The sequence below is a fragment of the Candidatus Rokuibacteriota bacterium genome (assembly GCA_030647435.1).
In the GTDB taxonomy this organism is placed as follows: Bacteria; Methylomirabilota; Methylomirabilia; order Rokubacteriales; family CSP1-6; genus AR37.
The window spans coordinates 1-91,648 of the sequence record JAUSJX010000134.1; the positions used below are offsets into that span (position 1 = coordinate 1).

The following is a 91,648-nucleotide window of genomic DNA, read 5'->3' on the forward strand; positions in this document are numbered from 1 at the left end:
CACTGGCTGGTCCGTATCGATATCCGGGCTCTGCTCCACCTGGGACTTCGTCAGCTCCGCGTTGATGCGCTTGCCGTCCCAGTCGATGGCACGGAGCGCCATCGGCGAGATCAGCACCTTTCGACCGGGCAGCCAGCCGCCGGTGTCGACGACCAGATGGCGGACCGTGAAGCTCGTGTCGTCGAAGTAGAAGGCGTCGACCCGTCCGATGTCGCCATCGGTCGCGCCGATCGTGAAGCCCTTTAAGTCGTTCATGCTCCTCAGCATCGCTCTTCCCCCTCTGATGGACCGGCGGGTCCCTCGGTACTTCGTTTGGCGGGCATCCAACGTGTCCCGTCGAGGTCCTGGCTACAGGCACACCCTCACTCTAGTCCGCGCCATCCAGCTTCCCTATTGGACCTTGGTCTACCCTAACTGCCCGACGGATCGTCGCAAGCCCGTGGACAGCTATGAGCGCCATCGTATCCTGCTGTGCTCGTAGTAGGCGATGGCGTCGGCACAACGCTCCTGACGGTCGTACTCGATGCCGATATTGGCGAGGGCCGTCGCCTGGGGGACGCGTGACTCCAGCGCCCGCTACCGAATGCGCAGGTCGCGCAACGAGCCCAGGACACCGAACCCCTGCAACAGCCAGATGACGACCACGATGACGACCACGACGTTGAGGATCGTCTTGATCTTCGAATCCATCGGTACGTAGTTGTTGAGGAGCCAGAGCAAAACCCCGACGACCACCAGCGTGATGATGACTCCGATCAAGCTCATGTCCGCTCCTCTCTCATTACTGCACGACGAAGCGTGTGGTCCCGCGTGACGGTCGGTCGCCCATGGCGACGGTCACTCTTACGACTTTCGGGCTCCGACGATGACCAACACCACGCCGCCGGCAAGCGCCAGGGCGCCGACGATCGGGGGCAGGGGAATGCTCTTTTTCTTGTCGACCGAGGCCTTGAGCGGTCCCAGGTCAATGACCTTCTCGCGCGTCGTATACGTGATGCCCTGATAGGCCAGGGCGGGCACGCCGAGAATGATCAGGGCGACACCGACAAGGGTCACGGGTTTCACGGCGCTATTCTCCCTCGCGTGGTCGTGCTTCTCCGGCTGCTGGTGCCGGACGAATCGCCTCCTGCCCGGCCCGGAGAGCCTCGCTCACATGCTCCTTCGTGTCCTGCAAGAAGTCGTCGGCCCGACGCAGGGCATCGCCGCCGCGGTCCAGCACCTTCCCAGCCGTCTCCTCTACCGCCCGAACGCCCTCCGCTGCCGTCGTACGCACCCCGCGCGTCTTGTCCTCCACGTACGCCTCCATCTCCCGTCCCCACAGCCACACGACGGCTGCCCCCATGATCGCTCCCAGGACAAAGGCCCCACTGGTTCGCATCGCGGTCCTCCTCGTTGGCGAGTTCAGACGATCCCGTTGCGACGGCTCGATCTGCCGTCACTTGATCCGCATGTCATTCTTGACGGACTTCACGCCCGCGACGCCGCGGGCGACTTGGACCGCCTTGTCGATGTCCGCCTGAGACCTGACGAAGCCGCTCAACTGGACCACGCCCTTGAACGTTTCGACGTTGATCTCGTTGACCTTCAGGGTGGCGTCGTTGAAGATCGCCGCTTTCACCTTCGTCGTGATCACGGAGTCATCGACGTACTCTCCGGTCCCCTCTTTCGTTGCCGTCGACCCGCACCCCCAGGCCGACGCCAATACGATGGTGAGGATAAGGATTCCGAACCCTCTCAGTGGTCTCATGGCCAGCCCTCCATTCGAATGACGATCAAGGTGAACATCGTTCTCGTCGTAGAGCGCGACCTCGTGCGGCGCCGGCGTCAGTCCCACCGCGCACCTCACCGCGGCGCCGTCAGATGGTTCGGCGGCCGCCAATGAACTGGAACACGACGACGATGACGGCGACCACCAGCAACAGGTGGACCAACCCACCGGCCGTGTACGAACTGACCATGCCGAGCGCCCACAGCACCAGAAGAATCACAGCAATCGTCCACAGCATGGCACCCTCCCTTGAAGTCGTCCACGGCATCGTGATTTGCCTCTATCTGTCGCCCGAACGCCGCGCGGATTGCGCGTAGGTAACATAACGCCTGTTCTCGGACCCGGCGGCCCTGGGTGCCCGTGGTTCTGGCCCGTGGTGAGCCAGAGGATCGTCCGAAAACAGACGTCGGCAGCGGGATGCAATCGCAGGGCTCGATGAGCGTGACCACGATGCAGGTATATAGACGTCGCAATGGCGGCGAGCTGCGCAAGCGCCAGGGCGACGAGCGGGGCGATCCACAGGTGATATGTCATCGTATCCTCCGGTCGCGTGTGCGTGGACAACACGCCGAGAAGGCTCACCCCTCGCTAACATGACCCTGCCTCGTCAGGAGTCGCACGATGGCCTATACCTCGACGATTTCGATGCTATGGGCAGCCAGCCAGTTGCACACCCTCGTCCACGAGTCGGGCGCCCGTTGCTCCCAAGCCCTCACGCTTTGGGCCGGAATGACCAGAAGCGGCAACTTGTTTCGGTGGGCCGCCTCGACGATCCGCGCCAGATCGGTCCGCGAGGATCGTAGCTCCGCGACCAACTCCGCGGTTGTTATGGTCAGCCTCGTGGCGACAATGCCATCGTCGCTCGATGTTCACCGGCCTGTGACTTCTTGAGAGTCAGAAGCGCGACGACCCCGGCCAGCCGGCTCAGAGCCACCGGCTTCGGGACGTGATATTGAAAGCCGGCTCGCAGTGTGGCCAGCCGGTCCTCTGCCGTGGTCAGTCCCGTGAACGCCGCCGCCGGGACGTCGCCTCCCTGGTCGGGCGGCAGCTTCCGCACCTCTTGAATGAGCCAATAGCCGTCCTTGTCGGGCATGGAAAGGCTGCTCACGAGAGCGTCCGGCCTTGCTCGTTTGAGGATGGCCAGGCCCGCGACGGCGGAATCGACGGCCGTCACATGCGCGCCGCATTGCCTAAGGACATCGGCCACGACTTCTCTGACCTGAGGCGCGCCTTCGACGAGGAGCACCCGAACGCCATCGAGACGTGGAGTCCCGGTCCAGACATTCATTGTGTCACACGACCCGATCGCATAGCCCACAGTCTAGTCGACACAAACCCGGCCATCTATTAGACCTTGGTCCAATGCTTGGCCGCGAAGCGGCGCCGGGCGCCCGACACAGGCGAATCGCATGGGTGGACGCGTACGAGCTGAGATGACGCGAGGCCCGCGCTCGACCGCGACACCGGTGACGTCACCGACGTTGGCTTCGGGTCTCAGCCGGCGAGCCGGAGAGCGCTCGGCTCCTGAAGTCGCCGTTCGATCATCTGCCAGTCGATGTTCCGGAAGAAGGCCTCGATGTATTTGGCTCGTTCCGTCGCTTTGTAATCCCGCATGAAGGCGTGCTCCCACACATCCATCACCAGCAGAGGCCTGAAGCCCGCTGGCACGCCGTCGTGATGGAGAGTGACCCAGTGATTCGTCAGCCAGTGCGTAACCGGATCCTCAAAAAGGATGCCCCAGCCGACGCCACGCAGCTCACCGATCGCGTGGAAGGCCGCCTGCCACTGCTCGACGGAGCCGAAGGACTCGGTGAGGGCGGCCGCCAGACGGGAGCCGCTCGCCGGTGTCAGCTCGGCGGCCGGGCTGAGACCCGAGACCACCATGCTAACCGGTTCATGGGGCAAGTGAATATTGGACCTTCGTCCAATGGGCAGACGGGTCGGCCGCGACTAGAGTGAAGGAGCAGGAGGGAGGCACACCATGAGCAAAGTGTTCTACGTCATCGGCGTCGTAGTCGTCGCGTTAGCGATCCTCGGATACTTCGGGCTCCGGTAGGGGAGCCAATCGGGTTCGTGCAGTAGAGATAGGGACACCTATACCCCGCGCATGCGGTGGAGAATTGGAGATGATCGTGGTTAACGAGTGGAACGCTGGGCTGGACCGACCTGTCACGGTTCCGTTTCTTCACGTGGGGCTCGCCGACCAGGTGGACCGACTCAAGCAGGAATCGACCTGGCGCACGACTGGGCGGAATGCGATCACGTTGACCAAGGAGCCCACGCTGCGCCTGGTATTGCTGCTGCTCGGGAAACGCACCAAGATGCCCGAGCCTCGGGCGGCCGGACCCCTGACTCTGCACGTCCTGTCTGGCTCGGTGCGTTCCGGGCGGGGGACCGCACGGAAGAGGTCGGGTCTGGTGAGATCATCGTGCTCGAATCTGCCATTGGGCACGAGGTAGCGGCTCTGGAGGAGAGCGCCTGTCTGCTCACCCTTGCCAACGCCTCCTAGGAAGCGAAAGCGAGAAAGCGTAGTGTCGTGCCACGCACGAGAGGTCTGCGCGCCTCGCATCCTGGCCGACATCTCCCGCAAGGCGATCGCGCAGCTGCGGTGGGCCGTCCAGGACCGCCGGGTTGCCGGTCCGCACGGAGATGCCGGAGGAGGTGTACCAGTTCATGAGCCTCTTCCCGCGGTCCACGCGCACGCGGCCGTCGGTCGAGCACGTCCCGCTGCCCTACCGGCCGGGTCCGGGGCGGACGCCCTTCAGTAGCTGAGCGCGCCGGGCCCTCCGGCGCCGGCGATTGACTGTTGGCGCCGTCGCTGTACCGTGAAGGGAGGAGGAGAGAACGATGAGCATTCAGTCCGTCAATCCCGCGACCGGGGAGGTGCTCCAGACTTTCAGCGCGACATCGCCGGCGGAGCTGGAGCGGATCATGACGCGGGCGCACGCTGCATTCGTCGAGTGGCGCAGCGTGCCGTTCGCGACGCGGGCCGAGCGGATGCGCGACGCGGCGCGGCTACTCCGCAAAGACAAGACCGAGCACGCCCGCACCATGACCCTCGAGATGGGCAAGCCGATCGTCCAGGCCGAGGCGGAGGTGGACAAGTGCGCGTGGGGCTGTGACTACTACGCGGATCACGCCGAGGACTTCCTCGCCGAGCAGCCGCGCGAGACCGACGCGTCGAGGAGCTACGTTCGCTTCGATCCGCTGGGGCCCGTGCTGGCGGTGATGCCATGGAACTTTCCCTTCTGGCAAGTATTCCGGTTCGCGGCGCCCGCCCTCATGGCCGGCAATGCCGGGATCCTGAAGCACGCGTCGAACGTGTCGCGATGCGCGCTGGCCATCGAGGCGATCTTCCGGGACGCGGGCTTCCCCCAGGGACTCTTTTCCACCGTGCTGCTCGAGTCGGCGGCGGTCGCTCCCCTCATCGCGGACCCGCGCGTTGTGGCCGTGACGCTCACCGGCAGCGACCGGGCCGGCAGCGCCGTGGCGGGGCAGGCCGGTCGCGAGATCAAGAAGACGGTGCTCGAGCTCGGCGGGAGCGACCCCTTCGTGGTCATGGAGGACGCCGATCTCGCCATTGCGGCGAAGGCGGCGGCGGACGCACGCCTCGTCAACAGCGGCCAGAGCTGCATCGCCGCCAAGCGCTTCATCGTCGTCGAGGCGGTGGCGGACCGGTTCTCGGAGCGATTCGGCGACGAGCTCCGGTCGCGCCGGATGGGGGATCCATTGTCGCGCGAGACCCAGGTCGGTCCGCAGGCGCGGATCGATCTCAGGGACGCCCTCCACCAGCAGGTGGAGGAGTCCATCAGACTCGGGGCCAAGTGTCTCCTGGGTGGCGAGATTCCACCTGGCAGGGGCGCCTTCTATCCGCCCACCCTGCTGGCAGGGGTGGACAGGGGCATGCCGGCCTTCGACCAGGAGACGTTCGGACCGGTGGCGGCCGTCATCCGCGCGAAGGACGAGGGCGATGCCGTGCGCCTGGCCAACGACTCGTCGTTCGGGCTGGGCGCATCCGTCTGGACGCAGGACCGCGCCCGCGCGGAACGGATGGCCGCGCAGATCGAGGCCGGCGCCATCTTCGTCAATGGTGTCGTCAAGTCCGACCCGCGGCTGCCCTTCGGGGGCATCAAGCGCTCCGGCTACGGCCGGGAGCTCTCGGAGTACGGCATTCGCGAGTTCGTCAACATCAAGTCCGTCTGGATCGCCTAGGTCATGCTGAAAGCGGCAATGCGATGAAGGCGTCCGATCTGATCGTCCGGTGTCTCGAGAACGAGGGTGTCCGCTATGTCTTCGGCCTGCCGGGAGAAGAGATCATGGACATCCTGGATTCTCTCTTGGACTCGTCCATCACCTTCATCCCGACGCGTCACGAGCAGGGGGCGGCCTTCATGGCCGACGCCTACGGCCGTCTGACGGGGCGCGCGGGCGTGTGCCTCTCCACGCTCGGACCCGGAGCGACAAACCTCGCCACCGGCGTCGCCGACGCCAATCTCGACCGCGCCCCCCTGGTCGCGATCACCGGGCAGGCGGGCCGCGATCGGGTCCACAAGGAGTCCCACCAGTACGTCGACATCGTCGAGCACTTCCGACCACTCACCAAGTGGAACACGCGCGTCGAGACCGCGGCCGTGATCCCGGAGGTGATCCGGAAGGCCTTCAAGCTCGCCGAGTCGGAGAAGCCAGGCGCCTGTCACATCGAGGTGCCCGAGGATGTCGCGGACGAGGCGGCGGAGGGCACCCCGCTGTCGACCGAGCGGACACGGCGACCGTCCCCGGACCGTCCGGCGCTCCAGACGGCGGCGCGGCTCATCGAGGGTGCGTCCTTCCCGCTGATCTTCGCCGGAAACGGCGTGGTCCGCGGCAAGGCGTCGAGGGAGCTCCGCGAGCTGGCACGGAGCCACGGCATCCCGGTCGTCCACACGTTCATGGCCAAGGGCACGATGCCCTACGACGACGAGCTCTGCCTGCTGTCGGCCGGCCTCCAGGCGCGGGACTACATCTCGTGCGGCTTCGACAAGGCCGATCTGATCATTGCCGTCGGCTACGACCCGGTCGAGTACGCCCCGAAGTTCTGGAATCCCGACCGGAAGAAGCCGATCATCCACATCGACTTCACCCCGGCGGAGGTGGACAGCTTCTACCAGTCGGCCGTCGAGATCGTGGCGGACGTGCGGGAAGCCCTCGAGCTCCTCAACGGCCTCGTGAAGGGACAGAAGGACCCGACCCCCTATCGCACGCTCCGGCGCGTCATTCTCGAGCAGCTCGAGGAGGGCGCGGCGGATGATACGTTCCCTCTCAAGCCCCAGCGCATCCTCCGGGATCTCCGGGCGCAGATGGCTCGCGACGACATCCTGATCTCCGATGTGGGCACGCACAAGCTCTGGATCGCCCGGACCTACCCGGCGTATGAGCCGAACACGGTGCTGATCTCCAACGGCTTTGCGGCCATGGGCTTCGCGCTCCCGGCCGCCGTGTCGGCCAAGCTCGTCCTTCCGGAGCGCCGGGTGGTGGCGGTGAGCGGCGACGGGGGGTTTCTCATGAACTGCCAGGAGCTCGAGACCGCGCGACGGCTCGGGCTCGCGATCGTCAACGTGATCTTTCGCGACGGCGGATACAACCTGATCCAGTGGAAGCAGCAGACGCACTACGGCAGGGAATCGGGCGTGACGTTCGGCAACCCGGACTTCGTCGAGCTGGCCCGGGCCTTCGGGGCGAAGGGCTACCGGGTGGAGTCGGCCCGCCAGCTGAGCCCGATTCTGGCGGAAGCGCTCGCCCAGCCCGGCCCGTCGATCATCGACGTGCCCGTCGACTACGGCGAGAATGCCAAGTTGACCGCGCGGCTGGGCCGGCTCGTCTGCCCGATCTAGGCTTCAAAGAGACGAAGACGCGATGTCGGCGAATGCCGGACCCACACCTATGAACGGGGCGAATCGGACGGCGGAATATGCGACCGTGGCGGGCGCCGTCGACGGGCTGGCTCGCCGTGGCTTCACGGAGGGATTCCGTGTCGTCGACGGCAGGTTTCGAGTCATCGGGACGGGCAAGGCGCTCAGGGCCGAGGATCTGGTGATCCTCGAATACCATCGCTTCGAAGGCATCTCGGATCCCGGCGACATGGCGATTGTCTACGGCGTCGAGAGCAAGGACGGCGTGCGAGGGACCCTGGTCGATGCGTTCGGCGTGTACGCGGACCCCACGCTGAGCGCATTGCTGGAGGACGTGCCGATCCGGGAGACCGCGTGACCGCGCCGCGCCGTCTGGAGGACCCCGGGGGTCAGTAGCGTCTGCGGCGCCCGTCCTCCACGAGCGCCGATGACGTAGCTCGGCGCTCGTGCCGTGTCTGGAACCGAGCTGGCCCGGAAGGGGTTGCCTGGCGGAGACAAGACCGGTCGGGTAGATTTCTGGCTCAGAAACGCGACGATCTCTGCCAGCTTGCGTAAATCTGCCGGCTTCGAGATGTGAACTTGAAATCTTGCTCGCAGCGCGTTCCGCTGGTCCTCGACAGTGGTCCATCCGGTGAATGCGGCCGCTGGGACATCGCCTCCCTGATCGGGGGGCAGGTTGCGAACCTCTCGGATCAGCCAGTAGCCGTCCTTGTCGGGGAGGGACAGGCTGCTCACGAGCGCGTTCGGTTTTTCCCGCTTGAGCATGGCCAGAGCCTTGACGGGGGAACCCAATGCGGTGACGCGTGCGCCGCATTGCCCAAGAGCGTCGGCCACGAGTTGCAGGACCTGGGGCTCGCTCTCGACAGCGAGTACCCGGACACCGTCCAGACGTGAGACTCCGTTCCAAGAGTCCACTCTCTCATCTCAGTTTCGACGCGGCCGCCAGTGGCCATGGCCCGTTACTCTAGTGGCCCCCCGTCTGCCACTTGGACCAAAGTCCAATAGCTCGCCCGGTTCACGGTGACTAGACTCGGAATGCACGGCGCATTCAGTCTCAGTACGCCTAGCGTATCGCGAGGGAGGGCTTGTCATGCTGCGCGGTATCAGCGATTTGAAGCGGTTCACCATCGCAGCGACAGACGGCAATCTCGGAAGCGTGAGTGACCTGTACTTCGACGACCGGAGCTGGGCCGTGCGCTATCTGGTGGTCGATGCCGGCCCGTGGCTTCCGGGTCGTCGGTTATTCGTATCCCCCACATCCGTCCGGAGCTCGGACCCGACCACCCTTCGCCTTGGCTTGAGCATGAGGCAGGTTGAGATCAGCTCAGTGAGCTCGGCTCAGCCGTGCGGAGTCCTGCCCGAGAGCCTGGCCCGCGCCGGAGACGGTGGTGACTTTCACCTCCAGACGGCGACCGCGGTCATGGGCTACGCCATCTGGGCGGAAGACGGAGAGATCGGTCACGTCAAGGACGTCCTCGTCGACGACAAGGCCTGGGCCATCCGTTACCTGGTCGTCGACACCGAGCATTGGTGGGCGGGCAAGACAGTGTTGGTGTCACCGGGATGGCTCACCCGGGTGGCGTGGGACGAGTCGAAGACGCTCTTCTGCATCGTCACAGCGGTCGGCGACGCGGGAGCCGCGGGTCGACCTGTCCCCGGCGAGCGGACCCATCACAACGCCGGTTTCGCCCAGGCGTCGGACCGGGACGCTTGATCACGTCCCCGTCCTCGAAGATCTCGTGCACCATCCGCCCGAACTTGTTCGGCCGGCGCCAGCAACCAGAGAAGCATGCCCAGGAGAGCACGTGCGCGGTTGTCTCCGTGACCGGGACCGAACCTGATGTGCGTGCGAGGAGGCCAGCGATGGCAAAGTGTGGAGTATGTGGTCAGGAACTGGCGGCCGCCGCGCAGCGATTCTGCGATGAGAAGTGCCGAGGCGGGTTCCTCTGGGCTTATTGTCCCTGAGCCTGTCCTGGGCGCGCGACGGACGCTTCCCTGTTCTGCAGTCGCTCCAAGAGCTCGGCGAACGAATAACGCCGAAGAATCGAATTGAACTGACTCCGATAGCTCGAGATAAGGCTTATCCCATTCACCGCGACGTCATACACGGCCCATCGCCCGTCGGATTCGAGCAAGCGGTATTCGATCGCAACGTTCCCGCCTCTACCACCGGTCATGCGGGACCGTACCTGCGCGTACGAGCCATTGATGGACTCACCCTGGAAAGGTGATCGACGCGAGAGGGGAGTTGCCGATGGACGTCAGGTAGGCCCGCTCCAGTAGCTCCGTGAAGAGCCGAACGAACTCTTCCTGCTCTTGCGGGGACCCGTCCTTCCAGTGCTGCGCGAGAATCCGGCGAGACATGTCGTCGAAGTCGAACATCTCTACCGCCGCCTGGCGAATCTCGGCCCGCCGCTTCCCGGCTTGGGTGGCGCTGGCCGACTGCGACTGCACGACGGCCAGCACACGAGAGAGAGACGATTTGACGAGCTCGAGAGGCCCGAGATGGGCGACAGCCGGCTGGGGCTGAGCCTCCTTCATGTCGGTCTGGGCAATGGCGGGAGGCGCGCCGAGCGCGAGCGCGGTGACAAGCGCCACCAGCCCGGAGAGTCGGCATGCATGCCCCACGAAGACCGTCGGGTTCTCCAATGCCGGCGAGTTCCGTCTGATCCGCAATGCGGCACTCACCGCGGTCGTCTGTACAGCCTGTCTTCGATCCCGAGCGCGGCCAGGGTCTCGGGATTCGCCTGGCCCGTGATTGTGAGGCCTTGCTCGCGCTGGAAGGCGCGCAGCGCCGAGGCGGTCTCGAAATGCATGATCCCGTTGGTGGCGCCCGGTGCGTAGCCGAAGCTTCTCAACGTCTCCTGCGTGAGCTTCATCTGCTCCACGTACGTGGCAGAGGAATCCACGGGCCGCCGATCGACGCTCGCCAGCGCCTGCGCGCTGTCCACCGGCCCGTCGGTCTGGGTGGCGACCATGTAGAACAAGGCGCCTGAGGCTGCGGCCGCCAGCCCGACGGCACCCAGGAGGTAGCGGCGAAGCATGGGGGTCAGCGGTCCGTGGTCATCGAGTGCGCCACGCGCCGACGAGCGACGTGACGCCCCCGGCCAGCGCGAGGCCCCCGAGAATCGGCGGCAGCGGAATCGTCTTCTGTGTATCCGCGGTGGCCTTGATGGGCCCGAGGTTCAGCACCGTCTCGCGGCTCGTGTACGTGATGCCCTGGTATGCGAGGGACACCAGGCCCACCGCGATGAGCACTATCCCGATGATGATGAGCGGAAGTTTCATAGAGTGTCTCCTTTCGACTGCTCTCCCACTCTATCCGTCGCCATCTCCCTTCCCTATTGGACCTTGGTCCAGTCGATTGCCGTCCCCACTGACCACTCCACGGATCGCATCGAGCAAGAGCTCGTCGTTGAATGGCTTCCAAAGGTACGCGACCGCTCCGGATTTTTCGGCGCGCTCGCGCGTTAGGAGATCGCTATGGGCGCTGATGAAGATGATCGGGATGACGACCCGGTCGGCGGTCAACTGCGCCTGAAGCTCGAAACCGCTCATCCCGCCTTTCAGGTGGATGTCCAGCACCAGGCAGGCAGTCCGGACCAGAGACGCTGAGCTCAGAAAATCTTCCGCCGATGCGAATGTCTCGGCGGTGAAACCGGCAAACTGAACCAGCCGACGAAGCGCTCGGCGGACCGAGTGGTCATCGTCAACGATCGAAATTAGCCGTATGGTATTGGGCACGAAGTGAGCGATCGAATACAGCTTACGGGACGGCCGGCATGACTCGGTAGTGGACCTTGGTCCAATGGGATCGGCGAAGGGGCCGAGCCGGGAGGGGAACGATCAGGGCTTCGCGATGATGCCTGCCCGATCAGCCAGCCGGACCAGCTCGGCCAGCGAGCCCGCCCGCATCTTCTCCATGACGCTAGCCCGGTGCACTTTGACCGTCTTTTCGACTATGCCCAGTTCGGCCGCGACCTGCTTGTTGAGCATCCCGGTCACGACGAGCGCGAAGACCTGTGCCTCCCGCGCTGTCAGGGTCTTGAGGCGGCCCTGCACGTCCGTGACTCCGGCCTGTTCCCGCTGCGCCGTGAACGCCTTGGCCACAGCCCGCTCGATCGCGTCCAGGAGGTCCCGGGCGTCGACGGGCTTCGTGAGAAAATCGATCGCCCCGCCCTTCATGGCCTTGACGCTGCCCACGACGTTGCCGTGGCCCGAGACGAAGACGATCGATATCCTGCGCCCCGCGATCGCGAGCGCCTCCTGCAGCTCCAGCCCCGTCAGGCCGGGCATCCGAACGTCCAGGAGCAGGCAGGAGGGGTCCTCCTGCTGCGGACGCGCCAGGAACTCGCGGGCCGACGCGAAGACCTCGACTCGATACCCGGCGGCCTTGATCAGGCGCGCCAGACCCTTCCGCACGGACGGGTCATCGTCCACAATACCCACCAGGGTCCCCGCCACCAGGGTCCCCGAAGGAGCGCTCATGGCCCGTCGTGGCCGGTGGGCAGCGTGAAGGAGAAGGTCGCCCCGCCGTCCGGGTTATTGTGGGCCTCCAGGTGGCCGCCGTGGACGTCGACAATGGATCGGGTGATCGCCAGGCCCATGCCCATCCCGCCGGGCTTGGTCGTGAAGAACGTCTGGAAGATCTTGCCCATGTCGCCCTCGTTGATTCCCGTCCCTGCGTCCCGCACCTCCACCCGAACAGTCTTCGCGTCGGCCCTGGCCGTCCGGAGGACGAGGACCCGGTCAGGAGTGCCCGACTCTCGCATGGCGTCCATCCCGTTGAGGACAAGGTTCAGGGCCACCTGCTGGAGCTGCACCCGGTCGCCCAGCACGGGAGGAAGCCCATCGGCCAGCTCGAGCCGGATCGAGACGCCGCGGACATCCGAGTCTGCGCTCACGAGCCGCGCCACCTCATCCAGCGCTTCGTTGAGGTCGAGCGCCTTCATCTGTGGATCACCCTTCGTGAGGAGACTGCGCAGCCGGCGGATCACGTCACCGGCTCGCTTGTCGTCCTCGACGATGTCCTTGAGGATCTCACCTACCTCCTCGAGGTTCACCGGGGCGGTTTCGAGGGCACGCTGGCCGGCCTGAGCATTGCTCAGGATCGCGGTCAGAGGCTGGTTGAGCTCATGAGCCAGCGACGTGGTGAGCTCCCCGATGGTCGCGACGCGTCCGGCGTGGGCGAGCTCGTTCCGCAGTCCCTGCGCCTCCAGTTCCGACTGCTTGCGCGCCAAGTTGTTGGCGAACATCTCCCCGAAGAGCCGGAGGCGCTCCACGAGCTCGTCCCGCCACGTGCGCTCGGCCGCAAGGGTGCTGAGCGCGAGCGCCCCCCCGACCGTATCCCCGATCATCAGCGGGATCTCGACGCGCGACTTGATGCCCAAGGCGAGGTAGGTCCGCCGGTCCATCGCGGCTTCCTCTCCCGGGATCTCTTCGAGCCGAGAGAAGCGAACCGCGACTCCACCCTGCAGCTGCGCCGCGGTCCAGGGGATCTGATCGAGCGCGATCGCCGATGGCGCCTGCGCTATCCTATCGGCCGCCCATGAATGCGTGGTCTGCGCCGTCAGCCTGTCTTCGGAGAACTTGACCAGGCTGCCCCGATCGACCTCGAGGAAGTCCACGATACGGCGGAGTCCCTGCGTGATCTCGTAGTCTATTTCGAGTACCGGCAAGCCGCTGAACACGGCGTACAGCTCCGACAGGAGGGCTTCGAAGCGCAGCCGCTTGTTGAGCGCAAGCTCCTCTCGCCGCCGCTCCAGGGCGCCGGCGAAGACCTCGCTGAGGAGCTGGAGGCGCGACACCAGGGCGTCCGGCCAGGTCCTCTCGGTGCGAACAGAATCGAAGGACAGTACGCCCAGAAGTGAGTCCCCGGCGCCCAGCGGGAGCGACAGAATTGACCGCGTGCCGCTTCTCTGATAACTCTGCCGGTCGATCGCGGCTTGCTCGGGAAGCTCGTCCAGCCGGGAGAACCGGACCATGTGTCCACGCCGGAACTGCTCGGTAGCCCAGGGGAACTGATCAGACTCCATGGCCCGTGACAGCGGCTCGATCCCCTCCACGGCCCATGAGATACGAACGATGGCCCCCTCCACGACGTATTCGTGGAGATTGGCCCTATCCACCTTGAGGAACTCGCCGACCCGCCGAAGCCCCCGATTAATCTCGTCATCCAGATCGTTCAGCGAGATATGAATCAAGCCCGCGGACAGCTTGGACAGCAGGCTCTCGAACCTCAGGCGCTCGTCGAGCGACAGCTCCACGCGCCTCCGGCCCGCCCGCTGGAGGTGGAGTGCCCACATGAGACTCATCACGCCGAGGATCAGCACTCCACCGACCACATAGCCTCGGTAGACCGCCCACAGCGATGGGTCCTGATACCGCACGATGCTCCCCTGCGGAAGCTGGTTCTCGCCGATGCCCCAGCGTCGGAGCTGCCGGCCGTCGAAGATGTACGCGGCTCCCTCGCCGTCGACGATGGGGACGTTCTTCGGCTTCTCCCCACGGAGAATTCGCAACCCGAGCTCCGCGGCCCTGGTTCCCTGGGCCTCGAAGCTCGCGAGGTGGCCACCCACAATGCCAAGACCGAGGTAGGTCTCCGACCAGCTGTAGACGGGCACGCTCGAGGCTCGGGCGATGAGCGATACGGCTTCGGGATTGGTGAAAAGGCGCCCCGCCCCATCACGGAGCAGCGACACGAAAAGGACAATGCTGTCCTTGGGCAAGCGGGCGACCGCGTCCAGCAGCTGCGCCATCGGCAATCCCGTCAGATACGTGAGCGCGACCCGCTCGCGGTAGCGGTCCAGGTCCTCGGCGGCAGCCGCCTCCAAGTCCCGTCCGATCTCCGCTGTCCCGGTGATCACGATCACCTGCCGTATGCCCGGATCGACCTTGAGCGCGGCCTCGAGCGTCGCGCCCCACTCCGAGCGCAACCGGACACCGGTGATGTCAGGCCCTAGGTCGAGCCCCTTGATGGCATCCAGATTCGCGGCGCAGAAAATAGCCGGCACGCCGGGGAAGAGCTCCGCACGGTGCTTCAGGAAAAAGCGCAGGACCGGAAACGTGATTGGGATGACCAGGTCGACCTTGCGGCCTTGATGCTTCTGCCGCAGAAACCGCGTCAACAACCGCTCGCTCCGGTCCTCAGAAAGCGACCCGAGATCGAGATACTCGGTATAGATGTCGATGCCCGATCCGAAGGCCGGCTCGAGTGTCGACCGGATCCGCTGTTCCACGGCGATGGATTCGGGCAACAGCCGCGGATCCGGGTTCAGCAGCACCACCGTCTTCCGCTCCGGCATGTCAGCTCCGCGAGCGGGGGACGGAAACGAGAGGAGGGCAAGAATCACGCACAGGCACATCCGCGCAGAGACCTGCACGTACCGAGAAACCCACGTGAAGCCGCCCCTTACGCTCGCTGGAAGCACATGTCTCTCCGGTGACCACTCTACCCTATATCCCGCCTGTTGGCTCTCTGGGCGTCATTGGACCAAGGTCCAATAGGCGGCGCTTCTTCGGAAGCGTTAGCGTGGCAGTCAGACCACGATTGGGAGGATCTCGCCATGAGCGATTGGATGGTGATTGCGACGACTCCAGCTCCGGATCGCGTGCCCGTCGCGCGCGCGCTCGGCTGTCCCCGCTGCGGCTCGACATGTGCTCGCCTCGATGGCTGTCCGGTCTGTGCGGGCGAGGCGCTTTGCGCGCGGTGCCTGTTCGGGTCACGCGTCGACGACGACGAGATTCACACCGCGCTCGCGCCGGAGGGATGACGTTAGCAGTGTCATCCGATGAAAGCGTATTGGCCCTAGGCCCAATGGGCGAGCGAATCCGTGACGACTACACTGATGGCAAGCGGGAAAGGGGGACGCGCATGCCCAGCATCTTCTACATCATCGGCGTCGTGGTCGTGGTGCTCGCGGTCTTGGGGTACTTCAGGCTCGGGTTGGAATCCGAGAAGATCCATCACCAATCACATAGAGGGAGGGCAAGGACAATGCATGGTTCGAGAATCTTCGGCGCGTTGGTATTCGCGTCGGTAACGATTGCAGCCGCACCGGCGTCCGTGATGGCGCAAAGCACCACCGATAAGGTGGAGCAGAAAGCCAAGGATGCGGCGCAGGACGCCAAGACCGGGATGAGCGACTCGTGGTTGACGGCAAAGACCAAGATCGCGCTGTACGGCGATGACCGGATCAAGGGTGGACAGGTCAGCGTCGAGACGGTCAATGGCGCGGTGTCACTGCGCGGCAAGGTCGATTCGGACAACGCAAAAGCCGCGGCCGCCTCGGTCGCGCAGGCGGTCGAGGGCGTGAAGAGCGTGAGAAACGATCTGCAGGTGGTGTCGCCCGCGGATCGAAAGGTGATCGACGTCTCCGACAAGGACATCACGCGCCAGGTGGAAGGCCGCCTGTCGAAGTATGCCCAGCTCAAGAAGGTCGATGTGCGTACCGACGGCGGGGCGGTCATCCTTACGGGTTCCGTGTCGAGCATTGGGGCCAGCGCCCGCGCCTCCGAGCTTGCCCGTGGAGTGCCGGGCGTCCGCATGGTTAAGAATGAGCTGACCTACGACGCCAGCAAGCGTGACGGAGCGGGCATGAGGACGGCGGGGTCGTCCGCGCAGGTCAGAGCGATGCAGCAGGCCCTGAAGGACAAAGGTTTTGATCCGGGCGAGACCGACGGCGTCATGGGGCCGAGGACGGCGGCTGCGCTGATGGCGTATCAGAAATCTGAGAAGCTGCCGGCGACCGGCACGATGGACGGTGACACGGGCGCGAAGCTCGGCGTGAAGGTAGGCACCGAGGGGCGGTAGTCGCCCCAGAGCAGCTGTCAGCTCACGAGGGGGAGGCCTGGCCTGTGCCGGCCTCCCCCGGTTGTCATCGGGTCGGAGCGACCAGGGAAGGGAGCCGGGAATGACCAAGGGAACTGCACAGAAGACGGGCGCATTTCTGATAGACGTGAAGGAGCTTCGGCGGCGGGCCCGCGTCCACATGGAGCGTGGCGCTGTCACGGACGGCTATCAGGCAGACCGCAAGACCGTGCTGGCCCTGCTGAATACCTCACTGGCGACGGAGCTGGTCTGTGTGCTGCGGTACCGCCGGCACTATTTCATGGCGACCGGCATCCATGCGCAGGCCGTCGCGGCGGAGTTTCTGGAGCACGCAACGGAGGAGCAGGAGCATGCGGACCGCATCGCTCATCGGATCACCCAGCTTGGCGGCGAGCCGGATTTCAACCCGGAGGGGCTGGCGACGCGGAGCCATAGCGAGTACGTTGAAGGCAGCGATCTTGTGGATATGATCCGCGAGGATCTCGTGGCTGAGCGGGTCGCCATCGAATCTTACGGCGAAATCATACGGTACCTTGGCGAGAACGATCCCACCACGCGCCGGATGCTCGAAGAGATTCTGGCTGTCGAGGAGGAACACGCCGAGGACCTCCAGGCCCTGATCCAGAAGGTGTGACGACATGAACCTTGTTCTGTTCATCCCGATCGGACTGATCGCAGGAGCGCTGGCGGGACGGGTCGTCAGCGGCCATGGCTACGGCGTGCTCGGCGATATCGTCGTCGGAGTCATCGGTGCCTTCCTGGGGGGCTGGATCTTTTCCACGTTTCTGGGCGTTGCCGGCGGTGGCATCTCCATGAGCCTACTCGTAGCGTTCATCGGGGCGATTGCCCTGCTCTGGCTGATCCGACTGGTCGCCCCGAGGCGCGCTTAGCCGCCGCCGCCCGTGGTCAGGAGAACCCAGGAACCCGAGCGCCGCGCGAACGGAGGAGATGGACAATGGAACAGACCAACCGGAACGTGGGTTTTGGCCAGAGGTGGCGTGATTCCCGGCCGACGAAGACGGCTGTCGCGTGGGCCTGCGTGGCCTCGATTGTTGCGACGATGATCGTCGGGTTCACCTAGGGTGGATGGGTGACGGGAGAAACCGCCCGGAAGATGGCGGACGGGATCAGCGAAGATGCCGTCGTCCGGCGCCTCGCGCGATGTGCGTCGTCCGTTTCAAGCAGGACGTGAAGAAAGACCAGAAGCTCAAGGGTTTGAAGGGAACAGGGTCGTACGAGCAGGCCGACTACGTGAAGAAGCAGGGTTGGGCGACGATGCCGGGTGAGCCGGAGCCTGATGCCAAGGTGGCCGATGAGTGTGTCAAGCTCCTCATGTCGATGAGCTAGTCGACCGCGAATGCTTCCTTCTCGACGCCCGACGAACGCCTGAATCGCTCGGTCGCTCCCCGCCCGTATCGGTCGAGCTCGCATGTGCGGGGCCGCTGAACGAAGGCTGCGCTGAGGGTGCTGGGAGGAGGATGCAGCAGACGTTTGCCACAGCGCCACACGATCGCCAGGCAGGCGGGTGAGCCCGGCGCAAAGGGAGGTGAGGACAATCTTCAGAGAAAGGGTCGCCCCACGGCGGTGAGCCGTGGGCCGGGCCAGGCGTTGCGAGTCCTGTTTCGCTAGGTGATGCCAGACCTGCTGCGGATTATCTTGCTCGGGCATGTCTCATGGGCCGCCGTTTTCAATCATGCCGGATTTGCTCCCATGCGCATGTGGGCTAACTGTTTCTGGAAGTTCAGGCCCGCGTGAAGTAGCGGATTTCTCCCGCGTTTTGCATCGGATTCTTTCAACTGCCGCGGGGCGCCGGGTTTCGCTCCCGGCGCCCCACCGACGGTCACATACGGGCGAGCTGACCGGACTGGATGGCATCGACTAGGGCGTTCCACTCCGACTTCTTGAGGACGACGATGTTCTCGTCCTCACCGATGCGGACGGTCTCGCCTTCGATGACCACTTCCGGGCAATGGATGCAGTTCGGGCAGAGCGAGACGGCGATCCTTTCCATAATGCCTCACCTCCTTTCGCCTCGATGTGCGGGCAGATGGCAGCTTGTCGTCCAGCAGTCACGCGCCAGGAGTCGAGAGTCCGACGCACACCCCCGAGCATCCCTTCAAGGTCGGCCGCCTTCTGCTCGAGCAGGGCCCGGACATGGACGCAGGGAGGCGCGCCCGACCGGCGCAGCGCGACGATATGGCGAATTTCGGCCAGCGTGAGTCCAAGCCGGCGGGCCTGCCCCACGAACGTCAGGAGCGCCAGCACGTCGACCGGATAGCGGCGATAACCGGAGGCTGTCCGGCGGGCCGGGGGAAGGATGCCGCGCGCCTCGTACAGCCGAAGCGCCTTGCGGCTGACGCCGCTTCGCGCCGCCACCTCCCCGATGAGCAGCCCGTGTTCCATGAAGGCAGCATAGGGCTTCCCCCTTAGGGCAATGTCAAGGCCCTACGCGAGGCCCGCGATCTCCCCGAGTGACCAGACGTGGATGGCGATTGACGCAGACTCCAAGCTCATCCCATCATGGGCTGTGGGGCGGCGCGATGCCTTTACAGGCCATGCCTTCATGCTCGACCTGGCGTCTCGGCTCGCCAACAAGGTCCAGCTCACCACGGACGGCCACAAGGTCTACCTGGAGGCCGTCGAGGGAGCCTTTGGCAACGACATTGATTACGCGATGCTGGTGAAGATGTACGAGGGCGACTCCGGCAAGAGCGTCCCGGCCGAGACGCGCTACAGCCCGGCTCATTGCACGGGCGCCCGGACGCAGTAGATCACCGGCAACCCCGACGCGGCCCATATCTCGACCAGCTACTCCGAGCGAGCCAACTTGACGATGCAGATAAGCATGCGGCGGTTCACGCGATTGACCAACGGCTTCTCCAAGAAAGTGGATAATCATAAGGCGGTGCTGGCGCTCTACTTTTTTATGCACTACAATTTCGCCCGGAGTCATAAGACGCTTCGGGTGACGCCAGCCATGGAAGCGGGAGTGGCCGATCACGTATGGTCGCTGGACGAAATCGCCCGGCGGAACCTGGCCTGATGGACCGCACGCGACTCTTGCAGCGCGGCGTATGGCTGGCGGTAGCGACCGTGGTCTGGAACGTCATAGAAGGCGTGATCGCTGTCGCTGCTGGCATGCTGGCGTCATCCGTGGCGCTCATCGGTTTCGGCATTGATTCGTTCGTCGAGACCGCCAGCGGGGCGGTCGTCGGATGGCGGCTCCGGGCTGAGCTGAGGGGCCGCGCAAATGAAAAACGCGCCGAGGTTCTGGAACGCCGCGCTGGCCGGATCGCCGGGGCACTCCTTCTCGGCCTCGCCGTCTACATTGTCATTGACGCTGGCCGGCGGCTTCTCGGCTTCGGCGCGGAAGCGCAGGAAAGCCGGGTTGGGATCGTGCTGACCACGATCTCCGCCGTTGTCATGCCCGCCCTGGGGTGGGCGAAGCTAGGCACCGCTAAGGCCCTCCGCAGCGGGGCGCTGCGTGCGGATGCCTACGAGACGATCACCTGCTCTTGGCTTTCAGTCACGACCCTCGCCGGACTGATCCTGAATGCGGGCCTCGGCTGGTGGTGGGCTGATCCACTGGCGGCCCTTGCGATTATCCCCTTAGCGGTCCGGGAGGGCTTGGAGGGCTGGCGCGATGAGTGCCACGTTTCAAACTGAGACACTACCCGGCGGCGCCATTTCTTGACACGAGCGGTGCCGCCCCGTATGCTCTGCTGCGATGCAAGTTTCTAGGTGTTCTCGATTCGTGCCCAAGTGGGTGCCTCTCTTCGCGGCGATTCTCATCGTCGCCGGGAACATCTTCGAGTTTTCCGGAGAAGCGCACGGTGCCACGCTGGCGCCGGAGCACCAGGGCGATCAGTCAGGTGAACCTCGCCACCACGGTGCGGCGCATCTCATCACATGCGAGAACGACGTCGTTTCCACGAGTAGCGCCCAGCCCGTCGTACATGACGCCGCAGCGTTCACGTTGAGGCTGGAAGGATTCGTCGAGCCTCTGGACGTTCGAGCCGTAGTCGTAGGCAGGCTGCCTGTACCCCTCAGCGGTCCACCTCTCTTCATCCTCCACGCTGCACTCCTGATCTAGCCGTCCGCTGTATTCTCTCATTGCCTGAGGGATACTAAGCCCGAAGAGTCTGTCTTGCGGAGTACCGTGTCCGCGTCCGCTTAGGTCATCGCCCCGGCAAGCCGCCACTCTACCCACGTTGCGAGTCCGTGCGGGCTCGCTGGAGGGTTTCATGATCGCAGGACGGCTCCTTTGGAAGGGGCTCGGCATCGCTACCGTGAGCGCCGGGTTCTCGATAGTAGGCCCTGGCATTGACGGTATCGGGCGGGGCACTCGGGCCTCCGCCACGGCGAGAAGGGGGATAGCGAGGGGCCGGCGAGCCTCGAACTCACGCCCCCATCTGTCTAGTGAATTGGGGAGCAGCCCAATGCCGGTCAGTGAGCAACCGTGACCGCATGACTCGCCTCACCCGCAGGGGGATTCTGGGCGGGGTCGGTGCGCTCGGCGTGGTCGGCATGGCGCGGCTTGCGCCCGCGGGCGAAGGCCACGGCGACGCCCGGGCCGCCGCGAGAGCGGCCGCCGAGATCGAGCGGGCCGCCGCCGATTTCTCGAACCCCCTGCGGTTGCCCGGCGCGAGCGGTCTCTACGGCGTGCTGAGGGCGACCGAGGTGCGCGAGATCCGCGTGCGGCGCACCGACCTCGCGGTGCTGCCGGGCCTCGCGTCGCCGTTCTGGGCCTACGCGGTGGAGTCGGGCGGCAAACGATTCCTCAACCCGACACTGGTGGCGCGGCGCGGGGACGAGGTGCGCGTGCGCATGGCGAACGAGCTCGACCAGCCGACGATCATCCACTGGCACGGGCTCGCCAACGACGACCGCAACGACGGTACCGGGATCTACGTCGCCGCCCCGGGCAACGCGTACGACTACGGGTTCACGGTGCGCGACCGCGCGTCGATGTACTGGTACCATCCGCATCCGCTCCACATCACCGCGCCGCAGACGTACCGCGGCCTCGCCGGGTTGTTCTTCGTCGCGGACGACGACGAAGAGGCGCTGCGGCGCGCGCTCGGCCTCGAGTTCGGCGTGACGGAGATCCCGCTTGTGCTCCAGGACAAGAGCTTCGACCACGAGGGGCGGCTCGAGTACGGCGTGCCGCGGGAAGCGATGTTCCACGGCTTCATCGGCGAGGAGATCCTGGTCAACCTCACCGCGCGGCCCGCCTTCAGCGCCGCGCGCCGCATCTACCGCTTCCGCCTCCTCAACGGCTCGAACGCGCGCAATTACCGCCTCGCGTTCCTGCAGGGCGGGCGGCGACTGGGCTTCTACCTCGTCGGCACCGACGGCGGCCTGCTCGACGCGCCCAAACGGGTCGACCAGGCATTCCTCACGCCGGCACAGCGGCTCGACGTACTGCTCGACCTGCGTGAGGCGCGCGAGGGCCGCCCGGTGGTGCTTGCCACGCTCGGCTTCGACCCGATGCACAATGAGGGCGCAATGGAAACGGGCACCCCCAAAGCCGCAGCGGCGTCGGGCGGCGGGCACGAGGGTCACGCCGGCGGCGCGATGGACGGCGAGGAGAAGCCCATCTTGAGAATCGACGTTGAACCCACATCGGGCTACGCGAAGAAGATTCCCGCGACGCTCAGCCGGCTGCCCGCGCCGCCGCCCGCCGGGGGGAAGCCGCGACGCATCGTGCTCGCCCACGACGGCAAAGGACACTGGACGATCAACGGTTGGCAGTTCGAGATGAACGCGACTCCGTTGACCGTGCGGCGCGGCGCCCGCGAGACGTGGCTGATCGAGAACAGCCGTGCGAGCATGCCGCACCCAATGCACATCCACGGCTTCCAGTTCCGCGTGCTCGAGCGACGCGGGACGCCCGCGCAGGTACGCGTCCTCGGCACCGACAGCAACGGCCTGTTGCCACAGGACCGCGGGCTGCTCGACACCGTGCTCGCGTGGCCGGGCGAGTCGGTGCGGATCGCGCTCGACTTCACGCATCCGTTCCCCGGCGACCAGACCTACATGTTCCACTGCCACAACCTCGAGCACGAGGACCTCGGGATGATGATCCAGTACGGCGTGAAGGCCTGACGACCTTGTGTTCCCCCCGAGGAAGGAGAAGCCCCATGAACCCAACGATCCTCGCCGTAGCCATGCTCGCGCTCGCGCCGGCCGCCGACCCGGCGCGCGCGCAGTCCGCTGACCCTGGGAGCCACCACTCCGGCGGGGCGCATGACGTGAAGAGCGGTACGGGAACCGGCATCGTGCAGAAGATCGACAGGAACAAGGGCACGGTGACGATCAAGCACGGCCCGCTGCCCGCGCTCGACATGCCCGGCATGACGATGACCTACCCGGTGAAGGACAAGGCGCAGCTCGCGGGGTTGAAGCCGCTGCAGAAGGTCGAGTTCGACCTCGGCTACGACGGCAAGAATTTCCTGATCATCCAGATCAAGTAGCCCTCGCTCCCTTGGCGAGGGCGTCCCGGCCTGCTCGGAGCTTCCCGACCGTCACCAGCGGCACTGAGGGCCGGTCTCAGCGGGAGCGTATGGGTACGAGGTGGATGACACGCGGAAGAATCGCCGCCGGCGTCGTGATTGTTGCACTTGCCGCGGGTATCTCTTGGTTTGTGGTGCCCAGGGAAGGAAGTCGGAACGTGGGTGTCAGCATCCCGGTGCTGTCGCCCGCCGGGCAGGCCGGAAAGTCCTCCTACGATCGAAGTTGCCTGGGATGTCACGGCGAGAACGCAGCAGGGAGTGCAACGGGACCACCCCTGGTCCACCGCGTTTACCATCCGGCGCATCACGCCGACATCGCCTTCGAGCTGGCGGTCCGGCGGGGAGTGCGCGCGCACCACTGGCGTTTTGGGGACATGCCCCCTCAGCCGATGCTACCCTCCCAAGAGCTGGCGCAGATAACCCGCTATATCCGCGAGCTACAGCAGGCGAACGGGATCTATTGACGAGGATCCTCCATGGGAATGCGCTGGTTTGAGGAATGGGCGGTGAACTTCTTCTCAGGGTTCTACCTTTGCTGGTACCTCCTCCCCCGACTACGAACCCTGATCGACGGCCCCCTGGCAGGAAGGGGCCTGGTCCTGGGCCCCGGAATCGGACGGGAGACAAGCTATACCGACAGGAGGACCACGACAGATGGCAGCCGTTCACCGATCCATTGTCCGGCCCGCGCTTCTCGGGGTGGTCGCGGCAGCGGGCACGTTCGGGCTGCTGGGGACCGTCTTCGCCTTGTGGGAGAATCCACTGTTCGTCCGGATGACCCCGGTAGGCGATCTCGAGATGGCGTTGCTCGCTTTGATGTCGGTTCTTACTGGCGTGTATGTGATGGTGAAGGTCCCGGCCTGTTCGACGGGTTCGGCAGGACTCGGCGGCGTTCTGGGGTTTCTGGGAATCGCGTGCCCGACCTGCAACAAGATTCTCATGCTGTTGTTCGGCGGCGAAGCGCTTCTGACGTACTACGAACCTGTCCGGATCTACGTTGCGGTCGCGGGGGCTTCGGTTCTCGCGGCGGCCGTCGTTCACCAGATGTGGCGGCGCCTTGTCGTGGTGGGACCCGCGCAATCGGATTGAGGCTGCCGGCCTCTGCGCGGTGGACCTGACGACCATTCGCGAGGGAGCTGTGGGAGCCGCGCAGGAGGTCGAAGTCGCGTTCCTGATGGCCGATCTGTCCGGTTTCACCGCGCTTACCGAGACGCACGGGGACATGCATGCAGCCATCGTCGCCATGCGGTATGCCGAGATCGCCCAGTCGGCCCTCGATTCCCGCGCCCGCCTTGTCGAGCGGGTCGGCGATCAAGTGCTGATCGTGGCCCCCGACGGGGCTAGCGCCGTGCGCACGGCGATGAGCGTGTTCGAGGCGATCGAGCGGGAACCGCTGCTCCCCTCGTTGCGCGCGGGCATCCATGGCGGCCGAGTCGTCGAGCAGGATGGGCGGTACTTCGGCAGGGCGCTGAATCTGAGGGCGCGCGTGACGGCGCATGCGAGAGCCGGCCAGATCCTGTGCACCGAGCGGGCGGCTGAGGAGCCCATTTCGGCCGAGAGTGTGGAGATCTGCCGATGCCTGTGCGTCCGGTGAAGGTGCTTGCGCAGGTCGCCGGTGGCATCGTGGAGGCCATCCGCGCTCGGCCGACGGCGTTCTGGATGGTTGTGCTCGGCGTCTTGATGCTCAGCCTGATTCTGCCAGTGGTGGTGCTCTCGGTGGCTCGGGGCCCGTTCAACCACTTGACGTTCAAGCTGGTGGGCGCGTCCCGCGCCGGCCAACGCCGAGCGGCGATCGCAGGAGCGTGACAAGAAATTGACAGGCGCGACGAGCCATGATATCGGGGAAGGTACCTGAGAGGGGTATATGAAGCGAGTGTTGATGATCGTCCTGCTGTGTATCGTGATGGCCGGGCTGGTCGCCTGTGCGGCGCATGGCGATCGCTGGCTCGGCGAGGAATCAACCGCCGCGGTTTCCCACGTGCTGGGCTGCGGCGTGCCCCTGGTGACGGCTGCCTTTGCGGCAGCTCTCCCGTTCCTGCCGCTGATGGGCAGGTTGGCGCCCCAGCCCGATCCACGGCGACCGCTCCGCCGGCCTGTCTTCTTCTTCCAGCCTCCCGAGTATTCCTCGTAGTCCTCTCCCTCGCCGCTGTCCCGCGTCCACCTCGGGACAGCCGGCGTGAGAGATCCGTCCAGCTTGATTCCTGAGTGACGAAGCGGCAGCGCTAGTCTCTGCACCTCCCGCGGAGGCCCGGATCATCGGGTGCTGGGACAGCGCGCTCCTGGTCGCACACGCGGCGCCAGCTCAGCCGTTCACAGAGGAGGCGTATCGATGCTCGTTCAGTGCGAGGTCAGACAGGTGCAGTGCCCGGTGTCCGGCCGGTGCGATCCCGAGGCGGCTTTTGTCTAGAGCGCTCGCCCTCCAGGCGCTCCTCATCACGATACTGGCGGCCAACGCGTGGTGGCTCGTCTTCGGCTCCGGGATGGGCCCGGCCGACTCGTTGCTGGCCGGCCAGGTGCTGCTGGCCGGGGTGGTCGGCGGAGCGGCTGTCGCGCTTTCCCGCGGCGCCCTGCTGGTCCTCGCGCCGTTGGCCGCGGTTGTCGCCGACTCCGTCAGGGGCGACGCGAGAGCTTCCGGAACCTTCCGGCGCCGGGCCGTGAGGGGGGCGGGGTTTATGGCGGGGTTTGCTGCCGCCTTCGTGGTGGTGATCAGGGGCACGCCCGGAGCCGCGGCCGGCCTGGTGCACAGATCCGACCGCGTCATCGACCTCGGCGCCGGGGCGGTGCTTCTGCTCTACGGCATGGGCGTAGTGGCCCGGCCGGCCAGGGGCTCCAAGAATGTCGGAGGTCGGCGGCACCGGCGGCGGTGGATCGGTCCGGCCAGATGTTGCGTTCTCGGGTCTGTCGTCGGGCTGCTCCTGGCTCATGAGCTCGATCCGCTGTACGACTCCGTATTCTTCCTCACGGGCAACGGCGTCGCCGCCTCTCATGCGCCGCTCACGGTGGCGGCGTTCACGCTCGGGCTGAGCCTCGTCGTGCTGAGCCTGACTGGCCTGGCGCTGATGCCGGTCGGCCATCCGATGGTCGGGGGCTGGAACTCGGGTGGGCTCAGCGTGGCCGGCGGGCTCGCGACGGCCGTGCTCGGAGCCGCGGTCCTGGCAGGCCGGTTCTCGGCGATCCGAGCGATGCTGCTGTCATGAGGCGCGGCAGCAGTCCGTTCCGCATGGTTCTGTTTTCGGCGCTGTTGGTCGGGTTCGGCGCGCTGCTCGGCCTGTCGATCCGCTCGTTCATCCAGCCGCGTATGGAGGGCATGACGATGACGGGTGGGCCGGGCGGCGGTACCCCGGGGATGCCGATGCCTTCCCCGGCGCCTGTTGCCGGGGTCCGGGCGGCCGATCTGGCGGCGGCCCATGCCGACGTCGAAGCGGGACGGTTCGTTCAGGCCATTCCGGTCTATGAACGGATCCTTCGAGAGGACCCGCACAACCTGGAAGCACTGATCCACCTCGGCGTGTCCCTGGCCGGCATCGGTCGCGTGGAGCAGGGGCTGGCGCAGCTGGATCGGGCGCTTGCCATGGACCCGGATAACCTCCACGCGCTCTGGAGCAAGGGGCAGACACTGTTCGACATCAAGGGCGATCATGCGGCTTCGATTCCCGTGTGGGAGCGGATCGCCTCGCTGATGCCCGACTCCCCAGACGGCGTCACCGCCCGCGGCTACGTGCTCCGGGCGCGGGAGCGGCTCAAGGGCTCGCAGGGCGCGCCACCTGCGAAGAAATCGCCATGAGCAAGAGCGAGGAACGGCGCATCAGGAAGGAGAAGAAGCTCCAGGAACGGCTCGCCGCCGGGCGCCGAAGAAGCGATGGACGGCTCGGACGGCACTGGAGTCTGTACGCGGCCCTTGGCCTGCTGGCCGCAGGAGGTGGCGCCCTTGTCGTGACGCAGGGGGTGACGGCCAAAGTCTACCCGCTCACCGGCATGCAGGACCACGTCGAGTCCTATCCGCCATGCCGGATCTGTGGCCAGGGGATTCCGGAGGCGATCCAGCGGCACATTCTGGAGCGTCGGGAGCCCGGGGAGCCGACGGATCGCCCCGGGATCCTGGTTCAATACAACTGCGCTTCATGCCCCGAGGTCGTGGCGAAGCTGACGCGAATCGTGGAGCGGTATCCGAGGGGCGTTTACTCTGCTCCGTATCCCCGGATGAGTCCGCGGATCGCGCTGGTACCGGGAGCTCATGGCTGAGGACTTCGTGATCCTTGCGGTGGATCTGGATGAGAGCCCTAAGGTCGCGGCCAGGTTTCGGACCAGCTGGTCACGGTGATCGCGGCGGTCGGTGCTTCTCTGGGAGTTGTCCGGCGCGGGCGACGCTGCGTCGCCGCGGGAGGTCATTGTGATGAGACCTGAGCGGTCGGTGATCTCGCGGTTCGTGAGGGTGATCGGCTGTCTTGGGCTCGCCGCCGCTCTCGTCGCGCCGGCGACGTCGCTGGCGGTCAGTGAGGAAGTCCGCAGCCTATTGCGGGAACTGTTCATCCAGGTGCCGTCACGCGAGGTCGGTGCGCCTCCGTTTGTGCTCCCTGATGTGAAGGGGGCGTCAGTCCGGCTTGCCGATTACAAGGGCCGGGCGGTAATGATCTATTTCTGGACCACCTACTGACCCCACTGCACGAGGGAGTTGCCCTCGATGAACGCGCTGTACGAGGAGTTCAAGGGACGTGGCTTCGTCCTCCTGCTCGTGAACATGGGAGAGGATCCCGAGATCGTTCGCCGCGCGGTGAAGGCACGGGGCTACAGCGCGCCCGTCGTGCTTGACTCGGACCGGGAGGTATCGGACGCCTACGTCGTTACCGCGACCCCGACGGTGTACATCCTGGACCGGCGCCTTCAGATCGTCGGGCGGGCGGTCGGCCGCCGAGACTGGGCCGGGGAGCCGGGTCGCCGGCTGATCGCTGCGCTCCTCAGGCCATGAACATCTCGCTGATCGTGGCTGCGGGTGCGGGGCTGCTGTCCTTCCTCTCTCCGTGCGTCCTGCCGCTCGTGTCGTCGTATTTAGCCTTTGTCGCAGGGGCATCCCTCGGCGACCCTCGGCGCCGGCCAAGCGGGGCGCGGCGGGGTGTGGTTGTGCTGACGCTCTGGGCTTCATCGTGGGGTTCTCTTTGATATTCGTCGCCATGGGTTCGGCCGTGAGTCTTGCCGGGGGGTGGCTGATCGCTTACCGGGGTCTCGTGCAGAAGATCGGTGGGATCTTGATCATCCTCTTCGGTTTGCACCTTATCGGAGTCCTGCGCATCCCCTTCCTCATGCGCCGGCTCCAGCTTCCGCTCTCGAGCAAGCCCGCGGGGGTCCTCGGGTCCGTCCTGACGCTCGCGGGGACGGCGCAGACGGTGGGCGACGGAAATGGCTGCTCGAGCGCCTGTGACCAGGGCTGACGGGCCACGAGGCGGGTGCGACCCGAAGTTGCCATGAGCACGCGCGCCTTGCGCCGGTGCCACGTAAAGGTCACCTCGCGCGGCGTGCGGCTCCTGGCGCTACTCGTGCTTCTCGGCGCGCCGGGTCCGGCAGTGGCGCACGGGATTCTCCTCGACTCGAAACCGAAGGCCGGGGAAACCACCCCGCTCGGAGTGTCTCTGGTCGAGCTGCGCTTCAACGTCCGGATCGAGCAGGGGCTGTCGAAGCTGCGGCTCACCGGACCATCCGGACAGGACGTGCCGCTCCTAGGAGGACCGGCGAAGTCGGCCGGCTTGGCGCAGCTCACGGCGGCTCCCCCGCCGCTCGCGCCGGGCCTCTACACGGTGCACTGGCGGATCTTCACGGCTGACGGGTACCTCACCTGAACAACCGGGGTCCACAGGGGGCGTGGCCTAGTCTTTTGTGCTGTGAGCATCCCGGTGGCCAGGACACGCCAATCCGAGCGAGGGCGACCGTCACTGACACCCTGGTGGCCGCTCGCATGGGGCGGCACGGCACCATGGTGGGGCCGATGCGCCCCGGCCGCACGCTGGGCGAGTCCTGGGCCGTCTCCCCTCTTTTCTTTGATTTCCCGTAGCTTACGGCGCGCTCATGATTCGAAGTAGCGTGGCACCCGCCTTGCTCTATACTTCGGATAAGGGATTTCATGTGGAACCGTGATCTTCTCGGGCCGTCGTGCAACAGGGCAGCGATAGTTGCCCTCGTCCTGCTCATGCTCGGCGCAGGTCTGTGCTGTGTCGGCCAGGACGGCATGGGCGATCAGGCGATGCCCCAGGATCTCTGCGCCCTTGTTCTCCTGGTTCCGGCGGTTATCCTGCCGCTAGCCGGACTCCTTCCTCACGGGCTCGCCGCGAGTCTCGGGCGGCCCGCGTTCGCCGTAGTTGCGCTCTCTGTCCCCAAGCCCCCTCCTCGTCGAAGCCGCTTCGCGTAGTTCCTGATCGTCTGATCTCGTCTCGCTGAGCCGTGGCGGGAGCTCTGCCGGCTCGCAGGGTTTCCTCCTGCGAGCGCGGAGGTGGGTCGTCCCGAGCCAGTGGCACGAGGTCACTCCGAGCACCCTGCAGTCCCGAGGAGGAGTCATGCAGCATCGGTCGTCCATTGGAGTGGTCGTTTTGGCAGGTGCCGCCATGCTCGCGAGCGTCACGGGTGCCGAGTCCCGCTCGCACGACGCCGGCAGCTCGCTCGTACCGCGCATCGTGGCGCGGGCGTTGCCCGCCGTCGTGAGCATCACGACGCGCCGGATCGACTACGACCAGTTCAACCAGCCGGCGTCGACTCGCGGGCTGGGCTCGGGCTTTCTCCTCGACCGTTCGGGGCACGTGTTGACGAACAATCATGTGGTCGAAGGAGCCGAGGAGATCAAGGTGGCGTTGACCGACGGGCGGGTCTTCCGGGCGGCCATGGTCGGGGCCGATCGGTTCAACGATCTGGCGGTCCTCAAGATCGAGGGCAGGGACCTCCCCGCGCTGCGGCTCGGGGCCTCGTCCAAGCTCGCCGTGGGCGAGACCGTCGTGGCGATCGGAAGCCCGCTCTGGATCGAGGGCGGGCCGACCGTGACGGCCGGCGTGGTGAGCGCACTTGGGCGAAGCATGGAGCAGCCCGGGCTGCCGATGCTCCACAACCTCATCCAGACCGATGCCGCCATCAATCCCGGCAACTCCGGCGGCCCCCTCTTGAATCTCAGGGGTGAGGTCGTCGGGATCAACACGGCGGTGATCGCCTCCGCCCACGGCATCGGGTTCGCCATGTCGACAAGCACCATCAAGCCGATCGTCGCGACGCTACTGGCCCACGGCCGGGTCGCGCGCGCCTCCCTCGGCGTCGTGGCCGTCAGCGTGACGCCTCAGGTAGCCTACGCCAATGAGCTGCCGATGGAGCGGGGCGCGCTCGTCGTCCGCGTCGAGCCGGGCGGAGGGGGTGAGGCCGCGGGACTTCAGGCCGGAGATGTCATCACCGCCATCTCCGGGAAGCCCGTCCGGGACCTGCATCAGCTTCACGAGGTGCTGTCGCGACGTCGCGTCGGCGAGGCCATCGAGATCTCGGTGTGGCGGGAGGGCCAGGCCCTGACGCTCCAGCCGGTCTTGAGGGAGGAGTCATGAGCTTCATGAAGCTGGTTGCTCGCGCCGCTCTCGCGGTGGTGCTGATCGCGGGGGTTGCACGAGTGTCGCCCGCGTGGCCCGCGGACGAGGAGATCGTGATTCGGGCGAACGCGATCGAGCCGCACGTATTCCGCGCGACGATGGGCCAGCGCGTCAACTTCGTCAAGCGCGTCGACTTGCCCGTTCACGTGGAGTTCGGCCTGGACCCCACGCAGCACCACGTCGTCCAGATCCCGTGGAACGGCCCCATATGGGCCGTGTTCCATCGCCCCGGGACGCACCCCTACGTCGTGCACATCTACGCCACGAAGACGACCACGACCCTGCACGGGATCGTGGAGGTGGTCGAGGATCCTCAGCGCCCGTGGGCGCCGGGAACGTGCGGTGCGGTCGTGATGGGGGACTGCATTGAGCCCTGACCCGACGACCGATCGAGCTGCGCCGGGACGCGGCCGCGGCAACATCAGCCGCTGGTCCATCGAGCACCCGTATATCGTCGTCGCCTTCTACCTGGGCGTGGCGGTGCTCTCCGCGCTCGTCATCTTCTTCCAGATGCCGCGCCGGATGATGCCGTACGTGGAGAGCCCGATGGTGGCCGTGGTGTCCATGATGCCGGGGCTCTCGGCCGAGGAGATGGAGATCTACTTCTCCAAGCCCATCGAGGAGCGGATGGTGGACCTCAAGAACGTCCACTTCGTCCGCTCGACATCCCAGGAGGCGTTCTCGATCGTCACCGTGGAATTCTGGTACGGCACGGACATGAAGAAGGCGCTCTTCGATATCCAGTCGCTGATGAACGTCGTCCAGGCGGACCTTCCGATGACAGGATCCAACCTGAAGCCGTCCTGGGTGCTGCCCATCGACCCGCTCAACATCCCGGTCCTGTCCCTGGCCGTGACCGCAGAGGGCTACGACCGCGTGCAGCTCCGCACCCTCGTCGAGAACGAGGTTGTCAACCGGCTCAAGGGTGTCAAGAACGTCTACTCCGTGGTGCCGTTCGGCGGCCAGAAGCTCCAGATGCAGGTCATCGTGGACCGGGAGCGGCTCGCGGCCTACAAGATGACCCTCCTCGACCTCAAGGGCGCGCTGGACATGCAGAACGTGTCGCGCCCGGCGGGAACGCTGACCTACCAAGACCGCGAGCTCCTGGTGCGGAGCGACTTCCGCGCCCGCGCGCCGGAAGAAGTCGCGGGCTACCCCATCGCCAGCACGGAGGGGCGGACCGTGTATCTCCGGGACGTGGCGGAGGTCATGAACGCGCCCCGCGAGCAGCGCAGCCTCTACCGGCTCAACGGGAAGGAGGCGGTGGAGGTCTCGGTCATCCAGCAGCCGGACGCCAGCTCGGTGCAGGTGATCAAGGACGTCAAGGCAAAGCTCGAGGAGATCCGGCAGGACTTCCCGCGCCTCAGATTCGAGACGGCGTACGACAACGGCACGTTCGTCGGCTTTCTCCTGGACAACATGGTGGAGGAGCTGGTCGTGGCTGTTCTCCTCACGGGAATTGTTGTCCTGTTCTTCCTCGGGAACATTCGGGGCACGCTGATCTCGGTCATCACGATTCCGGTCTCGCTCGGCATGGCGCTGCTCGCCATGGTGCCCTTCGGGATGACGCTCAACAGCTCGACGCTGATCGGCCTCCTGCTGTCCATCGGCCGTCTCGTGGACGATTCGATCATCGACATTCACTCGATCGAGCGGCACCTGCGCATGGGCAAGTCTCCCAAGGAGGCCGCGATCGACGGCATCAGCGAGGTCCGGCTGGCCGTGCTGGCGATCACCTTCATGCTCTGCGTGGCCCTCCTGCCGCTGGCGTTCTCCGGCGGGATCGTCCAGTACATGTTCGAGGGCATCGTCTGGGCCATCATCCTGGCGTTGCTGTCCTCGGCCCTCGTGTCTTTCACGCTCACGGCGCTCCTCGCGGCACATCTCTTCGCGCCGCACAGCGAGGAGGCGGAGCGGCGGAGGACCTGGTTCGAGCGCGGGCTGATCGACCCGTTTCAGCGGTTTCTCGAGCGGCTGGAGGCCCGCTACCGCGGTGGCCTGGCATGGTCCATCCGGAACCGATTCACCGTGTTCATGGGTGCGGCGGCGCTGATCCTGGCGGGCGTGGCGCTCTACCCGCGCATCGGCAGCGAGATGATGCCGCTGGCGGACGTGTCGCAGGCCTTCGTCCAGCTCGAGGCAGCGCCGGGGACCTCCTTCGCGCGGACCTCGGAGATCGCCGCCGAGGTCGAGCGGCTCCTCCTCAAGCAGCCCGAGGTTGTCAAGGTGTCCTCCGAGGTGGGCTTCGAGCCCGGCGGCACGTATTTCACCGGCTACAGCATGGGCTCGGTGAACTCGGCCTTCATGATGGTGACCTTGGTGGACTCGTCGAAGCGGAATCGGAACATCTGGCAGGTCGTCGATCAGGTGCGCAACCAGGCAATGGGCAGTATTCCGGGCATCCGCCGCCTGGCCATCAAAGAGATGGGTGCCGACGTGATGGCCTCGAGCGCCGCCCCGATCCAGGTGATCTTCTTCGGCCCGGATCTGGAAAAGCTGTCGGAGATCGGCGAGCAGGCGCGGCGGCTCGCCGAAGAGATCCCCGGTTTTTATCAAGTGACCACGTCGTGGGCGCAGACGCTGCCTCAGCTGCACGTGGTCGTGGACCGCGCCCGGGCGCAGGAGATCGGGCTCAGCGTGGCGGACGTGGCCGACCAGGCCTACTACGCCCTTAAGGGCGGCCTCACGAATGAGTTCTACCGGCTCGATAACAAGCGGCAGTTCACGATCCTGGTCCGGTACCGGGGCGACCAGCGCCGCGACCAGGGGGACCTCGAGCAGGTCAAGATCGTGGGCAAGAAGGGCGAGGTCGTCCCACTGAGCTCTGTGGCCCGGATCGAGGAGCGTCGGGGCCCCACGCTCATCGAGCACGACAACTTCCGCCGGGTCGTCTCGGTGCTCGGCTTCTACCGCAAAGGCGGCCCCTCGAGCATGGAGCTGTCCATGGATCTCCTCATGGCGGCCCACGAGAAGATCAATTTCCCACCAGGCTACGGCGTCGAGCTGCGCGGGGACATGACCCAGATGGAGGAGTCGTTCCAGCGCCTCCTGCGCGGGCTCTACCTGGCTCTCATCTTCATGTTCCTTCTCCTCGTGGCCCAGTTCAGAAGCCTCATCGAGCCCTTCAACATGATCTTTTCCCTGTCGCTGATCCTGACAGGGATCCTCGGCGGGCTGCTGCTGGCCCACCAGACTTTCTCGACAGTGTCGATCCTCGCCGTCGTCATCCTGACCGGCATGATGATGACCGTCGCCGTCCTCATGATCGATCTCGTGCTGCGTCTGCGGGCCGAGGGGATGGAGCGGGATGAGGCGATTCTCACGGCCGGGCCGATCCGCCTCCGGCCGATTCTCATGACGTCGTTGATCAGCATCGTGGTGCTGATTCCCGTGGCCTTCTTCCCGAGGACCGGCATCGACGCCTACGCGCCCTTGGCCACCGTGGTGATCGGCGGGCTGACCATGGGCACGGTGCTGGCGCTCTTCGTGGTGCCGGTGCTGCACACGTATACGGACGACCTCACGAAGCTGGCGATGGCAGGGCTCCGGCGGCTGCGCGGCCGGGGCATTGAGCACGGCGGCACCAATACCAGGAGGGATCCATGAAGCTCGGTAGAACCGAGGACGGCGAGGAGCTCGAAGTCGGCCCGGAGCGCGCCGGCGGGGACGGGTGGCGCCGCCGAATCGCCACCCGAGACGGCGGCTCGAGGGTCTTGAAGCTGGTCATGCTCCTGACCCTCATTGCCGCGGGCGCCTGGGCTTTGTACGCCAATCTCCGGCCGGATCGGCCCGCCATGGATATGAACATGCGCATCACATCCGGCGCCACGCCCTTCCCTGTCGTGATCATGCCGGTGGAGCGGGGGCCGATCGCTGGCACGGTGGTGTACACGGGCAGTGTGGCGCCCTTCAACGAGGAAGACATCTACCCCCGCGTCACCGGTCGGATCGTGGAGATGCTCGTGTACCCCGGCGATGCCGTACGGCCCGGCCAGGTGCTGGCCCGTCTCGACAGCGTCGAGCTTTCCTCGCGCGTCCGGGAAGCCGAGGCCGCCCTGGCTGCGGCCCGGTCGACCCGGGTCCAGATGGAGAAGGAGCTGGCAATGACCGAGGCCGAGGCCGGCTACGCGCGCGGGGTGGCCGCACGGACCGAGCGCCTCTTCAACACGGGGGCTGTGTCGAAGCAGGAGGATGAGAGCGATCGCGCCCTGGCCGCGACCGCCGAGGCGAAGCTGGAGGCCGCTCGCGCCAAGCTCCACGCCGCGGAGGCCATGCTGGCGCAGGGCGAGGCCGCGTCCCGCACCGCAACCATCGTCCGCAACTACTCTGACATCGTGTCCTCCACCTCGGGCTACGTGGTCAAGCGCCTCGTCGCGCCCGGCGTCCTCGTACAGCCGGGTACGGTCATCCTCAAGGTGGCGCAGATCGACAAGGTCCGCCTGCAGGCCAATGTTGGCGAGAAGGACCTCGGATCGATTCGGGTTGGCTCGCCGGTGCAGGTGACGACCGCGGCGGCCGGTCAGCCACCACTCACCGCGACCGTGACGGCCGTCTTCCCGTTCGTCGAGCAGGGCCCGCGGACTGCCGTCATCGAGGCTCTCGTGGACAACGCGGGGCGCCGGCTCCTCCCAGGGCAGTACGTCACGATGCAGTTCGCAACCGGTCAACGGGAACAGGCGTTCATCGTCCCGGCCTCAGCCATTGTCCGGATGGGTGGCAAGGCGACCCTCTGGGTCGTCAAGGATGGACGGGCGGAGCCTCGCGAGGTCGTGACCGGGCTTAGGAACGCCGAGCGCGTGGAGATCACTGAAGGCCTCACGGGGGCCGAGCGTCTCGTCGCTCGCGGCCAGGACGGTCTCTACGCGGGCGCGAAGGTCAGCGAAGTTCCGGCGTCGGCTCCGCCGGCCGTTCCGACGGCGACGCCGAAACAGGAAAGCCCCGCGACGCCCGAGATGAAGGACATGCCCGGAATGAAGGGGTCGACTGACGCACCTACCAAGCCCAAGGAGGGAACCCATGCCGGTCACTGAGCTCCGCTGCGTCCGCCAAGTGACGCGCTTCGCGGCCTTCGCAAGCTGCCTCGTGCTGACCTGTGCGGCATCCACGGGAGCGCAGCCGCTCCCCCGGGTCGAAGGACCGCTCACCATGGAGCAAGCCGTCGAGCTGGCGCGGGGAAAGAGCCTCCGCGTCAAGGCCAGCGACGCCGATTCGCGCACCATGGACTCGATGCGGCGTGAGGCGCTGGCGCCCTTCTGGCCCCAGGCATCGGCCAACGGGTACTTCAACAACCAGCGGATGGCCCCGAACGTATACACCTCTGCAGGCAATACCATGGCTCGCAACTACCAGGTCTTCAACGCCGACCAGACCCGTGATGGGAACATGACGCTGATGTATTCGGTTTTCTCCGGCGGCCGTGACTACTACGGCTACAAGGCGGCGGCGGCGAGGGCTGATGCCGCGCGGCACATGCTGAAGGGCACCGAGCTGGACGTCGCCATGCAGGCGCGCCTGGACTACATCGCCGTGCTTCGCGAGAGCGAGAATGAGCGGGTGACGGGCGAGCTTCGGCGAGACGTGGAGGAGCGGCTCCGCCTGGGCCGGGAGATGTTCGAGGCCGGGCGCACGCCACGCTACTACCTGCTCCGGGACGAGGCGGAGCTCGCCAACGCGGTCCAGATGGATGCGACGGCCCACAGCCGGGTTGAGATAGCGCTGGTGGCGCTCAAGACCACCATGGGCGTTGATCTCTCATCCCCGATCACGCCGGCAGACAAGCTCGAGTTCACCCCCGTTGCGCTCTCGATCGACGAAGGCATCCGCCAGGCGAGCGACACGCACCCGGATCTCAAGGCGGCAGTCAAGCAGCGCGAAGCCGGCGCCGCCGAGGTGCGGGCCGCCTACGGCAACTATTTCCCGCAGGTATCCGTGGGCTATATGTACGACTGGGCCTGGATGAAGAACCGGTCCTGGGAGTCCCAGGCCGAGGGGCTCAGATCGACCGGCAACAACTCCGAGGGCTACTCGGTCGGCGTCGTCGTCACGCTGCCGATCTTCGACGGATTCGCCAGGGAGAACGCGCTCAAGACGGCCAAGGCCAAGCTCGACAAGGCCGTCCAGTCGGAGGGCCTCGTGCGCCAGCAGATTGCGAAGGAGGTCAACCAGGCTGTGCTCCTGCTCACCGCGGCCGAGAAGAGCGTCGAAGCGAGCCGCAAGGGCCTGGAGCAGTCGGAAGAGGAGTTCCGGATCGTCAAGGAGCGGTTCTGGGCCGGCCGGGGAATCCAGCTCGAGATCCTGGACGCACAGGTAAGCCTGACCCGGGCGGGTTTCAACGCGGTCGCCGCGCTCGCGGACTACAACAGCGCGCTGGCCATGTGGCTCAAGGCGACGGGACGGGTGCGGTGATCGATGTCATTCTGCCGACAGTGAAAACTCACGTTCACACGGGCACGGTGGTTGGGGAGTAGCGCGGACTGAATCAGTCCTGGAGGGCGAGATATGAGGAGAGTCGGGCTCATTCGCATGCTGATGGCGGTCGTGGCGCTCACGATGCTCGTCCCGCATCCCGGATGGGCGCAGGAGCGGGTGTACGAGTGGGGGTGGGGAATGCATCCGATGTCGGGCCTCTGGGGCATCTGGGGGATGGTCATGATGCTCATGATGCTCGTGTTCTGGGGCGTGGTGATCGCCGGCATCGTGCTTAGCATCCGGTGGCTGGCTCGCCAGGGCCGGGAGTCGAAGTCGGACCCGGCGCTCGAGATCCTCCGCCAGCGCTACGCGCGCGGTGAAATCAACAAGGAAGAGTTCGAGGCGAGGAAGCGAGATCTGAGCTGATCGTGTAGCCCGCCCCATGCTCTTCTGCCACCTGGGGCACGGGAGTCACGGTGGGAGAGGACTGGATGAGGACGGCAAGGGGCCGGGCGGCGGCCATCGGCACTGATCGGGCCGAGAAGTGGAGGGAATGACAATGCACCCGCTCCACCTGAAGGTCATGACATGGTCATTGGTGCTGTTCGGCGTGGTGACGTACGTTTTGTGTGTCTTGTACGGGTTGATCGCTCCGAAAGCGCTGCATGCGACACAGCTGCTCGAGTGGATGCTCCCTGGGTTCAAGTGGCTCACCCTTGGCAGCTTCTTCTTGGGCTTGGTCGAAGCTTTTCTCTACGGGGCCTACGTTGGGCTTGTGTTCACGCCCATTTACAACACCGTCCAGCGTCGGTTCGGGTGATTGACAGTGAAGTTGACGATCGGCGTGATGGGGTCGAGCGGCGGGGATCTCGCCGACGAGGTCAAGCTGCGCGCGTTCCGGCTTGGGGAAGCCATTGCTGAGCAGGGAGCCGTGCTGATCACTGGAGGTTGCCCCGGTCTGCCGTACGAGGCGGTCCGCGGTGCCAAGGCCAAGGGCGGGCTCGTCGTCGGAATCTCGCCCGGCCTGTCAATCGACGAGCATCGCGGAAAGTACCGATCACCGGTGGAGGGCTTCGATGTCCTCATCTACACGGGCAGCGGCCTCATGGGTCGCGAGATCACGAACATCCGGTCTAGCGACATGGTCGTCATCGCCGGCGGCCGGACTGGAACCCTTGGGGAGTTGGCAATCGCCTACGACGAAGGCCGGCTGATTGGAGTGCTTACCGGAACGGATGGCATCACGGCGCTGGTAGAGGAGATCATTCGCGTGAGCGGAAAAGACACCGGGGCGCGGGTGGTGTACGAGGACGATCCGGTTCGACTGATCGAGCGGCTGCTCATTGTCTACAAGACGGAGCACTTCCGAAAGCCCTCCTGTTTCTGCGACAGCCGGACGGAAGGGTGAATCGGGGCGTCACCGCGGGAGGATGGACATGGGGACGGAGCCAGATCGGAAGCCTTGGTGGCAGACACGCGGCGGTGTCGCGCTTGTTGGGTTTGTGGCGATTGCGGGCTTCTTCCTGCTGACGGAACACACCGCGCACGTCTTCGGTGTGCTGCCGTACTTGCTGCTCCTGGCGTGCCCGCTGCTTCACTTCTTCATGCATCCCGATCACCACAAAGGAGACGCGTCGGCGGGCGCGGATCACCACCAGCACCCGGATCCGAAGCCCGATTCCACGGATAGAGGCGAGCCATGAGCGCGCAGATCCCAGCGTACGGCCTGTGGGGGTTGGCTGTCGTGAACGCCGCGGTGTTCATCATCTTCGCGTTCAGCTTCGCCAAGCCGCAATCCTCGAGAGACTGGCGGTCCTTTGGGGCGTTCAGCGGCTTCATCGTGGCGCTGTTCGCGGAGATGTACGGGTTTCCCCTGACGATCTTCTTTCTGTCGGGCTGGCTGCAGAGACGGTACCCTGGCCTCGACATCCTGTCGCACGACGCGGGGCATCTGTGGCCCACCGTGCTGGGTTTTCGCGGCAACCCTCACTTCGGCGTCCTACATATCGTAAGCAACCTACTAGTTGTCGCGGGCTTCGTTCTTCTCTCGGCGGCTTGGCAGGTCCTGTACGACGCACAGCGACGACACGGCCTCGCGACCACTGGACCGTACTCCTACGTGCGCCACCCGCAGTATCTGGGGTTCATCGCCGTCATGGTGGGATTTCTCGTCCAATGGCCGACCATCCTGACCCTGGCTATGTTCCCGTTTCTGGTGCTGATGTACGTGAGGCTTGCGCGGGCGGAGGAGCGCGATGCGGCCGAGACCTTTGGCGATCTTTACAGACAGTACGCGGCGGTCATCCCTGCCTGGATCCCGAAACTGGGCTCACGGCAGGTGGGATCACCAAGCAAGAGGGCGCAACGATGACAGCTGAGGACGTGCAATCCGGCGCAACGGCGGTGGGTAGCGCGGCATCCAGCTTGCAGAGAGCGGATCTGCTTCTCTCCGGCCTCACCTGTTCTGCCTGCGTCCGGAGGGTGGAGGAGGCGATTCGGGGGGTGCCTGGCGTCGAGTCCGCGTCGGTCAATCTTGCGACCGCGTGCGCGTTTGTGAGCTACGACAGCAGCCGGACCAGCCTTGCGGCCATCCACGATGCGATCAAGAAGGCCGGCTATCGCGTCGGGCTCGGGCGCGCTCGCTTTCATATCAAAGGGATGACCTGCGCCTCGTGCGTGACTCGTATCGAGGGGGCGCTGAAGGCTACGCCGGGGGTGACTCGCGGCACCGTGAATCTTGGCGCAGAGGAGGCGGAGGTCGAGTACGCCCTGGGTGCCACCGACCTCAAGACCGTGAAGGCGGCCGTCGCCTCCACCGGCTACGACGTGACCGAGGGGCCCCCGCCGAGCAGCCCGTCCGCCGTCGACCAGGAGGCCAGCGCCCGAGAGCACGAGTACCGCACGCTCATGCGCCAGTGGTGGTTCGGCGCGGCGGTAGGCACATTCACCATGATCATGAGCTATCCGTGGCTCTTCCCGGGCCTGGGCAGGCTGTTCCCCCGGGACAGTCACCGGCTCTGGTACATGTGGGCCGGCATGGGCGTCGCCTCGCTCGCGGTGATCCTCTACAGCGGGCGCCACTTCTTCACGGGCGCGTGGCAGGCCCTCAAGCACCGGTCGGCGAACATGCACACCCTGATCGCGCTGGGGACCGGGGTGGCCTGGATCTACTCGACCATCGCTTTGCTGTTCCCCGGCATGTTCCCGTCGCGCGAGTCTGCCGACGTCTACTACGACGTGACGGTGGTGGTGATCGCGCTGGTGGACCTGGGGCTCGCCATGGAGCTCAAAGCGAAAGGGCGGACCTCGGACGCGATCAAGAAGCTGATCGGTCTCCAGGCCAAGACGGCGCGCGTCCTGCGTGACGGCCGAGAGCTGGACATCCCCGTGGAGGAAGTTCTTGTCGGCGATACTGTGGTCGTCCGGCCGGGCGAGAAGATCCCGGTAGACGGCAAGGTGGTCGAAGGGTCCTCCGCCCTGGACGAGTCCATGGTGACGGGCGAGTCGCTTCCCGTGGAGAAGCTGGTAGGCGACGAGGTGATCGGCGCCACGATGAACACAACGGGGGCATTCCGCTTCGTCGCTACCAAGGTGGGCAAGGACACGGCACTGGCCAATATCGTCCGGATGGTGCAGGACGCGCAGGGCTCCAAGGTCCCCATCCAGCGCATCGTGGACGTGGTCTCCGGGTATTTCACCCCGAGCGTGGCGATCCTGGCGATCCTCGGCTTCATGATCTGGTACACGTTCGGGCCCGAGCCTCGAGTGGTCTATGGGCTCATCGTCGCTGTCACGACGCTCATCATTGCCTGCCCTTGCGCCCTGGGCATGGCCACGCCCATGTCGCTGACGACCGGCGTGGGCCTCGGGGCGCTCAACGGCATCCTGATTCGGGGGGGCGACGCGCTGCAGTCGGCGGAGAAGCTCCAGACGGTGATCCTCGACAAGACGGGCACGATCACGCACGGGAAGCCCGTCCTGACCGATGTCGTGCTGGGGCCCGGCTTCGACGAAGCCACCCTGCTGCGACTGGCCGGAGGTGTCGAGAAGTCCTCCGAGCACCCTTTGGCGGCCGCCATCGTGGAGGGGGCCAAAGCCAAGGGGCTGGCGCTGCCGGACCCGTCGAGCTTCGCCGCCTTCCCGGGGCACGGGATCGAGGCGACCGTGGAGGGCCGGGTGCTTCTCCTCGGCAATGCCAAGCTCATGCGGGATCGCAAAGTCGCGCTGGGCGACCTTGAAGCCCGGGCTCAGCAGCTCGCCGACGACGGCAAGACACCGATGTTCGTCGCCATCGACGGCAAGCCGGCCGGCATCGTGGCCGTTGCCGACACCCTGAAGGCAGACTCCCTGGCAGCGATTCAATCGCTCAAGGACATGGGGCTCGAGGTCGTGATGATGACCGGCGACAACGAGCGCACAGGGAAAGCCATCGCGCGCCAGGTAGGCATCGAGCGGGTCCTCGCCGAGGTCCTGCCTCAGGACAAGGCCTTCAATGTCCAGAAGCTCCAGCTCGAGGGCAAGCGCGTGGCGATGGTGGGCGACGGGATCAACGACGCGCCGGCCCTGGCCCAGGCCGATGTCGGGTTCGCCATCGGCACCGGCACCGACGTCGCCATCGCCGCCTCTGACATCACGCTGATCAAGGGCAGTCTGGGCGGGGTCGTGACGGCCATCCGGATCAGTCGCGCCACCATGCGCAACGTCTACCAGAACCTCACCGGAGCTTTCATCTACAACATGCTCGGCCTCCCCGTGGCCCTTGGCGTCCTCTACCCGTTCTTCGGCATCCTGCTCTCGCCTCTCCTGGCGGCCCTGGCCATGTCCTTCAGCTCGGTGACCGTCATCGGCAACGCCAACCGGCTCAAGCGCTGGAGGCCATGATGAGCTGGGACCGGGTGCTCGTGAATGGGGTCGGCCTCGCGCTGATCGCCTTCATCGTGTGGTTCTTCTGGCTCGTCAAGGCCAAGGGCGTACACGCCGCCGCCACGGTCGGCGGCTACCAGGAGCAGATGGTGCTCGTGAAGGGGGGCTACACGCCGGACGTGATCGTGGTCGAGGCCGGCAAGCCGGTGCGCCTCAACTTCGTCCGCCAGGAGTCCGCCTCGTGCTCCGAGATGGTGCTGCTGCCGGCGTTCGGGAAGTCCGCGAAGCTCCCAGAGGGCGCGACAGTGCCCGTCGAGTTTCTGCCCAAGGAGAGAGGGGAGTTCGAGTTCGCCTGCCAGATGGGCATGTTCCGCGGGAAGGTCATTGTCGAATGAGCAAGGAGGAGGACCATGGCAAAGGATCCCGTGTGCAAAATGAACGTGGAGGAGAGCAAGGCCGCGGCGACAGCCAAGTACGACGGCAAGACGTACTACTTTTGCTCGGAGAGCTGCAAGGTCAGGTTCGAGAAGAAGCCGACGGAGTATGTCGGGTGATCGTCTGAGGGTGTGGACTCACCGCTGGATGGCAGCCCAGTGAAGCGGCTGGTTGATCTGCCCGAGATCAACGTGGCGCTCTTTGCGTTCTTGCTGAACCTCGTCTGGGAGTTCGGGCAGGTCCCGCTCTACAGGGACCTGCCTTCGCAGGGGCACTGGGCATCGATCAAGCTCTGCGCCCGTGCGACGCTGGGGGACGCCGTTATCGCTGTCGTGGCCTTCTGGGTTGTCGCTGCCGTGGTGGCGTCGAGGCGGTGGATCACGGCTCCATCAGCTGTGCACGTCGCCTGCTTCGTCGGCGTCGGCTTGGCCATCTCCACGGCGCTGGAATGGATGGCGATACACGTCCAGGCGCGGTGGGTCTACGGGACATCAATGCCAATGGTCCCGGTTCTGCGGGTGGGTCTGGCCCCGGTCCTCCAGTGGGTCATCGTCCCGCCGCTCGTTGTGTGGTTCGTCAAGCGTCAGCTGGCAGGAACTCGTCAGAAGGAGGTCACCTATGCTCCACATCGTTGAGTCGCGAAAGCCGCTGGACCGCGTTGCCAAGGACCTGGAAGACGCGGTGGCACGGCACCAGTTCGGGGTGCTGGGCGTACACGACCTCAAGGCCACCATGGCCAAGAAGGGCGTGGACTTCGGCCCGGAATGCCGGATCTTCGAGGTGTGCAATCCACATCAGGCGAAGAAAGTCCTGGAGGCGAACCTGGAGATCTCCACGGCCCTGCCCTGCCGGATCTCGCTCTACGAAGAGGGCGGGGTCTGCAAGTTGGCGACGATCAAGCCCACGACGCTGATCGACCTGTACTCCACGCCCGGTCTCAAGGCCGTGGCCGAGGAGGTGGAGGCGACGCTCGAGGCCATCATGGCCGAGGCGGCCCGCTAGCGTATGGGATGTTCCTTGTGAGTCTCACGCGATCCCGGGGAAGGTGATGCGACCGCGGGGAGGAATACCGAAAGGAGGTGGATTGACGATCTACGCGATGTGACGGATGCCCTCGCATAACCCATGTTCACAATTGGAGTCGCGGAATGAGACAGGTAATGAGAATCATAGTGATGGTGATGCTCGTGGTCGCCGTGGCGACGATGGGCTACGCTCAGACCGGAGCGATGACTCCTGAGCAAATGAAGATGATGAGCGGTCAGATGAAGATGATGGGCGACCAGATGAAGGGCGGAAAGATGACTGCCGATCAGATGAAGATGATGGCCGAGCATATGCAAATGATGGCCGATCGGATGAAGGATGGCCAGATGACCCCTGACCAGATGAAGATGATGAACGAGCACATGAAGACGATGGACGAGCATATGAAAGGCAAGATGAAGGGCAAGATGTAGTTGTTCGCTGAGACACACATTCGGGCGGCCCCTCGATGGGCGATGGCACTTCGTCTTTTGGGGGGCCGCTCGGTGTGAACATGCTTTCGACGGTTAGGAGCGAGTGTGAGAGGCTGACGTGCTGCGTCAGCGGCTGATTCCGAAGAGGTCTCGTCAAGAAGTGTGTAAACGAGATCAGGCGGCGGCCTTCGCGTTGCCCCGCTTCTCCCGCACTCCGTCGACGTACACGACCACGAGGAGGGGAGAGAAGGCCATGAAACCGGACCGCGGGATCATCATCGTCAGCGGCTCCAACGGACGGATCGGCGATGCCGTGATGCGACGGTTCGCCGGGCGCTTCGAGGACGTCGTCGGGTTCGACCGCAAGGCGCCCCAACCGGCGCCGCCGGGCTGCGTGTATGCCTCCGTCGACATCACGTCCGACGAGAGCGTGCGGGACGGGCTCCGCACCATCCGTGACCATCACGGGGCGCACGTCGCCTCGGTGATCCATCTCGCCGCCTACTATGATTTCTTCGGCAGGCCGAGCCTAAAGTACGAGGAGATCACCGTCCACGGCACGGGTCGACTCCTGCGCGGGCTGCGGGAGCTCGGCTTCCGGGTGGAGCAGTTCGTGTTCTCGAGCACGATGCTCGTGCACCGGCCGGGGGAGCCGGGCGAGTTCCTCACGGAAGACTGGCCGCTCGAGCCGACCTGGGCGTACCCGGCGTCGAAGATCCGGACCGAGCAGCTCATCCGCGACGAACGAGGCGACATCCCGGCCGTGCTGTTGCGCATCTCCGGCGTCTACGACGACCGGTGCCACTCGATCCCGCTGGCGCACCAGATCCAGCGCATCAACGAGCGTGACCTCACCAGCCGGTTCTACTCCGGCTCGACTGCGCACGGCCAGGCCTTCATGCACATGGATGACCTGGTGGACGCCATCGAGCGCGTCGTCGAGCGCCGCGCCACACTTCCGCCGGAGCTCGCGCTCCTCCTCGGCGAGTCGGAGGCGCTCAGCTACGACGAGCTGCAGCACAGCATCGCGCGCCTGATCCGCGGCGCCGGCAAGGAGACCATCGCGATCCCCTCCGCGCTGGCGCCCCTCGCGAAAGCGGGCGCCTGGGTGCTGGACGACGTCCCCAGACAGGAGGGGTTCGTCAAGCCGTGGATGATCGACCGCGCGAACGACCACTATGCGCTCGACATTACGCGCGCCCGCACCCTGCTCGGATGGGAGCCGAAGCGCTCGCTGCGCGAGACGCTGCCGCAAATGGTGGCGGCGCTGAAGGCCGATCCGCTCGGCTGGTACCGCGAGAACGAGCTGGAGCCTCCGTCCGAGATCGAGAAGACTCTCGGGGAGTCCGAGGCGCCGGTCGCGGCGTCGCCGCAGGAGCGGCCCCCCGGGTCGCGGACGGAGCACGTCCACGAGTCGCCCGGGGCGCCAAGCCTCGTGAGCCCCGAGCCCACGCACCACGCCGGCCACGCGCCGTCGCACCCGCACTATCCGGCCCCGATGCCGCCTGGCGTTGGGATGCAGCCGCACAAGGCCACGGCGGCGGCTCCCGGCGATGCGACAATGGCGATGGCGCACGGCCAGGGTGCGCCCTGGGCGCACTTTGCCAACATGACGTTGGGCCTGTGGCTCATCACCAGCGCATTCGCGCTCGGGTACCGCAGCGCGGCGCTCCAAGTGAGCGACGTCGCGAGCGGCGCGCTCGTCATCCTGCTCGCCGCGCTCTCGCTGTCGCGCGGACCGTTCTGGAAGCTGTGGGCGCCGTGGGCAAACTCGCTGGTCGGCCTGTGGTTGCTCTTCGCCCCCCTCGTCTTCTGGGCGCCCACGGCCGCCGCCTACGCCAACGACACGCTCGTCGGCGCGTTGGTCGTCGTGTTCGCCATCCTGGCGCCGGGGATGCCGATGGCACCGGGGATGAGCATGGAGCCCGGCCCGGACGTGCCGCCGGGCTGGTCCTACAACCCTTCCAGCTGGCCGCAGCGGGCACCGATCATCGCGCTCGCGCTCGTCGGCTTTTTCCTCTCGCGGCAGATGACCGCGTTCCAGCTCGGCCACGTCGCCACGCTCACCGACCCGTTCTTCGGGATCGGCACGGAGCGCGTGCTGACCTCCGACGTGTCGCGCGCCTTCCCCATCCCCGATGCGGGACTCGGCGCCGTCGCGTACATGGTCGAGTTCCTGATGGGCTTCATGGGTGACAAGCGCCGGTGGCGGACGATGCCGTGGATGGTCACCTTCTTCGGCATCCTCGTCGTTCCGCTCGGCATCGTCAGCATCACGCTGATCATCCTGCAGCCGCTCGCGGTCGGGGCCTGGTGCACGCCGTGCCTCATCGCCGCCGCCGCGATGCTTGTCATGATCGCCTTCACGCTCGACGAGGTCGTGGCCATGGGCCAGTTCCTGGTCCAGGCCCGCCGGGAGGGGCAGCCGCTGTGGCGCACGTTCTGGCTGGGGGGCACCCTGCGGGACCTGCCGGTTACCGGTCCCGTTCGCCCCGACGTGGTGAGTGCCAAGGCAATGGTCTGGGGCGTGGCGATGCCGTGGAACCTGCTCCTGAGCGTGGGCCTCGGCGTTTGGCTGATGCTCGCGCCTTCGGTGCTTGGAAGCGCCGGCGGGGCCGCCCACAGCGACCATCTCGTCGGGGCCCTGATCGTGACCACTGCCGTGATCGCGCTGGCCGACGTGGGCCGCGCGATGCGCTTCATCAACATTGTCTTCGGTGCCTGGGTGATCGCCGCCCCGTGGCTTCTCGGCGGCGCCACGCCCGCCTCGAGGTGGAGCGACGCGACCGCCGCGGCGCTGGTGATCCTGCTGAGCCTGCCGCGGGCCCCGTGGGCGAGCGCTACGGCACGTGGGAGCGCTTCATCCGGTGACCCCGCTCCAGCGCGGCACGTCGCAGGACGTGGTCGGCAGTGCCTGCTGAGGCGCCCGGAGTCCAGGGATGACATCGTTGAACAACGCCGGAGGGTGAAAGCCATGCCCACCGTTGACCCTAGCTTCCGCTACGTGTGGCTCATATGGGCTAGTCTCTTTCTGCTGCCTTGGACTGCGCTGTTTGTCGCGTGGCCGGCGTTACGCCGGCCCATGCTCTGGGCCAGTGCGCTGACGGCACCGCTTGGTTTGACCGAGCCTTTGTTCGTGCCCGCGTACTGGAACCCGCCGAGCTTGTTCGATCTCGCGCATCGCACCGGCTTCGACATCGAAAGCCTCATTTTCTGCTTTGCCATTGGCGGGTTGGCTGCGGCGGGCTACCGGGTACTGGCGCCGGACTCGGAACATGCTCTCGCGCCTCAAGCTCGCAACTCTCACCTACATCGCTGGCACCGCGCCGCGCTTGCGAGTCCGTTCTTCGTATTTGCTGTGTTGCTGATGCTGCCATGGAACCCGATCTATCCGGGTATTGCGGCGCTGTTCGTAGCCGCATTGGCAAGCGGCCTGTGCAGACCCGATCTGTGGCGCAACACGCTCGCCGGTGGGCTGGTGTTTCTTGCGCTGTACGCGGTCTTCCTGCTCGGCTTGAAATCGCTGTGGCCTGGCTACATCGAGGCGGTGTGGAACCTCCGCGATCTGATCGCCTGGCGGCCTGCAGGGCTGCCGCTGGAGGAACTGCTTTTCGGCTTTGGCTTCGGCATGTATTGGAGCAGCGTTTACGAGCACGTCACATGGCGGCAACGCGATGCCTTGCGCCTCCAAGCCATCACTGCCAACGGGAAGTACGCAAGATGACTGAGGCTTTGTACGACAGCGCGGATGCGCCTAATGGAGGCGCGACGACAAACCGGAAGGACAACAGTCATGGCATGGATTACGGAAAACTGGTTCTGGGTGTTGATCTTCATTGCCTTTATCGCGATGCACATGTTCGGTCACGGCGGCCACGGTGGTCATGGCGGTCATGGTAAAGGTGATCGTCAACGAAGCAGGGATGAAAGAGAACAAGACGAAGCGCAAGGTAGCGTCGTGAAGACGAGTACAGGCGGGCATCAGCACTGAAAGGCTGAGCTCAGTCGCATTCGGGAGTTGAAGGAAAGAACTGTCACCCGTGACATAGCACTGAACAACCGCGAAGCGTAAAGGAGGAAGAGCAATGCTGAATATCAAAATCGTGAGCTGGTCGCTGGGAATCTTTACCGCCATCAGCTTCGTCCTGTGCGTCATCTACGGATTGATCGTGCCGACGAGCTTACACATGGCTCCATTCTTGGAGATGGCTTTACCGGCTTTCAAGTGGCTGACCTTTGGGGGCTTCTGCCTGGGGTTGATTGAGAGCTTCCTCTACGGCGTATACGCCGGACTCGTGTTCGTCCCCATCTACAACTTTCTCACCCGCCGGTGGGGTGTGCCGGCAAAGCAGTAGTTACACATCGGGCCGCCCATGATGTGAGTTGGCTCGTGCGTGGTAGGGGACTCTATTAGGGCAAACGGAAGGGTTCTAGCGTGATCAGTAAACACCTGTTTGTGCTGCTCGCCTGTGTGTTCGTCGTCATGATCGGCCTGGGCATTACGATGCCGGTGCTTCCGTTCTACGTCGAGCGGCTCGCGCTGGCAGAGGGCGTATCGCGCCAGTCGGTGGTGAGACACGTCGGCTTGTTGACCGGCGTGTACGCGCTGGGGCAGCTCATCTTCGCGCCCGTGTGGGGGCGCTTGTCGGATCGAACGGGAAGAAGACCGCTCATCTTGGTCGGCATTGCGGGCTACGTGATCGCGCAGGTTCTTTTCGGTCTGGCCACATCGCTGTGGCTGCTCTACGCGGCGCGCATTCTCGGAGGCATGTTGTCCTCGGCAACACTGCCGGTCTCGGCAGCTTACGTTGCCGACATGACGACTGATGAGGAGCGCGGTCGAGGGATGGCGTGGTTGGGCAAGGCGGTGAGTCTCGGCTTCGTCGTCGGTCCGGCGCTCGGCGGAACATTGTCCCGCAGAGACCTGCATGTCACCGCGCGCTATGGGCACTTCCTGATTGATAGTGTCTCGGTCCCGTTCTTCGCGGCAGCCTTCTTGGGTCTGCTCACGCTTTTCGGGGCGATGCGGTGGCTGCCGGAGTCGCTGCCCGCACAGGCGCCGCGCGCCGCGGGCGAAGAGGCGGAGTCGGATTGGCGAAGGCTAGCGCGAAGTCTCGGCCCGCTCCTTGGTCTGGCGCTCGGCGTCCGAAATGCAGCCAACAGTCTCGGTCAGGCGAGCGGACCACTGTTGGGGGGCGCGTGTTCATTTGGCAGATGAACGCGCCGTACTTGCTGACCGGGGCATTGTTGGTCGCGGTCGCTTTGGTTATCGGGTGGAAGGCGATGGAAAGGCAGCGGCGAAAAATTGGGCAAGCCATTCGATAAACCGATGAAGACCTTGGCGAAAACGTCGCCACGGCATGTTAGGAGAGGGCAATGAAAGTGAGCCCGTTTGCGGGAAAGCCGGCCGAACCAGCGATGCTGGTCAACGTGCCCAAACTCGTCACAGCCTACTACACTGAAGTTCCCGATCCCGCCATGCCTGAGCAACGGGTAGTGTTCGGGACCTCAGGGCATCGCGGTTCCGCATTCGAAAAGGCTTTCAACGAATGGCATATCCTCGCCATCAGTCAGGCCATTTACTTGTACCGAAAGGGACAGAGGATCGATGGCCCGCTGTTTCTCGGGATGGACACGCATGCGCTCTCCGTACCGGCTCTTGCCAGCGCGCTTGAGGTGCTGGCGGCCAACGGAGTGGAAGTCATGATCGCGAAGGATGACGAATATACTCCGACGCCCGCCGTTTCCCACGCGATTCTTACGTACAACCGCGGGCGCAAGACAGGACTCGCTGACGGTATCGTCATCACGCCCTCGCATAATCCGCCCCATAACGGCGGACTCAAGTACAACCCGCCAAACGGCGGACCGGCGGAACGCGTCGTCACCAATTGGATCGAGGCGAAGGCAAACGAGTGTCTCGAGAGTGGCGTGACGGGTGTGAAAAGGATTCCCTTCGAGAAAGCTCTTCGCGCCTCCACGACGCACCGGCACGACTACGTCGGCACCTACACCAGCGATCTCGGCAACGTGGTCGACATGGAGGCCATTCGCGGCGCGGAGATCAGCCTGGGAGTGGATCCGCTCGGCGGGGCGGGGGTCCATTATTGGGGCCGGATTGCCGAGCGCTACGGGTTGAACCTCACCGTCGTCAACGAGGCCGTCGATCCGACTTTCCGGTTCATGACGGTTGATTGGGACGGCCAGATCCGCATGGACCCATCCTCGTCCTACACCATGAGGAAGTTAATCGGGCTGAAGGATCGGTTCGACATCGCCTTCGCCTGTGACACCGACCATGACCGGCACGGGATTGTCACCCGCGGCGCGGGTTTGCTTCCGCCCAATCACTACTTATCGGTCGCCGTCTACTACCTCTTCCAACACCGACCGAAGTGGCGCAAGGCGGCGGCGGTCGGCAAGACGGTGGTAAGCAGCGAGATGATTGATCGCGTCACCGCGAAGCTCGGCCGCAAGCTCTACGAGGTGCCTGTTGGCTTCAAGTGGTTCGTAGATGGTCTGCTCGACGGCTCGCTCGGCTTCGGCGGCGAGGAGAGCGCGGGTGCCTCGTTCTCACGTCTGGATGGCACCGTCTGGACGACGGACAAGGATGGCATCGCCTCGGCTTTGCTCGCAGCAGAGATCACTGCGCGGATGGGTCGCGATCCTGGGGAGATCTACCGGGAGCTTACGAGTGAGTTCGGCGAGCCTGCCTACGACCGCGTCGAGGCGCCGGCCACCCCGGAACAAAAGGAAATGCTGGAGAGACTCTCGCCGCAGCAGGTCCGGGTCACAGACCTGGCTGGCGAACAAATCCAGACCATCCTCAGCCACGCGCCGGGCAACGGCGCTCCCATCGGCGGGTTGAAGGTGATTGCCGAGAGCGGCTGGTTCGCTGCGCGTCCCTCAGGCACTGAGAACATTTACAAGATCTATGCGGAGAGCTTTCGCGGGCAGGATCATCTGCGCCGCATCCTTGATGGGGCGCAGACAATCGTCAACGACGCACTTGCGAAGGTAAAGCCGCCGGGCAACGGCTTGAGGAAAGAGCATGAGCGAACGGAAAAACGCACTTGACGTCGCGCTGCCGCCGCACGCCGCCGCCGCCGTTACGACCGAGTTTACCTTGGAGCCGGCAAAGCCGGGTGAAACCATGAGCAGCAGGAAGCTAACCGTCGATGCCGAGCTGGAAAAGCTGCAGCGCGAAACATTCGGTTATTTCTTGCACGAGACGAATCCCGCCAACGGGCTGGTGATCGACAAGACAGCGCCGGATTGGCCGTCCAGCATTGCCGCTACCGGCCTAGGGTTAGCCTGCTACCCGGTAAGTGTCGAACGCGGATTCATGTCGCGGGCCGCGGCAGTGGAACGAACGCTTGCGACGCTGCGGTTTTTCTGGAACAGCCCGCAAGGCCCCGAACCCGACGCGACCGGCTTCCAGGGCTTTTATTATCATTTTCTTGACATGCAGACCGGACGGCGCGCCTGGCAATGCGAACTGTCAACAGTAGACAGCGCGTTTCTGCTGGCGGGCGCGTTGACGGCGGGAATCTATTTTGACGCGGGTACGGCGGACGAGCAGGAAATCCGCATGCTTGCCGACGCGCTCTACCGGCGTGCAGATTGGCAGTGGGCGCAAGACGGCGCCGCAACGGTCACGCACGGCTGGAAGTCCGAAAGCGGATTTCTCAAGTACCGGTGGGAAGGCTACGACGAGGCGATGCTGTTGTATATCCTGGGGCTGGGCTCGCCGACGCATCCGCTGCCCGAGGAGAGCTACGCCGCGTGGGCTTCCACTTACCGGTGGGAGCACTGTTACGGACAAGAGTATCTTTACGCCGGCCCATTGTTCACGCACCAGCTCTCGCATGTCTGGATCGACTTTCGCGGTATTCTGGACGCTTTCATGCGTGATAAAGGCATTGACTATTTCGAGAACAGCCGCCGCGCAACTTATGTGCAACAACAGTACGCGATCAACAACCCACTCAGGTTCAAGGACTATGGGCCCCATTGCTTTGGAATTACCGCAAGCGAGGGCCCCGGCCCCGACACCATCAAAATAAACGGCATCGTTCGGCAGTTTTTCGATTACGTGGGGCGCGGCGTGCCGTACGGACCCGACGACGGCACCCTTGCACCGTGGGCGTTGGTGGCGTCGCTGCCGTTCGCACCCGAAATCGTGCTGCCCGCGCTCCACCATTGCATTCATCAGGCCAAGATGACCGAGTTCAACTCCTACGGCTTCAAAGCATCTTTCAATCCCTCCCACCCGGGAAACTCCGGCAATCCTTATGGTTGGTGGGTCTCACCGTGGCATTACGGGCTTAATCAAGGGCCGATCATTCTGATGATCGAGAATTATCGGACCGGATTGTTGTGGCAATTGATGCGAAACTGCCCATACATCGCCAGCGGCTTGCGTCGGGCGGGTTTTGGCGGAGGTTGGTTATGACCTCTGTCGAGGGTATGTCGTCACACGTAAACCGGTGCCGACCCCCGCCTTCGTCCCGGTAAAGCGGGCAGTCTGTGACAAGGCCCCCCAAGGCCGCCGGGTCCGAGAATAGGCTTTATGTTACTTACGCGGCATTCACGGTGTGCGAGTCGAGACGCAGTTCCTTTGGATGGTCGGTCGCGGCTTCTCCTCCCAGGCGCGCTTGCTGGGGCCGTGATAGACGAGGGCCCTCATGGTTGGGGCGGTATGTGCGCCGGTCGCACGATTGCCGCACGCCGCAGACTCCTTGGGCCCCATTGGACCAAGGTCCAATGGGGCCCCGCCGGCGTTGGTGCTAACGTGGTATCCATGGGGCAGGTCAGTCGGACTGCGATTTCGCGCTTCAGGGAGGGAACGAAATGATGCAAGGGTGGGGAATGCAAGGATGGGGGATGGGCGGTGGATTCGGGTGGGGCGGCGGGTTCGGCGGGATGCTCTTCATGGGCCTCGTCTCGGTGCTCGCCATTGTGGGGATCGTCTTCCTCGTCCGGTGGGCCTTGGAGCAGGGTGGGAGTGCGCGCAAGCCTCCCGCCGGGTGAGTCGGCGCGTGAATGCTGACGAGGCGGGGATGCTCCATGTAGTGGATTCGATGAAACCGCTCGAGCGGCTGGTCGGCGATCTCGAGCAGGCGATCAGCCGGCACAAGTTTGGCGTGCTGGGCGTCCACGACCTACGGGCCAAGATGGCCGAGAAAGGCGTGTCGTTTGCCCGGGAGTGCCGAGTCTTCGAGGTCTGCGACCCGCACCAAGCCAAGAAGGTGCTCGAAGCCAACCTCGAGATCTCGACCGCGCTGCCGTGCCGGATCTCGGTCTACGAGGAGGGCGGGAAGACCCGACTCGCCACGATCAAGCCCACAGCCCTGATCAGCCTCTACCCCAACCCCGAACTGAAGGGAGTCGCGCAGGAGGTGGAGACGACGCTGGTGCTGATCATGGACGAGGCGGCCCGATAGGAGCCCCGGCGGGTTGCGTTACTAGGTGAGGTGTAAGGGAGTTCGTGTGCCGTGCACCAGATGCTCTACCGCGGTTCCTATTCACGATTGGAGACACATGATGAGACGCCTGGGGAAGATCGTAGTGATGGTCATGCTCGTGGTCGCCGTGGCGACGATGGGCTACGCTCAAACGGGAGCGATGACTCCTGAGCAAATGAAGATGATGAGCGGTCAAATGAAGACGATGAGCGATCAGATGAAGAGCGGGAAGATGGCTGCCGATCAGATGAAGATGATGGCCGAGCATATGCAAATGATGGCCGATCGGATGAAGGATGGCCAGATGACTCCTGACCAGATGAAGATGATGAATGAACACATGAAGATGATGGACGACCATATGAAAGGCAAGATGAAGGGCAAGATGTAGGCGTTCGCTGAGACACACATTCGGGCGGTCCCCCGAGGGGCGAGGCCACTTCGTCTCTTGGAGGACCGTTGAGTTTGGCATGCTCTCGACGCCTAGGAGGGAGTGTGGGAGGCTGACGTCTTGCGTCACCGGCTGATTCCGAACATGGTCTCGGCGTTCTCCTCTGGCGCCGGTCTCGCCGTGCTGTCTGCTCTTCTCTTCGGGGCGAGCACGCCGCTCGCCAAGGTGCTCCTGCGGGACGTCGACCCGTGGATGCTAGCGGGATTGTTGTACGTCGGCTCAGGCCTCGGCTTGATCGTGGTGAGAACTGTTGTGGGAGTGCTCGGCTCCGGCCCGCGTAGCGAAGCCGCCATCCGAGGGAGCGGCTGGATGTGGTTGGCGCTGGCCATCCTTTCTGGCGGGATCATCGGGCCGGTTCTGCTCATGGTCGGCCTGGTTCATACCGCCGCCACGTCTGCCGCCCTCCTGCTGAACCTGGAGGGCGTACTTACCGCGCTTCTCGCTTGGTTCGTATTCCGAGAGAACTTCGATCGGCGGATCGCGCTGGGAATGGCGGCGATCGTCGCCGGCGGGTTTGTACTGGCTTGGGGCGGGCCCCTGGTCCTCAGTGCAGTTTTGGGTCCCGTCATGATCGCGGCTGCGTGCCTCGCGTGGGCCGTCGACAACAACCTGACCCGCAAGGTCTCTCAGGCGGATCCCGTCCAGATCGCGCTACTGAAGGGGTGTGTGGCCGGGGTGGTGAATGTTGCCATCGCATTCGGGCTTGGTTCAGCACTCCCACCCCTCGGGGTGCTAGGTGCCGCGGTGGTTGTAGGATTTGCCGGCTACGGTGTCAGCCTGGTGCTCTTTGTCGTTGCCCTTCGACACATCGGTACGGCTCGGACCGGGGCGTACTTCTCGCTGGCTCCATTCTTCGGGGGGCTGGTCGCCGTGCTGGTACTGCGCGAACCGGTGACAGTCCAGATCGTAGCGGCCGGCTCCCTCATGGCCCTCGGCGTCTGGCTCCATCTGACGGAGCGCCACGTGCACGAGCATGGGCACGAGGAGATGGCCCACGAGCATCGGCACGTGCACGACGAGCATCACCAGCACCGCCATGATGGCACCGAGCCATTGGGGGAGCCGCACTCGCACTGGCACGTGCACGCGCGACTGACGCATAGGCACGCGCACTTTCCCGACATCCATCACCGCCATGAGCATTGAGGCTTTGCGAAGCGTCCGGCCGGACGAGGCTGGTGGCTGGATTGAACGTGGAGAGACCTGCCCGCCCGCAAAGGACTGCGAGCCCAGCCTACCCACCTCCTAGCCGGCGGCGGTGCCTGTGGCGGCGGGCTTCTGGAGCTTCGCGGGCATGTGGACGAAGAGCTCGGCGGGATTGGGCTTTGCGACGGCGGGCTTGGGCGGCTTCATCTCGTAGGTGACGGGGCGCTGGTAGTCCTTGTACTGCCGGTTCTCGTTGACGACCTTGGCGAACTTCCAGAGCATCTTGACGTAGTTCGTCTGTCCGCGCATGAGGGCGCGTACCGGCGGGAAGCCGTATTTCGGGATCGCGCCCCAGCCCAGGTGCTTGCGGTTCAGGATTTCCTGCGTCTTGACCAGCTCTCCGTAGAACTTGTCCAGCGGCATGCGCGTGGGCAGGACCGCGTGGGCGACGTCGAAGAGGCGGTAGTCCCGCGACGTGAGCCGGCGCGACTCCGTGAACCAGATCTCGGTGCCGGGGTAGGGCGTCGCCACGGTCAGGTGGACGATTTCCGGAACCGTCATTGCCCACTCCCGGACGACCTCGAACTGACGCTCGTCCCAGTTGCAGTCGGCGATGATGTTGACGGCCGCGGTGAGCCCGAGCTCTCGCGCGATCTCGAGCGCCTGGAAGTTCTCGCCCGTGGTGATGCGCTTGCGGTGCAGCTTGAGCGACTCCTCGTCCAAGGCCTCGAGTCCGAGGAACATGTAGTAGAGCCCGAGCTTCTTCCAGTACGCGAAGAGCTCCTTGTTCTTGATCAGCACGTCGCAGCGGGTCTCGAGGTAGTACTGCTTCTTCACGCGCCGTCGCTCGAGCTCCTCGCCGATGGCCCCGTCCGCGTGCTCGAGGAGCTCCTGCGCGATGAAGGAGCCGCTGTGGCCTCCCGTCATGACGAAGCAGTCCGGCGCGCGGCGCCTGGTCTCTTTGGCGAGGCCGATGACCTCGGGCACGTTGGCGAGGTAGTTGAGCGAGAAGCCGACCGCCTGGGGCTTGAAGTCCGCGAGCTCGCGCCGGTAGTCGTCGTGGCTGAAGATCTGGAGATCAAGCAGCCGGACATCGTGACCCGCCGCGCGCGCGGCGGCCGCCACGCGCTCGAGGCCCACGGGTTCGAGACGCAGGTAGCGCTCCGAGTACATGAGCGCGCTGGGATGGACGAGGAGGACTCGCATGGGCTCGAGCATATCGCGCCTACCGGGCGGTAGAGACCCCCCCGCCGACGCCGATAGCGGCCGAGGGCAGGTCGCGCGCCTTCTGGAAGACCGCCCGGTAGGCTTCGAGCCCGCCGTCCCGGTGCAGGTGCGCTCCCGCCCAGAGGTAGATCTGGAAGAGCCGGAACACGCGCTCACCGTGACGCGCCACCAGCTCGAGCCGCGCCGCCTCGAGATTGCGGGCCCACGCCTGCAGCGTCAGGTAGTAGCTGTGCCTGTCGTTGTGGAGCGCGACCGGCTCGAGGTTCGTCCGGTTGGCCGCGGCGAAGAGCTCCGGCAGCGCCACCGGAGTGTGGTCGCCCGGGAAGACGTAGCGGTAGGTGAAGGCGCTGACGTCGAACTTCTTCCGCCCCGCGGCGAAGTCCATGTAGACCCGCCCGCCCGGCTCGAGCAGCGAGTCGAACTTTCTGAAGAGCGCGCCGTAGTCGGGCAGGTGCTCCATGACGCCGCAGAGCACGACGGCGTCGTACCGCTCGCCGGGCTCGTAGGCGAAGACGCTCTCGTACACGACGCGCATTCGCGCCGGCGAGGTGTGCGTCGCGCACAGTTCGGCGAGGTACTTGTACTGCTCGTGCGAGATCGTCAGCATGGTCACGTCCACGCCGCGCGAGCCGGCATACCCCGCGAAGGATCCCCAGCCGCCACCCACCTCGAGGACGCGGCTGCCCGGCCCGAGGCGGCAGACGTCCATGACGTAGTCGAGCTTGTTCTGGGCCGCCTGCTCGAGCGTCTCGTCCTCCGACGTGTAGACGGCCTGCGAGTAGAGGCGGAACTTCCGGTCGAGGAAGGCGAAGTAGAAGTCGTTGCCGTAGTCGTAGTGCTGCGGCACCCAGGACTTGTCGGCGCCGGTGTCGCCGTAGAGCCACGGCTGGACAAAGCGCCACAGCGAGGCCAACGGGTGACGGTCGGACAGAAAGCGCCGGAGGTCGAGGGCGGCCATGAAGTCGCCCTCGACGTCGATGTCCCCGCGCATGTAGGCCTCGCCGATCCGCGTCTCGTCGAGGGAGTGAAGCGCGCGCCACGCGCGGTCGTTCGTGAGGCGCAGCCTGAAGTCCGGCGCGACCCCGGCCGCGCCGACGCGGTGGACGGCGCCGCCGGGCAGCTCGAGGTCGAACACGGGCGCGCCGGGGCCTGCCACCCGCCGACGGAGGTGCCGCACCGTGTAGGGGACGCGTTCTGGACCCGGCATCGCGCGGAAAAGGTAGACGAGCGCCGCCGGGGTGTCAAGGTTGTTGACCCCTCCGTGCTCCTGGGGCTACTGTCGGGAGGCGGCCCTCGCTCCCGGGGGCGCCCGGAAAGGTCGGCCATGCATTGTCCGCGCTGCCGCCACGAGAGCCCGCCGTCGTCGCGCTTCTGCACCGAGTGCGGCGCGCGCCTCGCGCTCGTGTGCGCGGGCTGCGGCGCCGAGCTCGCCGAGGGCGTCCGCTTCTGCGGCCAGTGCGGGCTCAGCGTCGAGGCCCAGCGCGCGGGCCAGACGCGCTTCGCCTCGCCTGAGGCATACACGCCGAGACATCTGGCGGAGAAGATCCGCACCTCGCGGACCGCGATCGCGGGCGAGCGCAAGCAGGTGACCGTCCTCTTCGCCGATCTCAAGGGCTCGATGGAGCTTCTCGCCGACCGCGACCCCGAAGAGACGCGCAAGCTCCTCGACCCGGTCCTCGAGCACATGATGGACGCGGTCCACCACTACGAGGGCACGGTCAACCAGGTCATGGGCGACGGGATCATGGCGCTCTTCGGCGCGCCGGTCGCCCACGAGGACCACGCGGTGCGGGCCTGCTACGCCGCGCTCCGCATGCAGGAATCAGTAAAGCGCTACGCGGAGGAGGTCCGGCGGGCCGAGGGCATCCCGATCCAGATCCGCGTCGGGCTCAACTCGGGCGAGGTCGTCGTGCGCTCGATCGGCAGCGACCTGCACATGGACTACACGGCGGTGGGCCAGACGACGCACCTGGCCGCGCGCATGGAGCAGATGGCGACGCCGGGCACCGTGCTGACCACGGCCGAGACGTTCAAGCTCGTGGAGGGATGGGTCGAGACGCGCCCGCTCGGCCCGATGCCCGTCAAGGGGCTCGCGGCGCCGCTCGAGGTCTACGAAGTCGCGGGCGCGGGCGCGGCGCGCTCCCGCCTGCAGGCCTCGGCGCGGCGCGGCCTGTCGCGCTTCGTCGGGCGCGCCCCCGAGCTCGACCAGCTCCGCGAGGCCATCGAGCGCGCCGCGGCAGGCCGCGGACAGGTGGTGGCGGTGGTGGGCGAGCCCGGCGTCGGAAAGTCGCGCCTCTTCCACGAGGTGACCCACGCCGTCTCGCGACCGGAGTGGCTCGTCCTCGAGAGCCGTTCGATCTCGTACGGCAAGGCGACGCCCTACCTGCCCATTGTCGATCTCCTCAAGGGCTATTTCCAGATCGAGGCGCGCGACGCGGCCCGCCAGATCCGCGAGAAGGTCACCGGCAAGCTCCTGACCCTCGATCCGGCGCTGGAGCCGGCGTTCCCCGCGTTCCTCACCCTGCTCGACGTGCCGACCGACGAGGCGCGATGGCAGTCCCTCGACCCCTCGCAGCGGCGCCAGCGCACGCTGGACGCGGTCAAGTCGCTGCTGCTGCGGGAGAGCCAGGCCCAGCCGCTGCTCCTGGTCTTCGAGGACCTCCAGTGGGTGGACAGCGAGACGCAGGTTCTCCTCGACAGCCTGGTCGAGAGCCTGCCGCTTGCCCGCATCGCGCTCCTCGTCAACTACCGGCCCGAGTACAGCCACGGCTGGGCGGGCAAGGGGTACTACAGCCGGCTCAGGCTCAACACGCTCCAGGCCGACGGTGCGGGGGAGCTCCTCGAGGCCCTCGTGGGCGACGACGCGGGGCTCGACCCGCTCAAGCAGCTCCTGATCGCGCGCACCGGCGGCAACCCGTTCTTCCTCGAGGAGAGCGTGCGCACCCTCGTGGAGCAGGGCGCCCTGGCCGGCGAGCGCGGGAGCTACCGCGCGGCGCGCCCGCTGTCCTCCATCCAGGTGCCGGCGACCGTGCAGGCCATCCTGGCCGCCCGCATCGACCGCCTGCCCGCGCTGGAGAAGCGCCTGCTCCAGTCCGCCTCGGTCATCGGCAAGGACGTGCCGCTGGCGCTGCTCCAGGCCCTCGAAGAGATGCCGGAGGAAGAGCTGCGCCGCGGGCTCGCCCACCTCCAGTCGGCGGAGTTCGTCTACGAGACGAGCCTCTTCCCCGACCTCGAGTACACCTTCAAGCACGCGCTGACCCACGAGGTCGCCTACGGCGCCCTCCTGAACGAGCAGCGGAAAGCGCTGCATGCCCGGCTCGTCTCGGTGATCGAGCGTATGACGCCGGGCCGTCTGGCCGAGCAGGTGGACCGCCTGGCCCACCACGCGCTCCAGGGCGGGCTCTGGGACAAGGCCGTGCTCCTCTTCCGCAAGGCCGGCGCCAAAGCGGCCGGGCGGAGCGCCTACCGCGAGGCCGCGACCTGCTTCGAGCAGGCGCTCTTAGCACTCGACCGTCTCCCCGAGGGCCGCGGGCGGAGCGAGCAGGCGGTGGACCTGCGCTTCGATCTTCACAACGCGTTGATTCCGCTGGGAGAGGTTGGGAAGATGCTCGGCGCGCTCGAGGAAGCGGAGCAGGTCGCCACCGCGCTCGGGGACCAGCGGAGGCTCGGACAGGTGGCCGCCTACATGACCCAGTGCTACTGGTGGACGGGCAAGCCCGAGCGCGCCGTCGAGTCCGGCCAGCGCGCGATCGCGATCGCCCAGAGCCTGGGCGACCGGGCCCTCGAGGCTCTCGCCACACAGCGGCTCGGCCAGGCCTATGCGAGCCTCGGCGAGTACCGGCGCGCGGTCGAAGCCTTCGGCCGCCAGCTGGCGCGGGGCGAAGCGGAGCCCTCGCGCGAGCGCCCGGGCGCGGCCCCGGGCGCGGCAGGGCTGCGCGCGGCCGCCAACCGCGCGTGGATGGCCTGGTGTCTGGCCTCTCTCGGCGACTTCGCCGAGAGCGGCGCCCACGCCGAGGAGGCGGTGCGCCTGGCCGAGGCCGCGCAGCACGACCTGAGCCTCGCCATGACGTATTCCGGGGCGGGCCGGCCGCATCTCATCCAGGGCAACTTCCCCACGGCCATCTCCTGGCTCACGCGGAGCGCCGAGATCTGCCGGCGCGCCAACTTCGCGCCGCTCTTCTTCCTCGTGGCGTGCGACCTGGGCCAGGCCTACGCGCTCTCCGGGCGCGTGTCCGAGGGCGTGGCGCTGCTGGAGGAAGCGGCCGCGCAGTCCGCGGCCATGCGCCTGATGCCCACCCACGCCTGGAACGTGACCATGCTCGCCGAGGCGTATCTTCTCGCGGGCCGGCGGGAGGACGCCGCGCGCGACGTGCAGCGGGGACTGGCGATGGCGCGCGCCCACAAGCAGCGTTGGCTCGAAGCGGAGGGGCTCCGCATCCTGGGCGAGATCCTCGCCTCGGCCGAACGTCCGGACATGGAAGCGGCGCGTGCGGACTTCGAGGAGGCGGCGCGCATCGCCCGCGACCTCGATCTCCGGCCCCTCCTCGGCCGCTGCCTCCTGGCCTCGGGCAGGCTCGCGCGGCGGGCGGGGGATGGCGGGGCGCGGGAGTACCTCTCGCAGGCGGCGGCGCTCTTCAGCGAGATGGGCATGCGCTCTTGGCTCGAGCGGGCCGAGGCCGAGATGCGGACCCTGGACGGGGCTTCCGAGCGCTGAGTCGACGGCCGCTCCCTGTGGGATAATCGCGCCGTGATCTGGCGCGGGTCGCTCTTCCGCAAGTACGCGGTCCTCTTCGTCGTCCTGGTCAGCGGGGCGCTCGTCGCCAGCGGTGCGACCGAAGTCTACTTCTCCTACCAGGAGAGCAAGCAGGCTCTCGTGACCCTCCAGCGCGAGAAGGCGCTCGGGGCCGCCTCCCGCATCGAGCAGTTCATCCAGGAAGTCGAGCGCCAGATCGGCTGGACCACCCAGCCCTCCATCGTGGCGCCGGCGGCCGCCATGGAGCAGCGCCGCGCCGACTACTTCCGCCTCTTCCGCCAGGTGCCCCCCATCACCGAGGTCAGCTACATCGACCCTGAGGGGCGGGAGCAGCTCCGCGTCTCGCGCCTGGCCATGGACGTGGTCGGTAGCGGGACGGATCTCTCCCAGGACCCGCGCTTCCGCGACCCCAAGAAGGGCCGGACCTACTTCAGCCTCGTCTACTTCCGGAAGGAATCCGAGCCGTACATGACCATCGCGCTGGCCGGCAGCGGCGACAAGGCCGGGGTGACCGTGGCGGAGGTCAACCTCAAGTTCATCTGGGACGTGGTCTCGAAGATCAAGATCGGCAAGGCTGGGCACGCCTACGTGGTGGACTCTCGCGGCCACCTGATCGCGCATCCCGACATCAGCCTGGTCCTCAAGAAGACCGACCTCTCGAGGCTCGCCCAGGTGAAGGGGGCGCTCGCCGCGGTCGCGCAGGGGGCGGGCATGCCGGGCATCGCGCGGGACCTCGAGGGGCGCCAGGTGCTCTCGGCCTCGGCCCCGATCGCGCCGCTCGGGTGGGCCGTCCTCATCGAGCAGCCGCTCTTCGAGGCCTTCGCGCCTATCCGCGCGTCCATCTTCCGCACGGTCGCGCTGGCGCTCTTCGGCGTCCTGCTGTCGGTCTTGGTCAGCCTCGTCCTGGCGCGGCGCATGGTGCGTCCCATCAAGGCGCTGACGGAGGGAGCGGGAAGGATCGGCGCGGGAGATCTGGGCTATCGGCTCGAGGTGAAGACGGGCGACGAGATCGAGGCGCTGGCCGAGCAGTTCAACCAGATGACCAGCCAGCTGCGCGAGTCCTACGCCGACCTCGAGCAGAAGGTTGAGGTTCGCACGCGCGAGCTCAGCGAGGCCCTCGAGCAGCAGACGGCGACCAGCGAGATCCTGCGGGTGATCTCCGGCTCGCCGAACGACCTCCAGCCGGTGATGGATGCTGTAGCCCAGAATGCCGCGCGGCTGTGTGGAGCGACTGACGCAGTGATCTTTCGCCTCGATGGTGATGTTCTTCGGCGGGTTGCTGCATACGGCACTCTCCCACTCGGAAGAGAAGTGGTACCGCTCACCCGCGACTCCGTGACAGGTCGGGTCGTCGTGGACCGCCAGACGATCCATCTGCATAATCTTGGCGCCGCGTTCGAAGCGGAGTTCCCCGACACCACGTTTCGATCGTTCGGAGTCCGGACTGCGCTTGGGACGCCATTGCTGCGTGAGGGTGTTCCCATCGGGGCGCTTCTCATTCGCCGCATAGAGGAGCGCCCATTCTCCGAGAAGCAAATCGCTCTGCTCCAGACCTTCGCCGACCAGGCCGTCATCGCCATCGAGAACGTGCGCCTGTTCAAGGAGCTGGAGTCGCGCAACAGCGATCTGGGGGAGGCGCTGGAGCAGCAGACGGCGACCGGCGAGATCCTCAGCGTCATCTCGAGCTCGCCGACGAACACCCAGCCCGTGTTCGACGCGATCGTGCGGAGCTCGGTGAAGCTGTGCGACGGTCTGTTCGGCGCCGTCTATCTCCTCCGGGACGGGCTGGTCCATCTGATCGCCCACCACAACTTCAGCCCGGAGGCGCTCGAGGCCGTGCGCCAGATCTTCCCGGCGCCCCCCACCGCGGCGATCGGGGCGGGCCGGGCGCTTCTGACGCAGGCCGTCGTGCACATCCCGGACGTCACCCTGGACGAGCACTACCTGGCGCGACCCGTGACACAGGCCCTGGGCCACCGCAGCGTGCTCTGCGTGCCTTTGCTGCGCGATGGCGCCGCGATCGGGACGATCGTCGTCGGACGCGCCGAGCCGGAGCCATTCTCCGACAAGCAGATCGCGCTTCTCAAGACGTTCGCCGACCAGGCCGTCATCGCCATCGAGAACGTGCGGCTCTTCACCGAGCTGGACGACAAGACCAGGCAGCTCGAGGTCGCGAACCGGCACAAGTCGGAGTTCCTCGCCAACATGTCCCACGAGCTGCGCACGCCGCTCAACGCCGTCATCGGATTCTCTGAGGTCCTGATCGAGCGGATGTTCGGCGAGGTCAACCCGAAGCAGGAGGAGTACCTCAATGACATCCTGTCCTCCGGGAAGCACCTCCTCTCGCTCATCAACGACATTCTCGACCTGTCGAAGATCGAGGCGGGCCGGATGGAGCTGGAGGCCCAGGCCTTCGACCTGCCGTCCGCGCTCGACAACGCGCTGACGCTCATCAGGGAGCGCGCCGCGCGCCACAGTATCCGGCTCGAGGTCCACGTGGACCCAGCGATCGGCGAGGTCGTGGCCGACGAGCGCAAGGTCAAGCAGGTCCTGCTGAACCTTCTGTCCAACGCGGTCAAGTTCACCCCTGAGGGAGGTAAGATCATTGTGAGCGCGACGTTGATCGGCGAGGCGGTGGGCGTGTCAGTCGCCGATACCGGCGTCGGCATCGCGGCCGAGGACCAAGAGACGATCTTCGAGGAGTTCCGTCAGGTAGGCGACGACTACGCACGGAAGCGCGAGGGAACTGGCCTGGGTCTCGCGCTGGCCCGCCGACTGGTCGAGCTCCACGGCGGCACGCTGTCGGTGCAGAGCGAGGTCGGCAAGGGGTCGACCTTCACCTTCACCATCCCGGTGCGCGCCCATGGCCGGTGAGCTGATCCTGATCGTCGAGGACAACGAAAAGAACCGCAGACTGGTCCGCGACGTGCTCCAGTTCAAGGGCTACCAGACGATCGAGAGCGAGACAGGGGAAGAAGGCGTGGAGCTCGCGCGCAGCCGTCAGCCGGCGCTGGTCCTGATGGACATACAGCTGCCCGGCATCGACGGCATCACGGCGCTCAAGCGGCTGCGCGACGACCCGGCGACGCGCGCCATCCGCGTCATGGCGGTGACCGCGTCGGCGATGACGCAGGACAGGCAGACGATCCTCGCCGCCGGCTTCGACGCCTACCAGAGCAAGCCCATCAATGTGAAAACCTTCCTCGAGGCCGTCCAGGAGCTGCTCGCCAGGCCATGAAGGACCCCGCGCGCATTCTTGTCGTGGACGACACGCCCGCCAACGTCAAGCTCCTGGCGGACGTCCTCGGGGCCCGCGGCTACGCCGTCAGCACCGCGGCCTCGGGCAAGGAGGCGCTCGAGAAGGTCGCGGCCGACGGTCCCGACTTGGTGCTGCTCGACGTCGTCATGCCGGAGATGTCCGGCTACGAGGTCTGCAAGGCGCTCCGCGCCGATCCGGCGACGGCGCGCCTCCCCGTCGTCATGGTCACCGCGCTCGACCCGTCGCAGGAGCGGGTCAAGGGCATCGAGGCCGGCGCCGACGACTTCCTGACGAAGCCCATCAACCAACCGGAGCTCATGGCGCGCGTGCGCTCGCTGCTCCGGGTCAAGCAGCTCTGGGACGAGCTGGCCGAGCTCAACCGCACTCTCGAGACCCGCGTGGCCGAGCAGGTCGCCCAGCTCGAGCGGCTGGGCAGGCTCAAGCGCTTCTTCTCTCCTCAGCTGGCCGAGGCAATCGTCTCGGGCGGTGCCGAGGACCCGCTCAAGAGCCACCGGCGGGACATCACCGTGGTCTTCCTCGACCTGCGCGGCTTCACGGCCTTCGCCGAGACTGCCGAGCCCGAGGAGGTCATGGGGGTGCTGCGCGAGTACCATGCCGAGATGGGCAAGCTCATCCTCCACTGGGAAGGCACACTCGAGCGCTTCACCGGCGACGGGATGATGATCTTCTTCAATGACCCGACGCCCGTGCCGGACCCGGCAGAGCGGGCGGTGCGGATGGCCGCCGCCATGCGCGAGCGCGTGGCCGAGCTGGCGGTCGGCTGGAAGAAGACCGGCTTCGACCTCGACTTCGGCATCGGTATCGCTCACGGCTACGCGACGCTCGGGGCCATCGGCTTCGAGGGGCGCGTCGACTACGGCGCCATCGGTACGGTCACGAACCTGGCGGCGAGGCTCTGCTCAGAGGCCAAGCCGGGCCAGGTCCTGCTCTCCCAACGGGTGCAGACCGCGGTGGAGGCTTTGGTCGACGCCGAGCCGGTCGGCGACGTGTCGCTCAAGGGCATCAGCCGCCCCGTCAAGATCTTCAACCTGCTGCGCCTCAAGAGCTAGCGTCGTGGCCGACTCGACGGACACGGGCGACTGAGAACATTCCCCTCTCTCCCGCCTCGGGGGAGAGGGTAGGGTGAGGGGGCGGCGGCATGGACCCGACCCTCATTCCGACCCTCACCCCGGCCCTCTCCCTGGGAGGGAGAGGGAGTAAAGGAGAGAAGAGATCTCTAGGTTTGTCACCGTGGGCGCGGCGCAGCTCGGGCCCATCCAGCGCGCTGATTCTCGCCCGCGGGTCGTCCAGCGGCTGCTCGATCTTCTGCATCAGGCGAAGGCCCACGGCTGCGACCTCGTGGTCTTCCCCGAGCTGGCGCTGACGACCTTCTTCCCACGCTGGTGGATGGAAGACCAGGCCGAGATCGACGCCTTCTTCGAGCGGGAGATGCCGGGGCCTGAGACGCGCCCGCTCTTCGACGAGGCGCGGCGCCTCGGCATCGGCTTCTATCTCGGCTACGCTGAGCTCTGCACCGAGGGCCGGGTAAGTCACCGCTTCAACACCTCCATCCTTGTGGACCAGGCGGGGCGCATCGCCGGCAAGTACCGAAAGATCCACCTGCCCGGCCATGCCCTACACGAGCCGTGGCGCGCCTTCCAGCACCTCGAGAAGCGCTACTTCGAGGTGGGCGATCTGGGCTGGGGGGTCTGGCGCGCCTTCGGCGGGCTCGTGGGCATGTGCATCTGCAACGACCGGCGCTGGCCCGAGACGTACCGGGTCATGGGGCTCCAGGGCGTGGAGATGGTTCTGCTCGGCTACAACACGCCCGTCCACCACCCGCCCGCGCCCGAGCACGATCTCCTCGGGAACTTCCACAACCAGCTCTCGATGCAGGCGGGCGCGTACCAGAACGGGACGTGGGTGGTGGGTGTGGCCAAGTGCGGGAGGGAAGAGGGGTGTGACATGATCGGCCAGAGCCAGATCATCGCGCCCTCGGGCGAGACCGTGGCTATGTGCACGACGCTGGGCGACGAGCTGGCGGTCGCCCGCTGCGACTTCGACCTGACGCGCTCCTACAAGGACACCACGTTCAACTTCGCGAAGCACCGCCGCCCCGAGCACTACCGCATGATCGTGGACCGCACGGGCGCGCTGCCGCCTCCCTGAAGCCCGGCCGCGCCAGGCCGGCGCTTCGAGTAATATTGGTGCCCGGTACCTACCCCTGACCCCTTCGAGGAGGATGTCCGCGATGGCCAAGCTGAAGTTCGGCGCCTGGATTCCGACGTATGCGTGGAGCGGCGGCAAGAGCGACCCCAAGAACGTCAAGCGCATCCGCGAGTCCATCGAGAAGTGCGAAGACCACGGCATCGACGTCTGGGTGATCGACCATCTCCTGTCGGCGCCGGGGCTCTATGGCAATGCGTGGCTCGAGCCGCTCAACTCGCTGGCCTTCGCCGCGGCGCTGACCAAGAAGGTCAAGATCGCCACGGGCATCCTGGTGCTGCCGGTGCGTCACCCGGTGATCCTGGCGAAGGAGATCTCGACGCTCTGCCATCTCTCGGAGAACCGCTATATGTTCGGAGTCGGCCCCGGGTGGTACGCCCGAGAATACGAGGTGACGGGCTCGCGCATCGAGGAACGGGGGAAGCGGACCGACGAGATCATCGAGGCGGTGACGCTGCTGCTGACGAAGCCGAACGCGTCGTTCCAGGGCAAGTACTACCAGTTCAACGATGTGACCATCGAGCCGCGCCCGCCGAAGATGCCGGCCATCTGGGTCTCGGGCGGCTCGCGCGTGCCCGACCCGACCGACCACGACGTGCCGCTCATCGCCACGACCGTGATGGACCGCGTCGTCAAGGCCGGCAACTGGCTCTCACGCTGCTCGGGCAAGCAGGAGTGGGTCAAGCGCGACTGGGTGCAGATCCGGCAGCACGCGAAGGACATGGGCAAGGACCCCAAGAAGCTCACCTTCGGACACTGCAACTTCAGCCACCTCGTGGACACCGCGAGCCACGACAAGGCCGTCGCGCAGTCGAAGGCGCCGTTCCTCCGCGCCATGGGCACCCACCGGAGCTACGAGCATCTGCAGGAGTGCTACATGGTCGGCAGCATCGACCGCATCAACGCGCGGATCGACGACCTGCGGAAGTCCGGGCTCGAGTACCTCGTGCTGGGGCCGGTGTCCGACGACCCGAAGCAGATCGACCTCATGGCGAAGAAGGTCGTGAAGCACTTCAAGTAGGCGCGCCGATGAGCCGTCGCTGATCCGCTGGCTCCTAGGGAAGGCTTGGTTTCTGTCGAGTTCACGATGCTGAGCTCGCAGGTCGCGAAGGGTGCCGCCCGGGTCAGTCCGGCGGCGGCCGGCGGTCGCCGGGCCCTTGGAAGAGGTTCGAGGTGCGCGAGCCCAGCTCCCTGCATCGCCGGCCGCCGCAGAAGACGAGGTCCCAGATCACGAAGAGGGCCATGAGCCCACCAAACAGAAGCAGCAAGCTGAACCAGGTCATGCCGTCACTCCCTAAAGCCCGTCCCTAAGAAGGTGGTGGGCGCCTCTCAAAACCCGTACCCGCAGCGGTTGCGGGCGCTTCCTTTGAGGCAGTGAGCAACCGAGTGACCAGCGCGTGGCCATGTCGCCATATCGCCCGAAGTCCCTTCCACACGAGAAGGGCGAGAAGGGTGGTTGGTCAGGTGCTGCACATGGACTCGGGTGGGGGCTTGTGCTCTCGGAGGTCTGGCTCGTGGGTCATGGCTCCATTTCCAAGGCGACCGGCGTCTGCGCAGCGCGGAGACGGGGCTCGCGGGTTGACTGTCTCACGGGGCTTTGGCGTCATCGGCCCCGTTGTTCCCCTGTATCAAGTAAACACAGTGCCCGATCTCGTTATTCCTGGTCGCTCAAGCGCCGCCGGGCGCGGGCCTGCGGAGCGCGGCGCCGACCCAGGCGGCCGGGCCCTCGTCTATCGAGCCCAACCTCATCGCATCCTCCCCCGCATGAGCCGGTAGCGATACACGGCCAGCACGACAAAGCCCAGGAGCAGCGGGAGCAGGACGAGATCCAGGCGGCCCGTCCAGGCGCCGAGGCCGATCGCCCCGAGCACCAGGACCGCGACCGGCGTCAGACAGGCCAGACACGTGAGGGCAGTTCCGATGACACCAAGCACGAGCCACCAATCACGCCGCATGACTCCCTCCTATAGCTCTTCCGCGGCAAACGCACCGTACTCGAGCGTCAACCGGTAACGCCGACCGCAGCATTCGACCAGGTCCCCGGCCTTGGCGTCTTCCGAAAGCGTCAACAGCCGGCCACAGCCGGGGCAACTCACCCGATGCGCCAGGGTCGCGACCCAGCGGCTCCCTTCATCCCTCACCCGGAGGGCATGCCCCGCTCAGTTGGGGCAATCCACCAGGCCGCCAGACCGGGTCCCTGGGGGCAACGTGACCAGCTCGCCACAATCGGGGCAGCGAACGGTCGGCACCGTCATATCCCCAGGAGCCGCTTGAGGCGGCCCCGGTCGAAGCCCACGATCACCTCGTCATCCACCGTGATGACAGGCACCGCCATCCGCCCGGTCTTGGCGACCAGCTCGTCGCGGGCTGCCGTATCCTCGGCCACGTTCTTGGCGGTGAACTCGATCCCGTGAGACGAAAGAAACTCTTTCGCCGCGTGACACGACTGTCAGGTCGTCGACCAGTAGACCGTCACTTGCCGGTTCGCCATCCTTGCCCTCCGCTGAGAAGACCTCCGAAAATTCGCCTCCGCGGGCCCTAGTGGCTGCCTTGCTCCTCGAGTACCCCTTGGCCCCCTTGTGGCGAGACGATAAAGCCTGTAGTAACTAGAGACTCAAGCGCTATTTTCAAAGGCAGGGAGGCCGGCATGGACATCGCGTCGTCCCGCGTGGCGATTGGACCCCTCTCGAAGCGCACCGGCTGCAACATCGAAACGATCCGGTACTACGAGCGTGTTGGGCTCCTCCCGGCGCCCGTGCGAAGTCCCGGAGGCTACCGCCAGTATGGAGACCAGCACCTCAAGCGGCTGACCTTCATCCGGCGGGCCCGGTCACTCGGTTTCTCGATCGACGAGGTCCGGACACTGCTCAAGCTCGCCGACGAGCGCAAGCGCCCGTGCGCGGAGGTCCGGGTCGTGGCCGCAGCGCACCTCGAGGATGTCCGTGCGAAGATCGCCGACCTCCGGGCGATGGAGCGCGTACTCAACGAGACCGTCGCAAAATGCGCCGATGGGACACAATCGGACTGCCCACTCGTCGAGGCGCTGTACCGAGAAGATTCCAGCCCACGCGCAGCCTCTCCGCACCGCCGTCGGAAGGGTTGACGTAAAGCGGCGCCCGCGGCTTTCAGCATGGGACGGGACGGTCTGTTGATCGGTCAGGTAGCGTCGCGCAGCGGAGTGAGTCGCAAGGCACTTCGCAACGAGAGATTCGGGGGTCTCGAACAAGGGGAGGAGGGCCGAGACCGCGCCGGAATGAAATCATAGGGTTCGGGGTTTCACTTACGAAGAGAGTGATGCCGGCCTTGAGCACTCGGGGAGATCCGACCGTCCTGGCACAGCCCGCGGTCACGTGGAAACGCGTGATGCGCGAGGGAGTGATGGTCGGCATGCTCGGTGCGTCGGCCGTAGCCGTGTGGTTCCTGTTGGTGGACGCGATGGCCGGCGCGCCGTTCCGGACACCGGCCCTCCTAGGGGGCGTTCTCTTCCACGGGGTTACGGACCCCCTCCACCCGGCGGTGACCGCCGTGCTGGTCCTCCAATACACATTGGTCCACGGTGTCGTGTTCCTCGTGTTCGGACTGATCGTCGCAGGGCTCCTGGCTCTCGCGGATCGAGAGCCACGCCTGCTCATCGCGCTGGTGATGTTGTTCTGTTGCTTCGAGGTGTTCGTGGTGGGGGCAATCGCCATTTTGGCCGAGTGGCTCTTCGCGACGGTGGCGTGGTGGACGATTATCATGGCCAACGCTCTCGCGACACTCATGATGGGCGGCTACTTGTTCCTCGCCCACAGGCGGCTCGTTCGCGAGTTTCTCCAGGCGGATGACTAGGCGTGTCCGCAGACAGGCGGCCTAAGACGATGCGACGAGCCTTAGTTGCTGGAATGCTCCTGGTGGCGGCCGCCGTGACGTGGGCCGCCACACCGGCGCCGACCTTCACCCTGCCCCTGATCCAGGGCGGGAAGACCTTCGACTCCAGGGCCGAGATCGGCAGGCGGATCCTGGTCGTCCGATTCCAGGCCTCCTGGTGACCCACCTGCGTGCAGGAGTCTCCTGCATTCGAGCAGGCCTACCGGAAGTACAAGCAACAGGGCGTGCAGTTCCTCGGGGTACAGGTGCAGGACGAGGAGGCTGACGCCCGCCGCTTCCTCAAGGCCCACGGTGCCACCTACCCGGCAGGGCTCGATCCCAACCTGTCCGTGGCCAAGCGCTTCGGCTTCAAGGGGATGCCCCTCACCATCGTCATTGACCGAGACGGTGCCATCGCCGCCCGCCGGGTGGGCCCAGCGGACGGGCCTTGGCTCGCCGGCCACCTCGACCCGCTGCTAAAGCGTAAGTAGCCACATCGGACGACCTGGAGCGCGTCAGGACGCCGAGCGCGAGAGATAGGCGGTGAGCCAGTAGAGCGAGACGTACGCTGCGGCCATGGCCAGCGCCACGGTGAGGAGCAGCCGCCACTGGGACCGCGCGCCTCGCAGGGTGCAGGCATTGCGGCCGCGCAGAATGCCGATCACACCCGCCACGGCCAGCACGAGCGCCGCACCCCGGAAGTACCAGCCGTACTGGTAGTAGAGAGTGTTGCCCAGGCTGATCGCGAAGGAGACCGAGGCGAGCCCGAGCAGGACCATCACGACCGGGCTCACGCAGCAGGAGATGCCGACCAGCCCCGCCAGCAGCCCGATCTTGAGGCCCGCCCGGTCCATCGACATCACGAGCCGCCTTCCAAGTCCGTGGCGAGGGCGCACCCCCGATACGGAAAGACACGGCTCTGCCTGGCCCGCTCCTCGATGGTCACCTTCAGGGCATGGGTATGCTCTCGCATGAAGCGGCTGAGGCGCGGCTTCACGCGACGCCTGCCGATCAGCCAGCCGACGATCCACCCCTTCAGGCCGAACGTGCTCTCGTAGCGAAAGCTCGTGCAGCCGCCCGTGTCCGCCAGCACGAAGCGGTCCCGGAGGAAGGGCAGGGGGCCTTCGACGCCCTCGAAGTCGATTGCCTCGGGCTCGTGAAGGGTCACCGATTCGACAGTCCGGACCATCTGCTTGCCTCCGGCAGCGGTGGGGATGAGAGAGCGGAACTCCACCAGCTTCCGGTGTCCCTCATCCTTGAGCACCGTGGAGGACCCTCCGTCGGGTTGGCTGGCCCCGAAGGCGGTCAGCACCTGAAACGCCAGGCGCCGATCGGCGTGGATGTGCGTCTCCACCGCCTCCATCCGGACCGGGATCACCCACATGGCGAGGGGGTGCACAGCCGAGAATTGGTCAAGCCGTTATCACCGCTTCGAGCTCGTCAAAACCTCTCACTACGATGTCGGGCTCTGGCCCGAGGGGATCGAGTGGAGCTCCGGCCCGGTTGATCCAGCAGACCCTGAATCCAAAGCTCTTCGCTCCAAGGACGTCGAAGGCGTTGGAGGAGACGAACAGGATCCGCTGCTTCTGCAACTTCATCGCCGTCGGGGCGAGCTGGTACACCCTGGGTGAAGGCTTGTAGGTCTTGACCGCATCCGCACTGAGCACCCATTGAAAGTGTGAACGGAATCCGGCGCGCTTGAGCCCCACGCGGAGCATCATCGGGCTTCCGTTCGACAGGATGGCAAGCGGGAGGTGTTCTTTGAGCCGGGGCAACGCTGCTGCCACTTCCGGATAGGCGGTGGGCTGAAGCCAGGACTCCATGAGCCGCTTCCGTTGCTCCGGACTTACGGTCAAGCCGAAACGCTGAATTGTAAACGCCAAGGCCTGTTGGGACACCGTCCAGAAGTCCTGGTACTTGCCCATCGCGCTCCGGAGGAAAGTGTACTCGAGTTGCTTGGCCCGCCACTGGTTGTTGAAGGCCACGGGATCGGAGGCGACGGCCTTGCACGCTTCCGCGACCGCTCCGACATCAACCACCGTACCGTACATGTCGAACGCGACACCCTGCACCCTGAGCTTGGTCATATCTCCTCTGGTCTAGGTGACCCCGACATACGGGAAGTTCCTGGACGATGGGGACGGCGGGTTCGCGACCGTCCGGACATCGATGAGATGGCGATGAGGTGCACCGTATGGAAGTGACCGGCTTCGTGGTTGGCGCCTGCGTGCGCGTGGTAGTAGAACTGGCTCCGCCGGCGCCGGTCGAAGATGCCGTCCTCGCCCGGGTAGAGCGTCCAGGGCACCTGCGGCCGGCCCTCGCGGACCAGGTCCATCACGGTCGTGCCTGCACGGTCGAGCCCCTCCAAGAGCCGACGGAGCTCGTCGCGATCAGTGGCCGGGCGGCTCAGAGGCGCGCCTCGCGGGCACGCTCGGCTCGCAGCTGCTCGGCGCACTCGAGCAGGTCGTCGTAGTCGAGTGTGGACACGAGACTGAACAGGGTCTGGCCGTCCCGCCACGATACGGTGCGAAGCCCCTGGCGCTCCTGGGCCAGATACTCGTGGCCGCCGAAACCCATCGGCCTACCGGCGAGCGGCGCGCGCCGCCCGACCTCGGGCACCATGAAGACCGACATCAGGACGCGCCCCTTCTCATACAGGAGGTAGGCGACCTTACGCTGGTCGGCCTCAGCGATACGCCCGCCGACCAGCTGGATCCCCGCGGGCGAGAGGTCGGGCACGGAGACGCGTAGGCCGGTGCGCTGGCGGAACCAGGCCGCTACCGCCGGGCGTTCCGTCGAGGAGAACTCGGCCGGGCCCTCCAACTGCGCATAGGCGAGGTGCTTGTCCACGAGGCTTGCAACGAGCTCGGGCTCACGGCCTCCGGTCGGCAGCGACCGTGCCATGAGCACGAACGCGAGGAGAAGGACGGCGGCCGCGAGCGCGGGCGTGCCGAGCCAAACCCGGACCTTCTTCCGGGTGCGCTCGCGCCGTGCCAGCGCCAACATCCGCGCCCGGAACTCGGGCGGCGCTGTCTCCCTCGGCTGCCGGCGGAGCAGCTGCCGGAAGCGGCGTTCCCCGTCCGCCCGTCCATGGCAGTCGGGGCAGGTCGACACGTGGGCTTCGGCGTCGGCCATCGGTCCTGCATCAAGCTCACCATCCGCAAACGCGTGCAGCCGGGCGTCGAACTCTCGGCAGTTCATCGCGACTCCTTGCTGTACCCATGTTCGTGCGCCAGCGTGACCAGCTCCTTGCGCAGCAGCTGTCTGGCGCGCGATAGGCGTGACATCACGGTACCGATTGGACAGTCCAGCACCTGGGCGACTTCCTTGTACGTGAGGCCCTCGAGGTCCGCCAGCGTCACCACCAGGCGGAACGGTAGAGACAGCGTCTTCAGGGCCCGGTCCACATCGCCGTGGAGCACTGTTTGGAAGAAGTCCTCCTCAGGGCTCGAGCGCGCGACGGAGGCCTCCTCGAGCCTGGCCGCGCCCGCCTCGGTAGCCGCCATGTCGCTCTCGAGGATCTCCCGGCCCTCCCGGCGCACGCGGTTCAAGAACGCGTTTCGCAGGATGGTCAGGAGCCAGGCCCGGCAGTTGCTGCCCGGGTCGAACTGGTCGAAGTGCCGGAGCGCCCGGAGCCATGTTTCCTGGACCAGGTCCTCGGCCTCGGCCCGGTTGTGCGTGAGCCGGAGCGCCGCCCGGTACAGGAGATCCAGGTGCACGAGGGCGACGCCTTCGAACTCGCTGACCTGGCCACCATCCCTGATCCACCTGAGCATAGGCTTCCCGAGGCACCCCCTCTATATGCTAAACCCCAACATGAGCCATCTATTCCAGGCGAGCCCGAAATGGGAAGTCGCCACTGCGGGTATCTGAAATGCCTATCGATAGTCGCGCCGGCCCTGTCGGACCTGCTCGAGGAGCAGCACAACTGGCGGCCGATCCGCCGGACCGCTCCCGACATGATGAAAGGCCACCATCCCCCGCGGGTCCACGAGAACGTCGCCCCCCAACTGGTGGACGTCGCCTGTGGGGCGTCTCAGCCGGCGACCCCGGCCGATCAACCGGAGGTACGCCCACCAAGTGGCGGGCCCCCAGATCGCTGACCACCGACCGCGACCCATCCCATAGGCGCGATAGAGCACACGTTGCCGGTCAATCAGCAGGGGCCATCGGAGACCCGTCTCCCGCACGTACACCGCGGCACGCTCCCGGGCCTCGAACGTCACGACGACGACCTCGAAGCCCAGCCCCTCGAACTCGTCCTCGTGCCGTCGCAACTGCGACAGGTGCTCTTGGCAGGGCAGTCAGCCGAGGTGGCGGTGGAAGACCATCAGCAGCCAGTGGCCGCGAAACTGATCGAGACGACGAACGGTACCCGCGGTGTCCTTCAGCGCGAACGTGACAGCAGGCGACCCGACGTTGCTCTTCATCTCGCTCCCTCGACCGCGCCCTTCGACGTCAACGGGCTCGTCCCCTTGTCCGGTTGCTTGCCCACGTCGGCCTCCTTGGTCACCAGCATGATGAGTCAAACCTGTGCCCAAGGAAACCGGGCCCGATTTAGTGAACCGCCGGTTACGTGGACACCCCAGATCGCACGAAAGTGCGGTAGGAGTGGTCCGCCCGCGACGAGCCCGCGCGATCACCGGCCCCGGGCTGCGGGCAGGATCCGGGTGCCATCAAGCTGTGGCTTGGCCAGGAGTAGGGCCTCGAGCAGCGCGAGGCCCGCCGGCTCCGTCCAGGTCCGCGGGCCGACGGCGCTTCCCAGGATCATCCCGTCCCGACCGATGATGAACACTGTCGGTGTGCCCCGGACGCCGAAGCTATCGGCAGCCTTGCCACTCGGGTCAAGCAGCACCGGCGCTGCGTAGCGGCGTGACGACGCGGTCCGGGCGACGTTCTGGCGTGACTCGCCGATATTCACGAGGAGGACGGAGAGCCCATCCTGCGCCAGCGCCTGATGCAGCCCGTCGATCGAGGGCAACTCCCTCGTGCAGTGCGGTCACCACGATCCCCAGAAGTACACCAGCACGACCCGCCCACGGAGCTGGCGAAGGCTCATCCGGTGACCGGCCAGGTCCTCCAGCTCCAGCGGCGGCGCGGCACGTGGGCCCGCGGCCCGCGAGATGCCGGCCGCGCGCCAGAGATCGGTCTCGGACATCGGGTCGAGCCCCACGGCGGCTGGGGACCATGTCCCGACGAGCGTCGCGAGGAGCAACGCGCTGATCATGGCTGAACGTCGTGAATAGTAGTGGCCGGGTGGAAGGCCACCCAGGCGAACCAGAAGGCGTCCACGTGCGGGAGTGGGCGGAGTTCGCGACCCGCGAGCGGACCCGAGACAGCGCGACCGAGCAGGTTCCACACGCTGCCCGTCTCGGCATCGCGGAAGCCCGCGGGCACGGGCTCGAAGGCCAGCGCGCGGCCGTCCACGACCCGGCTGTAGACCGCCGTCGCCCCGACCGCGCGCGAGGCGGTGATCTGCGACTGATCGAGCGCCGAGAGCGCGCCCGGCCGGTAGAAGACGACGAGTCGCTCGCCGGCCCAGTCGTCGTGCGTCACGCCGCGGCGAGCGAGCACGGGCCACGGATAGGCGCGGGCGACGCCGCCAAGCGCCAGGCCTACAACGCGCTCCTTGGGCGGCCGGCGCGGATCGGGCGCGCCCTGGAAGAGGAAGGGGTGGCTCCCCGGCTGGTCATAGCCCTCGTAGGGATTGCGCCCGTACGCGCGACTCACGCCTGTCTCCCGCGAGAGCACGCGGCCGCCGGGATACGCTTCCTTGAAGTCCTCGTACGCGAGCGTGTTCGCGGGCAGCGGCGTGAGCCGGGCCCCGGCCCGCGCGCCGACGACAGCGCGTCCCTCCATCTGGGACCAGAGCGAATGCGTCTCCCGGTCGTACATCAGCAGATCGCTCTTCCAGAGCTTGCCCGAGGTGCCGAAGTCGAGCCTCGTGCCGCTCAGGACGCGATCGAAGACGAGGCCCGCGTTGCACAGAGGGCAGAACGTCACCACCACCGGCCGGCCGCCGACCACGTCGTTGACGATCTCATGCCAGATGAGTATCTGCAGCGGATAGGCCCGCGCGTCGGAGCCCACGCGGAAGCCGAGCACCGGCTCCGTGGGCTTGAGCCAAGCGTCCGCCGCGGCCGGTGAGACGAAGACGGGCTTGTCGATGGGGGGAATGCCGTCGGGCGGCGGGCCGCCGGCGATGATCTCCTCGAGCGGGATCAGGGCCTTGCCGAGATCGGTGCGTAGCATGTCGGCATCGGCGCTGCCGACGGCCGCCAGGGTCGATAGCACGGCGAGTACGATGAAGCGGCGCAAGCAGGTCATTCCGGCTCCTTCATGCCCCGAGCTCGTTTTCGAAGCCACCTAGTGTAGTGACTCTAACGCTTCTTTACATTTGGCGATCTTGGCCAAGATGCGTTCCACCGGAGCACTCCAGACGAACACCTGCGGTTGCTGGTTGTGCTGGCTGAGGTACTCGTGAATGGCCGTGATGAGGGCCGCCACGCTCTGGAACGCCCCGCGCCGGATCCGTTTGTCGGTGAGTTCGTGGAACCACCGTTCGACCAAGTTCAACCAGGAACTCGACGTTGGGGTGAAGTGCGAATGAAACCGCGGGTGTCGGCGGAGCCAGGCCGTCACCCGGGGGTGTTTGTGCGTGCCGTAGTTGTCGACGATCAGATGCAGATCGAGTCCGGCCGGGATGTCGCGGTCGATGCGCGTCAGGAAGCGAATGAACTCTTGATGCCGATGGCGGGGCATACAATCGCCGATGACCTTGCCGTCGAGCATGCTGAGTGCCGCGAACAGGGTCGTCGTCCCGTTGCGTTTGTAGTCGTGCGTGTGCGTGCCGCAGCGGCCCCGCTTGAGCGGCAGCCCGGGTTGCGTGCGGTCGAGCGCCTGGATTTGGCTCTTCTCGTCCACGCACAACACCAGGGACTTGTCGGGCGGATTCAGATACAACCCCACAACATCCGTCAACTTGTCGACAAACTGCGGATCGCGGCTGAGCGTGAAGGTCTTGACCAAATGCGGCTTGAGGTTGTGGCGCACCCAGATCCGCTGGACCGTGGCTTGGCTGAGTCCTTGGGCCCGCGCCATGGTGCGCGTGCTCCAGTGCGTGGCCGCGGGCGGCGCCGTGTGCAATGTGGCTTCCACCACCGCGCGGACCGTTCGCTCCGAGATCCGCGGCTTGCGGCCGGGCCGCGGCGCATCGTGTTCCAACCCGGCCACGCGCAGGGCCAGAAACCGCTCGCGCCACAGTTGCACCGTCGGGCGGGAGACCTTCAAGGCCGCGGCGATGTCCTGGTTCGGGACGCGATCCGCGGCCAGCGTGATGATCTTCGCCCGGACCACCTGCCGATACGAAAGGCGTCGGCCCCGGGTCCAGCTCTTCAGCGTGGCCCGCTCTTCGGGCGCCAAGACGATGGGAGCAGCGGTCCGGCTCATGCTCGATAGCATAGTGCAGATGGCGATTATAAGTCAATCTACTTATGAGTCAATACACTAGAGCTTGGCCGAACTGCCAGCCCCCCTGCCAGGCCCTTTTGTCGATAACCCGTCGCGGGCCCGGGATATTCCGCCCGGTGGGTCCCCCGGGGAATATGCCTACGTGAGCAGGTGTTCACTGGTTGTTATGAGGCCCTGTTGGTCAACAATCCTGCTGGGGATATGCCTGCTCCTGCTCCCCGGCAGCGAACAGGCCCTCGGTCAGGCCCAGCGTCGACCGGGTGTTTCTCCGGCCGAGCGCGACTTCCTGAATCGGCACTGGCGCCGGCCCATTCCACCGCAGGGCGCTCCGCCCGAGCGCTTCTCTCCAATCGAGAGGTCCCTGGTGCCGCAGAGCTGCGGGACGTGCCACCCGGCTCAGTTCGCCGACTGGAAGACGAGCCTTCACTCCAAGAGCATGGGTCCCGGAGTCGCCGGCCAGCTCGTCGAGATGGTCAAGACCGATCCGGAGGACGCGCGCGCATGCCTCAACTGCCACGCGCCTCTGGCCGAGCAGGCATCCCAGATCCCGGCCTTCGACGCTTCGCTCCAGGCGCAGGGGTTGGTGTGCGCCGGCTGCCATGTCCGCGGGCATCAGCGCTTCGGCCCGCCGCGGCGGGAGGGCTCGAAGGCCGCGGCGGCGCCACGCCAGAGCCTGCCCCATAACGGCGTGACGCGGACCCGGGCCTTTCTCCAGTCGGAGTTCTGCGCGAGCTGCCACCAGTTCCAGCCTGACGGCTTCGCGCTCAACGGGACGCTGCTGGAGAACACCTACGAGGAGTGGCGGGCGAGTTCCTTCGCCGCGCGCGGCGTGCAGTGCCAGGACTGCCACATGCCGGATCGGCGCCACCTCTGGCGGGGCATTCACGATCCCGAGACTGTGCGGGGCGCGCTCCGGATCACCCTCGATGCGGAGCGCCCGGGTGACGAGGCGGTCGTGACGCTCACCATCGCCAGCGTCGGGGTGGGCCACCACTTCCCGACCTACGTCACCCCGTTGGTGGTCGTTCGCGGGGAACTCATCGACCGGGCCGGGCGGCCGGTGCCGGGCAGCGCCGAGGAGCGAATGATCGGCCGTCAGGTGGCCCTCGATCTCTCCCGGCAGATCGCGGATACGCGCATTCCGGCGGGCGGGCAGGCCCGGTTCGTGTTCCGCCGCCGCGTGGACCGAACGGGCCTGCGCTTTCGCGGAACGGTCACGGTCAGGCCCGACGAGTTCTACGCGGGATTATTCGAGTCGCTGCTCGCCGCCGGGGCCGGCGCTGGCACGGCACAGATTCGGGAGGCGCAGCGAGCCGCGCGCGGCTCAGCCTTCGTCATCTTCGAGCGCGACGTGCCACTCACCCGAGAGTGAAAGGGGATCGTCCGTGATCGTCAGAGTCGTCGCCGCAGTTGTCTTCACAGCCGCCCTCGCCGTCTCGCCCGCGCTGGCCCAGGACGGGCGCATCACCGGCACGAGCCGGGCGCCCTTCCAGAAAGTAGCCGAGGCGCTCGAGAAGGCCGTCGCCGACCACAAGATGGCGGTTGTCTGCCACGCCAACGCGCAGCGCGGGGCTGCCGGGCGCGGCGTCACCATCAAGGGCAATCAGGTGCTGATGGTCTTCCGGAACGATTTCGCGGTGCGCCTGCTCGCCGCCGAGCCGCAGGCCGGCTTCGAGGCGCCGATCCGGATCTACGTGTACGAGAACGCCGACGGCACCGCGACGGTGAGCTACGCGCCGCCCTCGGCGGTCTTCGCCCCCTACAAGAACCCCGAGGTCAAGGCCGTCGCGGCCGAGCTCGATCCGATCTTCAGGGCCATCGTGGACACGGCTCTGGCGGTCCGCTGAATCGACAAACACCCGGCCCGGAAAGGAACCGCCCCGGCCTTCCACGCTGCGGCGGGCGAAGCCGCACGCGCGAAGCCGGGGCGTCGGGCGATCCTACTTCTTAGGCGCGCACGGGTTCTTTGCTGCGCACGGATTTTTGGCCGCGCAGGGATTGGCTGTCGCTGCCGCGCCGGGCTTGAAGGTCTTCTGGACCTCGCGCGTATAGGCCGTCAGCGCCGCCAGCTCCCGCGAGTCCCAGGGCAGCGTTTTCGCCAGCATGGGCACGATCAGGCAGAACTGCACCATCTCGTCCGTGTTGATCTGCTTGAGCCCGGCGCGATCCTTGGCCATGGCCACGGGATGAGGATACGCCTTGCCGAAGGTCGGATTGAAGGCCGCGTTGTTGACGTGGCAGGTCTGGCACGCGAGCCCATTGGTGCTGAGCTTTGTGTCTTTCCAAAGACGCTCGCCTTCTTTAAGGAGTTCGGCCCGCGGGGAGTCGGCCAGCTTCGTGCCCTTGGGGCGCGTGACAAGCTTGGGATCCACCTTCGCCCCTGCGGCACAGGGGTTCTTGGCGGCACAGGGATTCTTGGCGGCGCACGGGTTCTTGGCCTGGGCGATCTGCAACTGGGCACCCGGATCTACCGCTTGGGTCGCACCCGCGATGGCAAGAGATGCGGCGGCTGCCACGACCAGCATGCGATTCACAGCCTTCATCCAGTTCTCCTTTGTGCGCCGGAGGCCGGAGCCGCCCAATCGGGTCGGCCCCGGCCCCAGGTCACCGTCATGGCTACTTCTTCGCGTCCGGCATTTTCGCGGCGCAGGGATTCTTGGCGGCACACGGGTTCTTGGCCGCACAGGGGTTCTTGGCGGCACACGGGTTCTTCGCGGCGCAGGGATTCTTGGCGCCACACGGGTTCTTGGCGGCGCAGGGGTTGGCCGACTGGGTCGCGCCGGGTTTCTTCGCCGCGCAGGGGTTGCTCTGCTGAGCGGCGGCGGGCGCCGCGGCTGCCATGGCAAGCACCGCCGCCACCGAGAGGGTCACAAAGGTCTTTCGGATCATTTTCGTCTCACCTCCTTAACCAAGGGGTTCTGTGGTCTGTCTGGTTGAGAGAACCCGCATCGATCGCCGTTTATTCCTGGCGGGGCAAGGGGCCGGAATAGAAGACCGTGTGTGAGGGTTTGGAAGATATCCGATGGTTTCCCTGTCCGGACTTGTTGTCGGAGCGTTGCTCGGGGTCGTGCTCCACCGCGGCGATTTCTGCATGCACTCGGCCTTCCGTGAGGTGCTGGCGCGCCGGCTGGGGCTCTCGATTCGCGCTTGGCTCGTGGCCCTCGGCCTTCAGGTGGCCGTGGTCAATGGGCTTGCCGGCGTGGGATGGCTCGTGGTGTTCCGGCCGGCCGTCGAGATCTGGGCGGCCCTGATCGGCGGCTTCATCTTCGGCGTCGGCATGGTCATGGGTAAGGGTTGAGCGACCTCCATCTGGTCCCGGGTCGGGACCGGAAGCCTGGGGGCTGCCGTGACGACGATGGGATTTGCCATAGGCGGTGTCATGGCTGAGCGCGGTGTTCTCGCCCCGCTCAGGATGAGCATCGAGGCTCTGGGGCTTTCCAGTCCGTTGCCCACTGCCATCCCCTCGGTCACCGGTGTGACTCCGGCGATGGTCGTGGTTCTCGCGCTGACTCTGCTCGGGCTCGCCTTGGGGCTCCTGCGGGGCAGCGCGCCGCGGGGCGGGCTCTGGTCGTGGCGCCTGACCGGGGCCGCCCTTGGCACTGTTGGAGTGCTGGCGTGGGTGACCGGAGCCCACGCCGGATGGCAATGGGGGCTCTCGGCCACGGGCCCGAGCCGCTCCCTTGTCGACATCCTCCTGCTCGGCGGGACGGCTGTCCCCCTCTGGGGGACTCTCATGATCGCCGGCGTGCCCTTGGGTTCATGGCTCAGCGCGCGCATCGCGGGCCCGGTCGCGTGGCGCGCGCCCGCCGCGATCGAGGTGCCCCGCCGCCTCTGCGGAGGGCTGCTCATGGGCGCCGGGGGCACACTGGCCGGGGGATGCAACATCGGACACGCCCTGACAGGTCTGTCGATCTTCGCCGTGCAGAGTGTCCTCGCGACCGCCGCGATGGGGGCTGGCGCCTGGTGCGCCATCCGGCTCGCGCAGGCATGGCCCGGCTCGAGCCAGGAATAATACAGCCCCTCCGCCGGTTCACACAGCTGAGGAGGGTTCCTGAGTGCGCTGCTACTCCTGGAGGCTCGTTGAAGCGCTGTTCGTGGGCCTGCTGCTGGCGGCCTTGGCTGTCGCCTGGAGGGAGGGGCACTTGGCGTTGTGGCCCCACGGGCCCGCGGGCTCCGCCGTGTCGGCTCCGGCATCGCCGACAGAGCGCGACGGCGGGTGCCTCGATTCCGCGTTCGACGCCATGGCGGCGGATCACCATGGCGGCGCGGTGGTCACAGCCTGCTGAGTGGCAGCTCCTCGCACCCGTGAGCACCGGCTGATGCCTGCTCCACCCCAGCCCCCGGCTGGTACACTGGCCCCGGCAGCCCTCCGATTCCTGATGGAATGACAAGGAGCGACTGATGACGAGAGCAGGCGCACGGATTCTTGACGGCGGGGAGATGTTTCCGGGCCTCTCGATGGACACCGTGAAGCACGGGCGCGTGGCGCTTCCGGAGGGGTTCGGGAACGGCTGGGGCGTCTTCCTGATCTATCGCGCCCACTGGTGACCCTACTGCAAGCAGCAGTTGGCTGCTTTCGACCGGGCCCAGGACAAGCTGCAGGCTGAAGACATCCGCGCCATCGCTGCCTCCACCGATCCGCAAGAGAAAGCGGCCGAGACAGTGGCCGAGCTCGGGCTGAGCATGCCCATAGGCTTCGGGCTGCCAGTCAAGGAGACGGCGGCGACGCTTGGGGCCTTCTTCGAGGAGGGTCGCGGCTTCCTGCACGCAACCGGATTTGTCGTCAAGCCTGACCGCACGATCGCGGTCGCCCAGTACAGCACGGGGCCGATCGGCCGGCTTGTCTGGCAGGACGTGCTGGGCCTCGTCCAGCACTACAAGAAGCAGGCGCGCTGAGCAGTCTCCGCGGTCGGATCCGCCAGCCGATGACAGCTGGCGGGTGCTTCGACGGCCTGACGGGAACGGGCTCAGCGGTTTGGGGTGGAGGCGTGCGCGCCTGTCGGAATCACCCAGAGGGTGTCGAGGTCTCGCAGCAGGTAGAGCGTCACGCACGCAGCCAGCATCGGCCAGGCGGCGAAGAAGAGGAGATTCGAGAACGGGTCCAGGTAATGACGCCACGCCGCGAGGGTGGACCCAGCGTGCAGCAGCAGCAGCACGATAGCGTACGTGAAGCGCTTGAAGAGACCGGCGACGAAGGCCAGGATGACGAGCAGCTCGAGCCCGCCGATCACGTAGAAGGCCGTCGCGCCAAGGCCGCCGATGGCGAAAAAGAACGCATAGACCTGGGCCGCATGATCCGGGTTCACGAACTTGTCCAGTGTCCACATGAACATGACGATGAACACACCCACCCGGAGCAGGAACAGGCAAGACGGAATACGATGCTCAACTGCCATGGCGGCCTCCTTGGCGGGCTCATCACCCCGGCATCGACGGTTTTCTATCGAGTGGCCTACGGGCACGACACGTGCCGATAAGTCCGTTCCGATGCTCCGGCGACCGTCGGCTGTGGCCGCCATCGTCGGAACTGTTCTTGTCGGAATCAATCAAGGTGACGCCATGTTCCACGGGCTGTGGCCGGCGTCGCTGCTGTGGAAAGTGCCGTTGATGTACGTTGTTCCATTCGCTGTCGCTTCAGTCGGCGCGCCGCTCAGCAGCCGCATCCAATCAACCGGCACTTGAGCCCCCTTGAGAAGGGCTGGCCTTGTTAGGTGGAAACACCCGGCTGGCGCCTCTTATTCCCGCAACGTCCGTGCCGCAAGACTTTCTAAGGTGAGCAGTTTGGGCCCGTGGCGCAGAGAACCTGACGTTTGGTCCACGGTTGCGCTGGTCGGCGGCAAATCACGATCGTGGCGACTAGACGCGCTCGAAGGCCTGGGGCGGCTTTGGCATCTTGAGCCGCAGCCCCGCCATGAAGACGAGGCAGGCGCGGGCGCCGAGGGCGAGCAGCCTGTCGCGGTCCAGGGTTGAGCGGGTGTGCCGCTCTGCGGAGGCAAGCGCTTGCTTCCCGTGGGGGCCTCGGCTATAACTAGGGCCTCTCGTTGGCCCGTGCCCCGGACGTTCTTCACCAGCAGCGAAGGAGGGTGGCGCTTCATGAAGATATTCAAGGTCATCACGTTGGCAGTGCTGGCGGCGTTTGCAGGAGCCCTCGCGGTCGGGGCGCCGCAGGCGCAGACGAAGGAGCCCATCAAGGTCGGCCTCATCCAGCCGCTGTCGGGGCCCGTCGCCGCGTCCGGCTCCTACATCACCAACGCTGCCAAGATCGCCGCGGACCGGATCAACGCCAAGGGCGGTGTGCTCGGCCGCCCGCTCGAGCTGGTCATCGAGGACAACAAGTCCGATCCGGCCGAGACCCGCAACGCGGCCGAGAAGCTCATCGTGCGCGATAAGGTGCCGGTGATTATCGGAGCGTGGGGCTCGTCCATGACGCTCGCCATGATGCCGCTGGCCGCCCAGCACGGCGTTCCGATTGTTGTCGAGACCTCCAGCTCCGGCAAGATCACCGACCCCAAGACGCCCGGCCAGAAGGTCGTCAGCCGCATCAGCCCGACCAGCGAGCTCGAGGCCGTCGGTGCCGGCGCCCTCATCCCGAAGCTCGGCATGAAGAAGATCGGCTACATGGCGGTGAACACCGACTGGGGCCGCGGGGCCGTGGTCGCCTTCGGCGAGGCCTTCAAGAAGAACGGCGCCACGATTGAGGCGGTCGAGTACGTGGGCCAAGCCGACACCGACTTCTACGCCCAGCTGACGAAGTTCAAGGCGGCCGGTGTGGACAGCATCGTCATCACCGACGACGCGCCGAAGACCGCGAAGATGCTCCAGCAGATGAAGGAGCTCGGCCTCAACGTCAAGGTGCTCGTGACAGGCGGCTCGGCGTGGCCCGATTCCATCATCCAGCTGGCGGGCCCGAAGGCGGCCGAGGGGACGATGTTCATCAACTTCTACAACCCGTACGACCACGCCATGGCGGGCGACCCGGACGCCAGCAAGGCCTATGTCGAGGAGTGGAAGAAGCGCAACCTGCCGTGGATCGGCATCGTCGAGGGCATGCGCGGCTTCGACGCGGTCAACGTGGTCGCCAAGGCCATCGAGGCGGCCAAGGAGCCGACGGCGCCCAAGATCATGGCGGCGCTCAAGACACTCGAGATGCTCGGCCTCTACGGCCTGAACAAGTTCGACCAGAACGGGCAGAGCTACTGCAACATCATCGTGGCGCAGGTCAAGGACGGCAAGTACTCCGTCGTGGCCATGACGCCCAGCTCCAAGCTGTGGGAGATGTCCGCCGCCAAGTAGCGGCGGCCGATTTCCTGGAAACACGCGCGGCTGGAAACACGCCGGCCGGCAGCACGCGCGGCGGGCGCCCGTTTGGGCGCCCGCCGTCTTTGCGCCCATGATCGCCGAGCTCGTCCAGCACGTCGTCAACGGCCTCATCCTGGGGGGCGGCTATGCCCTGATGGGGATCGGCCTCACCCTCATCTTCGGCATCATGCGCGTGGTCAACTTCGCCCACGGCGAGCTCTTCATGCTGGGCGCCTTCTTCCTCTACACGCTCTTCTCGCTGTGGGGCGTCAATTTCTTCGTCGCGTGCCTCCTGGCGGTGACGGGCGTCGCGCTCGTCGGCGCGGTCGTGGAGCGGCTGATCCTGCGACGCCTGCGCGATCAGCCCATCGAGATCCCCATGCTCGCCATGGTGGCGCTGTCCGTCATCATCCAGAACGCGGCGATCCTCATCTGGGACCCGTCGCCGAAGACCATCAGGCACCCGTTCTCCCCGGTGCCGCTGACCTTCGGGACCATCCACGTGGTCGCGATCCGCGTCTTCGCGGGCGCCGTCGCCGTCGCGCTGATCGTGGGCGCGCACCTGTTCATCCAGAAGACGCGGCTCGGGCGGGCCATGCGCGCCACCTTCCAGGACACCGACATGGCGCGGCTGACGGGCGTGGACGTGGACCGCATCTACATGTTCACGTTCGGCTTCGGCGCGGCGCTGGCGGGCGCCTCGGGCGCGCTCCTGGGCGCCGTCTTCTGGGTGTACCCCGCGATGGGGGACTTGGCGGCGCTCAAGTCCTTCGCCGTCGTCATCATGGGCGGGCTCGGCAACTTCCTGGGCGCCATCGTGGGCGGCCTGCTCCTTGGCGTGGCCGAGAGCCTGGGCGCCGGCTACATCTCCTCCGGCTACAAGGACGCGATCGGCTTCGTCCTCATCATCCTGCTTCTCGTGTGGCGGCCGCAGGGCCTCTTCGTCACGAAGGGGCTGCCACGGTGAGCTCCACGGTGCCCTGGGGGTTTGCGGCTGCCGCGCTGCTGTTGGTACTGCCGCTTCTCGGCGTGGACGACTACTACCTCCACCTGCTCATCATGGGCGGCATCTTCTTCCTGCTGTCGGCCGGCATGAACCTCCTCCTGGCAGCCGGCCAGCTGAACCTCGGCCACACGGCGTTCTTCGGTATCGGCGCCTACGCGTCGGGACTGCTCTCGCTCCACTTCGGCCTCTCGCCTGTCTTCACGCTGCCGGCGGCGGCCCTCGTCTCGGGTGTGGCAGGCTGGCTCCTCGGCATGGTCACGCTCAGGCTCCGGGGCGCCTACTTCGTGCTCGTGACGATCGGCTTCGCCGAGGTGACCCGGCTCGTGGCGACCAACTGGATGGACCTGACCCAGGGGCCCATGGGCCTCGCCGGCGTGCCGCCCTTCAATCTCGGCGCCGAGCGCTTCACACTCACCGGCAAGCGCGACTACTACTACCTCATGGTGGTCCTTGCGGGCGCGACGCTGTGGGTGACGGCGCGGCTTCTGCGCTCGCGCGTGGGGCGCGCGCTCCGCGCCGTGCGCGAGAACGAAAGCCTGGCCGAGTCCTCGGGGATCAGCGCCTACCGCCACACCATGCTGGCGATGGTGGTCTCGTGCCTCCTGGCCGGCGCCGGCGGCGGTTTCTACGCCCACTACATCACCTTTCTCTCCCCCGAGCTCTTCGGCTTCCAGAACACGGTTACGATGGCCGTCATGGTCGTCGCGGGCGGTCAGGGCACCGTGCTTGGCCCCGCGGTGGGCGCGCTCGTCTTCACCTTCGTGCCCGAGCTGCTGCGGATGGCGGCTTTCTACCGCATGCTGCTCTACGGCGTCATCCTGCTCCTGGTGGTGATGTTCATGCCCAGGGGACTCGTGTTCTATCTTCGCAGGCTCGTCGTTGCGGGCGCGCCTGCGCCTGCCGAGCCGGGGTCCGGCGGCGCGGCGTTCGAGGCGGGTATCGGCGCCCCGGCGCCGGGCCCGGCGCTCTCGGTGCGGGATGTCACGGTGCGCTTCGGCGGCCTCGCGGCCGTCGAAGGGCTCAGCCTCGATCTCGGCCGCGGCGAGATCCTGGCGCTCATCGGCCCCAACGGCGCCGGCAAGTCCACGGCCTTCAACGTCGTCACGGGCTTCCAGCCGCCCGATGCGGGGCGCGTGCATTTCGAGGGCGCGGACATCACGGCCGAGCCGCCCTACCGGATCGCGGAGCGCGGCCTCGTGCGCATGTTCCAGCGCACGAGCCTCTTCCCGGAAGCCGCCGTGCTCGACAACGTGCTGACCGCATGCCACAGGCTCGCCCGCACGGGCCTGCGCGACGTGCTCCTCATGACCCGCTCACATCGTTTGGAGGAGCACCGCCTCGAGGAACGGGCGCGGACCCTCCTTGCCTTCGTGGGGCTCGGCCACAAGGGAGACGAGCCGGCGCGCAGCCTGTCGTGCGGGGAGCAGCGGCTGCTGGGACTCGCCATCGCGCTGGCGCCGGCGCCGTCGGTGCTGCTGCTCGACGAGCCGGCGGCCGGCCTCAACGCCGTCGAGACCGAACGGCTCATGCGCCTGATCGAGGGCATCCGCGCGCGAGGCCTCTCCGTCCTGCTCGTCGAGCACGACATGAAGCTCGTCATGGGCATATGCGACCGCGTGGTGGTGCTGAACTACGGGGTGAAGATCGCCGAGGGGACGCCGGCCGAGATCCAGCGCCACGCCGAGGTGATCCGCGCCTACCTGGGGTCGGGAGACGCTTTTGCTCGTCCTTGACGGGATCTCCGTGGGCTACGGGCCGGTGGAGGTGCTCCACCAGGTCAGCCTCCGCGTTGCCGAGGGCGAGCTGGTCTGCCTCCTCGGCGCCAACGGCGCCGGCAAGAGCACCACGGTGCGGACGATCTCGGGCCTCCTCCGTCCGACGGCGGGTGCGATCACCTTCCTTGGCGAGAGGCTCGATGGCCGCCCGGCCCACGCCGTGCTCAAGCGCGGCATCGCCCAGTGCCCCGAGGGGCGGCGGATCTTCCCCGAGATGACGGTGCAGGAAAACCTCGAGATGGGCGCGTACGTGCGTGGACGTGAGGGCGCGGGCCCCGACGACCTCGAGCGCGTCTTCCACCACTTCCCGCGGCTCAAGGAGCGCGCGCGGCAGCTCGGCGGCACGCTCTCGGGCGGCGAGCAACAGATGCTGGCCATCGCCCGCGCGCTCATGTCGGCCCCGCGGCTCCTCCTGCTGGACGAGCCGTCACTCGGGCTCGCGCCGACCATGGTCGAGACGGTCTTCCGTGTGATCGCGGAGATCCGGCGGCAGGGCGTGACCGTCCTGATGGTGGAGCAGAACGCGGCGCTGGCGCTTCGGATGGCCGACCGGGCCTACGTCATGGAGAGCGGACGCATCGCGCTCGAGGGCGCCGCCCGCGACCTGCTCGACAACGCCGACGTCCGCCGCGCCTACTTGGGCGGCTAGCGCCGGCGGCCCTGCGCGGGCTCAGCCGACCATCAGGACGGCCGTCGCTTCCACCTCCGACGACTTGATGTCGGCCAGCGCGCGGTTGGCATCGGCAAGCGCGTAGCGGGTCACGCGGGGCCGGATGGGGATGGCCGCGGCCTCGGCCAGGAGGGCTTCGCCGTCGGCGCGCGTGTTGGCGGTCACGCTTTGGAGCGTCTTCTCCCAGAAGAGGTGGGGCTCATAGGACATGGCGGGCAGGTCCGTCATGTGGATGCCCGCGAGCGCCGCCGTGCCGCCCTTGTCGAGGTCGCGGAGGGCGACGGGCACGAGCCCGCCCACCGGCGCGAAGACGATGGCGGCATCGAGCTTGTCGGGCAGCGGATCGCCCGGCGCGCCCGCCCAGGCGGCGCCGAGGTCGAGCGCCAGCCGTTGGCGGGCGGGCTCGCGCGTCGCGACGTAGACGGCGCAGCCCCAGTGGCGCGCGACCTGGAGCGTGATGTGCGCGGAGGAGCCGAAGCCGTAGAGGCCGAGCCTGCCGCCTCGCGGCACCCGGCTGCGCTGGAGCGCCCTGTAGCCGATGATGCCGGCGCAGAGGAGGGGGGCCGTCTCGGCGTCGTCGAATACCGGGGGGATCGCGTAGGCGAAGGCCTCCGGGACGCATGCGTACTCGGCGTAGCCTCCGTCGTGGGTCCACCCCGTGTACGTGGAATCGGCGCAGAGATTCTCCCGACCCGAGAGGCAGAAGCGGCAGCGCCCGCAGGTCGAGCGAAGCCATGCGATCCCGACGCGGTCACCTATGCTGAAGCGCGCGGCGCCGGGGCCGAGCGAGTCGACCGTCCCCACGACCTGGTGCCCCGGGATCAGCGGGAGCCGCCGCGCCGGCAGGTCGCCCTCGACCACGTGGATGTCCGTGCGGCACGCGCCGCAGGCCCGCACGCGCACCCGCGCTTCCCCCGGGCCAGGCTCGGGGATGGGCCGGTCGGCCGGCGAGAGCGGCGATGTCTCGACCGCGGCCTGGCTGGTCAGCACCATAGCGCGCATGCGCCGGATTGTCCCACAGAGTGAGGACTTGCGACCCGCGCGGGGACCGGGGTAGGCTTAGGGCGGCTCGCGGCCAGGCGGGCTCCTGACCAGGCAGGGTACTTGAAGGAGGAGTCCATGGGCGGACTCGGCGGCAAGGTCGCCATCATCGGCACCGGCACCATCAAGTTCAGGGAGAACTTCCACCAGAGCCTCTCCGACATGATCTTCGAGGCCGTGAACCTCCCGATCCCGGTCACGCGGGTGGCGGCGTACTGCGCGACGGGCATCGAGGCCGTGCGCAACGCCGCGCTGGCGGTGGCCTCGGGCGAGTACGACCTGGTGCTCACGGTGGGGGCCGAGAAGATGCGCGAGGGGCCCTCCCGCGGCTCGCTCGTCGCGCAGGCCGTGAACCGGGGGCATCCCGTGCTGGCCAAGGGCCGGACCGCGCCGGGCATGTTCGCGCTCGTCGCGACGCGCTCCTTCAAGGCGTACGGGGCGGGGGAGGAGGCGCTCGGGGCGGTGGCGACGAAGAACCACTACCACGGCTTCCTCAACCCCAGAGCGTCTCACCGGCCAGCGTCGCCGTCACCACCTCCATGCATCCGTTCTCCAGCGCGCGGTGAAGGATGCGGTCCGCGGCGCCGGGATTGCCACGCAGGCCACCTGCCACACCGTCCGGCATTCGTGTGCCACCCACCTGCTGGAAGAGAGCCACGATATCCGCACCGTGCAGGAACTGCTCGGCCACTCAGACGGCAGCACCACGAGGATCTACACCCACGTGCTCAACCGAGGACCGGCCGGGGTCCGCAGCCCCGCCGACCGGCTGTTCCTGTCATGACCTCAGCGGCTGGGAAACACATCGGGCTGGCCGCGGAGGCCCAGGTGACATCGTGCAGTGCCTTGCGGTGTATCACGGCAAGGGAACGAAGGCGTGCCCTGCAAGGTCGCGGAAACGCGGGTGCCGACGGAGCTCGGCCGGGCTCGTTCGTCGTGCTATACAGAACTACGCAGCCGGATAACGCAGTTTAAGATACTGAGCGTTAGGCTTCACGAGGGGATCGTGAAGAAGGCCGAACGAAGCGTACCTCGCAGCCCCGAGGCGTGGCTCGAAGAGATTCGAGCGGCATATGCGGACGTTCAAGAAGCCATTCCCTTCGGACCCGTCGTAGGTCTTCGTTTTGGGGCGCGGGAGCTGTTTCATCTTGCACCCGCGGTCGCGGTGAAGTTTCGACGCTTTCCCTCTCGCTCAGCCGCGCTGAAGCGGGCGACGGAGGCAGCGTTGACCAGCTACGTAGCAAACCTGGACAGCCAGGCAGCGACGCTGTCTGATCCTCGGCTGGCGTTCGCCTTCTGCTACTTGGCGAGTCATTTCGGGTTGGGGCTGGTCGACATGGCCACGGTCGAGACGGTGATGGGGTTCGTGGAACGCCACAAGGGGCAACTGAGTGCGACTGGACCGCGTGAAGCCTAACCTGCGGGTGAACCTGTCGGTCCGGCCTGTCACGGCCCGTGCAAAGAACGCACGGTCCGCGCCACCCCGGCCCGCGGGTTACCCGCGCCGTTATCCGCAGCAAGGAGGATACAGCGTGAAAGGCATTCAGTTCGTAGTTGACGGTTCGGGCCGCAAGACGGCCGTCCAGATCGACCTCAAGAAGCAAGGCCGCTTATGGGAGGACTTCTACGATCGTGCGCTGACAAAGCGGCGTGCGGCTGAGCCACGAGAATCGCTGGCGAGCGTAAAGAAGCGGGTCCTGGGCTTGCGACAGCGACGTCGGCGTGGCTGAGTACTCCGTCGTCTTTGCGCGGTCGGCGCGCCGTGAGCTCGAACAGCTCGACGCCTTGATCGCGCGACGGATCATCTCGCGCATCGAGGCTCTCGGATCGACCCCGAGGCCACCCGGGTGCGTGAAGCTACAGGGAGCCAATGACCTTTGGCGTATCCGCGTCAGCGACTATCGCGTGATCTACTCGATCGACGACCGTGCACACGTTGTGGACATCAGCGCAGTGAGGCATCGTAGCGATGCGTACAGGTAGATGCAACGGGACGGCCCCTAACAGCAGACTGGAGCGGACCGGCTGACGCCGGCCGCTCAGCCTGATCGTTCGCCGCGATGACGGTGCACAAGCTGGTGATGACAAAAGGCACACGATCTAGTACACTTGCCACGTGAGGAGGTTCCGCTGGAACCCCGAGAAGAACGAAGCACTGAAGGCAGAACCGGGAATCTCATTTGAGCGGATCGTACTTGCCATCGAGGACGGCGATGTCTTGGATGTACTGCGGCATCCTAA

106 protein-coding genes and 6 pseudogenes are annotated in these 91,648 nt (G+C 66.3%); 76 read left to right on the forward strand and 36 right to left on the reverse strand.

The window, feature by feature from the left end; genetic code table 11:
- The 8 genes from Q7W02_23180 to Q7W02_23215 all read right to left on the reverse strand — a co-directional run.
- Positions 1 to 255, reverse strand: a 255-nt coding sequence (locus Q7W02_23180; GenBank protein ID MDO8479040.1) for a PRC-barrel domain-containing protein, incomplete at its 3' end; no start/stop codon positions are given.
- Between the two features lie 321 nt (positions 256 to 576).
- Positions 577 to 765, reverse strand: coding sequence for a Thivi_2564 family membrane protein (locus Q7W02_23185; GenBank protein ID MDO8479041.1), 189 nt, complete (start codon positions 763 to 765; stop codon positions 577 to 579).
- A gap of 78 nt (positions 766 to 843) precedes the next feature.
- A complete protein-coding gene (locus Q7W02_23190; GenBank protein ID MDO8479042.1) occupies positions 844 to 1,065 on the reverse strand; it encodes a DUF3185 domain-containing protein in 222 nt (73 codons plus the stop codon).
- A 4-nt stretch (positions 1,066 to 1,069) separates the two neighbouring features.
- The gene (locus Q7W02_23195; protein MDO8479043.1) at positions 1,070 to 1,378 is read right to left on the reverse strand and encodes a hypothetical protein; all 309 of its coding nucleotides are present in this window, start codon (positions 1,376 to 1,378) and stop codon (positions 1,070 to 1,072) included.
- Positions 1,379 to 1,435: 57 nt separating this feature from the next.
- Complete coding sequence (locus Q7W02_23200; protein MDO8479044.1) at positions 1,436 to 1,747, reverse strand: BON domain-containing protein; 312 nt, start codon at positions 1,745 to 1,747, stop codon at positions 1,436 to 1,438.
- Positions 1,748 to 1,856: 109 nt separating this feature from the next.
- Positions 1,857 to 2,006: a lmo0937 family membrane protein gene (locus tag Q7W02_23205; GenBank protein ID MDO8479045.1), complete on the reverse strand. Its 150-nt coding sequence runs from the start codon at positions 2,004 to 2,006 to the stop codon at positions 1,857 to 1,859.
- Positions 2,007 to 2,600: 594 nt separating this feature from the next.
- A complete protein-coding gene (locus Q7W02_23210) occupies positions 2,601 to 3,014 on the reverse strand; it encodes a response regulator (GenBank protein ID MDO8479046.1) in 414 nt (137 codons plus the stop codon).
- Positions 3,015 to 3,262: 248 nt separating this feature from the next.
- Positions 3,263 to 3,652 (reverse strand): Fe-Mn family superoxide dismutase, encoded by a 390-nt coding sequence (locus Q7W02_23215; protein ID MDO8479047.1) that lies wholly within the window; start codon positions 3,650 to 3,652, stop codon positions 3,263 to 3,265.
- A gap of 747 nt (positions 3,653 to 4,399) precedes the next feature.
- On the opposite strand from Q7W02_23215, the gene Q7W02_23220 reads away from it, so the two are divergent.
- The 5 genes from Q7W02_23220 (at position 4,400) to Q7W02_23240 (ending at position 9,370) form a co-directional block, all read left to right on the forward strand.
- The gene (locus Q7W02_23220; GenBank protein ID MDO8479048.1) at positions 4,400 to 4,540 is read left to right on the forward strand and encodes a hypothetical protein; all 141 of its coding nucleotides are present in this window, start codon (positions 4,400 to 4,402) and stop codon (positions 4,538 to 4,540) included.
- Between the two features lie 75 nt (positions 4,541 to 4,615).
- On the forward strand, positions 4,616 to 5,980 hold the full coding sequence (locus Q7W02_23225) for an NAD-dependent succinate-semialdehyde dehydrogenase (GenBank protein MDO8479049.1): 1,365 nt from the start codon (positions 4,616 to 4,618) through the stop codon (positions 5,978 to 5,980).
- A gap of 23 nt (positions 5,981 to 6,003) precedes the next feature.
- A complete protein-coding gene (locus tag Q7W02_23230; GenBank protein MDO8479050.1) occupies positions 6,004 to 7,638 on the forward strand; it encodes an acetolactate synthase large subunit in 1,635 nt (544 codons plus the stop codon).
- Between the two features lie 85 nt (positions 7,639 to 7,723).
- On the forward strand, positions 7,724 to 8,014 hold the full coding sequence (locus Q7W02_23235) for a phosphoribosylpyrophosphate synthetase (protein MDO8479051.1): 291 nt from the start codon (positions 7,724 to 7,726) through the stop codon (positions 8,012 to 8,014).
- Between the two features lie 969 nt (positions 8,015 to 8,983).
- Positions 8,984 to 9,370 carry a PRC-barrel domain-containing protein gene (locus tag Q7W02_23240; protein MDO8479052.1) on the forward strand — a complete coding sequence of 129 codons (387 nt, stop codon included), beginning with the start codon at positions 8,984 to 8,986 and terminating at the stop codon, positions 9,368 to 9,370.
- A gap of 500 nt (positions 9,371 to 9,870) precedes the next feature.
- Here the strand turns inward: Q7W02_23240 and Q7W02_23245 are convergent, their stop codons facing one another.
- The 6 genes from Q7W02_23245 to Q7W02_23270 form a co-directional block, all read right to left on the reverse strand.
- Complete coding sequence (locus Q7W02_23245; GenBank protein MDO8479053.1) at positions 9,871 to 10,344, reverse strand: ABC transporter substrate-binding protein; 474 nt, start codon at positions 10,342 to 10,344, stop codon at positions 9,871 to 9,873.
- Positions 10,341 to 10,700, reverse strand: coding sequence for a peptidoglycan-binding domain-containing protein (locus Q7W02_23250; protein ID MDO8479054.1), 360 nt, complete (start codon positions 10,698 to 10,700; stop codon positions 10,341 to 10,343). Before Q7W02_23250 ends, Q7W02_23245 begins: the two co-directional genes overlap by 4 nt.
- A gap of 19 nt (positions 10,701 to 10,719) precedes the next feature.
- The gene (locus Q7W02_23255) at positions 10,720 to 10,944 is read right to left on the reverse strand and encodes a DUF3185 domain-containing protein (GenBank protein MDO8479055.1); all 225 of its coding nucleotides are present in this window, start codon (positions 10,942 to 10,944) and stop codon (positions 10,720 to 10,722) included.
- 30 nt (positions 10,945 to 10,974) lie between these two features.
- Entirely contained in the window at positions 10,975 to 11,400 is a 426-nt protein-coding gene (locus Q7W02_23260; GenBank protein MDO8479056.1) for a response regulator, read from the reverse strand.
- Between the two features lie 102 nt (positions 11,401 to 11,502).
- On the reverse strand, positions 11,503 to 12,144 hold the full coding sequence (locus tag Q7W02_23265; GenBank protein MDO8479057.1) for a response regulator: 642 nt from the start codon (positions 12,142 to 12,144) through the stop codon (positions 11,503 to 11,505).
- Complete coding sequence (locus Q7W02_23270) at positions 12,141 to 14,960, reverse strand: ATP-binding protein (GenBank protein ID MDO8479058.1); 2,820 nt, start codon at positions 14,958 to 14,960, stop codon at positions 12,141 to 12,143. The genes Q7W02_23265 and Q7W02_23270 overlap by 4 nt, the downstream gene beginning before the upstream one ends.
- Before the next feature lie 569 nt (positions 14,961 to 15,529).
- Between Q7W02_23270 and Q7W02_23275 the strand changes: the two genes are divergently transcribed.
- The 4 genes from Q7W02_23275 (at position 15,530) to Q7W02_23290 (ending at position 17,833) form a co-directional block, all read left to right on the forward strand.
- Complete coding sequence (locus Q7W02_23275; protein ID MDO8479059.1) at positions 15,530 to 16,468, forward strand: BON domain-containing protein; 939 nt, start codon at positions 15,530 to 15,532, stop codon at positions 16,466 to 16,468.
- Between the two features lie 100 nt (positions 16,469 to 16,568).
- On the forward strand, positions 16,569 to 17,120 hold the full coding sequence (locus tag Q7W02_23280) for a ferritin-like domain-containing protein (protein MDO8479060.1): 552 nt from the start codon (positions 16,569 to 16,571) through the stop codon (positions 17,118 to 17,120).
- Between the two features lie 4 nt (positions 17,121 to 17,124).
- Positions 17,125 to 17,376, forward strand: coding sequence for a GlsB/YeaQ/YmgE family stress response membrane protein (locus Q7W02_23285; protein MDO8479061.1), 252 nt, complete (start codon positions 17,125 to 17,127; stop codon positions 17,374 to 17,376).
- Positions 17,377 to 17,647: 271 nt separating this feature from the next.
- The gene (locus tag Q7W02_23290) at positions 17,648 to 17,833 is read left to right on the forward strand and encodes a hypothetical protein (protein MDO8479062.1); all 186 of its coding nucleotides are present in this window, start codon (positions 17,648 to 17,650) and stop codon (positions 17,831 to 17,833) included.
- A gap of 493 nt (positions 17,834 to 18,326) precedes the next feature.
- Here the strand turns inward: Q7W02_23290 and Q7W02_23295 are convergent, their stop codons facing one another.
- Positions 18,327 to 18,497 carry a hypothetical protein gene (locus tag Q7W02_23295; GenBank protein MDO8479063.1) on the reverse strand — a complete coding sequence of 57 codons (171 nt, stop codon included), beginning with the start codon at positions 18,495 to 18,497 and terminating at the stop codon, positions 18,327 to 18,329.
- A 468-nt stretch (positions 18,498 to 18,965) separates the two neighbouring features.
- Between Q7W02_23295 and Q7W02_23300 the strand changes: the two are divergent.
- Both Q7W02_23300 and Q7W02_23305 read left to right on the forward strand, forming a co-directional pair.
- Positions 18,966 to 19,508 (forward strand): annotated as a pseudogene (locus Q7W02_23300) (IS1 family transposase).
- Positions 19,509 to 19,528: 20 nt separating this feature from the next.
- Positions 19,529 to 20,152: a cation transporter gene (locus Q7W02_23305; GenBank protein MDO8479064.1), complete on the forward strand. Its 624-nt coding sequence runs from the start codon at positions 19,529 to 19,531 to the stop codon at positions 20,150 to 20,152.
- A gap of 202 nt (positions 20,153 to 20,354) precedes the next feature.
- Here the strand turns inward: Q7W02_23305 and Q7W02_23310 are convergent, their stop codons facing one another.
- On the reverse strand, positions 20,355 to 20,561 hold the full coding sequence (locus Q7W02_23310) for a hypothetical protein (protein ID MDO8479065.1): 207 nt from the start codon (positions 20,559 to 20,561) through the stop codon (positions 20,355 to 20,357).
- 392 nt (positions 20,562 to 20,953) lie between these two features.
- Between Q7W02_23310 and Q7W02_23315 the strand changes: the two genes are divergently transcribed.
- From Q7W02_23315 to Q7W02_23505, 39 genes are all read left to right on the forward strand, one after another.
- The gene (locus tag Q7W02_23315; GenBank protein MDO8479066.1) at positions 20,954 to 22,594 is read left to right on the forward strand and encodes a multicopper oxidase family protein; all 1,641 of its coding nucleotides are present in this window, start codon (positions 20,954 to 20,956) and stop codon (positions 22,592 to 22,594) included.
- Positions 22,595 to 22,629: 35 nt separating this feature from the next.
- Positions 22,630 to 22,962 (forward strand): copper-binding protein, encoded by a 333-nt coding sequence (locus Q7W02_23320; GenBank protein ID MDO8479067.1) that lies wholly within the window; start codon positions 22,630 to 22,632, stop codon positions 22,960 to 22,962.
- 197 nt (positions 22,963 to 23,159) lie between these two features.
- Positions 23,160 to 23,465 (forward strand): cytochrome c, encoded by a 306-nt coding sequence (locus tag Q7W02_23325; GenBank protein MDO8479068.1) that lies wholly within the window; start codon positions 23,160 to 23,162, stop codon positions 23,463 to 23,465.
- Between the two features lie 190 nt (positions 23,466 to 23,655).
- Positions 23,656 to 24,090 carry a hypothetical protein gene (locus tag Q7W02_23330; GenBank protein MDO8479069.1) on the forward strand — a complete coding sequence of 145 codons (435 nt, stop codon included), beginning with the start codon at positions 23,656 to 23,658 and terminating at the stop codon, positions 24,088 to 24,090.
- Between the two features lie 19 nt (positions 24,091 to 24,109).
- The gene (locus Q7W02_23335; protein MDO8479070.1) at positions 24,110 to 24,595 is read left to right on the forward strand and encodes an adenylate/guanylate cyclase domain-containing protein; all 486 of its coding nucleotides are present in this window, start codon (positions 24,110 to 24,112) and stop codon (positions 24,593 to 24,595) included.
- Complete coding sequence (locus Q7W02_23340; protein ID MDO8479071.1) at positions 24,577 to 24,807, forward strand: hypothetical protein; 231 nt, start codon at positions 24,577 to 24,579, stop codon at positions 24,805 to 24,807. Before Q7W02_23335 ends, Q7W02_23340 begins: the two co-directional genes overlap by 19 nt.
- Positions 24,808 to 24,865: 58 nt before the next feature.
- Positions 24,866 to 25,132, forward strand: coding sequence for a hypothetical protein (locus Q7W02_23345; protein ID MDO8479072.1), 267 nt, complete (start codon positions 24,866 to 24,868; stop codon positions 25,130 to 25,132).
- 268 nt (positions 25,133 to 25,400) lie between these two features.
- A complete protein-coding gene (locus Q7W02_23350) occupies positions 25,401 to 26,198 on the forward strand; it encodes a hypothetical protein (protein ID MDO8479073.1) in 798 nt (265 codons plus the stop codon).
- The gene (locus tag Q7W02_23355; GenBank protein ID MDO8479074.1) at positions 26,195 to 26,785 is read left to right on the forward strand and encodes a tetratricopeptide repeat protein; all 591 of its coding nucleotides are present in this window, start codon (positions 26,195 to 26,197) and stop codon (positions 26,783 to 26,785) included. The genes Q7W02_23350 and Q7W02_23355 overlap by 4 nt, the downstream gene beginning before the upstream one ends.
- Positions 26,782 to 27,243: a hypothetical protein gene (locus Q7W02_23360; protein ID MDO8479075.1), complete on the forward strand. Its 462-nt coding sequence runs from the start codon at positions 26,782 to 26,784 to the stop codon at positions 27,241 to 27,243. The genes Q7W02_23355 and Q7W02_23360 overlap by 4 nt, the downstream gene beginning before the upstream one ends.
- A gap of 151 nt (positions 27,244 to 27,394) precedes the next feature.
- Entirely contained in the window at positions 27,395 to 27,967 is a 573-nt protein-coding gene (locus Q7W02_23365) for a TlpA disulfide reductase family protein (protein ID MDO8479076.1), read from the forward strand.
- A gap of 52 nt (positions 27,968 to 28,019) precedes the next feature.
- On the forward strand, positions 28,020 to 28,427 hold the full coding sequence (locus Q7W02_23370) for a cytochrome c biogenesis protein CcdA (GenBank protein ID MDO8479077.1): 408 nt from the start codon (positions 28,020 to 28,022) through the stop codon (positions 28,425 to 28,427).
- Between the two features lie 33 nt (positions 28,428 to 28,460).
- On the forward strand, positions 28,461 to 28,832 hold the full coding sequence (locus Q7W02_23375; GenBank protein ID MDO8479078.1) for a copper resistance protein CopC: 372 nt from the start codon (positions 28,461 to 28,463) through the stop codon (positions 28,830 to 28,832).
- Between the two features lie 711 nt (positions 28,833 to 29,543).
- A complete protein-coding gene (locus tag Q7W02_23380; GenBank protein ID MDO8479079.1) occupies positions 29,544 to 30,563 on the forward strand; it encodes a trypsin-like peptidase domain-containing protein in 1,020 nt (339 codons plus the stop codon).
- A complete protein-coding gene (locus tag Q7W02_23385) occupies positions 30,560 to 30,982 on the forward strand; it encodes a hypothetical protein (protein MDO8479080.1) in 423 nt (140 codons plus the stop codon). Before Q7W02_23380 ends, Q7W02_23385 begins: the two co-directional genes overlap by 4 nt.
- On the forward strand, positions 30,972 to 34,211 hold the full coding sequence (locus Q7W02_23390; protein ID MDO8479081.1) for an efflux RND transporter permease subunit: 3,240 nt from the start codon (positions 30,972 to 30,974) through the stop codon (positions 34,209 to 34,211). Before Q7W02_23385 ends, Q7W02_23390 begins: the two co-directional genes overlap by 11 nt.
- Complete coding sequence (locus tag Q7W02_23395; GenBank protein MDO8479082.1) at positions 34,208 to 35,635, forward strand: efflux RND transporter periplasmic adaptor subunit; 1,428 nt, start codon at positions 34,208 to 34,210, stop codon at positions 35,633 to 35,635. Before Q7W02_23390 ends, Q7W02_23395 begins: the two co-directional genes overlap by 4 nt.
- Positions 35,622 to 37,010 (forward strand): TolC family protein, encoded by a 1,389-nt coding sequence (locus Q7W02_23400; GenBank protein ID MDO8479083.1) that lies wholly within the window; start codon positions 35,622 to 35,624, stop codon positions 37,008 to 37,010. The genes Q7W02_23395 and Q7W02_23400 overlap by 14 nt, the downstream gene beginning before the upstream one ends.
- Before the next feature lie 93 nt (positions 37,011 to 37,103).
- Positions 37,104 to 37,439 (forward strand): SHOCT domain-containing protein, encoded by a 336-nt coding sequence (locus Q7W02_23405; GenBank protein ID MDO8479084.1) that lies wholly within the window; start codon positions 37,104 to 37,106, stop codon positions 37,437 to 37,439.
- 133 nt (positions 37,440 to 37,572) lie between these two features.
- A complete protein-coding gene (locus tag Q7W02_23410) occupies positions 37,573 to 37,833 on the forward strand; it encodes a DUF5676 family membrane protein (protein MDO8479085.1) in 261 nt (86 codons plus the stop codon).
- 6 nt (positions 37,834 to 37,839) lie between these two features.
- The gene (locus Q7W02_23415) at positions 37,840 to 38,421 is read left to right on the forward strand and encodes a hypothetical protein (protein MDO8479086.1); all 582 of its coding nucleotides are present in this window, start codon (positions 37,840 to 37,842) and stop codon (positions 38,419 to 38,421) included.
- A gap of 28 nt (positions 38,422 to 38,449) precedes the next feature.
- On the forward strand, positions 38,450 to 38,716 hold the full coding sequence (locus Q7W02_23420) for a DUF2933 domain-containing protein (GenBank protein ID MDO8479087.1): 267 nt from the start codon (positions 38,450 to 38,452) through the stop codon (positions 38,714 to 38,716).
- Positions 38,713 to 39,384: an isoprenylcysteine carboxylmethyltransferase family protein gene (locus Q7W02_23425; GenBank protein ID MDO8479088.1), complete on the forward strand. Its 672-nt coding sequence runs from the start codon at positions 38,713 to 38,715 to the stop codon at positions 39,382 to 39,384. The genes Q7W02_23420 and Q7W02_23425 overlap by 4 nt, the downstream gene beginning before the upstream one ends.
- Positions 39,381 to 41,894, forward strand: a complete 2,514-nt coding sequence (locus Q7W02_23430; GenBank protein MDO8479089.1) for a heavy metal translocating P-type ATPase — start codon at positions 39,381 to 39,383, stop codon at positions 41,892 to 41,894. Before Q7W02_23425 ends, Q7W02_23430 begins: the two co-directional genes overlap by 4 nt.
- On the forward strand, positions 41,894 to 42,271 hold the full coding sequence (locus tag Q7W02_23435) for a cupredoxin domain-containing protein (protein ID MDO8479090.1): 378 nt from the start codon (positions 41,894 to 41,896) through the stop codon (positions 42,269 to 42,271). Before Q7W02_23430 ends, Q7W02_23435 begins: the two co-directional genes overlap by 1 nt.
- Before the next feature lie 15 nt (positions 42,272 to 42,286).
- Entirely contained in the window at positions 42,287 to 42,430 is a 144-nt protein-coding gene (locus Q7W02_23440) for a YHS domain-containing protein (GenBank protein ID MDO8479091.1), read from the forward strand.
- 39 nt (positions 42,431 to 42,469) lie between these two features.
- Entirely contained in the window at positions 42,470 to 42,946 is a 477-nt protein-coding gene (locus Q7W02_23445; GenBank protein ID MDO8479092.1) for a hypothetical protein, read from the forward strand.
- Positions 42,930 to 43,313 (forward strand): DUF302 domain-containing protein, encoded by a 384-nt coding sequence (locus Q7W02_23450; protein MDO8479093.1) that lies wholly within the window; start codon positions 42,930 to 42,932, stop codon positions 43,311 to 43,313. Before Q7W02_23445 ends, Q7W02_23450 begins: the two co-directional genes overlap by 17 nt.
- A gap of 158 nt (positions 43,314 to 43,471) precedes the next feature.
- The gene (locus tag Q7W02_23455) at positions 43,472 to 43,771 is read left to right on the forward strand and encodes a hypothetical protein (protein MDO8479094.1); all 300 of its coding nucleotides are present in this window, start codon (positions 43,472 to 43,474) and stop codon (positions 43,769 to 43,771) included.
- Between the two features lie 316 nt (positions 43,772 to 44,087).
- Complete coding sequence (locus Q7W02_23460) at positions 44,088 to 47,495, forward strand: vitamin K epoxide reductase family protein (GenBank protein MDO8479095.1); 3,408 nt, start codon at positions 44,088 to 44,090, stop codon at positions 47,493 to 47,495.
- A 69-nt stretch (positions 47,496 to 47,564) separates the two neighbouring features.
- A complete protein-coding gene (locus Q7W02_23465) occupies positions 47,565 to 47,762 on the forward strand; it encodes a DUF2933 domain-containing protein (GenBank protein MDO8479096.1) in 198 nt (65 codons plus the stop codon).
- Between the two features lie 94 nt (positions 47,763 to 47,856).
- Complete coding sequence (locus Q7W02_23470) at positions 47,857 to 48,126, forward strand: DUF5676 family membrane protein (protein ID MDO8479097.1); 270 nt, start codon at positions 47,857 to 47,859, stop codon at positions 48,124 to 48,126.
- Between the two features lie 80 nt (positions 48,127 to 48,206).
- Positions 48,207 to 48,989 carry an MFS transporter gene (locus Q7W02_23475; protein ID MDO8479098.1) on the forward strand — a complete coding sequence of 261 codons (783 nt, stop codon included), beginning with the start codon at positions 48,207 to 48,209 and terminating at the stop codon, positions 48,987 to 48,989.
- A 158-nt stretch (positions 48,990 to 49,147) separates the two neighbouring features.
- A complete protein-coding gene (pgm, locus tag Q7W02_23480; GenBank protein ID MDO8479099.1) occupies positions 49,148 to 50,848 on the forward strand; it encodes a phosphoglucomutase (alpha-D-glucose-1,6-bisphosphate-dependent) in 1,701 nt (566 codons plus the stop codon).
- A 76-nt stretch (positions 50,849 to 50,924) separates the two neighbouring features.
- Positions 50,925 to 52,226: a glucoamylase family protein gene (locus Q7W02_23485; GenBank protein MDO8479100.1), complete on the forward strand. Its 1,302-nt coding sequence runs from the start codon at positions 50,925 to 50,927 to the stop codon at positions 52,224 to 52,226.
- 431 nt (positions 52,227 to 52,657) lie between these two features.
- Positions 52,658 to 52,804, forward strand: coding sequence for a hypothetical protein (locus tag Q7W02_23490; protein ID MDO8479101.1), 147 nt, complete (start codon positions 52,658 to 52,660; stop codon positions 52,802 to 52,804).
- Positions 52,805 to 52,854: 50 nt separating this feature from the next.
- Entirely contained in the window at positions 52,855 to 53,217 is a 363-nt protein-coding gene (locus Q7W02_23495; GenBank protein MDO8479102.1) for a DUF302 domain-containing protein, read from the forward strand.
- Positions 53,218 to 53,341: 124 nt separating this feature from the next.
- Positions 53,342 to 53,629 carry a hypothetical protein gene (locus Q7W02_23500; protein ID MDO8479103.1) on the forward strand — a complete coding sequence of 96 codons (288 nt, stop codon included), beginning with the start codon at positions 53,342 to 53,344 and terminating at the stop codon, positions 53,627 to 53,629.
- Positions 53,630 to 53,731: 102 nt separating this feature from the next.
- Entirely contained in the window at positions 53,732 to 54,835 is a 1,104-nt protein-coding gene (locus tag Q7W02_23505) for a DMT family transporter (GenBank protein MDO8479104.1), read from the forward strand.
- A gap of 99 nt (positions 54,836 to 54,934) precedes the next feature.
- Here the strand turns inward: Q7W02_23505 and Q7W02_23510 are convergent, their stop codons facing one another.
- Together Q7W02_23510 and Q7W02_23515 are read right to left on the reverse strand one after the other, a co-directional pair.
- On the reverse strand, positions 54,935 to 56,041 hold the full coding sequence (locus tag Q7W02_23510) for a cobalamin-dependent protein (protein ID MDO8479105.1): 1,107 nt from the start codon (positions 56,039 to 56,041) through the stop codon (positions 54,935 to 54,937).
- A gap of 19 nt (positions 56,042 to 56,060) precedes the next feature.
- The gene (locus tag Q7W02_23515; protein MDO8479106.1) at positions 56,061 to 57,239 is read right to left on the reverse strand and encodes a class I SAM-dependent methyltransferase; all 1,179 of its coding nucleotides are present in this window, start codon (positions 57,237 to 57,239) and stop codon (positions 56,061 to 56,063) included.
- A gap of 147 nt (positions 57,240 to 57,386) precedes the next feature.
- Between Q7W02_23515 and Q7W02_23520 the strand changes: the two genes are divergently transcribed.
- The 6 genes from Q7W02_23520 (at position 57,387) to Q7W02_23545 (ending at position 67,321) form a co-directional block, all read left to right on the forward strand.
- Complete coding sequence (locus Q7W02_23520; protein ID MDO8479107.1) at positions 57,387 to 60,776, forward strand: AAA family ATPase; 3,390 nt, start codon at positions 57,387 to 57,389, stop codon at positions 60,774 to 60,776.
- A 33-nt stretch (positions 60,777 to 60,809) separates the two neighbouring features.
- The gene (locus Q7W02_23525) at positions 60,810 to 63,689 is read left to right on the forward strand and encodes a GAF domain-containing protein (protein ID MDO8479108.1); all 2,880 of its coding nucleotides are present in this window, start codon (positions 60,810 to 60,812) and stop codon (positions 63,687 to 63,689) included.
- Positions 63,679 to 64,053 (forward strand): response regulator, encoded by a 375-nt coding sequence (locus Q7W02_23530; protein MDO8479109.1) that lies wholly within the window; start codon positions 63,679 to 63,681, stop codon positions 64,051 to 64,053. The genes Q7W02_23525 and Q7W02_23530 overlap by 11 nt, the downstream gene beginning before the upstream one ends.
- Positions 64,050 to 65,144 carry a response regulator gene (locus tag Q7W02_23535; GenBank protein ID MDO8479110.1) on the forward strand — a complete coding sequence of 365 codons (1,095 nt, stop codon included), beginning with the start codon at positions 64,050 to 64,052 and terminating at the stop codon, positions 65,142 to 65,144. Before Q7W02_23530 ends, Q7W02_23535 begins: the two co-directional genes overlap by 4 nt.
- A 163-nt stretch (positions 65,145 to 65,307) precedes the next feature.
- Entirely contained in the window at positions 65,308 to 66,243 is a 936-nt protein-coding gene (locus tag Q7W02_23540) for an N-carbamoyl-D-amino-acid hydrolase (GenBank protein MDO8479111.1), read from the forward strand.
- Between the two features lie 82 nt (positions 66,244 to 66,325).
- The gene (locus Q7W02_23545) at positions 66,326 to 67,321 is read left to right on the forward strand and encodes an LLM class flavin-dependent oxidoreductase (GenBank protein MDO8479112.1); all 996 of its coding nucleotides are present in this window, start codon (positions 66,326 to 66,328) and stop codon (positions 67,319 to 67,321) included.
- Between the two features lie 103 nt (positions 67,322 to 67,424).
- Here Q7W02_23545 and Q7W02_23550 read toward each other — a convergent pair whose 3' ends face one another.
- The 3 genes and pseudogenes from Q7W02_23550 to Q7W02_23560 form a co-directional block, all read right to left on the reverse strand.
- Entirely contained in the window at positions 67,425 to 67,583 is a 159-nt protein-coding gene (locus Q7W02_23550; protein MDO8479113.1) for a hypothetical protein, read from the reverse strand.
- A 462-nt stretch (positions 67,584 to 68,045) separates the two neighbouring features.
- On the reverse strand, positions 68,046 to 68,255 hold the full coding sequence (merF, locus tag Q7W02_23555; GenBank protein MDO8479114.1) for a mercury resistance system transport protein MerF: 210 nt from the start codon (positions 68,253 to 68,255) through the stop codon (positions 68,046 to 68,048).
- Positions 68,256 to 68,551: 296 nt separating this feature from the next.
- Positions 68,552 to 68,731, reverse strand: a pseudogene (locus tag Q7W02_23560) (glutaredoxin family protein).
- Between the two features lie 216 nt (positions 68,732 to 68,947).
- Here Q7W02_23560 and Q7W02_23565 point away from each other — a divergent pair.
- The 4 genes from Q7W02_23565 (at position 68,948) to Q7W02_23580 (ending at position 70,637) form a co-directional block, all read left to right on the forward strand.
- Complete coding sequence (locus Q7W02_23565; GenBank protein MDO8479115.1) at positions 68,948 to 69,403, forward strand: helix-turn-helix domain-containing protein; 456 nt, start codon at positions 68,948 to 68,950, stop codon at positions 69,401 to 69,403.
- 200 nt (positions 69,404 to 69,603) lie between these two features.
- Positions 69,604 to 70,128, forward strand: a complete 525-nt coding sequence (locus tag Q7W02_23570) for a hypothetical protein (protein MDO8479116.1) — start codon at positions 69,604 to 69,606, stop codon at positions 70,126 to 70,128.
- 29 nt (positions 70,129 to 70,157) lie between these two features.
- Positions 70,158 to 70,328, forward strand: coding sequence for a hypothetical protein (locus Q7W02_23575; GenBank protein ID MDO8479117.1), 171 nt, complete (start codon positions 70,158 to 70,160; stop codon positions 70,326 to 70,328).
- A 9-nt stretch (positions 70,329 to 70,337) separates the two neighbouring features.
- Positions 70,338 to 70,637, forward strand: coding sequence for a TlpA disulfide reductase family protein (locus tag Q7W02_23580; GenBank protein ID MDO8479118.1), 300 nt, complete (start codon positions 70,338 to 70,340; stop codon positions 70,635 to 70,637).
- A gap of 24 nt (positions 70,638 to 70,661) precedes the next feature.
- Here the strand turns inward: Q7W02_23580 and Q7W02_23585 are convergent, their stop codons facing one another.
- The 11 genes and pseudogenes from Q7W02_23585 to Q7W02_23635 form a co-directional block, all read right to left on the reverse strand.
- Entirely contained in the window at positions 70,662 to 71,006 is a 345-nt protein-coding gene (locus Q7W02_23585) for a hypothetical protein (GenBank protein MDO8479119.1), read from the reverse strand.
- Positions 71,006 to 71,500, reverse strand: coding sequence for a hypothetical protein (locus tag Q7W02_23590; GenBank protein MDO8479120.1), 495 nt, complete (start codon positions 71,498 to 71,500; stop codon positions 71,006 to 71,008). The genes Q7W02_23585 and Q7W02_23590 overlap by 1 nt, the downstream gene beginning before the upstream one ends.
- A 58-nt stretch (positions 71,501 to 71,558) precedes the next feature.
- Positions 71,559 to 72,233: a haloacid dehalogenase type II gene (locus Q7W02_23595; protein MDO8479121.1), complete on the reverse strand. Its 675-nt coding sequence runs from the start codon at positions 72,231 to 72,233 to the stop codon at positions 71,559 to 71,561.
- A 319-nt stretch (positions 72,234 to 72,552) separates the two neighbouring features.
- On the reverse strand, positions 72,553 to 73,347 hold the full coding sequence (locus tag Q7W02_23600) for a zf-HC2 domain-containing protein (GenBank protein MDO8479122.1): 795 nt from the start codon (positions 73,345 to 73,347) through the stop codon (positions 72,553 to 72,555).
- Positions 73,344 to 73,922, reverse strand: coding sequence for a sigma-70 family RNA polymerase sigma factor (locus tag Q7W02_23605; GenBank protein ID MDO8479123.1), 579 nt, complete (start codon positions 73,920 to 73,922; stop codon positions 73,344 to 73,346). The genes Q7W02_23600 and Q7W02_23605 overlap by 4 nt, the downstream gene beginning before the upstream one ends.
- A gap of 102 nt (positions 73,923 to 74,024) precedes the next feature.
- Entirely contained in the window at positions 74,025 to 74,450 is a 426-nt protein-coding gene (locus Q7W02_23610) for a SelL-related redox protein (GenBank protein ID MDO8479124.1), read from the reverse strand.
- Positions 74,451 to 74,576, reverse strand: coding sequence for a hypothetical protein (locus tag Q7W02_23615; GenBank protein MDO8479125.1), 126 nt, complete (start codon positions 74,574 to 74,576; stop codon positions 74,451 to 74,453).
- A gap of 209 nt (positions 74,577 to 74,785) precedes the next feature.
- A pseudogene (locus Q7W02_23620) lies at positions 74,786 to 75,133 on the reverse strand (TlpA disulfide reductase family protein).
- A 12-nt stretch (positions 75,134 to 75,145) separates the two neighbouring features.
- Positions 75,146 to 75,373: a hypothetical protein gene (locus tag Q7W02_23625; GenBank protein MDO8479126.1), complete on the reverse strand. Its 228-nt coding sequence runs from the start codon at positions 75,371 to 75,373 to the stop codon at positions 75,146 to 75,148.
- A complete protein-coding gene (locus Q7W02_23630; GenBank protein MDO8479127.1) occupies positions 75,370 to 76,473 on the reverse strand; it encodes a DUF3179 domain-containing protein in 1,104 nt (367 codons plus the stop codon). The genes Q7W02_23625 and Q7W02_23630 overlap by 4 nt, the downstream gene beginning before the upstream one ends.
- 39 nt (positions 76,474 to 76,512) lie before the next feature.
- Positions 76,513 to 77,595: an IS630 family transposase gene (locus tag Q7W02_23635; protein ID MDO8479128.1), complete on the reverse strand. Its 1,083-nt coding sequence runs from the start codon at positions 77,593 to 77,595 to the stop codon at positions 76,513 to 76,515.
- A gap of 385 nt (positions 77,596 to 77,980) precedes the next feature.
- Here Q7W02_23635 and Q7W02_23640 point away from each other — a divergent pair, with 385 nt between their 5' ends.
- Both Q7W02_23640 and Q7W02_23645 read left to right on the forward strand, forming a co-directional pair.
- On the forward strand, positions 77,981 to 78,988 hold the full coding sequence (locus Q7W02_23640; GenBank protein MDO8479129.1) for a multiheme c-type cytochrome: 1,008 nt from the start codon (positions 77,981 to 77,983) through the stop codon (positions 78,986 to 78,988).
- Positions 78,989 to 79,001: 13 nt separating this feature from the next.
- Positions 79,002 to 79,463 carry a DUF302 domain-containing protein gene (locus Q7W02_23645; GenBank protein ID MDO8479130.1) on the forward strand — a complete coding sequence of 154 codons (462 nt, stop codon included), beginning with the start codon at positions 79,002 to 79,004 and terminating at the stop codon, positions 79,461 to 79,463.
- Positions 79,464 to 79,556: 93 nt separating this feature from the next.
- Here Q7W02_23645 and Q7W02_23650 read toward each other — a convergent pair whose 3' ends face one another.
- Complete coding sequence (locus Q7W02_23650; protein MDO8479131.1) at positions 79,557 to 80,159, reverse strand: cytochrome C peroxidase; 603 nt, start codon at positions 80,157 to 80,159, stop codon at positions 79,557 to 79,559.
- A gap of 73 nt (positions 80,160 to 80,232) precedes the next feature.
- Positions 80,233 to 80,505, reverse strand: a complete 273-nt coding sequence (locus tag Q7W02_23655) for a hypothetical protein (GenBank protein MDO8479132.1) — start codon at positions 80,503 to 80,505, stop codon at positions 80,233 to 80,235.
- A 133-nt stretch (positions 80,506 to 80,638) separates the two neighbouring features.
- Between Q7W02_23655 and Q7W02_23660 the strand changes: the two are divergent.
- The 4 genes and pseudogenes from Q7W02_23660 (at position 80,639) to Q7W02_23675 (ending at position 82,512) form a co-directional block, all read left to right on the forward strand.
- Positions 80,639 to 81,628, forward strand: a pseudogene (locus Q7W02_23660) (YeeE/YedE family protein).
- A gap of 43 nt (positions 81,629 to 81,671) precedes the next feature.
- Complete coding sequence (locus Q7W02_23665; protein MDO8479133.1) at positions 81,672 to 81,902, forward strand: hypothetical protein; 231 nt, start codon at positions 81,672 to 81,674, stop codon at positions 81,900 to 81,902.
- Positions 81,903 to 82,017: 115 nt separating this feature from the next.
- Positions 82,018 to 82,164: a hypothetical protein gene (locus tag Q7W02_23670; GenBank protein MDO8479134.1), complete on the forward strand. Its 147-nt coding sequence runs from the start codon at positions 82,018 to 82,020 to the stop codon at positions 82,162 to 82,164.
- Between the two features lie 12 nt (positions 82,165 to 82,176).
- Positions 82,177 to 82,512: pseudogene (locus Q7W02_23675) on the forward strand (redoxin domain-containing protein).
- Between the two features lie 71 nt (positions 82,513 to 82,583).
- Here the strand turns inward: Q7W02_23675 and Q7W02_23680 are convergent.
- On the reverse strand, positions 82,584 to 83,012 hold the full coding sequence (locus Q7W02_23680) for a hypothetical protein (GenBank protein ID MDO8479135.1): 429 nt from the start codon (positions 83,010 to 83,012) through the stop codon (positions 82,584 to 82,586).
- A 112-nt stretch (positions 83,013 to 83,124) separates the two neighbouring features.
- On the opposite strand from Q7W02_23680, the gene nrtS reads away from it, so the two are divergent.
- From nrtS to Q7W02_23705, 5 genes are all read left to right on the forward strand, one after another.
- The gene (gene nrtS / locus Q7W02_23685; protein ID MDO8479136.1) at positions 83,125 to 83,298 is read left to right on the forward strand and encodes a nitrate/nitrite transporter NrtS; all 174 of its coding nucleotides are present in this window, start codon (positions 83,125 to 83,127) and stop codon (positions 83,296 to 83,298) included.
- Positions 83,299 to 83,709: 411 nt separating this feature from the next.
- The gene (locus Q7W02_23690; GenBank protein ID MDO8479137.1) at positions 83,710 to 84,909 is read left to right on the forward strand and encodes an ABC transporter substrate-binding protein; all 1,200 of its coding nucleotides are present in this window, start codon (positions 83,710 to 83,712) and stop codon (positions 84,907 to 84,909) included.
- A gap of 100 nt (positions 84,910 to 85,009) precedes the next feature.
- On the forward strand, positions 85,010 to 85,882 hold the full coding sequence (locus Q7W02_23695) for a branched-chain amino acid ABC transporter permease (GenBank protein MDO8479138.1): 873 nt from the start codon (positions 85,010 to 85,012) through the stop codon (positions 85,880 to 85,882).
- The gene (locus Q7W02_23700) at positions 85,879 to 87,654 is read left to right on the forward strand and encodes a branched-chain amino acid ABC transporter ATP-binding protein/permease (GenBank protein MDO8479139.1); all 1,776 of its coding nucleotides are present in this window, start codon (positions 85,879 to 85,881) and stop codon (positions 87,652 to 87,654) included. Before Q7W02_23695 ends, Q7W02_23700 begins: the two co-directional genes overlap by 4 nt.
- Positions 87,641 to 88,345, forward strand: coding sequence for an ABC transporter ATP-binding protein (locus Q7W02_23705; GenBank protein MDO8479140.1), 705 nt, complete (start codon positions 87,641 to 87,643; stop codon positions 88,343 to 88,345). Before Q7W02_23700 ends, Q7W02_23705 begins: the two co-directional genes overlap by 14 nt.
- Positions 88,346 to 88,366: 21 nt before the next feature.
- On the opposite strand, the gene Q7W02_23710 is transcribed toward Q7W02_23705, so the two are convergent.
- The gene (locus Q7W02_23710; GenBank protein MDO8479141.1) at positions 88,367 to 89,368 is read right to left on the reverse strand and encodes a zinc-dependent alcohol dehydrogenase family protein; all 1,002 of its coding nucleotides are present in this window, start codon (positions 89,366 to 89,368) and stop codon (positions 88,367 to 88,369) included.
- Positions 89,369 to 89,912: 544 nt separating this feature from the next.
- On the opposite strand from Q7W02_23710, the pseudogene Q7W02_23715 reads away from it, so the two are divergent.
- From Q7W02_23715 to Q7W02_23735, 5 genes and pseudogenes are all read left to right on the forward strand, one after another.
- Positions 89,913 to 90,191: pseudogene (locus Q7W02_23715) on the forward strand (tyrosine-type recombinase/integrase).
- A gap of 222 nt (positions 90,192 to 90,413) precedes the next feature.
- Positions 90,414 to 90,824 carry a hypothetical protein gene (locus tag Q7W02_23720; GenBank protein ID MDO8479142.1) on the forward strand — a complete coding sequence of 137 codons (411 nt, stop codon included), beginning with the start codon at positions 90,414 to 90,416 and terminating at the stop codon, positions 90,822 to 90,824.
- Positions 90,825 to 90,939: 115 nt separating this feature from the next.
- Positions 90,940 to 91,137, forward strand: a complete 198-nt coding sequence (locus Q7W02_23725) for a hypothetical protein (GenBank protein MDO8479143.1) — start codon at positions 90,940 to 90,942, stop codon at positions 91,135 to 91,137.
- Positions 91,130 to 91,390, forward strand: coding sequence for a type II toxin-antitoxin system RelE/ParE family toxin (locus Q7W02_23730; GenBank protein MDO8479144.1), 261 nt, complete (start codon positions 91,130 to 91,132; stop codon positions 91,388 to 91,390). Before Q7W02_23725 ends, Q7W02_23730 begins: the two co-directional genes overlap by 8 nt.
- 133 nt (positions 91,391 to 91,523) lie before the next feature.
- The coding region (locus Q7W02_23735; GenBank protein MDO8479145.1) for a toxin at positions 91,524 to 91,648 on the forward strand (125 nt) is incomplete at its 3' end.

Coding starts and splice junctions, on each gene's coding strand:
- Q7W02_23400 (MDO8479083.1), top strand. CDS start 35,622: ATGCCGGTCACTGAGCTCCGCTGCGTCCGCCAAGTGACGCGCTTCGCG.
- Q7W02_23495 (MDO8479102.1), top strand. CDS start 52,855: ATGAAACCGCTCGAGCGGCTGGTCGGCGATCTCGAGCAGGCGATCAGC.
- Q7W02_23545 (MDO8479112.1), top strand. CDS start 66,326: ATGGCCAAGCTGAAGTTCGGCGCCTGGATTCCGACGTATGCGTGGAGC.
- Q7W02_23360 (MDO8479075.1), top strand. CDS start 26,782: ATGAGCAAGAGCGAGGAACGGCGCATCAGGAAGGAGAAGAAGCTCCAG.
- Q7W02_23280 (MDO8479060.1), top strand. CDS start 16,569: ATGACCAAGGGAACTGCACAGAAGACGGGCGCATTTCTGATAGACGTG.
- Q7W02_23630 (MDO8479127.1), bottom strand. CDS start 76,473: ATGACCTGCTTGCGCCGCTTCATCGTACTCGCCGTGCTATCGACCCTG.
- Q7W02_23285 (MDO8479061.1), top strand. CDS start 17,125: ATGAACCTTGTTCTGTTCATCCCGATCGGACTGATCGCAGGAGCGCTG.
- Q7W02_23605 (MDO8479123.1), bottom strand. CDS start 73,922: ATGCTCAGGTGGATCAGGGATGGTGGCCAGGTCAGCGAGTTCGAAGGC.
- Q7W02_23470 (MDO8479097.1), top strand. CDS start 47,857: ATGCTGAATATCAAAATCGTGAGCTGGTCGCTGGGAATCTTTACCGCC.
- Q7W02_23455 (MDO8479094.1), top strand. CDS start 43,472: ATGAGAATCATAGTGATGGTGATGCTCGTGGTCGCCGTGGCGACGATG.
- Q7W02_23185 (MDO8479041.1), bottom strand. CDS start 765: ATGAGCTTGATCGGAGTCATCATCACGCTGGTGGTCGTCGGGGTTTTG.
- Q7W02_23510 (MDO8479105.1), bottom strand. CDS start 56,041: ATGCGAGTCCTCCTCGTCCATCCCAGCGCGCTCATGTACTCGGAGCGC.
- Q7W02_23655 (MDO8479132.1), bottom strand. CDS start 80,505: ATGATCCGAAAGACCTTTGTGACCCTCTCGGTGGCGGCGGTGCTTGCC.
- Q7W02_23395 (MDO8479082.1), top strand. CDS start 34,208: ATGAAGCTCGGTAGAACCGAGGACGGCGAGGAGCTCGAAGTCGGCCCG.
- Q7W02_23295 (MDO8479063.1), bottom strand. CDS start 18,497: ATGGAAAGGATCGCCGTCTCGCTCTGCCCGAACTGCATCCATTGCCCG.
- Q7W02_23440 (MDO8479091.1), top strand. CDS start 42,287: ATGGCAAAGGATCCCGTGTGCAAAATGAACGTGGAGGAGAGCAAGGCC.
- Q7W02_23595 (MDO8479121.1), bottom strand. CDS start 72,233: ATGACCAAGCTCAGGGTGCAGGGTGTCGCGTTCGACATGTACGGTACG.
- Q7W02_23460 (MDO8479095.1), top strand. CDS start 44,088: ATGCGACGGTTCGCCGGGCGCTTCGAGGACGTCGTCGGGTTCGACCGC.
- Q7W02_23405 (MDO8479084.1), top strand. CDS start 37,104: ATGAGGAGAGTCGGGCTCATTCGCATGCTGATGGCGGTCGTGGCGCTC.
- Q7W02_23690 (MDO8479137.1), top strand. CDS start 83,710: ATGAAGATATTCAAGGTCATCACGTTGGCAGTGCTGGCGGCGTTTGCA.
- Q7W02_23225 (MDO8479049.1), top strand. CDS start 4,616: ATGAGCATTCAGTCCGTCAATCCCGCGACCGGGGAGGTGCTCCAGACT.
- Q7W02_23205 (MDO8479045.1), bottom strand. CDS start 2,006: ATGCTGTGGACGATTGCTGTGATTCTTCTGGTGCTGTGGGCGCTCGGC.
- Q7W02_23340 (MDO8479071.1), top strand. CDS start 24,577: ATGCCTGTGCGTCCGGTGAAGGTGCTTGCGCAGGTCGCCGGTGGCATC.
- Q7W02_23315 (MDO8479066.1), top strand. CDS start 20,954: ATGACTCGCCTCACCCGCAGGGGGATTCTGGGCGGGGTCGGTGCGCTC.
- Q7W02_23575 (MDO8479117.1), top strand. CDS start 70,158: ATGCGACGAGCCTTAGTTGCTGGAATGCTCCTGGTGGCGGCCGCCGTG.
- Q7W02_23465 (MDO8479096.1), top strand. CDS start 47,565: ATGGCATGGATTACGGAAAACTGGTTCTGGGTGTTGATCTTCATTGCC.
- Q7W02_23255 (MDO8479055.1), bottom strand. CDS start 10,944: ATGAAACTTCCGCTCATCATCATCGGGATAGTGCTCATCGCGGTGGGC.
- pgm (MDO8479099.1), top strand. CDS start 49,148: ATGAAAGTGAGCCCGTTTGCGGGAAAGCCGGCCGAACCAGCGATGCTG.
- Q7W02_23650 (MDO8479131.1), bottom strand. CDS start 80,159: ATGAAGGCTGTGAATCGCATGCTGGTCGTGGCAGCCGCCGCATCTCTT.
- Q7W02_23565 (MDO8479115.1), top strand. CDS start 68,948: ATGGACATCGCGTCGTCCCGCGTGGCGATTGGACCCCTCTCGAAGCGC.
- Q7W02_23380 (MDO8479079.1), top strand. CDS start 29,544: ATGCAGCATCGGTCGTCCATTGGAGTGGTCGTTTTGGCAGGTGCCGCC.
- Q7W02_23550 (MDO8479113.1), bottom strand. CDS start 67,583: ATGACCTGGTTCAGCTTGCTGCTTCTGTTTGGTGGGCTCATGGCCCTC.
- Q7W02_23435 (MDO8479090.1), top strand. CDS start 41,894: ATGAGCTGGGACCGGGTGCTCGTGAATGGGGTCGGCCTCGCGCTGATC.
- Q7W02_23200 (MDO8479044.1), bottom strand. CDS start 1,747: ATGAGACCACTGAGAGGGTTCGGAATCCTTATCCTCACCATCGTATTG.
- Q7W02_23585 (MDO8479119.1), bottom strand. CDS start 71,006: ATGTCGATGGACCGGGCGGGCCTCAAGATCGGGCTGCTGGCGGGGCTG.
- Q7W02_23270 (MDO8479058.1), bottom strand. CDS start 14,960: ATGCCGGAGCGGAAGACGGTGGTGCTGCTGAACCCGGATCCGCGGCTG.
- Q7W02_23355 (MDO8479074.1), top strand. CDS start 26,195: ATGAGGCGCGGCAGCAGTCCGTTCCGCATGGTTCTGTTTTCGGCGCTG.
- Q7W02_23615 (MDO8479125.1), bottom strand. CDS start 74,576: ATGAAGAGCAACGTCGGGTCGCCTGCTGTCACGTTCGCGCTGAAGGAC.
- Q7W02_23710 (MDO8479141.1), bottom strand. CDS start 89,368: ATGCGCGCTATGGTGCTGACCAGCCAGGCCGCGGTCGAGACATCGCCG.
- Q7W02_23305 (MDO8479064.1), top strand. CDS start 19,529: ATGGACCGCACGCGACTCTTGCAGCGCGGCGTATGGCTGGCGGTAGCG.
- Q7W02_23230 (MDO8479050.1), top strand. CDS start 6,004: ATGAAGGCGTCCGATCTGATCGTCCGGTGTCTCGAGAACGAGGGTGTC.
- Q7W02_23265 (MDO8479057.1), bottom strand. CDS start 12,144: ATGAGCGCTCCTTCGGGGACCCTGGTGGCGGGGACCCTGGTGGGTATT.
- Q7W02_23635 (MDO8479128.1), bottom strand. CDS start 77,595: ATGAGCCGGACCGCTGCTCCCATCGTCTTGGCGCCCGAAGAGCGGGCC.
- Q7W02_23430 (MDO8479089.1), top strand. CDS start 39,381: ATGACAGCTGAGGACGTGCAATCCGGCGCAACGGCGGTGGGTAGCGCG.
- Q7W02_23530 (MDO8479109.1), top strand. CDS start 63,679: ATGGCCGGTGAGCTGATCCTGATCGTCGAGGACAACGAAAAGAACCGC.
- Q7W02_23600 (MDO8479122.1), bottom strand. CDS start 73,347: ATGAACTGCCGAGAGTTCGACGCCCGGCTGCACGCGTTTGCGGATGGT.
- merF (MDO8479114.1), bottom strand. CDS start 68,255: ATGCGGCGTGATTGGTGGCTCGTGCTTGGTGTCATCGGAACTGCCCTC.
- Q7W02_23410 (MDO8479085.1), top strand. CDS start 37,573: ATGCACCCGCTCCACCTGAAGGTCATGACATGGTCATTGGTGCTGTTC.
- Q7W02_23520 (MDO8479107.1), top strand. CDS start 57,387: ATGCATTGTCCGCGCTGCCGCCACGAGAGCCCGCCGTCGTCGCGCTTC.
- Q7W02_23450 (MDO8479093.1), top strand. CDS start 42,930: ATGCTCCACATCGTTGAGTCGCGAAAGCCGCTGGACCGCGTTGCCAAG.
- Q7W02_23195 (MDO8479043.1), bottom strand. CDS start 1,378: ATGCGAACCAGTGGGGCCTTTGTCCTGGGAGCGATCATGGGGGCAGCC.
- Q7W02_23425 (MDO8479088.1), top strand. CDS start 38,713: ATGAGCGCGCAGATCCCAGCGTACGGCCTGTGGGGGTTGGCTGTCGTG.
- Q7W02_23275 (MDO8479059.1), top strand. CDS start 15,530: ATGCCCAGCATCTTCTACATCATCGGCGTCGTGGTCGTGGTGCTCGCG.
- Q7W02_23290 (MDO8479062.1), top strand. CDS start 17,648: ATGTGCGTCGTCCGTTTCAAGCAGGACGTGAAGAAAGACCAGAAGCTC.
- Q7W02_23535 (MDO8479110.1), top strand. CDS start 64,050: ATGAAGGACCCCGCGCGCATTCTTGTCGTGGACGACACGCCCGCCAAC.
- Q7W02_23385 (MDO8479080.1), top strand. CDS start 30,560: ATGAGCTTCATGAAGCTGGTTGCTCGCGCCGCTCTCGCGGTGGTGCTG.
- Q7W02_23680 (MDO8479135.1), bottom strand. CDS start 83,012: ATGGCAGTTGAGCATCGTATTCCGTCTTGCCTGTTCCTGCTCCGGGTG.
- Q7W02_23320 (MDO8479067.1), top strand. CDS start 22,630: ATGAACCCAACGATCCTCGCCGTAGCCATGCTCGCGCTCGCGCCGGCC.
- Q7W02_23625 (MDO8479126.1), bottom strand. CDS start 75,373: ATGATCAGCGCGTTGCTCCTCGCGACGCTCGTCGGGACATGGTCCCCA.
- Q7W02_23670 (MDO8479134.1), top strand. CDS start 82,018: ATGACGAGAGCAGGCGCACGGATTCTTGACGGCGGGGAGATGTTTCCG.
- Q7W02_23250 (MDO8479054.1), bottom strand. CDS start 10,700: ATGCTTCGCCGCTACCTCCTGGGTGCCGTCGGGCTGGCGGCCGCAGCC.
- Q7W02_23215 (MDO8479047.1), bottom strand. CDS start 3,652: ATGGTGGTCTCGGGTCTCAGCCCGGCCGCCGAGCTGACACCGGCGAGC.
- Q7W02_23485 (MDO8479100.1), top strand. CDS start 50,925: ATGAGCAGCAGGAAGCTAACCGTCGATGCCGAGCTGGAAAAGCTGCAG.
- Q7W02_23420 (MDO8479087.1), top strand. CDS start 38,450: ATGGGGACGGAGCCAGATCGGAAGCCTTGGTGGCAGACACGCGGCGGT.
- Q7W02_23490 (MDO8479101.1), top strand. CDS start 52,658: ATGGGCGGTGGATTCGGGTGGGGCGGCGGGTTCGGCGGGATGCTCTTC.
- Q7W02_23330 (MDO8479069.1), top strand. CDS start 23,656: ATGGCAGCCGTTCACCGATCCATTGTCCGGCCCGCGCTTCTCGGGGTG.
- Q7W02_23375 (MDO8479078.1), top strand. CDS start 28,461: ATGAGCACGCGCGCCTTGCGCCGGTGCCACGTAAAGGTCACCTCGCGC.
- Q7W02_23345 (MDO8479072.1), top strand. CDS start 24,866: ATGAAGCGAGTGTTGATGATCGTCCTGCTGTGTATCGTGATGGCCGGG.